The sequence below is a fragment of the Oscillospiraceae bacterium genome, from assembly GCA_009780275.1.
Taxonomy (GTDB): domain Bacteria; phylum Bacillota; class Clostridia; order Oscillospirales; family UBA929; genus WRAI01.
This window is the reverse complement of sequence record WRAI01000003.1, coordinates 1-109,617: the sequence shown is the minus strand read 5'-3', so window position 1 is coordinate 109,617 and position 109,617 is coordinate 1. Positions and strand designations below refer to the sequence as shown.

The following is a 109,617-nucleotide window of genomic DNA, read 5'->3' as shown; positions in this document are numbered from 1 at the left end:
TACAAAAAAATGCTGGAAGAGCAAGAACTCGACTATGTTGACATCGTGACGCCGACGTATGAGCATGCTGAAATGACAGTCTATGCGCTCAATAAGGGTTTCAACGTGTTGTGTGAAAAGCCGATGGCACTTAACCCGGAGCAATGCGACAAAATGCTCGAAGCCGCTAAGCGCAACAACAAACTGCTGATGATTGGGCAATGTCTACGCTTTTGGCCGGAGTATTGTGTGCTGAAAGAGTATGTGCAAAACGGCAAACTCGGTAAGCCTGTGATGGGTATGTTTTATCGCGGCGGCTCAACTCCGCGCTGGTCGTATCAAAACTGGCTATTGCACGAGGGTAAGTCGGGGGGCGCGCTGCTTGACCAACATGTTCACGACGTTGATATGGTTCATTGGGCGTTTGGTCGTCCGACCGAAGTATCGGTCATTGCCGCCAACGTCAACCCGCACAGCGGCACAGATGCTGTTGCTGCGCACTACCGCTTTACCGATGGCGATCTCAAAGCTTCGGCGCAAGACAACTGGGCATTGGACGGCAGTGGCTTCGGTATGTTGTATCGCGTGAATTTTGAAAAAGGTTGCATTGTCTTCGACCGTGGCGTATTGAACGTCTATGATGCCGACGGAAAAGATATTCCCCAAGACTTGCCGCAAGGCGACGGCTATTACCGCGAGCTCAAACATTTCGTCAACGTGGTGGCAGGCAAAGAAGTTATCACCGAAAACAAGCCGGAGTCAAGCCGCGATACCATCGCCATTGCTATGGCGGAGATGGAATCGGTCAAAAAAGATGGTGATTGGGTGAAAGTGAAATATTAAACCGTAGGGGGGCGGCATTTTGCCGCCCCTAATTTTATAAACTTGACAGATAGAAGTGTGGTTCGTGCTGTGATAACGCTATAGCGTAAGGGTATTTTTGATTATTATAAGTGGATAGGAAGGCTTATATTTTCTACACAGCCATGAGAAATCATGGCTGGATTTTTTATCAGTAAACAAGGACATACTTTGCATAAGAATACACCAAATGAAATGTAAAGCTACCACTCCTTTGCTATACTTTCATTGAAGTTCACGCTTCAAATTTATTATCTAAAGGAGAAAGGTCATGGAATACAGGATTGAAAAGAAAGGGGCGTTTCAAGTTATCGGCAAGACAAAACGCTTCACAATGGCAAGCGGCGTTTTCAACGGTGGAATCGGCGCATTTTGGGGATTTTGGGATGCTCTCGGGTTGTGCGAAAAAATCAAGAAAAATTATTCATCGGATAAGGACTGCAATATTTTCGATATTTCAATAGCTGCTGCCGGCACACCCACGGTCAATCCCGAAGATGAATTCGATTATACCATCGGCTTTCCATACAACGGTGCAGCGTTTGATGAAGAACTTGACATCTTAACTGTCCCCGACGGCTCATACGCTATATTTAATATACCTGATGGCGAGGACATCGGCAGTTTTATGGGACGTTGCATTGATTATTTACCAACTGCGGGTTATGAACTCGCCGGAGTTGAGATAGAATACTTTTGGGAAAATAAGCCGAACGAAGCATGGTTTCTTCTAAAATAAAACATTCCAAATAACTCGCCGTTATCCCAAGTGGCGGGGAGTTTTGATTATCGTAAGAGGTAAGAATATGGATTGGCAAAAGTGCATGAATCAAGCGATTGATTACATCGAAAATAATCTGTCGGACGAAATTGATTATTCGGTAGCGGCACAGTACATGAATTGTTCTGTGTGGGAGTTTCAACGTATCTTTTCGTTTGTGGCGCAAGTGCCGTTGTCTGAATACATACGCTGTCGGCGTTTAACTATTGCGGCGCGTGATATTAAAATAGGAAATGATAAAATCACCGATGTCGCGACACGTTATGGCTACGATTCCCCCGCATCGTTTTCAAGAGCGTTTAGTCAATTTCACGGCACTACGCCGACAGCCGCACGAGATGACGGCACGACATTAAAGCTATTTCCACGCCTTGTCTTTGAAATTACAATCAAAGGAGCAGTTGAAAAAGTAATGAGCACACGAAAAAAACGCAAAAGCTACACACGCAATGAGCATAAAGTTGACTTAAAGTCGCTTATACCGAGCGTAAACCATTCATGCGGTGATGATTACTTTTGGGGATTGGGTACACAAAAGTATTGGATGGATAAAGGCAATTTGGTCGTGACAATGGACGACAACAGCGAGTGCTTACAAACAACCGACAGCTATTCATTGCCGTTACGCATTGACGCAACGGTTATGACTGATGGCAACGAGGTTATTTTGTACTACCTCATGGGGCGGGTTATGTTTAATCATATCCACGAACATGAGGGCAAAAAGCCATTCCACGACCACGATATTCTAACGGGTTTTTGGACTCCGTTCCATGACAAACCGACACTTCCGTCCGACACATTCGTTGATATTTCATGGGTTATCCAAGGCGACTACATGGAAGTCTATGTTGACGGTGAACTGTATCATCGGCGCGACGATATGCCTTATATGGATATTCTCAAACAATCGCCGGAAGTTAGTAAAATGCTTGCACCCGTGAGAATTTCGGCGGCGAATAGCAGTAGAATCACAATTAAGTCGCTGACCGTTACCGAATTCCCTCGTTGTGACAAAAGTGCGCAGAAAGCTCTTGCTAAACAAGAGAAAGCCGCACCGCGCAATGTCTATGATATTGATTTGACCACAATGACCAAGCGCAATCGCACCAATGTCGCTTATGACAATAGTTGTATGAGCATTACCGCAGCTGTAGGCGATGGCGGAATAAACACTACCGGCATGAGTACAGAGCAATGGTTCAACGGTACAATCAAAGTCGAACTTCGTGCCAAAACTAATGGGAGCTTGTGCGTTCTCTATCATTGTGGTGCGTTGTTATTGAACCGTAAACAGAACGCTGACGGGTTGATTATTTTCGATATTCCCAACAGCAAGCAGCACGGCTACGAGCGCGGTGGTTGGTTGCCTGATAATGAGTTTGTTGACATTGAATGGATTATCGGCAAGGAGGTCATGTCGGTCAAAGTCAACGGCGAATTGCGGCACGTTGGCGACCATTACGACTACATCAGCTTGCTTGCGCGAATGCCGGATTACGAGATATGTTCGCCTGTGAGAGTCAACGCAGCATACGGCTCAACCGTAACGATGGAGAGCTTGCGGGTGACGGAATTGTAATGTTTATATTTTCGGAAGAAACAGGAGGATTATTATATGTCAATAAAAAAGCGCCAAGCAAACTATCCCCACATCTTAAATTGCCTTGTGTCGTGACAGCCAATATTTTGCGTTCAAAAAAAATTTCCAGTATCAAAATCTTATCATGCGTCATACTAAATGCGATTCAAAGTCAAAGCCCATAATTTCATTTGGAGGACGAACCTATGAAGCGTTTCATTACCATAGCATTGGCTGCCTTGGCATTGATGGTGACAATGACAGCGTGTGCGCATAGAGGAAATGTTAACGACCCAAACCGCGACAACAGAGGTCATGATGGCCATCGTGTTGATAGACATCGCCGTGATGGCGTGTTGCCGCGCGACGGCGTCATACGCGATGATGCAAATCGTGGTGGCATGCGCCGTGATGGTGTGGCCCGTGATCGAAGTGTTGACGGCAACACTCGCGGCGGTGACGCAGGGCAAAATCCGCGCGTTACGACGCCGAACAACCCGTCGGTTGGCGCTGCGCCTATGGCGACTGTGCCGACACCGAAAACGACAGTTGCTCCGGCGGTGATGCCGTCGGCTTCGCCGTCACAAACACCTGCTGTGCGATAGCGTGGTGGAATAAAAATCACCCCGTACGGGGTGATTTTTGCTATTCTGTCAGTTCAATATCATCGTTTGATAGGAATCACAGCTGATAACAATAATGCTACTACTTCCGAAAAAGCCTCTATTATACCCGTATTGTCCATCCATACGGGTCGACAATACGTCCCCACTGAATGCCCGTTAGTGTATCGTATAACTTTGCCGCGATTTCACCGGTCTTTCCGGCATTAACCGCATAATCTACGCCCTGGTAGCTCAGTTGTCCTACAGGGCTAATCGCCGCTGCCGTACCCGTGCCAAAAGCTTCTTTGAGCTGCCCGTTTTGCAACGCCTCATGCAATTCGTCGATGCTGATTTTGCGCTCAATGACGGTATGCCCCCAAGCGTGCAACATATGAATGACCGAATCGCGTGTGATGCCCTCCAAAATCGTGCCATCTAAGGACGGCGTAACAATCTCGTTGCCGATTTGGAAAAACATATGCATGGTGCCGACTTCTTCGATGTACTTGCGTTCCACCGCATCAAGCCACAGTACTTGCGTGTAGCCTTTTTCTTGTGCGCGGACTTGTGCGCGGATGGTGCCGGCGTAGTTGCCGCCTATCTTAGCCGCGCCAGTACCGCCGCGCACTGCGCGGACGTCTTCGACTTCAATAATGATTTTTACAGGATTCAAGCCTTCGGGGTAGTACGCCCCCACGGGCGACAGAATTACGCTGTAAATGTACCGTTGCGAGGCGCGAACGCCCAAAAACGGGTCAGTGGCAATGATAAAAGGGCGGATATATAGGCTTGTCCCCTTGCCGCGCGGCACCCAGTCGGCATCAATACGCAACAGTTCCTTGAGTGATTCCAACGCGAAATCTTCATCAATCTTCGCCATGCACAGCCGCTCACAAGACTTATTAAATCGTTTGAAATTCTCCTGCGGACGAAAGAGCTGAATGCTGCCATCGTCTGTGGGGTAAGCCTTCAAACCTTCGAACGCCTCTTGTGCGTAGTGGAAAACCATCGCTGCCGGATCAAGGCTAAATGGTGCGTACGGCACAATGCGTGCGTCGTGCCAACCTGCACTTGTCTCGTAATCGACAACCAGCATATGGTCGGAAAAATGTCTGCCAAATCCTAGCGCGGCAATTTCCGGCTTGGTTTTAGGTGCTGTTGTTTTAGTGATTGTTAGGTTCATCCGACGTACTCGCTTTCATCAAAATCAGCTCATTAGCATAAGGCAACGATTCAATCCAATCACAAAAAACGTGCCATTCAGCTAGTTTGTGATTGCGCCGCTGGTTATGCATGCTGACTAAATTTTCGTAGTTCAGTGTTACTGTACGAAGCTGATTGTAGCTTGATGGCAGTAATTGAATCATGGTGTACCAAATTTGTTTGTCGCGTCCGTCAAGGTAGCGTAGACGCAGCGTTTCGAGATGTTCGACAATTTCTTGCATCATTGTGCTGCTTTCAGTGATGAGTTGGTCGTAGCTGAAATCGCTGATGGAGAACGGCTTGGAATGCATTTTATGCATCGTTGAGGTTGAGTTGGCGACTGTGCCGACTTTATACGTGTCAAACTCTTTCCACCAGTATAATGGCGCGAGGATATCAACGCTGACAAAAATTTGCCGCATAAATTTGCGATGGTCGCTGCCGGCGCGGCATAGGCGCGACGCTAAGTTTAGGTCATTCGGACCCAGAAAATAGCCGCCGTCTGGTGTTTCATAGCTATCCGATTTTGCCCAACTGTTCATGGGGTTGCGCGCACCGCGTATGGCATTTGGGAAGTTCATGACGTTGGATTGTGTGACCTGTAACATGGCGAGATTCCTCCACCGCAAAGTTTTTCTCATTTTATCACAAGCTTTTGGATTTTGCAAGGTTGAAATTTTGGGGGAATGAGTATATAATAAAGTAAAAACATGAAAGGCGGCGGAGCATGCGAATACTTGTTGTAGGTAGTATTAATCATGATATCGTATTCTCAGTGGCGCGGGCACCGTTAGATGGAGAGACTGTTTGGGCAGGAGATGTACGTTATTGCCCAGGCGGAAAAGGAGGCAATCAGGCCGCGGTGTGTGCGAGACTAGACGTGCATACGGGCATGGTTGGATGTGTGGGTGACGATGAGCATGGGGAGGCCATGCTGAAATCGTTGCGAAAGATGGGGGTTGACACTCAGTTTATCCAAAAAACACCTCAAAAATCGACGGGTTCGGCGTATATTACCGTCGATTTTGCAGGACAGAATCGCATTGTTGTCTATGCTGGAGCAAATGATTGTGTTACACGTGAGATGGTTGCTGAAGCGTTGCAGCAGCCGTGGGATGTTGTCATAGTGCAGTGGGAGCTGCCGCTTGACGTTGTGATGGATACGGTGACGATGGCGGCAGCGTTGGGGATTGCCGTTGTGATGGACCCTGCGCCCGCGCTGCCATTGGCGCAGGTGTGCATCCCCAAAGGTGTAACTGTTTTTACACCGAATGAACATGAGGCACAGATACTGACTGGTCACTCCATACACGAACATCCGGAGTTGGTGATGGCGGCGTTGAATGATATCGCACCGATTTTATTGATCAAGATGGGCGATAAAGGCGCCATACTGCGCCATGACGGCGTGACAACGCACCATGCTGCCGAGCTGGTAGATGTTGTTGACACAACGGGCGCGGGCGATGTGTTTACAGCTGCATTTACAGTCAAATATTGGCAGGGAAAGTGTTTGGATGAGGCGGTTAAGTTTGCCAATGCGCTGGCGGCAACACATATCAGTCAGGTGTGTGTGTGATGCAAAATGTAGAAATATTGCTTGTGAACAGCGGAATGGTATAGAAAATATTAGAACAGTTTGCTGCTGAGGGACAACATGTATACGCTATTGTACTGCGTGACAGTCATATACTTATCGGCAATATCGGTTTGCATGAAATCGAGCATATCCACATAATGTGACGATGGAAAAATCCGTTATACTTAACATAATTGATATAAAGGAAAGATTTGCACCATGAACAACAAGAAAATTTACATTCCAATAGCTGCTGCAGTATTACTTGTTATCGGTGCACTTGCTTTTTGTCTAACGCGCGGGCAACAAACACCGAATGAACAGATGCAATTTATGTTTGATGAGCCGGAAAACTTCCGCGGAAATATTAGCGGCAACGAAGATGTGCCGATATCAGAGTTAACGTGGCATTTTGGTCTTAATGACGCAAGCGTGCAGTTGCCAATACTCCGTGAGTTGGTGCTGAACAACGATGAGGCCGGATTGGAAGAATTCCTGCGCGACACACATAACGGTGAACAGACGTTAAAACATATGGAACGTTTTCTTGCGACGGTTGAGCGGACACCAATCCCTATTAATGTGGATTGGACAGGCATATCGTATGGACGTCAAGGAGACTCTGTCAGCGTGTCTTATGATACACGAGTGATGGATGATTTACAGCGGCTGAGGTACGATTTTAGTATTGAATTCGTTGGCGACAGTTTTTATGAGTCACTGGAAATCTACCGATTTATGGGTGCGGAGTTGGTTGACGTGACGGAGCGATTTGCAAATTTGGGGAGGCAGAGTGTTATTGCTTACTATATGACTTATTCCGGTGATGGCAATTTATCTGTTGACGGAAATATGTTCCAGGCATATTTTGTTTTTAAGATAGAGGATTTGCGCGTCCGAACGAGGTTATATAACTTTCCTAGTGAAGCCGACATTTTTGAACTTCTCGCCAATCTTGAGTTTGCACGAGGAACACTTGGTTAGCCGAACCCCTATAAATAGTTGTATCCTTTGGAAACTGCTGTGGGACGCGGAGGGCACGTGTTATTGACTTAGCCATTGGCCTTGCAAGACTTTTAGTTTATATTTAGCTATTATCAGAGAGAAAGGAACAAAATGCATATGGAAGCTATGCAAATACTCTATGCGTTTATAGGAAGTCTTTTTGGTGTTTTGCTTGCACTTTTGACTGATCGTTTTGTTGAGGAGCATAAAGAGAAAAAACGTAATATTGAGGTAAGGGAGACATTGAACAATGAGTTTAAAAAAATAGGACAATTATTAAGAGATAGAGGCTCAGGCGTAATAAGCAGCATTGTCACACCAGCTTGGGATTCAGTAGTCGCCACCGGCGATATGTTCTTGTTGGAGAAAACAGATAAAAAGAATAAAGATTGTAAAGATGAAGAGACAGACTATGATACTATGAAAGAAATTTATGCTATGCTCTACCAAGCGGAAAAGCTAGATTCAAAAGACGGCAAGAAAGATGCCGGCATAATTGATGCCCTTATTGACGAAATTATTGCGAAAATTGAAAAAATAGCTGATGTCGATGGAAAGGAAGATATAGAGCAAAGCAAAGATAATACGGATCCGTTATTCTCGAAAGAGTGGAGCATGGTTAAGTGTTTGGAAAAATTTGAGGGGTTCAAACCTATCAAAGTAACTAGGACGTTCATTTCGTTTACAACGAAAAATCTTGAGCGCATATTGCCGCCACCGGGCAATCAAGACGAGCCATATTTCGCACATTACTTTATTAGCAGAAGAAAAGAGCAAGGTGTTAACTTAAATCTTTGGGCTTCAATGAAAGAACTTGATGCTAAAGACGAAGATAAGCGTAAATTGCTTGAAAAATACAATAACTATCTGAAAGAGGATGATAAGCCGCTTAGAAAGGAATTTCGTAAGGATATATCAGTAGGGGTGAAGGTTTTCGGAGGCTCTTGCTCTAAAACGAGGGAGAATATAAAAGAGGAAGAGTTTGAAGAGTACATTAAAAAGGGAGTAGAACATGATAAAAAATTAGGTAATAAGGTACTGAACCGAGACGCACAAAAGTAATCAAGCAGAACCAAAGGGCTGCACTCGTTAGAACCCGTGGGGCTTTTATGGCGCGTGTTGTTGACTTTTTAGCAAGTTAATGTATAATTCTACTAAATACGAAGGAGAAAATTTATGCCAATTATTTTACCGTCTATGCTGTGCGCCGACCCGATGAATATGGCGCGGGATATTGCCGAATTGGAGGTGGCAGGCGTTGAAATGCTGCACGTTGACGTGATGGACGGGCATTTTGTACCCAATATTGCCATTGGATTTCATGTCGTTGAGGCGATGGCGAAAGCGACGGCGTTGCCGTTGGATGTGCATTTGATGCTGGATAATCCGGGCACGTATTTACCGCGGCTGAAAGGGTTAGCGGCGGCGGTTTCGTTTCACTATGAAGCTGTCAACTTCCCTATCAAACTGCTCAACGAGATTAAAGCAATGGGAGCAAAGGCAGGCATTGCTATCGGGCCGGCGACCGACGCAGCTGTATTGGAAAGCGTTTTGCCGCACGTTGATTTTGTGCTGTGCATGACGGTTGAGCCAGGGTTTGCAGGGCAGTCGTTTATTGAATCGGCGCTACGCAATTTGGATGTTTTGTGTGAGTTGCGCGCTAAGCATGGGCATGAGTTTATTTTGCAAGTTGACGGTAGTGTGGGTGCGCATAATGCGAAACTATGTGCGGAGCATGGCGCGGAATGGCTTGTTGTGGGCGCGAACTGCTTTCCCAAAGACAGATCGATAAAAGAGGCTTTGCAAACGCTGCATTCTGTGTTATAATAAAGGAAATCATCCGCCTCTACATATTGTTGACAACAAATAAGGAGCGATATATACATGAGTGAAACGCCTAAGTTTGAGCGTCCTGTTACATTTGCGCCGCCAGAGGGGAGCGCTGCCGAAACGCCCGTAGAGGCTGCGCCTTCGCCGGCTATCGAAACGGCGGCCTCGACCGGAGGCATTCCGCAATTTCAAGCACCGGTTGAGCCGCTTGCTATGGTTGCGGCGGAAGAAAAAATTGTGCCGCAGGCTGAAACTGTGCAAGCCGAATCGTTTGTAGGGGATGCGCCCCTGCATGTTCCGCAAATTGCTGAAATGCCTGCCGGGCAAATAGCAACTGCCTTTGGGTTTTCGCGGTATCAGTTGCTGGCTTTGGTGGGGTGTATTTTGCTGTTGGGCAGTTTGTTTCTGCCTGTTGTCACATATCGGATGCCGGCTCATACACATTGGAACGGCAGTGTAGCCGAGGCTTCGAGAGCGATCAATATTTCCGGTTTTGGTGCGGTGATCGGCCAAAATATTGATATAAGTTGGGGCGAGTTTAGAATTCCGCAGTCGTTGAACATGGGCGTGGCGTTGTTTGTACCGCTGGTTGCGCTGGCAGCGGCTGTTTTGTTTGCCAAACGCAGTAAGAAGTTTATTCTCGGCGTTGCTGTTATTGGTGCGTACGGCAGCTTGATTGCCTTGCTGGACGCAAGCAATTCGTTTGGCGGTTTTTTACAAAGTATTACAGGTAGTTTTGATGGGCGCGCGCCTTCGTTAGGCATCGGTGTGATTTTGCATTTGGTGCTTTGGCTGGGGATTGTTACGCTGTGCGTATTGGATATCAAGGGCGTTGCGTTCGGCAAGCGCGCGCAGCAAGAGGCGTTGGCGATTGGGATGATAGGGATAGACGCGCCGATTGACGTTGGGACGACGGCGCAGTGCCAAGCCTGTGGCGGCTGGAACCTTTCAGCGTTTACCATGTGTTCGCAATGCGGGCAACCGCTTTGACGATAAATATTACATAATTTAGGAGGAAATTCTATGTTCTGTCCGGGTTGTGGCAAACAAGCCACAGAAAACACCGCGTGCGAATGCGGTTATGTTGCGCCGAAAGCGCAAGTATCAGCCAACGATTTGGTGAATTTGGCAACAAGCAAGTTTTCGCTGAATGCGCTGATTTCGTTTGCGGCGGGGTTGTTGCTGCTGCCGGTGTACTTCTTTCCGTGGGTAACTATTCCGCCTGCACCGCGTTCCGATAGGTTTATCAGCGGTTGGCGCATGATATTCCCTGAGTCTGCTATAGAAGGACCGGGACGCTTTGGCTACTTCTGGCTAATGATACTGCCGATGTTGGCTATGGTTGTTTGCGCGTTGTTGCTCAAAGGCGACAAGCAAAAAAACTTCTGCTTGTCGGCGGCGATTGCGGGATTATTGTTCCCATTGTCATGGTTGTTTTATAGCGTTTCGTCGAGAGGTACAACAATTGTATCCGCAGGCGCGGGCGTTTATATTGCGTTCTTGCTATGGGGCGTAATGGCTGCTGCGTGGTTGCTGGAAGTGCTGAATATTGATATTTTCGGTACTAAGAAGTAAACAGAGAAATAACTTTGATTGTAGGGGCGGGCGACCTAGGTCGGTCGCCCCTACAGCACAACAGGAGATTTTTATGGCAACAGTTTTACGGGTGAAACACACGTCGGCGGCTTGTTACTTATGGCTGCACACGCCGGAGGTGCAGGAGAGCAAAGCGGGGCAGTTTGTGATGGTCAAATGCGATGGTTTTTGGCTGGAGCGGCCGCTGGGCATTGCATCGCATGAGGGTGAGGAGATGCTGCTGGTCTTTGCCGTCAAGGGCAAGGGTACGAAGTGGTTGAGTGCGCGCGGCATGGGCGATGAAATTGTTGTGCGCGGTGCGTTTGGCAATGGGTTTCCACAGGTCCACGGGCGCGCGCTTTTGGTTGGGGGCGGGTTGGGCTTGCCGCCATTGCTGTATACGGCGCAGGAGATGGATTGCGACATTGCCTGCGGGTTTCGCAACAAAGAGAGCGTGATTTTGTTGTCGGAGTTTACCGATGCTTGCCGCCATGTTGCGTTGGCGACCGATGACGGCAGCATCGGATTGCATGGCAATGCCATAAATGCGGCAGAGCAATTGATGCAGAAAAATGACTATGCAACAGTGTTTGCCTGCGGGCCGCATCCGTTGTTGCGGGCAGTGAAAGTGTGGGCGGAAGAGAAGAAGTTGCCGTGTTGGCTGTCGCTGGAAGAGCATATGGCGTGCGGCATTGGTGCGTGTTTGGTTTGCGCGTGTGCATCGAGTGGTACGTATAAACGTGTATGTAAAGATGGACCGGTATTTGCGGCGGATGAGGTGGATGTATGAATCGCTTAGCTGTTGATTTCGCGGGGGTTGAACTGCACAATCCCGTGGTGCTGAATTCGGGCTGTGTCGGGTTTGGGCGCGAATATAGCGAGTTGTTTGATCTAAATAATATTGGCGGCATTTGCGTCAAAGGAATGACATTAAAGCCGCGAGCCGGCAATCCCGCGCCGCGCTGCGCCGAGACGCCGAGTGGGATGCTGAACGCCGTGGGGTTGCAGAATCCGGGTGTTGACGCGTTTATTCAAGACGAGTTGCCATGGCTGCGGCAGTTTCGGACAAAAGTGATCGCCAATATTTCGGGCAACCATGAGGATGAATATGCTGAGTTGGCATGGAAACTGGCCAATGCGGGCGTGGATATGATTGAAGTCAATATTTCTTGTCCCAACGTCAAGGATGGCGGCATTGTTTTCGGTACGAGCCCTGATGCGGCAAAAGCTGTGGCATTGGCGGTTAAAAATCACGCGTTGGACGCACCCGTGGTGATAAAATTGTCGCCGAATGTTGCTGACATTGGGCTGATGGCTCGCGCTGTTGTTGACGGCGGAGCTGACGCCATTTCGCTGATTAACACCGTGACCGGCATGGTGATTGATACGCAGACGAAGCGACCTGTGTTGCGCAATAATGTGGGCGGACTGTCTGGCGCGGCGGTGCTGCCGGTTGCCGTGCGGTGCGTGTGGCAAGCGGCAAATGCCGTTGATAAGCCGATTTTAGGTATGGGTGGTGTGTGCGACTTGGATGGCGCGTTGCAGATGCTGCTGGCCGGGGCGGATGCTGTCGGCATCGGTACGGCGTTGTTTGCCGAGCCGTTGGCGGCGGTCAATTTGGTCAATGACTTGCAAGCGTATTGTGAGGCACACGACACAACAATTGCGGCATTGACGGGGAGCGTGCATACATGGTAAGTACGATGTATTTGATTCGCCATTGTGAGGCCGAAGGCAACATTTATCGTCGCGTGCATGGCAGTTACGATGGGCGGCCGATGCCCAATGGGTATTTGCAGTGCAAGGCTTTGGCCGAGCGATTTTCCGGCGTTGAATTGTCGGCTGTCTATGCCAGTGACTTGCAGCGGGCGCGGTTTACGGCGGAGCATTTGTCGGAGCCGCGTGAGTTGGCCGTCAATGCTGACGCGCGGTTTCGCGAGATTAATCTTGGCATATGGGAAGACCGTACATGGGGTGAAGTGGCACGGGATTATCCACGGGAGTGGGCGTTATTTACCGCCCCGAGCGTTGATTTTGCCATTACAGGCGGTGAGACATTTGTTGATGTTGGTGAACGCATGATGGCGGGCTTACGCGACATTTGCCGTAAACATACCGGTGCGATTGCCCTTGTCAGTCACGGCATTGCGATTAAGTGCGCAATCGGGTTGATTCAGGGTGCGTACGACGGGATAAGCCATTGCGACAACACGGGTGTCAGTAAAATCGACGTGTCAGCCAACGGTGATATGACGGTTGATTTTTACGGCGACAACAGTCATTTGGGAGAACTGTCGACCATTGAGAAGCAGGCGTGGTGGCGCAAGGGCATTTATGGGAAAAGTGATATGCTGCTGTGCTTCGACCCGGTGGTGCTGCCGGAGGAGAATGATATTGTCGAGATGCTTCGGCGTGAAGCGTGGATGGCAGTGTATAGTTCGACAACAGGGTATTATCCCGATCAAGCACAGGCCGAGACGGCGCGGTGTGCAATGCAGCATCCGCGAGCGGTGACGTTGGTACGCGACCAAGGCGGTGAAGTGCTCGGTCTTGTTGTGCTGGACACAGCATTTTTGGCTGATGAGGGCCGGGGACATATCGCACTTGTGGCGCTGAGTGAGGCGCATCGCGGAAAAGGCATCGGACCGCAGCTGATCGGGCACGCTATCAGTTTGTACCGCTCGCTGGGGCGCAAAGTTCTTCATTTGCGTGTTGCTGAGAACAATGTACGTGCCATTGCCATGTACAAAAAGGTCGGGTTCGTGCCGGTGGGTACGGAAGAGGCCGAACTGAAGAGATTGGTAAAGATGGAGATGGGGATTTAGGGTTTGTAGCGGTGCATCCCTGCGATATAATGGAGGAAATTATGAAAATTTTAACTTGTCCCAATTGCACAGCGCCATTTGAGGTTGACGGTGTGGAGAACAATATTTATACCTGCAAATATTGCAATACGTCGGTGAAGATTCCGGCTGTGCCGGAGGTTGAAGGCGAAGTTGGTCCTGATGACCACGATGATAATACCATTGAGATAACAATTAACGATGAGGTTGTGCTTAATGGAAAAGCCTTTGAAATGGCAGCAGACAAAAAGGCAGTTAAAAGCACAGTTGGCGGTTGCCTGGGCTGTCTCGGCTCGCTTGTTGTGCTTGCTGCGATTTTCTTTGCTCTTCTTTGGTTTGTTGTACCTGGCTGGCTTTTGCCGACTATCAACGTGACAGTTGGTGAAACGGCTGAACACCGTAACGTCGCGTTTACGCTGACGCACGTTGAGATGGGAAATGATGGGCGGATTGCTGTGCATTTCACCATTGAAAACAATCGCAGTGGCTCATTTCGCGTTTACGGGGGCGATTGGAACGCTTATATCGATGGCGTATCTGCGGGTAGGTCAAGTATTCAAAATATGATTTTGGGCGGTGCGATGCTCCATGATTCGGTTGACATTTACGTGCCTGACGGTTGGAGACAAATTCGATTGCATTATACGGCTGAGAATTTTCGCCGTTTTAGGTTTATCATTACGCCGGCCGATGTTAGTGGCGCGCCTGACGATGAATTTGGCAATATTGCGCCGCCTGAGCAGCCGGATGGTGAGTTTGCAGTAGAAACAGACGGTGGGCTGCTTGACACTTTGGTCGGTACATGGGATTGGGATTTGTTGGGAACGATAACCAGAGGGTACTGGGTTTTTAATGCTGACGGCACGGCGTCTATGGGTAGTGTTCCCGGCTTTGCGTGGTTGGTCGACAATGGTGTGTTGTCAGTCTTTCCGGAAGGTTCGCCAGCTGCTGCAACCACTTGGAACATGCTGCTTAGCGGCGATACGCTCAGGCTGGAACATACAACTATGCCCGGAGTTTGGTTTGAGTACATTCGTGCCAACTGAATTTTCTCGTCAAAGAATCAATTTTTAGGTTGACTTTTCGACAGGTTTTGTGGTATGCTTAACACTAAGTGTTTTTAGGAGGGATGCGACATGGCAAAATGTGTAGACTTGACTGCTGAAACTTTTGAGCAATTTACGGCGCAACCGTTGGTATTGGTTGATTTTTGGATGCCGGGCTGCGCGCCCTGCCGTATGGTAGAACCAATTTTGAACGAGCTGGCCGCTGAGTATGACGGCAAGATTGCCATTGGCGGGTTGGACACATCGGCGCATATGGAAGTAGCCATGAAGTATGGTGTGATGAGTGTGCCGACATTGGTGATTTTCAAAAGCGGGCAGGAAGCTGAGCGCTCGGTCGGCGCTAAATCAAAAGCGGTGCTGGCGGCTTGGATTGATAAATATCTGTAATTTGGTGTAGCGACGATGGCTCATCGTCGGTGAGTGTCTCGTCCGTCTGCGGCGTGCTACGCAAGCGGCATATCGAACCTCTCTAAGGAGGGGGAATTTAGATTGTAACAGAAAGGTGGTGTCTTTTTGTGGAGCAAAGACCGCCGGTAAAATATTTCCGTAGTGCACTCAACGGTTTCGACAAGAAAGACGTGACCGAGTACATTACTAAAATGCATACGACCAACCGCAAGGAAATTGACAAGTATAAGCAGTACGCGGCATCCTTGCAAATGACGCATAATAAGTTGAAACAGGAATGCGAGGCGTTGAAGCAGAAGTTAGCGCAACAGCAGCCCGAACAGCGGGTAGTTGAAAAAGTTGTTGAGAAAATCGTTGAAGTGCCTGTTGAGCGAGTGATTGAAAAAATTGTTCAAGTGCCGGTCGAGAAAGTTGTCAGCGCGCCGGCGCAGACGTTTGTATCCGAGCCGGACGAAGAACTGCTGGAAAAAATCGATGAACAGAAAGATGAAATTGAGCGTATGGGGCGGCAGATTGATGCGCATATCTCCATTCGTGAGCAGTTGGAGCGCGAAATGGCGGTCAATGCCGACAATTACCGCGAAGTACGACAGCGTGCCGAGCAACGTAAAGATGAGATTAAAAAACTGCGGCTGGCATTGAAAACATTAGAAAGCAAGGTTAAGACCAGCTTGGATGCCGAGTCGATGGCGTATCATCGCGCTGAAGCGATTGAGCGCGAGGCGCGGTATAACGCGGCGCAGATTCGCTTGGCCTTGGAGGAGCTGTTGCGTGAGGCACAGGAAGTCATCCGCGGCGTAAAGACGCAGACAGCGCAGGAAACCAACCAGATCACGGCACGGGCCAAGCAGTTCTTAGAATTGCTTGCCAATATGCCGGAAATGCTGGACATTGTGTCACAGCAGGTTGAGGCGGTGCGCCCTGAGGGCATTGCCACACCGATGGCATTGGATACGTTTGATTGACGTTTAATGGGCTGCTGATTCATGTTATTAGAGGTGCAATATGGATTTCAAAGACTTTGTACTTGATAAATTAAAAGGCGCAGGTAAGGTTAAAGCAAAGTCGATGGTCGGTACACATAACATTGTCTTGGACGGCGTAAATCTAGGCATTATTTGCACGCGAATGGGTGATAGCGGCAGATGGTATTTGAAAAAGACCGTAGCCGGTGACTCTTTTCTGAGTGCTAATAATATAAAACTTGAAATAGGTATAAACGAGAATAGTTATATTGTTACAGACTTTTCAGATGCGAAAGCATTATGTGCGTTAGCAAGAATTACTAGGGACGAGCTTGTAAACGCAAAAAGCGCCAAGTGAGCATTAGCCGAAATTGAGGCGAACATTATGCAATACATCGCTGTTGAAAATTTACCTTGTGCCGATTTGCGGGCGGGGGATATGATAGCCTTATCGGGCACGATTTACACCGCACGTGACGCTGCTCATGTGCGGTTGATTGCTATGTCGGCACAAAATGAAACGCTGCCCTTTGAATTGAAAGGCAGCGTAGTTTACTATGCCGGGCCAACGCCAACGCCGCCGGGTAAAATTATCGGTTCGTGCGGACCGACGACGGCCGAGCGTATGGACGCTTTTACACCGCAATTGTTGCGTGAAGGTTTGGTCGCGACAATTGGCAAAGGTTCGCGCAGCCAGGCAGTTGTGGATGCCATGAAAGAAACAGGTTCATTTTATCTCTGTGCTGTCGGTGGCGCCGGGGCGCTGATGGCGCAATGCGTGACGGCATGCGAGGTCATCGCTTTTGAAGATTTGGGATGTGAGGCAATCAGGCGGCTGACGGTGAAAGATATGCCACTGATTGTAGGCGTTGATAAATTCGGGAAGAGTGTGTTTAATGAGTAATTAGAAGCTAGCAGCGTTGGGGTGCCCTTTAGTCGTCCGTTTTTGTTCTTATTTTCCCACGCAAAAATTCCCGAACACTTCATCAACAATACTCACTTGCACCAGTTTGCCTGTCAACTGTCCCAGGGCTTCGAGGGCTGTTTCCAACTCGAAAATCACGGCATCAGGGGTTGCATTTTCTAATGCGTGGCATGCTGTATCAACGGCAGTTGCTGCACGGCGTATAGCGTCGGACTGGCGAGCGTTGGTTAAAATCGTGCCGTCGGACGGGATTGATTCGTCGTTGAATAGATCAGACATGGCATCGGCCAAACCATCAATGCCCTCACCTGTCAAAGCAGAGAGTCGCACACTTTTTTTTGCATATTCTGCATTCTGTATTTTGCATTCTGTACGATCTATTTTATTTACCACGATAATGGTGCGTTCATGCGCCAGCGCCAGCACGGTTTTATCCTCCACCGTCAGCGGCTGTGAGCCGTCGAGTACGATGAGAAGCAGGTCGGCCTCTTGTAGGGTGCGCTGCGTCCGCTCGATGCCCAGCTGTTCGACTTCGCCACAGCCGTCGCGCAGACCTGCGGTGTCAATGACGCGAAAAAGGCTGCCATTCAGTGTAATTGTTTCACTGACCGTGTCGCGTGTTGTGCCGGCGGTTGGCGAAACGATAGCACGCTCGTAGCCCAACAGAGCGTTGAGCAGCGACGATTTGCCGACGTTTGGCCGTCCGACAATGGCTGTTTTGATGCCGTCACGCATTTTCCGGCCGCGAGAATGTGTTGCCGCGAGTGCCGATAGTTTGGTATGAATGTCACGTATGGCAGATGTCAGTGTTGGTATATCGAGATCAATGACACCGTCGTCGGGATAGTCTAAACAGGCATAAAAGTGCGCGCAGACGCCGGTCAGTGCCGCCCAGAGGGCGTCGAGCTGGCGGGCAAGCAGCCCGTCAAGTTGTCCCGCAGCGTTGCGTACTGCGGCTTCGTTGGGCGCGGTAATCAAATCGTGGACGGCTTCGGCTTGTGTCAGGTCGAGGCAGTTGTTAAGGAAAGCGCGGCGCGTGAACTCGCCGGCTTCGGCAAGCCGTACGCTTTGGGCGAAGAGCAAATCCAGCACCAACTGCAAAAGAATTGGCGACCCGTGGCAGTGCAGTTCAACAACATCCTCGCCGGTATAACTTTGACCGGCAGGCATGATGACAGCTAAGGCTTGGTCAAGCAGTTTGCCGTGATTGTCATAAATATTGCCGCGGATGAGCTGCCGCGCGGGAGTATTTGCCAATGCGTCGTGCAATGGCTTAAAAATTGCTTGAGCGGCCGGAATGGCGTTTGCGCCGCTGACACGGATAACGCCGATGCCGGCGGTGCCGGGCGGTGTGGCGATAGCGGCGATGGTGTCGAGTTGTTCTATCATCAATTTGGCAGTTCATCGCCGGCCTGCACAATGTCAAAGCGGTTGAGCAAGTCATCAAGGCCGTGGCGGCCGCTGCGGGACACCGTCAGTCCGAGGTCCAACCCATTTAGCCGCGCGTTGAGGATACGTTCGGTATGGACGTAAAATGACAATTCCTCGGTGTTGCCGTCACGGAAGAACAAAGTAATGCTGCCGTAATGTTCGCCGCGCATCGCATCGTCATCTATGCGGCTGTGAATGTGCAAAAGCAATGTATTTTGGTATAACCGCCGCGCATTGTTGCTGCTGATGTCGCCACCATTGAATGTGGCATGGAAATCATCATCGGTTACGTCATATTCGACGATATATAAATCGCCGCTGAATTGCCACTCAACGCGGGCGATGTCGGTGATTTCATGCAGCCAGAACAGGCGGTTGATGAGAATGGTGTAGTTGATGTCGAGAAAGCTGTAATCGCCGGCACGATCGTGGAAAACAGTCGGAAAGCCCTCTAATTTGACATACCGTCCGCCGTGTTCATGTTCGTTTCCGACAAGCAGGGTGGCTTCCCAACCATGGATGTCGCGCACATGGACGACGTACGGGTCGTCGAGTCCGTAGATAGCTAAGTCTTCGGGGTCGTCCTCAACGACGGCGCTGAATCCAATGCCTAAGAAGGGGTCGAAAAGCAATTCGTTGAGATAATGGCTCTCGATGAACATAGTGGTGGGGGTAATGAATTGATACATAGCCATTAGCGGCGCGACTTCGGCTTCGTCGTCGGTCATGCGTCGCAGTGAAAAGGGCGTTCGGCTGCCTTGGATGTCAAAGTAATTCAGAGACAGCAGTGCATCAACGCGGGATGCATAGTCGGGCAGGAAACGCAAAAGTCGCAGTTCATGTTCAGCGCGGGCAAATAGGATGCCTGACATAAAGGGCAGCAAATACACGTTAGTGCCGTCTGCCGCGCGGACATAGACGCTGTCGCCGCCGCCGGCGTCGGCACCCATTTCAAAGCTGTATTGATCGCCATTGGCGTGGATGGTCCACTGCATCAGGGGCTCGTCAAAACCGAAATACGTGAGTTCATCGGGCGATACATTACGCCGCAACAGTGAGATATGCTCCAATGCCACGGCGGCGGTTGCCGAGCGCATGAGCAAGACTTGTTGGTAATCAAACCCGTCACGCCCGGGCGTCAGCGCAGCCGTCTCTTCGCCGTCGGCGTCACGCGTGATGGTAATGGTATATGCCATGCCCATGCGCGGCGTGAAGTCGATGGCAGTGACATCATCGAAGTTAATATCGATGGGGCGTCCGGCAGTTGTTGGACCGTTGGGCTCATCGGGTGGTATTGCGTTGTTGTCGCTGAGCATTAAAAACATGGTCGCACCGCCGAGGATTAACACGGCGATGGCGGCGATGATAATTTTTTTCATGTTGTTTCTCCCTACGCCTTGTATCTATTTATGCCGCCGTGTGATAAACACAACAAACCCTGCCACGAACAGTCCTGCGGAAATCAGCATATACAGTACCCACAGACCCGCGGCGTTGTTGACTACCATGGGTGGGTCGCTGAGCTGACGGCGTATGGCACTGACCGTGATGTCTTGCGGCACGAGGTAGTTGACGATGTGTGTTATCATGCGCTCGTTGGCCGCGCCGTGGATTCGGCCTTGCGGGTCGTTGATGACGCCGATGGCGTGCGGCAGAACAGCAAGTGTCGTCATGCTTTGCAAGTTGCCGCCCATATCGGCGGGACGGTTGAGGATATTCATCTGCTCGACAAGCGCGCCGATGGTGAACCGGCCGCTTGTCGAGAGTGCGGCGATGTTTGGCTCGGCGCGGTCGCGTGCGGTGGCATTGTCCGGCGTAAATATTAGCGGGATGGTTTGACGGTTGCCGTGTGATTGCCACAGCAATTCCATCGGGCGAACGTACTCGAGAAATACCCAGTCAGTGTTTTCATTGGTCATGCCGCCGAATATGTCGTGCGATGAGGCAATTGACGGGATAAACACTTCCGGCGCAAGCTGATTTTGCGGAGTAGTGATGAATTGGTGCTGCGTATTCATGTCGACGCCCCATTCGCGCAAGAAGGCATCTAAGCGCGGCGTTTCATTATTGTCCGACATGGTGAAAAAGATGGCACTTTGGAACTGCTCGGGCGAGTCAAAGAATGTATCAAGCTTTTCCAGTTCAGCGTATGACGGGTCGGTGCCGGGCGCGGGGAAGATGACGAGTTCGGTGCCTTGCGGGATATCTTCAATGCGCAAGTCGACTTCAATGACGGCGATGTTTTGACGGTGTAGTACCGTTAAAATATCAGCAATACGCGCGGCGGAACTTTCGGCGTCAGGGAACTGGCTGTCGTGCCCGACGATGATGGCCGCAGTGGCATTGCGCTCGTTGAGAACAAATTGGATGGCGGTGTTGAATGTCGCTTCGCTGGTAATGTCAAAATCACCCGGGATATCGGGATGAGGTTGCGAACCGCCGGCTTGCCAGCGTGCGATGGCGCTGTCGCTTACTTCAATGAGTGAGGGCCATTCGATGACGCGGAAAGCGTCTGTCGCCAGATTTCGCACGCCGATGCTGCTGCGTCCGGTGTGCGGGAAAGCTTCGCGGTAAGGAGCCACGATGGCGGGGTTGAGATCAGGGTCAATGTAGCGCACAGTGATGTTGCCGTTGCTGTTTTGCGTATAGCGGCGCAACTGCTCGTAAATTGTCAGCGAAATCAGGTCGCCTTGCATATCTTGCTCGGCTTCGAAAACAGTAATTTGAATGGGGACATCGACGTGGCGCAAGAGCGTCAGTGTTTCGTTGTGCAGGGCGTAGCGGCGGTCTGGCGTCATGTCGTACTCAAAGCCGAAGCGTGCCGATAACAATCCGGCGATGACGTTGAGCAAAATTACGGCAGCCAAGAAAAATGTCGTATAGATGAGCGTGACAGTGTTATACTTTTGTTTGTTTTTCATATTCTTTCTCCCGATTACCTGTAGCGTTTGCGCTCGATGACCCGCGCGGTCAGGAATAAGAAGAACGCGCAGACTGATAGGTAGAACACCAAGCTGGCCAGCGAGAACAGTCCGCGGGTGAACAGCTCATAGCGACGGAAGATAGAAATATGTCCGACGACGGCGGCAACGTAGCGCAAAAAACCGGACGTCCATTGGCGTGAGGCTTGGTCAAGCTGTAACAATGCCAGCAGGAAGCCGAGCGTTGTCAAGGCCGAAATGAGTTGACTTTCAGTTAATGCAGAGAAGAATAGACCGATAGCGATAAATGCCGCTGCCGCGAAAATCAAGGCGACGTAATGCCCGAACACGCCGCCGACGTTGACCGTGCCGAACTGCGCGACAGTCAGCGGGAAGATGAGGCCGAGCGTCATGACGAACAGAAAGAGCGTCAATGCGGCAAAGAACTTGCCCATGACGATGTGGATGACTTGTACCGGCGATGTAAAGAGCAATTGGTCGGTTTTGAGTTTAAATTCCTCGGAAAAAAGCCGCATGGTGAGCAGCGGCGTGGCGAAGATTAAGAACGATGCCATGTAGTCAAAGACGTGGAATAAGTCGGAACGTCCCGCTACAACGTTAGTTGTTAAAAAGCGGACGGCTGTGACCAGGAAAAATGCCGCGATATAGACATAGCCGAGCGGCGAGGTTAAATACGAGCGCAAGTCGCGCCGAAATATTGCGTTCATGCTTGGATCGCCTCCTCTTGGGGATCATCTTGTTCAACGAGCCGCAGAAACACTTCTTCCAATGACAGTGTTTCGGGTGCCAGTCGCAAGATGGGTACATTTGCCTTAGCTAGTGTGTTGAACAGTGGTTTGCGGACGTCGATGTTTGGCGCGCTGCTGACGGCGTAGTCGTACGCGCCTTTCTCCAACTGTGCGAGCTGCTCGACACCGCGCACGCCGTCGACACTTTTTAGCGCAGACATGACGGTACTCGGGTTGCCTGGCAGGCGCACGACCAACCGTGATTTTTCGGCAATGTCTTGACTGAGGGTGTTCGGGTCGCCGTCGGCGACGATTTTGCCGTTGGCGATAATCAGTACGCGTTCGCAAATGGCGCTGACTTCGGGTAGAATGTGTGTGGATAAGATAATGGTGCGCTTTTTGCCCAACGTGCTGATGGTTTTTCGAATCTCGGTAATTTGCCGCGGGTCAAGCCCGACGGTCGGTTCGTCTAAAATCAGTACATCAGGGTTGCCGATGAGCGCCTGGGCCAGTCCGACACGTTGCCGATAACCTTTGGATAGGTTTCGAATAACGCGCTTTTGCACGTCGGTGATGCTAACCAATTCGCAGGCTTCCACGATGGACGTGTCATGTTGGCTAGACGGCACACCCTTGAGCCGGCAGATAAACTTCAGGTATTCCCGCACCGTCATCTCAACATACAACGGCGGATGTTCGGGCAGATAGCCGATGCGCTTTTTGGCGGCGATAGGGTCTTTTTGCACGTCAATGCCTGCTACCGAGGCCGCGCCGCTTGTCGCTGACAGGTAGCCGGTCAAAATATTCATAGTGGTGGTCTTTCCCGCGCCGTTGGGGCCGAGGAAGCCGACAATCTCGCCCTCTTTGACGTGAAAACTCACATCATTGATACCGCGGCTGTTGCCGTACCGTTTGGTTAGGCTATTAACTTCAATCAAGGCAGTTCACCTCACAATATCCGGGAGCAGCAAGGAGCCGCTCTTACGAGTATTTCTATTGTAAATCAAGTTGTCAAAATTGTCAATTACAAAGAAGTACCGATGTCACGAACAGGGAGGCTAAGTCGTGAAAAGGCGGAAATCATGCTTTTCACGACTTAGAGGACTGAGTGTGAGCGTGTAGAGGCGTGACATTTACAAATACAAAAGTTTATGGTATATTCATGTTCAGAGGGTATAATGGGAGTGATAGGCGAATATCACGAATTTATATTTTGTACGGAGGCTAAACAAGAATATGAAAGAAAGATTGACTGATTTAATTAAAGAGATGATTTCTGTGGATTACTGTGCCGACGACCTTGTTAAGGTTGGGCAGGCTTGGCTTGATTTGAAGGATAGCGATGCGGCGAAGAAGTCGGCTACCGATGCTTTGATTGTCGAATTGGAGCAATGTATTGTCCCTATCAATGATGCCATTGCACTTGCAAGGTCGCACCCTGACAGCGAGTTCTGGAAAGGTGTTCTCGAAGCAGAACTCAAAGCCAAGCAAGATGGTATGACGATTTGTGGCTGTGTAGCTTGTGTCAATGGGCAGAAAATCCTCGATAATAAAGAATATCTTGTCAATGCTACTTAATAAGCATACTGCGTAATATAAATAACTTTGGGGGTACATATGAAAAACATCAACATTGGCATAGTTGGCTACGGCAACATTGGGCGCGGGGTGGAAAAAGCCGTCGCTCATGCGCAAGATATGACTTTATCTTGCGTAGTGACACGGCGTGACCCGCAGGCTATCAAACTCGAAACGCAAGGCGTGGCAGTCATTACACCCGAAGAGGCGATGAAGTGCAGCGATATAGATGTTATGATACTCTGTGGCGGGTCGGCCACAGATTTAATGGTACAAGGGCCGCAATTCGTCGCCAAATTTAATACTGTGGACAGCTACGATACCCACTCGCGGATTCCTGAGTATTTCGACATGATGCGAAGTGCGGCGCAGGATACGCTGGCGTTGATCAGCGCAGGCTGGGATCCGGGGTTGTTTTCGCTGATGCGCCTGCTATCAGGCGCGATTTTGCCCAAAGGGGAAACGGCGACATTTTGGGGCGACGGCGTAAGCCAAGGACACTCTGATGCCATTCGCCGCATTGAGGGCGTGCAGGACGCCACACAGTATACTGTGCCTGTGCCGCAGGCCATTGAGCAGGTGCGCGCAGGAAACGGCGCGGCATTGACGACGCGGGACAAGCATAAGCGCGTGTGTTATGTTGTGTTGAAAGACGGCGCTGACAAGCAGACGGTCACACAAGCTATTGTGTCGATGCCGGCGTACTTTGCCGACTATGATACGGCGGTGCATTTTGTTACACAAGAGGAGCTTAATGCCGAGCATAAAAAAATGCCGCACGGCGGCTTTGTAGTGCATAGCGGTACGACATCGGCACAGCGGCAAACGATGGAATTTGCGCTCAAACTGGAGAGTAACCCCGAATTTACCGGCAGCGTTTTGGTCGCCTGCGCGCGGGCGGTCAAGAGGCTGTACGATGACGGCCGGCGCGGCGCAGTGAGTATGCTTGACGTGCCACTAGGGTATTATTCGACGATGGACGCGGCGGCATTGCGGGGGGAGTTGTTGTAATGGAAAACCGCGTTGAAATATTACGCCGCCACATTGACGAAATAGTATTGGCGCAAACGAAACGGCACGGTGAACTTTGGTTTGTTGAGCATCACTTGCACTCTGTGTCTAATTTCGCCGCCATGCTGGCGATAAAACGAAAACTAAACCACGAAATTGCGATTATGATTGGGCTGTTGCACGATATACATTCGCTGCTGACCGATGACTCCAAAGATCACGCGCTGCACGGCAGTGCAAGGGCGAGAGAGATTTTGAGACCGTTGAATATCGTTACTGATGAAGAGTTAGAAATGATATGTACTGCGGTCAAACATCACAGCACAAAGAATGCTGTGCACGATGTGTACAGCGAACTTGTGAAAGATGCCGATGTGTTAAGCCATTATTTCTTTAACCCATCTTTGCCGATTATAAAGCATGAGCAGGCCCGGCTCGAAAACTTGTTGTGTGAGCTTGGTTTAGGTTTAGGATTTGCAAAATCTGTCAAAATATGATACAATAAAAATGTTATAGGGCCGTTGCGGCTTGCCAAAGCCTCCTTAAATGGAGGTGAGGTCGTTTATGGAACTGAACTAAAAATTGTCAAGAGGGAACTATGAAACCAATCAACGTCATCGGGCTGGGCTACATTGGCTTGCCCACAGCACTCATGTTAGCCGCAAACGGCGTGGAAGTCGTAGGCACAGATATTAATCAAGCACTGGTGGATAAACTCAACGCCGGGCAGTTGACCTTTGAAGAAAATGGTTTGCCGGAACTCATGGAAAAGGCCTCGTCTAAGGTGAAGTTCAGCACGGTATGTGCCGACAGCGGCTGCTATATTATTGCCGTGCCGACGCCATATTGCGCCGACACAAAGAAAATTGACGCTAAGTACATTGTAGCGGCGGTCAAGTCGGTGCTTGAAATTTGCAGCGATGGTGCGATTATTTGTGTTGAGTCGACCATTGCGCCGGGGACGATTGACGAGGCGGTACGTCCGCTGGTGGCGGCAAGTGGCAAGCAAGTCAAGCTGGCGCATGCGCCCGAGCGGGTCATTCCCGGCAATATGGTGCATGAATTAACGAATAATAGCCGTACAGTAGGGGCTGATGACGAGGAAACAGCTGAAAGGCTGGTTGCACTGTACCGTACTTTCTGTCAAAGTGAAATCGTCACGACTGACGTCAAGACGGCTGCGCTCTCAAAAGTGGTGGAGAATACGTATCGCGACATCAACATCGCATTTGCCAATGAGCTGTCGCGCTTATGCCATTTTGAAGGCGTTGATGTGCGGGAACTTGTTGCGTTGGCCAACCGCCATCCGCGTGTCAATGTACATGTTCCGGGGCCGGGCGTAGGTGGGCATTGTATTTCGGTTGACCCATGGTTTTTGGTGGGTGACCATCCCGAAGTCATGACCGTTGTCGCCGCTTCGCGCGCTGTCAATGACGGGCAGCCGCGCTATGTTTTCGAACGTCTGCAAGCCATTATGTTGACTGAAAACATCACTGACTTCGCGCGGGTCGCTTTCTACGGGTTGACATTCAAAGCTAACGTAGACGACACACGCGGAAGTCCGGGATTGCAACTGTTTGAAGAAATGCAAAAAGATGGCATATGCGGGGCAACTTGGTACGACCCGTATGTTGCCGACAAGTTGGTGGATGGGCAGGTCTTTACGCCCGATGAGTTCCTGGCCAACACTGATATTGTGGTGATTCTAATGCCGCATGATGAAATTAAAGAAAACGCCGATGCTCTAAACGGTCGCGTGGTGTTTGACACTTGCGATGCGTTGGGCGGTGACGCAGGATATGTGTTGTAAATAATGCGACAAAGCAATGACCCCCATCCGCAAAGCACGGATGAGGGTCATTGCCTTATCTATTCACTACGCAAGAGAGATAACATTACTCGTCGCCGACATCCATGAATTGCCATTCAACCTCGATGATGCCACATAATGTTGTTTCTGCATGGTCAAAGGAACATGAAATGGCTGCATTGTCATGGAAATGCCCCAACAGCGCATTGATGCCGGACGGCATGCTGTCGTCGTCGCATTGCTTGAAATATTGCAGTACTTGAGTTGAGTATACGCCTAGCATTTCATGCACGAAATTATCAGGTTATCGTAAGCTTTCAAAAAAATCCCGCAGCACCGCTAAGCATTCTTCACCTAACACTTCGGGCGTGACGGCCAATTTGTGCGGCAACGGATACTCAAACAGATGCAGAAGTCCTGAAATCGCCCCGGCCTTTGGGTCGCGGGCACCGTAGATTAAACGCGGGATTTTGGCGTTGAAAATCGCGCCGGCACACATGGGGCATGGCTCTAATGTGACATATATTGTGCAGTCGTCCAAACGCCAAGTCCCAAGCGTTTGGCAGGCCTGCATGATGGCGTTGATTTCGGCGTGGGCGATAGCGCTTTGCTTGGTTTCACGGGTGTTGTAGCCGCGCCCGATAACTGTGCCGTTGTGTACAACGACGCATCCGACAGGCACTTCGCCAAGCGCGGCGGCCTGTTTGGCTAATGTCAAGGCTTGGCGCATGAAATCTTCATGATACACTATAATACCTCCGCGTGCAGGGGCGGGGATTGCCCGCCTGTGTTTTTACTCGTGTGGCAATTTGCGAGACATTCGGGTGTGTGCCCCCCTCCTACACGCAGCTGAAAATATGCGCTAGTTGTCCAACTGCATCGCCGTGCAAAAGTTGTTTGCCATGTTCATTAAGGTAAGCGATAGAAAGTTGCTGCGGGCGGGCGAACTCATACCATTGCGGTGTCGGTTCGCCGTGCAGTACCAGAATATAATGCTCACGCAGGGCATACAAGTCGTTTGGTTGCTCAGGTTGATCGATGGCGGCGACAGCTTCAAGCAATGTTTCAAAGCAGTCGAATCGAAACAGTAACGACTGGGATGGCAATATAGCAAAGAGCAAGATGCCGCCATTATTTTGGAACGCTTCAATTGATACAGGTGTTGCGTCTGCGATGCCGGCGTTGCGCAAAGCGTCACGCACCCATTGTTGTGCAATCCTGTTGTTAAACTGTGTCCACGAAATGCTCAGTACATTGAGTTCTTGCTGCGTGATAAATATAACGATACCGTGTTTGTCGATTTTATGTATAGTCATGAGGATGCCGCTCCTTACGCATAATCGTGTTAATTATACCGTAAACTTTGTCGTTTGGCTAGTGGCATAAATTTGGCGGCAATGGGAAAAGATACCTCTTGTGAGAATATTCACAGGAGGAGCAGGCATGGAACACATTGACTTACCGCTGGGTTTGCACTTGGGGTTGATGCAGAGGCCGCAAGCACTGCAAACATTTTCGACACTGTCGGATGAACGAAAAGCAGCACTGGCACGCTATGTCGAGAACCATTGCCCCTCGCGGCAAGATGTAGACGCCGTACTGGAAAAACTCAGCAATGCTGACACGGGGTTCTTTTAATGAGCATGGCAATGATATCACTGTGGTTTGCTGTTGGCGGCACGGGGTATGTTTTGCTTGAATTGTTGTGGCGTCGACGCAGTCATGTCAGCATGTTTATCGCGGGCGGGGTTTGTTTTTTGCTTTTGATTTGGCTGAGCCAGCAGGGTTTGACGCTCTGGATGGCAGCTATCGCCGCTGGTATCGGCATCACAGCGGTAGAATTTGCCGTGGGGTGCGTAGTCAACCTTTGGCTGAAATTGAATGTATGGGATTACTCGTGCCGTAAATATAATGTATTGGGGCAGATTTGTCTACTGTATACCGTGTTGTGGTGCGGTTTGGGTGGCTTGACAATCGCGGCGGCGCAATGGATTTCATAGCGTTGTGAAACGAATGTGCAGGGGATGTTATGTGTAACGCAGAAACTTCGTTTTATGCATATAAACACGGATCATATGATTATCCGTACGATGTTGAAAAACATGACGTTTGCAACCACTAGAAAAAAATTTTCAAAAAATATTGAAAAAGTGCTTGACAAAGCGGGTAGGGTGTAGTATACTTCCCTAGTCGCTTAACTTTCAAGCTTGTGATGAAAGGGGGGCGGGAGCTGTGAACTTGGAGATTGCCGTTTGCTTTTGTCAAGCGGGCGGGTAGCTTTGAGGGAGCAAAGTCTGTACATGATTACAGGCGTAATGACTGCCGTATTTTGACCAGTGACTGGCCGGCAGAACGCTGTCGGTATTTTTTGTGCGGGTATGTGACACGCACGGGAGAGTGGGCAGTTAAAGACAAGGAGGAAATATTTATGGACGCAAATATCATTCGCATTCGGCTTAAAGCATACGACCATCAGTTGATTGATCAATCGGCAGAACGTATCGTTGAAACAGTCAAGCGTACGGGAGCAACAGTAAAAGGGCCGATTCCGTTGCCGACCAAGAAAGAGATTATTACCATTTTGCGCTCTGTACACGTCAACAAAGACAGCCGTGAGCAATTTGAGCGGCGCACACATAAGCGCATTATTGATATTCATCGCCCCACAGCAAAAACAACTGAAGCCTTGCGCTCGCTGGATTTGCCTGCAGGTATTGAAATTGAGATGAAACTGTAAAAAAGTGCCATAATATGAGATGTGGCAAGTGAACAAGTTGGACATTAGCCAACCAATGTTAGGAGGATATACCAATCATGCAAAAACCTATCGAAAAAGCTATTATCGGACGAAAAGTTGGCATGACACAGGTTTTCGATGAGCAAGGAAAAGCCATTGGCGTAACGGTGATTGAGGCCGGACCATGCAGTGTCGTGCAAGTTAAAACAGTCGAGCGTGACGGATACAGCGCAGTACAGCTTGGCTTTAAGGAAACCAAAAAGACGCTCAGTAAAGGCGAACTCGGCCATCTAAAAAAAGCCGGGGTGGCAACACTCAAACACCTACGCGAATTCAAGCTGACAAACGCCGAGAACATGAATCCGGGCGATGAAGTCAAAGTCGATGTCTTCGCCGAGGGTGACCGTATCGACGCGACTGGCATTAGTAAAGGTAAAGGCTTTGCAGGTACAATTAAACGCCACAACTTCTCGCGCGGCAGGATGTCGCATGGCGGCGGCCCGGTTCACCGTCACCAAGGATCAATGGGTGCTAATTCTGACCCGAGTCGCGTATTCCCCGGCAAGAAAATGCCCGGACACATGGGTAGCGAACAGGTGACGACACTGAACTTGGAAATCGTTAAAATTGATTCCGACTTGAATTTGATTGCCGTTCGCGGCGCGATTCCCGGCCCGCGCGGTGCATTGATTACCCTGCGCAATACTGTGATGAACAACAAGAAGTAGAGAGGAGGCTCATATCCATGCCAAAAGCAAAGATTTATGACATGAGCGGCAAAGCCGTTGGGGACGTTGAGCTCTCCGAAACCGTATTCGGCGCGACACCCAATAAAGCCGCGTTGCACACTGTTATTACGGCACATCTAAATAACAAGCGTCAAGGTACGCAGAGCAACTTGACCCGCGCAGAAGTGCGCGGCGGCGGGCGCAAGCCATGGGCGCAAAAAGGCACAGGCCGCGCTCGCCACGGATCGACCCGCAATCCGCAATGGACAGGTGGCGGCAACGCGTTTGCCCCTAAGCCTCGTTCCTATGCTACGGCAGTTAATAAAAAACTGCGCCGTGTTGCATTGCGCAGTGCGCTGTCACTCCGTGCGGCAAACGAGCAAATTATTGTCATTCGCGACCTTGATTTGGCGGAAATCAAAACGAAATCCATCGTCAATCTGTTGAGTGCGATTAATGTATCGGGCAAAGCATTGCTTGTGACGTCGGAGCCGCGTGTCAATGTCTACAAGAGCGCGCGTAACATTGAGGGTGTCAACACGACATTCAGCAATGTGTTGAACGTCTACGACGTGATGAACGGCACAACGTTGGTTCTTGATGAGCAAGCCCTGAAAAACATTGAGGAGGGTCTTGTGTAATGAAAAGCAGCTACGATATTATCATCAAGCCGATTATCACTGAAAAGTCAATGAGCGGTGCGGAAGATAAGAAATATGTTTTCCAAGTGGCACGCGATGCCAATAAAATTGAAATCAAACGCGCAGTCGAAGAGATTTTCAGCGTCAAAGTCCTAAGCGTCAATACTTTAAATATGATGGGCAAGGAAAAGCGTATGGGCGTGCATGTGGGACGTCGTTCGGCATTCAAAAAAGCCATTGTGCGCTTGACGCCCGCATCTAAAGGTATTGAGTTCTTTGAAGGGATGGTATAGTCATGCCGGTCAAATCATTTAAGCCAACAACGCCGTCACGGCGTCATATGACGGTCAATAGTTTTGAGGGGTTGGACAAAAAGCGCCCTGAGAAGAAACTGACCGAAACGCTGAAAAAAAGCGGCGGTCGCAACAGCTACGGACGCATTACCGTCCGCCATCGCGGCGGCGGTGAAAAGCGAAAATATCGTAAAATTGATTTCAAGCGCAACAAGCTTGATGTCGGTGGAACGGTCATTGCGCTGGAATACGACCCCAATCGCAGTGCAAATATTGCACTGCTTGAATATGCCGACGGCGAACGTGCCTACATCTTGGCACCTATCGGGTTGAAAAAAGATGATATTGTGTACTCGGGAACGGGTGCTGACATTAAGCCGGGCAATTGCCTGCCGTTGGCGAACATTCCATTGGGTACGTTTATTCACAATGTTGAGATGTATCCCGGAAAAGGCGGACAGATGGTTCGCAGTGCCGGAAATGCTGCGCAGTTGATGGCAAAAGAAGGCACGATGGCGCAAGTACGCTTGCCGTCCGGTGAAGTGCGTTATGTGCCGATGAACTGCAAAGCCTCTATTGGACAAGTCGGCAATATTGAGCATGAAAACATCAACATTGGTAAAGCCGGTCGCAAACGTCATATGGGCATTCGTCCGACAGTACGCGGTTCGGTCATGAACCCATGTGACCACCCGCACGGCGGTGGTGAGGGAAAGAGTCCCATCGGTCGCCCCGGCCCGGTTACACCTTGGGGTAAACCGACACTTGGGTACAAAACACGCAAGAAGAAGAACCGAACAGACAAATTCATTGTTAAGCGTCGTAACGCCAAGTAAAGGAGTGGGAAGATGAGCAGAAGTATTAAAAAGGGTCCATTTGCCGCCCCGCACCTTTTGAAGAAGGTGGATGCGCTGAATGCTGCCAACGAGAAGAAAGTCGTTAAGACTTGGGCGCGCGGCAGCACGATTTTTCCGCAGTTTGTGGGACATACCTTTGCTGTACATGACGGACGAAAGCATGTGCCGGTATATGTGACCGAGGACATGGTCGGACATAAGTTAGGCGAATTTGCGCCGACACGTACATTCCGTGGTCATGCAGGGTCAAAGACATCAGGTAGGTAGGGGATAAAGATGGAAAATAATATCCAACAAGCTAAGGCGCACGCGAAGCACATTCGCATTTCGCCGCGCAAAGTGTCCATTATCTGCGACATTATTCGCGGCAAGGATACAAAAAAAGCCGCTGCAATCTTAAAGCACACACCCAAAGCAGGCAGCGAACCGCTTTTGAAATTGCTCAACAGCGCGGTTGCAAATGCTGAGAATAACCACAACATGGATGCCGACAACCTGTATGTTTCGCAGGTTTACGCCAATCCCGGACCGATACTCAAACGTATCATGCCGCGCGCAAGGGGGCGTGCGTTCCGGATTAACAAACGCACTTGCCACATCACTGTGGCGGTCAGCGAGAAAGCGTAAGGGGGCAGACACACATGGGTCAGAAGGTTAATCCGCACGGTATGCGTGTCGGCGTCATTAAAGGTTGGGATTCGCGTTGGTACGCACCCAATAAAAATGTTGGCGCACTGTTGCTGGAAGATTACAAAATTCGTGAATATTTAAAGGATACACTCTATGCTGCGGGCATTCCGCGCATTGAAATTGAACGTGAAAGTGCCAAGGTTCGCATCTTTGTACATTGCGCACGTGTCGGTGTTGTTGTTGGTCGTGGCGGGCAGGATATTGATAAACTGCGTGCCGTGCTGGAAAAGAAAATCGGTAAGCCGGTTGATTTGAAAGTAATTGAAGTTAAGCAGCCTGATATGAATGCGCAGCTTGTTGCTGAAAGCATTGCGGCGCAGCTTGAAAAGCGCACTTCATTCCGCCGTGCAATGAAGCAAGCTATGGGCAGAACGATGAGACTCGGCGCCAAAGGCATTAAGACACAGTGCAGCGGTCGTTTGGGCGGTGCTGAAATCGCGCGTACCGAACATTACCACGAAGGTACAATTCCTCTGCAAACGCTCCGTGCCGATATTGATTACGGTTTCGCAGAAGCCAAAACGACGTATGGTCGTATTGGCGTGAAAGTTTGGATTTACAAAGGTGAAGTGCTGACAGTCGGCAATCGTATGGGCCCTCGCGTGATTGAGGCACCTAAACCTCGTGAACGCCGTGACCGTGATGACCGACGTGACAGAAGAGACGGCGGCAGGCCCCCGCGCCGCGATGGTCAAGGCTTTGGTGGACGTGACGGTGGTCGCGGCGGCTTCGGCGGTAATCGTGATGGTCGTCCAGGTGGTCAGGGTTTCGGCAATCGTCCACAAGGTCAAGGCTTTGGTAATCGCCCCGCAAGTGGCGGTCAAGGTTTTGGCAACCGTCCGCAAGGCGGCGGACGTCCGGCCGGAGACAATCGTCCTCCGCGCCCTGCGAATGCAGCCCCTCGCCCTGCAACACCTGCGCCTAATAAAGAAGGCACTCCTAAGGAAGGAGAATAGACTATGTTGATGCCCAAAAGAGTTAAATACCGTCGCCAGCAACGCGGACGCATGAAAGGCGTTGCTCAACGCGGAAATAAAGTCACTTATGGTGAATTTGGTCTGATGACCACTGAGCCGGGCTGGATTACCAGCAACCAAATTGAGGCGGCTCGTATTGCCATGACGCGTTATGTCAAACGGACAGGTAAAGTTTGGATTAAGATTTTCCCGCATAAACCGGTCACGAAAAAGCCGGCCGAGACCCGCATGGGTTCAGGTAAAGGCTCGCCAGAATACTGGGTCGCTGTCGTCAAACCCGGACGTGTTATGTTTGAGATGGCAGGTGTAACAGAGGAGATGGCGCGTGAAGCAATGCGTCTGGCGATGCACAAACTGCCGGTGAAGTGCAAATTTGTCGTCAAAGAAGAAGGCGGTGAACAGGCATGAAAACGGCACAAATTAGAGATATGTCAGCTGCAGAGCTTGATGTTGCCTTGAAAGATTTGAAGAAAGATCTGTTCAATCTTCGAATGCAGCATGCGGTAAATCAATTGGATAATCCTATCCGTATCGCTGACGTCAAGCGCGACATTGCGCGCGTCAAAACCATCATACGCGAGTTGCAGTTGCAGGAGGCGAAGTCATGAGTGAAAGAAATTATCGTAAGACCATGACTGGCCTTGTGGTCAGCAATAAGATGGACAAAACCATCGTTGTGGCTATTGAAGACCGTATGAAGCACCCGCTATACGGAAAATACATCAAGCGCACTTATAAATTGAAAGCGCATGATGAGCAAAATCAATGCGACATTGGTGATAAGGTGTTGGTCATGGAAACGCGCCCTCTATCGAGAGATAAGCGCTGGCGCTTGGTGCAAATTGTTGAAAAAGTGAAATAGGCAAAGCTTGTAGGGCAAGAGCTCTGCTCTTGCCGCAAACTAGCTAGGAGGCAACCATTATGGTTCAACAGGAATCTACTTTAAAAGTCGCCGACAATACCGGCGCGAAAGAATTGAATTGCATTCGCGTGCTGGGCGGCTCAGGTCGTCGTTATGGCAGTGTAGGTGATGTGATTGTGTGCAGTGTGCGTAAGGCCAGCCCGGGTGGCGTGGTAAAGAAAGGCGAAGTTGTCCGTGCTGTGATTGTGCGTACCGTCAAGGGTGTACATCGTGCTGACGGCAGTTATGTCCGGTTTGACGAGAACGCTGCAGTTATTATCAAAGAAGACCAAAACCCTCGCGGTACAAGGATTTTTGGCCCAGTGGCACGGGAACTGCGCGATAAGGATTACATGAAAATTTTGTCGCTCGCGCCGGAGGTTATTTAACATGAATAGTCTGAATATTCGTAAAGACGACCAAGTCGTTGTTCTGTCGGGTAAAGACAAAGGTGCTAAAGGAAAAGTGTTGTCTACGATCCCGTCCAAAGGCACTGTAATTGTGGAAAAAATCAATCTCGCCACGCGACACACAAAACCGCGCAAGCAAGGTGAAGCCGGTGGTTTGATTAAAATGGAATCACCTATTCGGGCCAATAAGGTCATGCGTATTTGCCCGAAGTGTGACGCGCCGACGCGTACGGCGTATGCATTTGATAAAGAGGGAAAGAAGACCCGTGTATGCAAAAAATGCAAAGAAAATATCTAAGGAGGGGCGAATAAAATGGCACGTTTACAAGAAAAATTTAGAGCCGAGATTGCGCCCCAGTTGGTGAAGAAATTTAGCTACAAAAGCGTGATGGAAACGCCGAAACTGGAAAAAATTGTCATCAATGTCGGTGCCGGCGAAGCGCGTGACAATGCTAAAATTCTCGACGCGATTGTCGGCGATATCGGTGTAATCACCGGGCAGAAGGCCGTGATTACGCGGGCTAAGAAATCGGTAGCGAACTTTAAGGTTCGTGCTGGTATGCCAGTTGGTGTCAAAGTCACCTTGCGTGGCAAACGCATGTGGGAGTTTATTGACCGCTTATTCAATGTGGCACTTCCTCGTGTGCGCGACTTCCGAGGCATTACGCCTAATGCTTTTGATGGACGTGGAAACTATGCATTAGGTATTAAGGAACAGCTTATTTTTCCTGAAATTGAATACGATAAAATTGATAAAATTCGCGGCATGGACATTGTAATATGCACTACCGCAAAGAACGACGAAGAAGCGCGTGAAATGCTCACATTATTGGGCGCGCCATTTAACGCTGGTTGAGAGGGAGGAAAAGAACATGGCTAAGAAATCAATGATTATCAAACAGCAACGTAAACCTAAATATTCCACCCGCGCCTATACGCGTTGCGCTATCTGTGGTCGCCCACGCGGCTATTTGCGTGACTATGGTGTTTGCCGCATTTGCTTCCGCGAACTGGCATACAAAGGTCAAATTCCCGGTGTGCGCAAGGCTTCTTGGTAAAGTGGCATATACGTTGTAGGGCGCGGCGTCCTCAATGCGCCATGTATAAAAAAATTATTTTATCCCCGCAGGAGCAAAGCAGAGAGCAAGTCTCTAACCTTTGACTTCATTTACAAGGAGGAATTCCCCATGCACGTAACAGACCCTGTCGCTGATATGCTGACGCGCATCCGAAACGCAAATGCGGCGCGGCATGATTCGGTCGATATTCCGGCCAGTAAGTTCAAGAAATCGATTGCCGAAATCTTGAAACAAGAGGGCTATATTAAATCCATCAACACTATTCAAGACAACGGGCAGGGTACACTGCGCATTGCTTTGAAATACACGCAAGACAATGAACGTGTGATTACCGGTATTAAGCGTGTGTCCAAGCCGGGTTTGCGTGTGTATGTCGGGGCGGAAGACTTGCCAAAAGTCCTGCGTGGCTTAGGCATCGCGATTGTCTCTACGTCTAAGGGCGTCATGACTGATAAGCGCGCGCGAAGCGAGAAAATCGGCGGCGAAGTGCTCGCCTTTGTTTGGTAAGGGGGAAGCACAATGTCGAGAATTGGACGTAAAGAGATTACTGTGCCAAGCGGCGTGACTGTCACCATCGGACAGAGTAACGCCATTGAGGTCAAAGGACCTAAAGGTGCATTGGCGCAAACGCTCCATGGTAACATGGAAATCAAACAGGACGGAAATGTGATTACCATCGTTCGTCCCAATGACAACAAAGAGAACCGCAGTCTGCATGGACTGACGCGTACATTACTCAACAACATGATTGTCGGTGTAACCGAGACATTTAAGAAAGAGCTTGATGTCATTGGTGTGGGCTATCGTGTGACTATGCAGGGCAAGGACTTGGTTATGAATATCGGCTTCTCTCATCAAGTGACCATGACGCCGCCCGAAGGTGTAGCGGTTGAATGTCCCACAGCCAACCGCATTGTTATCAGTGGTTGTGATAAGCAAAAAGTAGGGCAATTTGCTGCGGAAATTCGCGAAAAACGTCCGCCTGAGCCATACCTTGGCAAAGGCATTAAATATGTGGATGAGGTCATCCGCCGCAAAGAAGGCAAGGCCGGCAAGAAAGCATAAGGAGGTAGGATACCATGGTTAAACGTCGCGATAGCAATAAGCAACGCCAGCGCCGTCATCGTCGCGTGCGCGGTAAGATTTTGGGCACAGCCGAGTGTCCTCGCCTGTGCGTATTTCGTAGTGATCATCACATTTATGCGCAAATTATTGATGATGTCAATGCCGTAACGCTGGTTTCGGCATCGAGCAATAGTAAAGATTTTAAAGCAAATGGCGGTAACAAAGAGGGTGCACGTGAAGTGGGAAAAGCCATTGCCGCCGCTGCCAAGAAAAAGAAAATCAAGACGGTCGTGTTTGATCGCGGTGGTTACTTGTATCACGGACGTGTGCAAGAACTTGCCGACGGCGCGCGTGAAGCCGGGCTGGAATTTTAAGGGAGGAAGACGGATATGGCAATGCAAAGAGATAGAACTGACCCAAATTCCGACCTGAAAGAGAAGGTTGTCGAGCTCAATCGTGTCTCTAAGACGGTTAAGGGCGGTCGTGTTATGAAATTTTCGGCACTGGTTGTTGTCGGAAATGGTGACGGAAAAGTCGGATTTGGCTTAGGAAAAGCGGGCGAAGTGCCCGATGCCATTCGCAAAGGCATTGAAGATGCCAAGAAAAATATGGTGACAATCCCGCGCAAAGGCACCACCATTCAGCATGAAGTGCTAGGCACATTTGGCGCGGCGCGTGTGCTGTTAAAACCGGCGGCGCCCGGTACAGGTGTTATTGCTGGCGGACCTGTCCGTGCCGTGCTTGAAGCGGCGGGCATTTCTGATATTCGCACCAAATCATTGCGCAGCAATCGGCCGCTCAACGTGGTCAGTGCGACAATGGAGGGCTTGAAATCGCTCAAAACGCCCGAACAAATTGCACGTTTGCGCGGTCGTACCGTCGCTGAAATTTTGAAGTAGGTGACAAAAATGAAAATCAAACTGACAAAGAGTCTGATTGGGCGTAATAAGACACATATTGCCACTGCAAAGTCTTTAGGACTAAAAAAAATCGGTGATGTGGTGGAACAGCCCGACAATGTACAAACACAGGGAAAATTAAAACAGATTTCATATTTGATTACCGTCGAGAAGTAGGAGGTGTGGTCATGGAATTGCATGAACTTTCGCCGGCAGTAGGCTCAAAACGCGCACGTAATCGCGTAGGTCGCGGTCACGGCAGCGGAAATGGCAAGACCAGCGGTCGCGGTCACAAGGGACAAAAGTCGCGGAGCGGTTATAGCCGCAAACCGGGCTTTGAAGGCGGACAACTGCCGATGAAAATGCGTATTCCCAAACGTGGGTTTACCAATATATTTGCCAAGCCGCCGACAGCGGTCAATTTGGCTCTGTTGGAACGCTTTAAGGATGGCGATGTTGTTGATGCTGCCATTCTGATTGAAAACGGCTTGATTCCACACGCTAAATTCGGCGTGAAAGTGCTAGGTGAGGGCAATTTTACTAAAAAATTGACCGTGCAGGCAAAGGCATTCTCAGCGTCTGCCAAGGAGAAAATCGAGGCAGCCGGTGGAAAGGCTGAGGTGATTGCAAAGTGATTCAAACATTACGCAACGCCTGGAAAATCCCTGAACTGCGGCGAAAAATTCTTTTTACTTTAATGGTATTGTTTGCGTATCGGTTGGGCGCAGCTATTCCTGTGCCGTTCTTGAATACCGATGCACTGTATGCAGCGTTTGACCAAGCCATCGGCGGTGGTACTATATTTGATATGCTCAACATGATGAGCGGTAACGCTTTCCAAAACGGTACGGTTTTTGCGCTGTCGATTCAGCCGTATATTAACGCTTCGATTATCATGCAGTTGTTGACTGTCGGTGTTCCGGCACTCGAGCGCCTGCAAAAAGAGGGCGGAGAAGCAGGCCGAAAGAAGATTGCCGCAATTACGCGTTATGCCACAGTCGGCTTGGCGATTGTACAAGGTATCGGCTATTTCATGTTGATTGGCCGCGATCACGGCGGCGAAGTAGGCAGTCTTTTGTACGATTACAACAGAACATTGATGGCCATCGTGATTGTCGCTACGTTCACTGCCGGTAGTGCGTTGATTATGTGGTTGGGTGAGCAAATCACTGAATTTGGTGTTGGAAACGGCATTTCGATTATTCTGTTTGCTGCCATTGTCAGCCGTGGGCGGGCGCTGCCATTCCAAATCGGTGCGATGATTTCTGACGGCCAATGGTATTTGCTTCCTATCGTGGCAGCTCTTTTCCTTGGCATCATTGCTTTCATTGTATGGATGACCAATGCTGAACGCCGCATTCCCGTCCAGTACGCTAAGCGCGTTGTGGGACGTAAGATGTATGGCGGACAGAGTACGCATTTGCCCATGAAAGTCAACATGAGCGGTGTTATGCCTATCATTTTTGCGGGCGCGATTGCATCATTCCCAGCAACCATTGCCGGGCTGTTCGGCGGCGGTGGACGCTTCTCAAGTTGGGTAGAAAACAGCTTTGCCATGACATCACCGGCATATATGGTCGTCTATGCGCTGTTAATTATTGCCTTTGCATACTTTTATCAGTCGATTCAGTTCAATCCGACTGAGATTAGCAATAACCTTAAACAAAATGGTGGATTTATCCCTGGCTTTCGTCCGGGACGTCCAACGACAGACTTTATTAAGAAAGTGTTGAATAAAATCACACTTTTTGGTGCCCTTTTCTTGGGACTGATTGCTGTCTTGCCGCTTGCTATGAGCCGTATTCAGGGCTTGGCAGGACTAGCAATTGGCGGTACGTCTATCCTCATCGTGGTTGGCGTTGCGCTTGAAACTGTCAAGCAGATTGAGTCACAGATGGTCATGCGCCATTATAAAGGCTTCTTGGAGTAAGCATTGATGAAGTTGATTTTATTGGGTGCGCCTGGCTCAGGCAAAGGCACACAAGCTGAGCACTTGTCTCGGAGGCTGGATATCCCCGCTATTTCAACGGGACAGATGTTGCGTGAAGCCATCGCGGCGGGTACCGAATTGGGGAAGAAAGCAAGACTCTTTGTTGAGAGCGGCGGGCTTGTGCCAGACGACATTATGATTGGCTTAATTCAAGAGCGGGTCACGCAAAATGATTGCCAAAAAGGATTTATCCTTGATGGTTTCCCGCGCACCATTCCGCAGGCTGAGGCGTTGGACTGTGCCGTAGGCATTGATGCGGTTTTGAGTATTGAGATTGCTGATGAAGAGATTGAACGCAGAATGAGCGGTCGGCGCTCTTGCCCTAAATGCGGGGCGAGCTATCACATGGAGTACAGGCAACCACGCCAAGATGGTGTGTGCGATAATTGCGGCAGCGCGCTAGAACGTCGGGCGGACGATGAGCCGGAAACGGTGCGTGTACGTCTGGAGACCTACCACGAGAATACCGCACCTCTTAAAGGTTATTACGCCCGCATGGGTAAGTTGAAGAGTGCAGTCTCTCAGCATGCCATTGAGGACACATCGCAGCGTTGCTTGGGGGCTTTGGGATTATGATTCCTATCAAATCCCCGCGCGAAATCGCACTGATGCGAACAGCGGGAATGATTGTGGGGCAAGCCTTGCGGCTGGCGGAGCGCACGATTCAATCGGGCGTGACGACAAAGGACTTGGACGACATCATCCGCAAACACATCACAGCGCAGGGTGCAAAACCGTCATTTTTGGGTTATCGAGGATTTCCGGCAAGTGCATGCATTTCAGTCAACGAGGAGTTGATTCATGGAATTCCCGGTGGGCGCGTGTTATGCCAAGGCGATATTGTTGGCATTGATGTCGGTGTTTGTCATGAGGGATTTCATGCAGACAGCGCGGCGACGTTTTCCGTCGGTGCAGTCGCGCCGAAAGCACAGCAATTGATTGATATTACGCGGCAGAGCTTTTACCAAGGCTTGCAATTTTGCCGAAAAGGTGCGCATATTGGTGACATATCACAGGCGATTGGCGATTACGCTAATAAACATGGCTATGCTGTTGTCGAGCATTTCACAGGACATGGTGTGGGTGCGTCATTGCATGAAGAGCCAGAAATTCCTAATTTTTTCACCGGTAAGCGCGGGGCGCGGTTGGCTAGCGGCATGACATTGGCCATTGAACCGATGATTATTGCAAGCAATCGTCCCGATGTTGAAATTCTCAAAGATGGCTGGACAGTAGTCAGTGCTGATCGTGCGCTGACAGCTCATTATGAGCACACTGTACTGATTACGGATGGCGCACCTGAGTTACTCACAGCGCGTGAGGGTGATGTCTCATGAGAAAAGGTGATGTAGTGCGGTCAACGCACGGACATGACAAAGGCGGCATTTTCGTTGTATTAGACGTGGAAGACGACTATTTGCATTTGGCAGACGGACGGAAACGCCGTATCGAAAAACCAAAACGGAAAAAATGTAAGCATGTACAGAAGATTGCGGCAGAGGCAATTGCGCTGCCAATGGAACGTTTAAGCAATAAAGCCGTATGGCAAGCGTTGCGTCAATACAGAGAGGGGTAGCACTATGGCTAAAGAAGATGTCATTGAACTGGAAGGCGTCGTGACCGAGGCGTTGCCCAACGCCATCTTTACCGTTGACATTGGCAACGACCATAAGATAATGGCGCACATCTCCGGAAAATTGCGAATGAATTATATTAAAATTGTGCCTGGCGATAAAGTGACTGTACAGATGTCGCCATATGATTTAACGCGAGGTAGAATCACTTGGCGAGCAAGAAACTAAGAGTTGCCGTATACGAGGCGTGACAAACTAGGAGGCTACTAAATATGAAAGTCAGACCGTCAGTTAAACCCATGTGTGAAAAATGCAAGGTCATCAAGCGTAATGGACGCGTGATGGTTATTTGTGTTAACCCTAGACACAAACAAAGGCAGGGTTAGAACTGCCGAGTGAGCGAGCGACAAAGTCGTCGCTGCACACGAGGCGCGACATATTAGAAACTCAAAAATGGATTGCGAGGTACAATCATGGCAAGGATTGCAGGCGTAGACTTACCGCGTGAAAAGCGAGCAGAGTACGGATTGACGTACATTTTCGGCATTGGCCCTGCCACGTCGAGAAAAATTTTGGCGGGTGTCGGCATCAGTTTAGACACACGCGTCAAGGATTTGTCAGAAAGCGATGTCGACAAAATCCGTGACTTCATTGACAAGAACGACATCTTGGTTGAAGGTGATTTGCGACGTGAAACGGCAATGGATATTAAGCGTTTGGTTGAAATCGGCTGTTACCGCGGTGTGCGGCACCGTAAAGGCTTGCCGGTGCGCGGGCAGCGCACTAAGACCAACGCGCGCACGCGCAAAGGGCCGCGCCGCACGATGGCGGGCAAAAAGAAGTAAGGGAGTGAAGCAGAATGGCAGCACCTAAGAAACGCGTGGCGACACGCAAGCGTCGCGAACGTAAGAATATCGAAAAGGGAGCGGTACACATTCGTGCCTCCTTTAACAACACAATGGTTACTATCACAGACTTGCAGGGCAATGCTGTTTGTTGGTCATCGGCTGGTAAACTGGGGTTTCGCGGCTCGAAAAAGTCGACACCTTTTGCTGCGCAATCAGCCGCTGAAGTTGCTGCTAAAGCAGCGATGGAGCACGGTATGCGTACCGTGGAAGTCTACGTCAAAGGTCCCGGATCGGGTCGCGAGGCCGCCATTCGCGCCTTGCAAACTGCAGGACTTGATGTGCATCTTATCAAAGACGTGACGCCCATTCCGCACAACGGATGTCGTCCGCCGAAACGTCGTAGAGTGTAGAGGAGAAACAACTATATGGCAAGATATACAGACGCGGTTTGCCGTCAGTGCCGCCGCGAAGGTCAAAAACTCTTTCTAAAAGGCGACCGTTGCTACACGGGAAAGTGCAGTGTGGTGCGACGCGCATATGCGCCTGGACAGCATGGCCAGGGGCGCAATAGAAAGTTGTCTGAATATGGACTGCAATTGCGCGAAAAGCAAAAGGCCCGCCGCTATTATGGCGTGTTAGAAAATCAATTTCTGAAATATTATAAAGAAGCGGCGCGCCGCCCGGGGCAAACAGGCGAAAACCTGTTACGCCTGTTGGAAACGCGCTTGGACAACGTGGTCTATCGCATGGGTTTGGCAAATAGTCATCCTGAGGCGCGGCAACTTGTCAATCACGGACACTTCACTGTCAATGGCCGCAAAGTCAATATCCCGTCATACTTGGTCAAGCCGAGTGACGTGATTGCCTTGCGTGAAAAAAGCCGTAGCAGCGAAAAGTTCAAAGGTTTGACGGAAACTGCTGGACGTGGCGCACCGGAATGGCTGCCATACAATAAAGATACATTTTCGGCAAGCGTTACGCAGTTGCCGACACGTGAACAGATGGACTTGCCCATTGACGAACAGTTGATTGTTGAGTATTACTCTCGCTAACTTGTTCTTACGTATTTTCAACCATTTATAATAACTAGGAGGGTACTCAATGATAGAAATCGAAAAACCCGCCATTGTTTGCGTCAGCGAAGACGAGTCTTACGGAAAATTTGTTGTCGAGCCTTTAGAACGTGGATATGGCTCCACGCTGGGCAACTCATTGCGTCGTGTCTTGCTTTCGTCATTGCCCGGTACGGCCGTTACAACGGTAAAAATCACCGGTGTAAGCCATGAGTTTTCTACCATTCCCGGTGTCAAAGAAGACGTCACCGAAATCATCTTGAACGTAAAAAATATCAATGCCGTTTTACACAGCCCTGATATCAAGATTGTGACGGTTACGGCCGACGGCGAGGGCGTCGTCACTGCAGGCGACATCGTGGTTGATGCCGACGTAGAAATCAAGAATCCCGATTTACACATCGCGACATTGAGTCCCGACGCCAGCTTGGAAATGGAACTCACGATTTCGCACGGACGCGGGTATGCATCTGCTGATATGAATAAGCCGCGCGATACCGTTATTGGACTCATTCCAGTAGATTCCATTTATACGCCGGTGCAGAAGGTCAACTACACTGTAGAAAATACCCGTGTTGGTAATATGGTCGACTTTGATCGCTTGACCATCGAAGTGTGGACCGACGCTACTATTACCGCGCGCGAGGCGTTGAGCCTCGGCTCGGTTATGCTGACCAACCATTTGGCACTGTTCACTGAATTGTCCGACTTCATGGGGCGCGGTGCCATGACAACCGAGCGCGGCGACGCCGGCAACAGTAAAGTATTGGAAATGACTATCGAAGAGCTTGATCTCAGTGTGCGTTCATTTAATTGCTTGAAACGCGCCGGTATCAATCTGTTGAGTGATTTGCTCGGAAAGACCGAGGACGATATGATGAAAGTGCGGAACTTGGGTCGCAAATCATTGGAAGAAGTCATTGCCAAACTCGACGCCATGGGGCTTGGCTTGGCGACGGAAGAATAGGAGAGTATTGATATGCCCGGAACACGTAAATTAGGACGCGTCACATCGCACAGAATGTCTATGCTGTATGGTATGGTCACGCAATTGCTGGACGCGGGAAAACTCACCACAACAGTCACGCGTGCGCGCGAAGTCGCGCCGTTGGCTGAAAAAGTCATTACATTGGCGAAGAAAAATGACTTGGCGGCATACCGTGCGGCGTTGGCGATTGTCACGCGCGAGGATGTAGTTAAAAAGCTCTTCACCGAAGCACCGGACAAGTTTGCTGACCGAAGCGGCGGCTATACACGCATTACCCGTGTCGGCATTCGCCGCGGCGATGCGGCGGAGACGGCGCTGCTGGAAATTTTGTAAAATTTTAAACATAAGAGGGCGATTTATATCGCCCTCTTATGTTTTTATATCACGGCAAATTTTGTCTACTGTCTCATGCAAACTCATGTCTTTATGTATAATATTTTCGTTAATGTTTGAAAGGAAATCCTTCTCTCGCCACCATGTCTTCATTTCAGATTCTCCAAAGTTGAGCTGTTTCGTTTTTTGCTTTTGTTCGTGCCTTTTTAGCGTTTCTTCGAAAGGTATATCAAAGTAATATGCAAGCATTCGGTTGTTAAAGGTATCCTCTATTTGCATAAACAGTTCTTCATGGTCATCAGCGTACAATATACCCTCGATAATGGTGATAGCGCAATGATTATGACCAAACAGAATAAGATGCTTTAATAGTTCGATGCTTTTGCTATCTGCTCCGCCATGCACCCATAACATTTCTCAGCGTATATCATCTTGCGAAATTAATAGTGTTCCTCGCCCAATTTTTTCTTGCAAGGCCTTTGCCACTCCCGGAATTGCCGCGCAATATAATGATTTTCGATGTGTCCATTTTACAGTTTACTCCACTGCCAATGTTTCGGCAATAGCACATGCCAACTGGTCGGGACAAGATGTCGATTTGCGCCCACAAGTAATGCCGGACAGAATTTTCTGTGCTTGCTCTGCCGGTCGCCCCTCCACCAATTTTGCCACGGCGGCAAGGCTGCCATCGCAGCCATTGAAAAATTGGACGTGTGTGACGATACCATCGATGATTTCCACTTCGATTTGATGGGCACAGGTGCCTTTGGTATGGTATGTGTGTTTCATTAGAGTTCTCCTTTCAATGTTGTCCAACCCTCGCGTTGTAAACGTTGTGTAATCTGCAGCCCTAAGGACTCTTCTACACGCTTGGCGTGTTTGTCAATAATTCCCGACGCAATCAACTTTCCGCCCGGCGCAAGTAGCCGTTTGATATATGGTGCAAGATCTACCAGTAAGTCGGCGACCAAGTTGGCACAAATAATATCGGGCTTGAAGTTGAACATAGCTTGCATTATTTCTGGATTTGCGGTAAAATCGCCTTGTTGGATTTTGTAATTTGTGGCTTTGTTGGCAACGGCATTTTCTTCGGCAATTTGGCATGCCATGGGGTCAATGTCGATGGCGAATGCTTCGCCTGCGCCTAGCAGCAGCGCCGAAATAAATAAAATTCCGCTGCCGCAACCGATATCAAGCACACGCTCGCTGCCCTGGATATTGCTTTCGAGCATTTCGAGACAAAGCAATGTGCTAGCGTGCGTGCCGGTGCCAAAACTCATGCCGGGATTGTTGTAAAAGATGCGCCGGTTGCCAATGTCTTGACAATCCAGCCATGCCGGTTGGATGCGCAGCCGTTCCCCGATATCAATCGGCCGATAATACTGCTGCCAAGCATCTGCCCAATCCTGCTCGTCAACTTTTGTGATGGTCAAATGACAGTCGAGCAGGGGACAGACACATTCACGCAATCGTTGCGTTTGTGTGTCGTCCTGCGTATAGACCGTCACGGCATTTTGCGTTAGACTGTCTGCAAAATCATCGTCAATCAGTTCCCAATTGTGGCGGTTTTCGAGCTGGTATTGAAATTCAGCGGTACTTTCAACTTCAATTTGATCAAAGCCCGCCGCCGATAGTGCGGCAATTACGTCGTCGAGCGATTGTACTGTGGTATTGATACGGCATCGTTGGTAAATCATAAATCATTATCTCCACGTAAAAGATTAAAGGTGAGAACCATGCAAGCACTGCGAAAAATATTACAAACCATTGTCGCGCTCGTGCAGCGCATCCACCGCCAAGACATGTGGGGGCTGGCGGCGCAGACGACGTTTTTCCTCATGCTGTCAGTTTATCCGCTATTGTTGTTTTTCGTGTCGCTGATGTACCAAACAGGCAATGAATTGACAAATGATACGCTGCACATCGTACTGCCCGGCGACGTAGCAAGCGACATTGTGGAAGAAATCACACAAGCCAGTCGATTGGGCGGTCAGTGGTCACTCCTTGCCGTCATTGTCTCAACATGGGCTGCTTCGACGGGCGTGTGGGCATTGATGCGCGGCATCCACCGCGCTTATCACGAAAAACGCATGGCTAGCCCTGTGCGCTATCGCATTCTGGCGCTGATTTTTACCTTTGCTTTTGGTATAGTAATGGTCATTTCCATGTTTGTCCTCATTTTCGGACGGCAAGCGGCACAGTTTATCAGCAATCAGCTTGGCACGGAAAATTTCGCCATGACCCCTGGCGTGCGCATACTTGTCATGCTGGGTGTGTTGAGCGGCTTTTTAACTTTACTCTATCGTTTCACACCCGGCGTCGGCGGAAAACTGCGCACACACGTCCTGGGCGCGTTTATTGCCGCTATGGCTTGGATTGCTTCGGCATTTGTCTACGAGGCTTACATGAACAACTTTGACCCGTATTCGAGCATTTACGGTGGCATAGGTGCTTTCTTGGGGCTGATGGTCTGGGTTTTTATCCTTTGCTTGATTGTGCTGGCCGGCGCCGAAATCAACGCCTATCGCCGCGAACTGACGGCCAAGCAACGTAAGAATGGGGTGTCTCTTTGACAGGTCTGTACGTACATTTGCCGTTTTGCGCGCGAAAATGCAAGTATTGTGATTTTTATTCACTGCCCATGGACACGCAACACGCCGATGACTACTTATGGGCGCTGACAAAACAAATCGTGCAAACAACGCCGGTAGCAATCGACACCGTCTACTTTGGCGGCGGAACGCCGTCGCTTTTTGGTACGTCACGAATTGCGGTCTTGCTCGATGTCATCGCCAATCATTTCATTCTTGCACCAAACGCCGAAATCACACTCGAAGCTAATCCAGAATCCATCACGCCATCAACCTTGATTGCATGGAAGCATTCCGGTATAAACCGCCTGTCCGTCGGTGTGCAGTCACTTGATGAGGCTGCGCTGCAATGGTTAGGGCGTATGCACACGGCAAAGCAAGCCTATCAAGCCGTGCAGCAAGCGAGCCAAGCCGGCTTTGACAACATTAACATCGACCTGCTTTACGGTTTGCCGTTGCAGTCAATTAAACATTGGCAGCAAACACTCGAAAGTGTTACAACATGGCCCATTCAACACATTTCAAGCTACGGGCTGAAGCTCGAACTTAACACGCCTCTGCACAAAACAGGACAAACAGCGACCGACGACGAATTTGCCGAACAATATTGCCTGATGACGGAATTGCTGCCTGTGCATGGCTTTGGGCAGTATGAAATATCCAACTTTGCGCGCAACGGTTATGAGGCGCGGCACAATATGAAATATTGGCAATTACAGCCCTATATCGGTGTCGGCGCGTCAGCACACGGCGATTTCGACGGCCTGCGCACTGCCGTTGTGTGTGATATACGAGCATACATCCACGCGATGCAAACAGGCGGAAATATCTACACCCAGCAACAGACTGTCACACAACGAGAACGCGCCGAAGAATACCTCATGCTCGGTCTCCGCACCACCCACGGCGTTTGTCGCGAGGAATATGAGAAGTATTTGCCGCGTGATGCGGGGGCGGCAATCGGCTGTCCGCAGGGGTCGCCTTTCCAAAAACTAGCATCATACCAAGCTCATGGGTTAACTGATTATGTAAACCTAAAGGGTAGTGGCTGCAAACGTTGGCGGTTGACACCGCAAGGGATGTTAATCAGCAACACACTGATTGGCGAACTACTGACATAGAGCGCAATACACCTCACATCGGCTGAACCTCGTATAGCGCGACTGCGGTTTTGGTCAAATTTCCTATTTAGTACGTTTTGCAGCAGGCAACGGCTGACCCGAAGGTGTCACCCGCCCCGCGTTATTCAGCACCGACAGCAACGACGTGTTAAAGTGCGGAAACTCCTCGGCAAGCGTTTCAAAGCTGACGTTAAGCGGTTCGCTGAGTTCCGACAATCGCACTGCAAGTTCGGCCTCCGCCGTCTTTAGCTGCGAGTCGGCGACTTGTTGATAAATTAAACTGTCAACAGCAAACGCGTTGTCTGGCAAGGCTTTGTTGGACGCGTACATCAGTCGGAACAGCTTGTAATACGTCAAGCTGATATACTGCGCCGCCGCCTTGACAAGCTCGTTTTTGCGTGGACGCCCGAGAATATCGAAGAGAATGCCTGTAGCATTGATAATCATCTTTTTCTGCATCATAGCCGATGCCAGACCGCGCAACACATTATCGCCAGCTGCCGACGGCACATCTTCGGCCAAAATGACGGCACCATCGCGCGAGAAACTGCGCCCGAGCAGATAATCGGATGTCACACCATAGTAATCACAGACATCACAGATAAACTGCAAGCTCGGCTTGCGTGCGCCGTTTTCATAATGTGACAACAAGGCCTGACTAATGCCTAAGTCCCGCGCAGCCTGTCGCTGGCTAATTTTTTTCTCTTGCCGTAGTAACGTCAGTCGCCGATTAATCGCCATTTTCATAGAAATCCCCCCTGTGTTCTAAGATAACTCAGCGTATTATAACATGTTCGGCGCTGCCGCGTCAAATTTGGTGTAAAGCACACAAAACACGCCGCTTGTTAGAAAGAAACAGGGAAATGCGGCGTGAATATGGTCATGTCGGGTATACTTTATCTTAGCAAAAACGCATACTGACATGTTAGTTGCTGCAAATATAAATCGGCTTGACAGCTCTGACCGCCACACCTCTTTTCCGTAGCAATAGCACCGTCAGTGCCACCGCGCCCGATGCCCCCGCCGCAATTGCGCCACAAGCAATGACTTGTTTGCGTTTGCGCTGACGCTTCTTCCACGGCAACACTTTCACCGTTTCGGCTTCCTCGATAAACGTATCGGCGACCTGACCGATGCTTGCCCACAATGTCTCAGCTTTTTGCTTTGTCATACAATCACCTCTTCTTTCTCTAATTGTGCCTTCAATTTCTTGCGCGCTCGAAATAAGATGGACTTTACATTGTTTTCGTTCATTTGAAATCGTCTGCTGATATCACCCAAACTCTCGCCGTGGAAATATCGCAGCACAAAAATTACCCGTGCAGTTTGCTCCAATGACTGCAAATATTCGTTGATGATTTCTGTAACGGCTGCGGCGTTTAACATATCTTCCACGCCGCCCGCCGCGGGGATGCAGTCTTGCAACTCACTCAGCAGCAAATCAACTTCATCGCCGCCGCGCTTATCGGCGCGCTTGGCTTTCCAGCGATTGATAGCTAAGTTACGTGTAATTTTCACCAAAAAAGCGCCTAATAATTCCGGGCGGCTTGGCGGGATCGCTTGCCAGGCCTTAAAGAGTGCATCATTGACGCACTCTTTAGAATCTTCGTCATCACGCAAAATATTTTGTGCTGTACCATAGAGCCGTCGCCCATATTTTTCCTGAGTTTTTGAGAGAGCCGTTTCCTGCCGTTGCCAGTATAAAGCAACAATTGCGCTATCCTCCAAGCAAAATACCTCCTTACTAAACAAATAGACAATAAACTGACGCATTGGTTGCAAGCAAAAAGTAAGATTGGTAATAAACAAAACACCGAACAAGAAAATAAATGTACGCTGTTAATTGTTCTGATAGACAAAAAATGCCTTATGCCTTATAAGGCCAAAAATCGTGTTCCCACATTTTTTCCATCAATAATATCATACAGCACGTCCGGTTCGCCGCCGTGCGCAATCACCATCTCAATGCCGTGTGTCAAACATATCTCTGCCGCTTGCAGCTTGGTCATCATGCCACCTGTGCCGCGCGCGCTGCCGGGTCCTTGTGCGCAAGCTCGTAACACGTCATCGACGGCGTGAATTTTTGCTAATGGCTTGGCGTTTGCATTCTCACGGGGATCGCCGTCGTATACGGCATCAATGTCAGACAGCAACACAAGCAAATCAGCATTCAGCAATGCTGCCACCTCGGCGGATAACCTGTCGTTGTCGCCAAAAATCATGCCGCAATCTTCGATTTCTTCGGCACTTACGCTGTCATTTTCATTGACAATTACTACGGATTGCAAGGCAAACAGCGTGTTGAAAGTGTTGAGCAAGTTCTGCCGTGACGGCTCATGCTCTAAGTCGCGCCGGGACAGCAAAATCTGCGCCACCGTGCGCCCATAATCGCTGAAAACGCTGTCATAGGTGTGCATCAAGGCGCATTGCCCGACAGCAGCAGCAGCTTGTTTGCCCGGCAAATCGGCGGGGCGTTCGGACAGGTTCATCTTGGCAATACCAACAGCAATTGCGCCACTTGTGACCAGCACGATATAGTGTCCTCGTGCAGCAAGGTCGCTCAGTACTCGCGCCAGCTTGACAAGTAAGCGCATATTCGGGTCGCCAGACGCGTGCGTGACGGTTGAAGTGCCAACTTTTACCACGGTAATCATAAAATTCTCCCAACGGTACGCAAAACATCTTCACTCTTTACTTCAATCGGCAGATACTTTGCGTTCAATGATTCAAGATACACTTTTTGTGCCGAATAGTCAATACTCAATCGCTTGCAAAAGCTTTCATTATTCAACACAAACAGCCCAATGTCTCCGTTTTGTAGGCTAGGCGTGGCTTTGACAAAGGCAATGTCGCCATCGTGTAAACGCGGTTCCATGCTGTCGCCTTGGATACGTATACCGAAATCGGTTTCACGCGGCACGTTGCGCAGTGTTAATCGCCGCGCCCCGTCGCCGTCCAAATAATGCCCAACTCCCGCGCTTGCCGGTGTGTCATACACGAGCAATTCACGTTCTGTCAATGCAGCTTCACAGCGTCGTTGCTCAGCGTGCGCGACTTGTTCAACAGTCGTACGCCCCAAATCATCCAACATCAAAAACACACGCATCAAGGCATTGGCGCGTTTTGCCGCCGCTGCATTTGGTGTTTCGGCAGGCTTTATTTCTTGTGATGGAAATGCAATTATACTATTTGTCGTTTGCTTGGCATTGTGAATCACAACAGGTTGTTCCGGTGGCTTTTCTGCATTTTTATCATAAAACTCATCCAGCGATGTCACTCCATACAGCCGAATCAAAGTAAACAATGTCTCAGCACCGGGTTGTGACACTCCGCCCTCCCAATGCGCGATATTTTGTTGGCTGCGTCCGATTAAATCGGCGGCTTCTTTCTGGGTCATATCGCAATCGCGTCGTAGGCGTTTGAGCCGCTGCCCAATGTCTTTTTTCGTCATGAAACCACCTCCATATGACATCATTATACACCAAATGTTCGAATTTGACAAGTATTTTTTGTGTTTTGCAGACAAAATCTTTGATTAGCTGTTTTAAAGACTGTCGTAAGGTGCATTGCGGTCTTGCTCTCTGAGTAATTTTGTGGCATAATAAAATCAAAAAGGAGCGTCTCTATGCTCAATACGCCCAACGCTACGCGCCTACACATTGCCATCGTGGGCGACTGCAATGTCGGAAAATCAACGCTTTTCAACACCCTGTTGGCGCAAAACGCCGCGCTTGTTTCAGCTATTCCCGGTACGACGACAGATGTGGTGGCCAAAGCGGTGGAGTTCTTGTCGCTTGGACCGGTTGTGCTGATGGATACGGCAGGGCACGACGATCAAAGCGACCTTGGCAAGGCGCGTATTGAAAAAACGCTGCAAGCTCTTGAAAAGGCTGACATCGTGCTAATTGTCATACGCGGCGACGTGTCGCCGCAGACAGATGCTTTGCGAACCAGACTGGCACAGCACGGTACGCCTTTTCTTTTGGTGAAGAATGTGGAGGATCGCCCCGATGCGTTGTGCCATTCCTCTATGGAAGAGGAATCTATCCCGGCTATCACCGTCAATGCCTTTACAGGCGAAGGCATTGGGTCATTGTGTGAAGCCATTGCCTCACTTGTGCCGCAAATACTAGAACCGCCGTTAACAGCGCACTTGGTACAATCGGGCGATATCGTGCTGCTTGTGATGCCGCAGGATAAACAAGCGCCCAAAGGACGGCTGATTCTGCCGCAACAGCAAGTCATTCGCGACCTGCTTGATAATGGCTGTACTGCCATATCAACTACGCCTGCACAACTATCAAACGCTTTGCGTCATTTAACTTCGCTGCCCAAGCTTGTCATAACCGATTCGCAAGTTTTCCGCCAAGTACGGGAAGATTTGCCGCAGGGTATGCCATTGACATCATTCTCCATGCTTTTCGCTCGAGCCAAGGGCGATATCGAGCTGTTTATTGATGGTGCAAACGCTATCGATAGCTTGCGACCGGGAGATCGTGTGCTGATTGCCGAATCTTGTACTCACGTTGTACAAGATGGCGATATTGGGCGGGAGAAAATTCCCAAGCTGCTCAACAAGCATGCTGGTGGCGAACTGCAATTCGACTTTGCCGTAGGCAACGATTTCCCGGGCAATTTGCGCGACTACAAGTTGGTCGTGCAGTGCGGTGGTTGTATGTTCAATAGGAAAAGCATGCTGTCAAGGCTGGAAAAAATAAAGAACGCCGCCGTACCCGTTACCAACTATGGCGTTGTTATTGCCAAGTTGCAAGGCGTTTTGGAGGATACAGTAATATGATAAACGATTACACGCACAGGCCCGCCACGCCCGATGATCTTGAACAGATATGGGCGAAAAATATCGCCGACAACCCCGGCGACGAGCGTTGGATTGCGTGGCGTGACAATTTTATTCAAAGTAACCTTGACGGCAAAAGTAAAACCTTTGTCACGCTCTATCGCGGTACGCCCATTGGCGAGGGGACACTGCTGCTTTTGTCCGAGTGTATTCAAGGACGGACGGACCTCGCCGATGGCAGTATAGTGGTCAATCTCAACGCCTTGCGCATGGATAAGCGCCACGAGGGCAAAGGCCATATGTCAAGGCTCGTCAAGTTGATAGAACAGCATGCGGCGGACTTGGGGTATAAGAAAATCACAATCGGCGTTGCGCCGAGGGATACACGCCCCCTCGCCATTTATTTGTACTGGGGCTATGATACGCTTGTGAGGACGGACTACGAAGAAGATGGCGAACTTGTGCTGTATTACGCCAAAAACTTATAGAGGTGTGCTATGCATCATACCATCACGACCCAACGCCTGACGCTTATTGCGGCGACGGCAGAGGAGCTCCGCGCCGCCGCCCGCAAGCCGAAAAAACTGCCGCAAATTATGGGGAAATGTACGCCGCTCAACGACGATTTGCGCTACTATCGTAATAAAGGCGGTATTTACGACGCTAAAGCCGATTTGCTGGATATTTATCCCGAAGAATGGTTGTTGTGCACGGCTTGGCAGCTCTGCCTCGATGGTATGCTGATTGGTGAGTGCGGTTTCAAAGGCCTGCCGATTGAGGGGATGGCAGAGATTGGTTACGCCTTGCGCGTGACGTACCAAGGTCACGGTTACATGAGCGAAGCCGTTAAGGCGTTGTGCCGCTATGCCTTTGTCAATGACCCTCGCATCGACGTTATTATGGCGCAAACGAAACGGCGCAATATCAACAGCCAGAATGTATTGCAAGGATGCGGCTTTGTACGTGAGGATAGGCGCGATTGGTATACGCATTGGCGATTGAAGCGTACATAAGGGCGGTCAATTTTGCCGCCCCTTGTAGTTTATAGAATATAGTCTGTAATACAGTCATACCAATGCACATATATTTCGCCATTGACAGTCAGCTGCTCGTTATCAGGCAATTTCTTGCTCCATAACTGCCCATAGTATTCAAGCTTCCAGTCGTTACGGTTAAATCGCCGCCATAAGACTGTGCGACCGTTTGCGTCAATAAAATATTCCGCTAAGCCACCCATGACATAAGTATTCACATCCAAAACGCAAATACAATCATATGTTTTGCCGCCAATTGTAACGGTATATCTACCTGCAACATCCAGCAAGTCGCCTTGTTTTTCCGTTGTGATTTGATTGCCGTTGCGTCTGATGGTACCCTTGGCTTTTAGGTTGATTTCATTGCCGCAATTGTCTTCACCAAAGCCCCAATTGCCTAGAAACGCGTCGCCGTCTAAGAACGTGAAGTATTGTTTGACTTCGCCGTCGAGATGCCGTGCCGCCAAAATACGGCAATGTGTATCGGTCAGCTGCGTTACAAATGTTCTGATAATATCTCGGCTCTCACCATGCCCTTCATGTTCGCCGCCACGTTGTTCATGGACAACAATTTCTACACCGTCAACGCCATGCACCCTTGCGCGGCCGGTGACTTCTAGTGTATATGTTTCGGTGCGCTCACGCTCCGGCCAATCATACATGGCCCACGAGAGTTTTTCGCCCAGGCGTGGTATGAGGAACCAGCCCATCATTTCCTCCCATTTGCATTCAAACGGTGGTTTGGCGGTTGGCGTAATTGTGTATTCGGGCAACATTTTGGGTAGTTTTCTCATTGTTTTTTCTCCTTTTAATACAGGCGGGTAAGGATAAGAGGACTTGAATCGTTGTTTCGCCGCATACAAACGGCTTTTGACCGTGCCGAGTGGTATACCGAGCTTGTGTGCGATATCGATTTGTGGCAGACCATGTAAATAAAACAATGTCAACATTTGTTTGTCAGTATTGACGAGGCCGTCGAGTGTTTCGTGTACTAACTCTCTAACGGTCATGCCAAAACTGCGAGCTGCTCAATGACAGCTCCGTCACTTCGTCCCACGGAAAATCAAGTTGCTTGGCATGTTTACGGTAGAAATCGCGGATTTTATTTGTTGCGATTTTTAGCACCCATGGCTTGAATGCTTCTTGACTCCATACCGCTTCGCGGTGCGACCATGCTGCCAGCGCGACATTTTGTAACACATCGTCGCCGTCAGCTTTGCTCGGCAGCTTAAAATAGCAAAATCGTTGCAAAGCACTGAAACACTCGGCATACAATCGCTCAAATGTTGCGGCATCCATATCCTTACCTCCTGCTTGATTGATTATTATGAAAACGTTTTCATAAGTATAAACGAATTGCACGGGCAAAAGGTTCATCTTATGCAATGATAGTTATATTATAGAAGTGAGAGTTTAGTCAATCCGCCTCGTTTGACAAAATGAGGCTAAATGTAGTAGACTTAAGATATAAAATTTCGGGGGGTTGTCCATGAAAACCTACTATATCACTACGCCTGCCTACTACACATCCGGTGAATTTCACATCGGCAACGCCTATCCTTCACTCATTTGTGATGCCATGGCGCGTTATAAACGTATGCAGGGCTTTGATGTCATGTTTTTAACAGGTACGGATGAGCATGGCCAAAAAGTCCAAATTGCGGCGCAAGAGGCCGGACTTTCGCCCAAGCAGTTTGTTGACGGTCTTGTTGATAATGCTAAGGACTTATGGACGCTGCTCGGCATTTCTTATGACAAATTCGTGCGCACCACCGACGACTATCATGAGAAGACCGTGCAGGCGATTTTTCAGATACTATATGACCAGGGCGACATCTATAAAGGCGTTTACGAAGGCTGGTACTGCACGCCCTGCGAATCATTTTGGTCTGATTCACAGTTAGACAACAGCACTTGCCCCGATTGCAAGCGCAGTGTTGCCCGCTCGACCGAAGAAAATTATTTCTTCCGCATGAGCAAATATACACAACGGCTCATCGATCATATCGAGGCAAATCCTGACTTCATTCAACCTGCAAGTCGCCGCAATGAAATGCTCAACAACTTCCTCAAACCGGGGTTGGAAGACCTCTGCGTATCGCGCACGGCTTTCGATTGGGGCGTCAAAGTGCCGTTTGATCCCGCGCACGTCATTTACGTTTGGATTGACGCACTGCCCAATTATATCTCGGGGCTGGGTTTTTTTAACGAGCAAGAGGATAACACACGTTATTGGCCGGCCGATGTGCATCTTGTTGGCAAGGAAATTGTGCGTTTTCATACGCTGATTTGGCCGGCAACATTGATGGCGTTGGGCCTGCCATTGCCAAAGCAGGTTTACGGTCACGGCTGGTGGACGGCCGAGGGGCAAAAAATGAGTAAATCATTCGGCAATGTTGTTTACCCGCGTATGTATACCGAAAAATATGGCGTTGATGCCTTGCGCTATTTTCTGTTGCGTGAAATTCCCGCCGGGCAGGACGGTGACTTTTCGCACAGACGGTTTGTCGAGCGGTACAACGGTGATTTGGCAAACGATTTGGGCAATTTGCTGTCACGCACGGTGGCGATGACGGTAAAGTATTTGGGGGGCAAAGTAGCTGGGCAAGTTGATCCGGAAATTGCAGAATTTATCAAAGAAATCAACATTGCATATTGTTCGCAAATGGATGCCTTCAACATTCCCGCTGCTATGGTGGAAGTGTGGAGATTGATCGGACGCATGAACAAGTACATTGACGAAACGCAACCTTGGATTTTGGGCAAAGATGAGAGTAAAAAAGACGAGTTGGCAGTTGTATTGGCATCGTTGTGTGAGGCTTTATGTGTTGTTGGTTCTCGAATTGAGCCTTTTATGCCTAAAACATCAAAAAAAATATTTGAACAAATTGAGTTGGTTGCCTTTGGTAACACAAGCCCAATAAAGTTCATCGTCCGGCCCGGCGAGGCGTTATTCCCACGCATTGATGTGGCAACCGATATGTCGCCGTTGGGGGTTATTGCATCCGTAGGGGACATCGTCCCCGATGTTCCGCGGGCGACCGAGGATTCGCCGGAAATCACCATCGACGATTTTGCTAAAATCGACCTACGCGTTGCCGAGGTGTTGGTATGCGAACCCGTCAAAAAATCAGACCGACTGTTGCGCTTGGAACTGGATATGGGCAATGGCGAGCGGCGGCAAGTTGTGTCGGGCATTGCGGCGTATTATCAACCCGACGAAGTTGTCGGCAAGCGCGTGATAGTTGTTAAAAACCTCAAAGCTGTCAAACTGCGCGGGGTAGAGTCGCAAGGTATGATTCTCTGTGCCGAGGAGGGCGATAAGGTGAAACTCGTTGAAGCGCCCGCAAGTATTCCGCCGGGCGGAGAAGTTCGTTAATGCTTGATCTACCTATCTTTCATTCGAGGGACGCCGGATATCGGCGTCCCTTTGGTGCATTGCCGCGTGGCACGGCGATGGATATTACTTTTATGCCGCCGCGAATTTGGGGGGCGTTGCGCGTTATGCTTGTTGCTGAAATTGAAGAAAGTGGCGAAGTTTTCGAAATTCAGCTCGAATGGCAGGAACATAAACGAGACCGCGATGTATATGTCGGCAGTCTGTCTACAAATGGCATTTTGGGGCTGGTGTGGTATCATTTTCGCATTGAGCGTGGGATAAACCCTCCTCTTTTCTATGGGCAACAAGCGCATTGCAAGGGCGGCGAGGGCTGTTTGTCAGATTTGCCGGTTGGCTATCAGCTCACGGTTTACGATGGCAAAGCATATATGCCGGATTGGTATGGCAAGGGCTTAACATATCATATTTTCGCAGATAGGTTTGCGCAAGGAAACGTCGCACCGGCGGGTGATTTTCCCCGCACCCTCCATACAAACTGGAACGCCACCCCAACATTCGCCCCTACCGAAGAGGGCATTGTGCTAAACAATGATTTCTTTGGCGGCAATCTTGCCGGCATTTTGGAAAAACTGGACTATATCGAATCGCTGGGTGTGAAGACTATTTTTCTCAGTCCAATTTTTGAGGCGGCATCCAATCATCGCTACGACACGGGCGATTATCTTAAAATAGACCCTCTGTTGGGTGATGAGGACGACTTTCAAGAACTCTGTAAGGTCTGCGAAACAAGGGGTATACGCGTCATGCTCGACGGCGTATTCAATCACGCTGGCTATGACAGCCGCTACTTCAACGGCTATAGCAATTACGACGAAGTCGGCGCATATCAGTCGAAAGACTCGCGTTATTTTGATTGGTTTCACTTTGACAACTGGCCGGACGAATATGCCAGCTGGTGGGGCATTTTGATTTTACCCAAACTCAATGTCAACAACCCTGATCTACGAAAATTTCTACTTGATGGCAAAGATTCCGTTGTGCGAAAATGGTTGAATTTAGGCGCATCAGGCTGGCGGTTAGATGTTGTTGACGAAGTGCCGGACGACTTTGTTGCACAGTTGCGCCGCTCAGCGCAGACGGAGAAAAAAGATGCTGTCGTCATCGGCGAAGTTTGGGAAGATGCAAGCAATAAAATCGCATACAGTGTGCGTCGCCGCTACTTTTGGGGCGATGAACTTGACGGTGTGATGAACTACCCCTTGCGCAACGCCTTGCTTGCCTATGTGCTGGGCGGCTCTGCGCATGACTTTGTTGCCGATATGGAATGTTTGCGCGAAAATTACCCGCGCTTTGCTTACTATAACCTCATGAACGCACTCGGTACACATGATACACCACGCATTCTGACTGTGCTGGGCAGTGACCCGACAGCATATCACGCAACCAAAGCTGAACGCGCTGATGTGAAATTATCGCCGCAGCAACGCGAATTGGCAATCAAACGGTTGAAAATTGCGACATTAATCTTGTATTGTTTCCCGGGCTCGCCGTGCTTGTATTACGGCGACGAAGCCGGCAGTGAGGGCTATGAAGATCCGCTCAATCGCCGTACATATCCGTGGGGTCGCGAGGATAACGAGCTGATTGCATGGCACCGCGAATTGGGCGAATTGCGCAACAAAAATGCCGCACTGCAAGAGGGCGGCATTGAGTATCATGACTGCACCGACAATGTGCTTTGTTTTACGCGGATGTTGGGAAGCAAGCACGTGACGGTGCGGGTGGATAATCGGACATATGAGTATTCTTATGAACATACAAGATTATAAGAAAATTGCCATTGTTGGCAGTCCCGGTAGTGGCAAGAGTTGGCTTTCTAAGAAAATTGCCGCATTGACGGGCTATCCGTTGCACCATTTGGACGTCGAGTTTTGGAAGCCCGGATGGGAGGGAGAAAACGCCCGGAGCAGAATGGATTGTGCATCAACGAGAGCTTATCAGCGGCGAACGGTGGATTATTGATGGCAATTATGGCAGCACAATAGAATTGCGGTTTGCGGCGGCAGAGGTGGTCATATTTTTAGATATAAACCGCTTTGTGTGTATGCTGTCGGTGGCGAAGAGAGTTGGCAAAAAGCGTTCCGACTTGCCGGAGTACCTCAAAGAGCGGGGCGTGTTTAGCAAAGAGTTTTTGACATTCTGCAAATGGATATGGGAATACCCAAAAACAAAGAAAAAAACAGTGATGGCTTTGCATAAGAAATACTCAGACAAACCGTTCTTGCGCGTTAAAACGAGGCGCGAGGTGCGGAGCCTGCTGGCGCAGTGGGGCGCATTTTGACAAATGTCAACATCAAAGATACAGTAGCTGTGTCTTAAATGAAAGGAGGAAAAATGCAATGACAAGAACTAAGTTGTGGAGGGCTTTCCATCGCTAAGTGGTATATGAAAATGATTTGCCACCCAGTAACCTCATAAAGCTATACCCGGTTGGTGCAGTTACAACCTCCAAACCACAGGGCCGACCCCACGAATCGCCAACGCTTTGCAACTACCCGCGCCCAGCAGTGCGTCCATGCCTGTGATATAACTATCCACCAAATCATTGGGCACAAATGCTTGAATGGTGCCTGCGAAGCCACCGCCGTGTACACGGCTTGCGCCGCGGCCTTGCAGCAAACTCTCGCTCAACGCCAATGCTAGCGCGACTTCCTGGTCGGCACTATCAGCATAGGTTGATACATTTTGTAAGTACATATAGGATGAATAACCCGACTCGTTAATCAACGCCAAAAACTTGTCGAAATTGCCGCTTTTCAGGGCATCGACCTGCCCATCAACTCGTTCGTTATCGGCGAAGAAGTGTATAGCACGCAGAACGGCGCGGTCGCCGCATTGCTTGCGGACGGCAGCGATATTAGCGTAAAAATCACACGGTGAAACTTCGCGCAAGACAGATTTCCCCAATGCTGCGGCAACAGATTTCATTTCGGTTGGAATAGCAGTATAATGCCCCGTCAGTTCAGCATGTGAGCCGCCTGCCATGGTGATGCACATGGCGTAGTTTGCTGCTGCAAGGTCAAAGTTGATTTGTTCAACAATGGGAGATTGTGTGTCTTTGAAATCAATGGCAACAATGCCGCCGCAAACGCTGCCCATCTGATCCAACAGTCCGCACGGCTTACCAAAATACTCGTTTTCAGCGTATTGCCCGGTTCTTGCCAGCGTTTTGCTGTCGATGGCATTGCCATTGTACAGTGTGTTGAAGATCGAACCAACTAAGACCTCAAATGCGGCGGAAGACGATAAGCCAGAGCCGCTTGTGACGTCACTGGTTGTGTATGCCACAAATCCGCCAATGTTGTGGCATAATGACTGCAATCGAGATGCGATGCCGCGAATAAGAGCAGTAGAGTGGCCGTATTCGTTCTGCTGTATCGATAAATCGCCTAAGTCAACGCGATTTTCGGCATGGCCTTTTGATTGAATGCGAATCAGCGGCTGTTCATGCGCCGAAACGATAGCAAGCACATCAAGATTGACTGCACCTGTCAGCACTTTGCCGTGATTGTGGTCGGTGTGATTCCCCCCGATTTCGGTGCGCCCTGGTGCCGTGACAATGATGATGTTATCACGGTCGCCGTAGAACGCTTTGAATTGGTCGAGCGCGTCAATGTAACGCTCGCGCTGTCCATCGGATAAGTTGCCGTACAGTGCCTGGATTTTTTTGTCAAACTGCCCGTTTTCGAAGGCTTTTTTCCATTCCCGTAAAGTTGCCATACTATGCTATTTCCCCACAAAGCAGGCTTTGCGGGGCCCCCTTTTTGATTTTATCGGCGGACGGGGAGGCAAAGCCAACCCTGCCGCAATTGACGCCGGACTTCCGGCGACGATATAATGAAATTAGTATAGCACAGCACAGGGACGGGGTCAACCCGCCCGTTCAAACAAGAAGCCGCTCTACTCGACCACAAACTCAATCATCACATATTCCGTAGTGGGATACCTGGAATGCATGAATATCCACATTTCGCGCCCGTCCTCATAACGTGCCACATCAAAAAAGGTGCCATATCCAAAATCAATCTCGGAGCGGTTTTCCAACGTGAAAGACATGCCGGTTCGGCTCTCCTCGGGCTGACCGTAAAGCACAACATTTTGGCTGGCATAACCATGAGCAATTTGTCAAGGGCATTTTTACAATTTCCCCGATATTCGTATTATAGGCATGGCAAAAGCCCCATAGGGTAGGGCTTGTAGTTGAAAATATGCCTACTCACGGCTTGATTTGGTTGTTAGTTTGTCGCGCAGTTTCTGCTTATTTTGAATATCAATTTGTGGTTTTATGAATCGTTATAGTTCGCAAAGTAAATGGATTGTGATTTACTTTCCTTTCGGGCGTTCTTCTCTAAGTCTAATAACCTCTTTATATGAACAACATCTTCTTCACAGGGATTGTATATGCCCACCGGCGCTCGTCCATTGCATATATTATTGAATTGTTTTCCAAGTATCGTTATGGTTCTACCCGGTTCGCAATCGGGATATTTCTTCATGCAGTAATTGCAATCCTCACAACGGAAAAGATTATTCTGAAGCACGCTACCCAATTCTTCTTTTTCAGCTGTTTCTCTATATGTGTTCAAATGATTCAAGTGGGGAATTATAAGTAATTTTCCTTTATCAAAATTCACATAACAAATAACTTTGCCTTTACAACTGGATTTCCATGAAGTTATTGAAATAACTGTTGGTGACATTTTATTCGTCCGTAAATAATCGACAAAATCCAGTGCTATTTCTTTCATTTCGCCGCCAAAACACTCGGAAATTACATCCTCGATTTTAGGCTTGCTTTTCATTTCTTTTAAGTCCTTATTAGATATGGACATAATCTTTTTTTCAGACATTTATGTTTCTCCTTTTTTCGGTTTCCTCATATTCAAAATATAAACTTGGCACATTCGTTAGTGTAGCCGTTCATGGTATAGCTAATGTCGCTATCCACGCCATGAGTATACCACGCAATCGCCCAAAAATCAAGATTTCTCATGCGTTTCGCTCTCGAATATTGCGCTCGATTGCAGCATTTTGCAAAACGTCTCCGACACCATGCCCTCCGTATCCGGCGCATTCTTCATAATAAGTGAAACACACGCGATAGACGGTCTGTACATGACGACGATAGATTGCCTCTTTGTCTGTACACAACAAATTGCAGCCGTTGAGGCGGAGACCACGCTCTTCGCCGTTGACGGTCATGGTAAACAACAAAGAATCACCTCCCTTGCTTATAATACAATTGAATGGGGCGGAATGTTGAATGATAAAAGCAAAATTTCACAAACGAAAACAAGAGTATATAAGAGATTTAACGAGCATAAACGACTTTGCAAAAGATATATCAAAAACACTTGACAAGCATAGGGCATTTGTGATATGCTACGCAAGCATAAAAAAATAACAAACAAATTGAGGAGGCTCTCGCAATGAGCACGACCATGGCAAGAAAAGAGAACGTCACGCGTGAATGGCTGATTCTTGATGCGGCCGGCGTTTCGCTGGGGCACACCGCGGCCAAAGCGGCAACACTGCTGCGCGGCAAACATAAGCCGGAATACACCCCGCACGTAGACGTTGGCGATTTTGTAATCATCATCAACGCATCGCAAGCCGTTTTGACCGGCAAAAAGCCCGAGCAAAAAATCTACTACCGTCACAGCGGTTACGTTGGCGGTCTGAAAGCAACGAAATATCGTCTGCTGATGGAAAAAAATTCACCGCTGGCAATGCGTTTGGCCGTCAAAGGCATGATGCCGCGCAATGCGTTGTCGCATAAGGCGTTAACGCGCTTGCGTATCTTCGCGGATGCAACGCATACCCACGAAGCACAACAACCCGTACTCTACGCAGGAGGTGCTAAATAATGTATCAAAGCAAGAAACCGTATTTCTACGGCACGGGACGACGCAAGTCGTCGGTCGCACGTGTTCATTTATTCCCGAACGGCACGGGCGAAATTACCATTAACGGTCGTGATATCGACGATTATTTTGGTTTAGAAACCTTGAAAATGATTGTGCGCCAACCGTTGTTGGCTACCAGCACAGTCGGTCGCGTTGACTTGCGTATTACCGTCGTTGGCGGCGGTGTAACGGGTCAAGCAGGTGCCATCCGCCACGGTGTCAGCCGTGCGCTGTTGCTGGTGAATGATGAGTATCGTGCCATTCTCAAACAAGCCGGTTTCCTCACCCGCGACCCGCGTATGAAAGAGCGCAAGAAGTACGGTCTTAAAGCCGCACGCCGCGCACCGCAGTTCAGCAAACGTTAATTTTATCGCTATTGGGCGGCAAATCTGCCGCCCTTTTTTTGTTCAAAGGAGCGCATTATGGATACTATCACCGCCGAACAGCTTAACGCATTGCCGCGTGACGGTTATATTATGGTTGACGTCAAAGAGATTCATGATGATTTGCCGCCGAAACGGGACGTTGGCGACAACATCCCTTACATTTTATATTGTCGGCGTGGTGAAATTAGCGCAAAAATTGCCGAGGAGTGGCGCGAAAAGGGTTACAACGCCGTGCATTTAGAGGGCGGCTATGCGCAATGGGTGTTATCGCGTGTACAGGTGGATAATCGTGTCAAGATCGAGGAAAGTATCCGCAAAAAATTTCATAAGCAGATTTTCAGTAAGTTCACCAAGGCAATCAAGGCATATCAGCTTGTGCAAGAGGGCGACCACATTGCCGTCTGCATTTCGGGAGGCAAAGATTCCATGCTGATGGCGAAATTGCTGCAAGAGCTGCAACGCCATCGCCAAGTGTCGTTTTCGCTGACGTTTTTAGTCATGGATCCCGGTTATGCGCCTGAAAACCGCGCCTTGATTGAACGCAATGCCGCCAATTTAGGCGTGCCGATAGAAGTGTTTGAAACCGATATTTTCGATAGTGTAGCAAATGTTGAAAAATCGCCGTGCTATTTGTGTGCGCGGATGCGGCGCGGGCATTTGTACGCCGAGGCGCAAAATCGCGGTTGCAACAAAATCGCGCTGGGACATCATTATGACGATGTGATTGAAACCATCTTAATGGGTATGCTCTACGGCTCACAGGTGCAGACTATGATGCCCAAGCTGAAAAGCAAAAATTTTGAGGACATGGAGCTGATTCGCCCGATGTATTTGGTGCGCGAGCGCGATATCAAGCACTTTCAGCGCTATCACGATTTGCATTTTTTGCAGTGCGCTTGCCGATTGACCGACTCGTGCAGTCTTGACGGCGCAATGTTTTCCAAGCGCACAGAAATTAAGCAGTTGATTCAAGAATTAAAGAAAACCAACCCCGATGTGGAGTGTAATATTTTTAACAGTGTGGAAAATGTGCATTTGGGGTCGATTATTTCGTATAAAAGGAAAGATGGCGAAGTTGTGCATTTTTTAGATGATTATTGAGTATATGTTTTGTTTTTTGCCGAACCGATCTATTTCATCTTCAACAACATACCCTAGCGATTCAAGCAACCGTCGTGAGCGCATATTTTCCGTTTGTGTTTCCGAAACAACGCGATTTAGCCTCAATTCCTGCCCACAAAATGCAAGCAATGACTTTACTGTTTCCTTTGCGTAACCGTGTCCCCAGTACGCTGGCATAAACAGGAATGAGACTTCCATGTCTGCTGGATTATGGTGTGGGGCAATCATCACAAGTCCAATGGCAGTATTCGATTCTCGCAATCGTACAGTAAACGGATATTCGTTTGCCTCCTGTATTGACTTTCGCCACCCGTTTAGGGCTGTTTCCAAGGGACGAACGCCGCCTAGATATTGCCGCGCGTCTTGGCTTATTGCCAAGGGCGTTAGTTCTTCAAAATCAACTTCACTCAATGGAATCAACGCACATCGTTCGGTCAATATTGTTTTCATTGGCCCAGACCTTGATAGATGATACGCCCGTCAGCTGCTTTCAGCAACCGATTCATAACCGCTTCACCTAGATCGTCTTGTGAAAAACTTTGGCAATAAATCGCGTCTAATTCCTGCTCATCAAATGCACGCAAAATTGCGTATAAATTCTGCGCCAGTTCGGTGATAACATAGTCGTTGGCTTGTAATAAACCGACACGTTTGCCGTCGCACCTTGCGTTGGCAACCATGCGTTCAAAAAACGCCACATCACCTTGCACGATGGTCATTGGTGCTTGTGGTGCATAGTGTTTATACTTCATGCCGGGCGACTTTGGTACATTTGCTGTGTCGCCGGAAACTTCCACGCGCCCAATTACCGCCTCAATCGCCGCCCGTGTTACGCCGCCGGGGCGCAGAATCGTGGGAACGCTTGCGGTGCAGTCGATGACAGTAGATTCTAACCCGACTTGACAACTGCCGCCGTCAACAATGCCTGCAATGGTATCACCAAAATCATCAGCAACGTGTTGTGCCGTTGTAGGGCTGGGTTTGCCCGATATATTAGCACTCGGCGCGGCAAGCGGCAACCCCGTTTCGCGCAGCAATTCAAGCGCGATAGGGTGTGATGGAATGCGCACGCCAACCGTTTGTAAACCTGCTGTTACAAGCGAAGACAAGCTATCGTGCTTGGGCAAAATAATCGTCAACGCGCCCGGCCAAAATGCCGCCATCAATTGCCGCGCAACGTCGGGAATGGCCACGGCAACTGTCGGCAGCTGCGATTCGTCGGCGATATGCACAATCAGCGGATTGTCGCCGGGTCTGCCCTTGGCGGCGAAAATTTTGCCGACAGCAATGTCGGAAGTTGCATCAGCACCTAAGCCGTAGACGGTTTCGGTCGGAAATGCGACAACTTGTTGCGCGCGCAGGAGTTGTGTTGCTTGCGGGATTGTGATATTTAAAGTATTCTGTTTCATGTTAATCTTCGGGATTCCAAAACTCAACAAGTACAATGGCACCGTCGTAACCGCTCAAAGATACAGTAAAATATCGAGCAATGCCGCTCTCGTCAACAAAGGAAATTCCTCTTTGAGGGATTGTGCTCCACGGAATGCCATGGACGACAAAGGGTGTTTCGGGCGTGAGGTAATCGAGTGTATATAATGTACCGGCATCATAGAGTCGAACGTAATCGTCATGGGTAAATAAAATTTCAATATACCTAAACATACTGACGGTTGAACTTGTTGCGATGACAGTCGGATTTATATCTGGTTGTGCACTATCTGCACGGGGGTCGGCAAATTCGACAAATGAATCATAAGACAGCAAAAGTGACTCTGTTCCTTCACTTGAAGTAATCGGATGCGGTGTTTGTGGGGGCAGCTCAGGTGTTTGCTCAGGTTCGATTGATGGCGAGGGCGTGGGTAACAGTATTTCGTTTGATGTTTCTTGCGGTGTTTCCGTGGGTATCGGCAGATTTGCATCATCGCCCGCGTTCGACGAACACCCAACGACCAAACAAAATAATAGCAGCACACCCAAAAATAAAGCCATTTTTTTCATACCAGCACCTCTTTTATAACCATTGTACAAGAGATAGAAATGTATGTCAAGACAAGGCTTGTCTTTTGCTGTGAGATTTGGTATACTGGCACTATAATAGGGAGGTGTGTGCCATGAAATTCAAGTTATGGAATATCGGCTACGCCCTTTCGATTTGGGCGGTTCAACTTGTTTTGGGGATTGCATTTTATTTTGCGGCAGGGATGCTTACTCTTGCGTTGGGTTTTGGTTTTGGCTTGGAGTGGTACGGCGCGACTATAATATTTATTCTTTTAATGCTTGCATTTCACGTTCTCACTGCAATGTTCTATGGCAGGAAGTTCACCCGCCCCGAGTCCGCATTTTGGCGGCAGTTCCCCTTTGCTGTGCCTGTGATAATTTTTTTCCTTATCGAACTTAATCGCGGGATTGCTGTTGCTGATGTAGATTTTATGTAGATTTTTGCGCGGGGTGGGGTTTTTAAGCTTATACTCATGGCTTTGCCGCTTGTTAGCGGACTGATTGTAGCGTACGTCGGGCGCAATAAATACCCTCAAGCACCATTCGGCAAAACTTTGCCCATTATTACCGCCGCCGTTGTCGTTGCAACGCTTGCGGTTCACTTTACAAGGAGTTATCTATGAGCAAACAAACTTATGACAATCAAGCCATATCGGCACTCAAAGGTGCCGAGCGTGTTCGCAAACGTCCCGGCGTTATTTTCGGCTCAGATGGGCTGGAAGGTTGTCAGCACGCCGTTTTTGAGATTTTATCGAACTCCATTGACGAGGCACGCGAGGGTCGCGGCAAAGTCATTGCTGTTACACGCTTTGAAGACCACTCCATTGAGGTTGAAGATGCCGGTAGTGGTTGCCCTGTCGACTACAATGAAAAAGAGGGGCGTTATAACTGGGAACTTGTCTTTTGTGAACTCTACGCCGGGGGAAAGTATCACAATGCCGAGGGCGGCAGCTATGAATATTCGCTGGGACTCAACGGTTTAGGCTCTTGTGCTACACAGTATGCGTCGGAATATATGGATGTTACCGTTTGGCGCGATATGCAGGAGTACACGTTGCGTTTTGAACGCGGCGAAAATGTTGGCGGGTTGCAAAGCAAGCCGCTGGAACGCAAGAAAACCGGCACACGAATCCGCTGGAAACCCGATCTCGACGTCTTTACCGACATCGCCGTCTCTGCTGAGTATTTTGCTGATATGCTCAAACGCCAAGCTGTTGTCAACAGCGGCGTGACATTTCGCTTTCGCAACCAAGTAGGCGGCAAATTTGAAACGACCGATTTCATTTACACCAACGGCATTGCTGACTATATTGCTGAACTGGTGGGACAAACGGATGAAGAACCGGGCGAAAAACTCAATCCCATCTCGTTCTGGCAAACTGAACGCAAAGGCCGTGACCGTGCCGACAAGCCGGAATACAAGGTCAAACTCTCCTGTGCATTCTGCTTTTCGCAAACCATTAGCCATATCGAACATTACCACAATTCTTCATGGCTGGCGCATGGCGGTTCGCCCGACAAGGCATTGCGTTCGGCGTTCGTGTCGGCGTTAGACGGATTTTGCAAGCAAGAGGGAAAATACACTAAAAATGAGTCAAAAATCACTTTCCAAGATGTTGCCGACTGCCTTGTTTTCGTCAGTAACAATTTTTCAACGGCAACTTCTTACGAAAACCAAACCAAAAAGGCCATCAACAATAAGTTCATCCAAGAGGCGATGACTGATTTCCTCAAACAAAATTGGGAGATTTACTGCCTGGAAAACAAGCAGGACGCATTACGTATCGCTGACCAAGTGCTGATTAACAAACGCAGTCGTGAGCGTGCCGAAGAAACACGGCTGGGCATCAAAAAGAAACTGTCGGGCGGGCTGGATATTCAAAACCGTGTGCAAAAATTTGTCGATTGTCGTAGCCGGGATGTGTCGCAGCGTGAGCTGTACATTGTCGAGGGTGACAGTGCATTGGGCGCTTGTAAAATGGCGCGTGATGCTGACTTTCAAGCAATTATGCCCATTCGCGGTAAGATTTTGAACTGTCTGAAAGAAGACTATGCTAAAATTTTTAAGAGTGAGATTATTACCGATCTGCTCAAAGTATTGGGCTGCGGTGTCGAAATCAAAAGCAAGCAAAAAGACCTGCCCACCTTTGATTTGGGTGCGTTGCGGTGGGGCAAAGTGATTATCTGCACCGATGCCGATGTTGATGGATTCCACATTCGTACGATGGTGCTTGCCATGCTGTACCGCCTTGTGCCGACGCTGATTAACGAGGGGTTGGTTTATATTGCACTGAGTCCGCTGTTTGAAATTAACACCAAGGACAAGACGCTGTTTGCATACAGTGATGAGGACTTGACCGAAATATTAAAAGATATCGGCAACCAGAAGTATACGATTCAGCGCTCCAAAGGTTTGGGCGAAAATGAGCCGGACATGATGAATTTAACGACAATGAATCCTGCTACACGGCGATTGATTCGCGTCATGCCGGAAGAGGCAGAGGCAATGGCGAATGTGTTTGACTTATTATTGGGCAAGAATTTGGCGGGACGGAAAGAGCATATCGCTCAATATGGGGGGCAGTATTTGGCGGAGATTGAAGTGTCGTAAATCGAGGTAGAGAATTTATATTTTGAACATAGAGGAGAAATGAAATGTCAGAACATAATACTCAATTCATAGATTACATCAATGAAAATTTCACTGGCGATACACAGAAAAACGCACTCATCTTTGTGCAGTATTTGGCTTCAATCGGTATGACTATCGAAGGAAGTATAAACGATTGTAAGGCTACATATAAAGGCGTGACAGTATGCTATTTCTACTTCGGCAGCAGTAGTCATCCTGCCGGATACCCTGAACCGTGGACAGTTTGGATGCCGGATGAGTTCGCTAAGGAAATTGATGGTTTTCCGATTGACGAACAAATGAAAAAAATTGCTTGGGCGAACGCTCATAATTGCGATGAATGTTGCCCCAGACACAATACAGATGCTGGATGTTCTCGTCAAAGAATAATATTCAACCGTGAGTACGATGATCTTTGTCAAACTCCAATAGGTTTCACCGGACCAAACGCCGAGGCGGTGGAATGCGCGAAAAAGTTGATGGAAATGAGAAAACACGCCATCGACAGCGGTGAATAGTGTTTGCAGGAGGAAATTCGAATGTCTGAAATCACGACTTTGGCATATCAAAAGGAACACAAACCGAAAATCGAGGATGTAATTCCCGAAATGTTGAAATGCAATTCTGAAATGATTGAGTTAGAGAAGAAAGCACGAATAGAGAGTAGTCGAAAATAGGCAAGCCGACGTGCTAACTGCTCGGCAAGCAATATCAAACAAATTTTATATTTTGAATGTTTATATCAGGAGCTATTATGTTTGAAATTATTGAAACAGTAAAAACCATCAATACGAAAAGAGGTAAAAAGCTATGGAAAACATCTTGCAACAACTCGCCGACTGCGTTATCAGCGGCAAACGCAATGACATCACACCGTTGGTTGAAACAGCTCTGGCGGAGGGTATTGCGGCATCAGACATCTTGCAGAACGGATTGCTCAAAGGCATGGATGTGGTTGCCGGTGCATTCGCGCGCAATGAGATGTATATTCCGGAAGTCATGCTTGCAGCGCGGGTGATGAATACAGCGACGGCAATGCTCAAACCCTATCTCAACGATGAGGCAAACGCGCTGGGCGTTGCCGTTATCGGTACGGTACGCGGTGACAGGCACGACATTGGTAAAAATATCTTAAAAATTATGCTGGAAGGCAAGGGGTTTGAAGTCGTTGATCTCGGTGTGGATGTTGAGGCGCAGGCGTTTTGTGATGCCGTGCGTGAGCGTAAACCCAATTTGTTGTGTATGTCGGCACTGTTGACCACGACTATGCCTGCTATGACTGAGGCGATGGAACTATTGCGCAACAGCGGCCTGCGTAATAATGTTAAAGTCATGGTAGGTGGTGCGCCGGTCAATGAAGCATTTTGTAAAGAAATCGGCGCAGATGGTTACGCCGACGACGCGGCAACAGCGGCAGTATGGGCGAAAGAGGCGGTTTTAGTCTAAGTTTTCAGGGGCGGCATTTTGTCGCCCGCTTTTTTATTGCATACAAATTTTTGTCGAGAATATGCGTATTAGCCCTTTACATAATATGTTAATTGGTGTAGAATGGTCGGTAGGGGACGGTGGCGGGCAAGATCATTCGCCTCTACAAGAGCGAGTCCAATGCTGCATTGTATGCATTGTCGACCGTGCGGCATTCAGGATGTGCATCATAATACGCCAGTTCGCGGCGTATCCCTTCAGCAAATGGTATAACTGCATCTGCTGACGCATTAAGAGCCAACCGCTTACTGTTGTCGAAGAGTGCGCTGAACGCTTTGTCGCAGGTCAATGTGTATTGGTATTGCGGCAATTGTTGTTCAATTTCAACGCTGCACATCGGCACAGTGATTGCCTCGACACCCAATGCTTTGGCCGTAATGTCGAGAATTTGCCGCCATGTTAACCATTCGGATGACGTGAGATGATAGTCTTGCCAAAGTGCTTGTTTGTTGCCGAGCAATGGCAACAAGCCGCGCGCGAAATCGGTGCTGTGCGTTAATGTCCATACTGATGTGCCGTCGCCCGGCACGATGAAAGGCTTTCGGCGTAACAATCGGTCAGCAATGCTCCAATATTGTTTGGTTTGTGCCATAGGTGCAGGGAGTTTGCCGCGTCCATAGGTATGTGATGGGCGTACGATGGTGTACGGCAGCAAGCATTGTTCTTGCAACATGCGCTCACAAGCGGATTTTTGCATAGCATATGGCCAGCCTCTTGTCACATGCGGTGCATCTTCACGTACGAGCAACGGCTGTGTCGGACGGTCATACACGACCGTTGAACTGATAAAGATATATTGCGCCACGCGGCCTGTGAACTGCGCAAGGTCACGCGTCATGTCTTCTGGCGTATAGCAAATCCAATTGATAGCGACGTCAAATGTTTCATTGCCGAGATGTTCGGACAATTGCTCGACGGGGCATAGAATGTTTCGCACATTTGGCACACGGCCATTGCGATGGACAAGCGTGACATCATATCCTTGTGTCACAAGCAATTCAGTGACAGCAGTGCTGATGATGCCCGTGCCGCCGATCATTAAAATTTTCATGATAATTCCCCCTTTGATAGGGTAAGTATACAGCAAAATGGGAGTGTGTTCAAGCATGGTTTATGATTTAGCAATCGTAGGCGGCGGCGCGGCCGGCTGTAAAGCGGCGGAAGCGGCCGCGTCGGCGGGCATGTCTACCATTTTGTTGGAGAAGGCGCAGTTAGGCGGCAATACTTTCAGGGCTGGTTCTGTGCCGATGGGTGCGTTGCTGCGCGATTTAACATTGTTTCAAGCGCGTACGCTCGACCGTGCGCAGCAGTATGATTTGGCGGGTGCGATGAACCGCGTACGGCAGAACATTGACCTTATGCGCGATCAACAGCAGAAAACACTTGAACGTTTAGGTGTTGAACTTCGAGGCATGTCAGCGGGATTTGACACGCCCACGCAAGAGAGTTTTGTTTTACGCGGCGAGGGTGATGTTGTGCGTGCCAAACGTATTTTGCTTTCGACAGGCTCATTGCCTGCCATTGCGCATTTGCCGTCAGCAATGAATGCCATCGAATACGGCACGCTGCTGACCAGCGGTCAGCCGTTGTTACAGGGCGCGCTGCCGTCCTCAATTTTGATTGTCGGCACCAATATTCCGTCGTTGCAATGGGCGGCATTGCTCAGCGCGGGTGGTTGTAAAGTCACCATGCTCGACAGTCGCATCACGTGTGCTGATGTATTGGACCAAACAACGACCGAGAACTTAATGCGGCATTTACAAGCTATGGGCGTCACTATTATCACACAAGCAAAGCTGACCGATGTCGGTTTCGGCTTTGCGCTTTTTGACACGCCTGACGGTGCTGTGCGTTATGAGTGTGAGCGCGTGCTGTTTTGTCGGTATAGATTGCCCGTTACGCGCGGTATCGGACTATCCAGCATTGGATTGCACCGAAGTGAGGGTGCGATTGTGACCGATGCGCGCGCGCGCACCAGTGTGCCTGCTGTTTATGCCGCAGGCGATTGCAACGGCAAGACCTATACTGCACAAACGGCGTATCGCGAAGCAGAAGTTGCCGTTGCCAATATGTGTGGTACGCCGGCACAGGTGCGTTATCACGCTATTCCAACGTTTATGGAGGCGCTGGGGGAGATGGCGAGTGTCGGCTATACCATGGAGACGGCTGTAAAAAAAGACATTGAGCCGCGATTGGCAACATTGCCGTTGTCGTATGCCGACTCGCAACGCTTTGCCGGTAACGGGCATGTCACCATCATAAAGGATAGCAACACCAACCGGCTCATCGGTGCGCATTTAATGGGCGACGGCGCATGTCATGCGGTGCGGTTGCTCACTACGGCAGTTGAGGCGGGGATGGACGCGCAAACAGCCAGGCGCTATATCACGCCCGACAATTTGGCAACAGAAACGGTGCGGAGCGTGTTGTTGCAGTTGTCTTGATAGGCAGGGCGCGGTGTTTCATCGCGCGGAAAGTTTACAGTTAGTGCTGAACACGGTGTGATGAGGGTATCACGCTTACGATACATAGAGGTAATTTATATGCTGACAATCGAAAATCGCGGAAATATCTTGCGTATCCTACACAACGACAGGGTAGTGATTGACCATGCGCCCGATAATCCGTTTATCACAGCGGCAGCCGGCGCGCAGAAAATTAAGGGGTACAGCGATGGCTGGCAACTTAAAAATAAGGTTAAAGGCAAAACAGGCTTGCCGTATGCACAGCACGATGCAGCACGAAAGACCATTCGGTTTGCCGACAACGAGTTTTCTATCACGTTTAGCGTTGAAGAGGTGGATGATAGCGTTGTTTTGCGTCCGCATCGCGCCGGCAATCGGTATAATCAATTTTGGTTTCGTTTCCCGTGCCGCCCTGGTATTGCTGTTTATGGCGGTGGCGCACAATACAAGCATGGAGATTTGCGTAACAAGGCTATTTCATTGTGGCTGCGTGAGGAGCGCTTGCCGCATGGACAACTACCGGAAGTCAGCGTGCCGGGCGATCGTGGTACAGGCAGTTACCCGCAAAGCACTTTTGTCACTGAAGATTCAGTATTTGTGCATATTGACACCAAAGGTTATGCGGCGTTTGATTTTACCGGTGCGCGACATTTGACCGTGGAAACATGGGGTACGCCTGCGGCAATTGTCACCGGCGCGGCCGAGTCGCCGCAACACGCGCTTAAAGCGTTGACACGCACCACGGGGCGGCAGCCGCTGTTGCCGCAGTGGTGTTATACCGGCGCATGGATGGATATCGGTGGCGGACTGCAAAGCATGTTGTCACAAATCGAAAAGGCAGTTAACGCCAATGCCGTTATTGGTACACTTTGCATCCGTGATTGGACGGGGCTGCGGCAGGATACCGACACGCAGCAACCTTTTTATGACTGGGTATGGAATCAAGAAATGTACCCGTTGTTGCCCGAACTCATCAAGCAATTCACTTCGCAAGGCATCAAGACAATGGCATATATTAACCCGCATTTTAGTATTGAAGGACGGTTGTTTTCCGAGGCGTCTATGAAAGGCTATCTCATGCGCAAGCCTGAAGGCGGTGTCGCCATCCACGATATGGGCGGCTTTATGGCAGGACATTTGGATTTGACCAATCCCGAGGCCGTCGAGTGGTTTAAACATATCATTAAGAATAATGTCCTCGCGCTCGGGTTTGACGGCTATTTTGCCGATTTAGGCGGCTTTTTCCCGCCTGATGTAGTATTGCATTCACGCCAAAGTCCCATTGCTGTGCACAACCAATGGCCGCTGCTATGGGCGAAACTCAACCAAGAAGTGGTGCGAGAGTACAGCCGTGAGGCAGAAGCCGTTTTCTATGTCCATGCCGGCGGCGCGGGTGTAGGTGGTTGTGCGCCTATGGTGGAAACGGGAGAACATTCGACGGGTTGGGGTCGTGTTGACGGGTTGCCGTCGGCGTTGACGGCGGCATTGTCGTTGGGGTGGTCGGGCATGGGCGTGGCGCATGCGCCAATTGGTGGCACACGCTCGACGATGGCGAAGCGTTCCAAAGAGTTGATGATTCGTTGGGGCGAATTTGCCTGCTTTACGCCGGTTATGCGGTTCTGCCATATTGAAGGGGAGCACTGGGAGTTTGGTACCGATGCTGAAACCGGCGAAATTATGGCGCGTTTGACACGTGTACATGCTGCAATGGCGCCGTACCTACGCAACTGCATTCGCGAAAATACGGCAAACGGTTTGCCGATTATGCGCTCACTTGCCTTGGCATATCCTGATAATAAAGCGCTGATGAAAAATAAAGATGCTTACATGTTGGGGAGTGAGTTGTTTGTTGCGCCTGTCATGGAGCCAAAAGTCATTAAGCGCCGGCTGATTTTGCCCGAGGGAAACTGGGTTTACATTTGGACAGGGCAAGAGTTCAACGGCGGTGAAATTGAAGTGCGCGCACCGCTGGGACAGCCGCCGGTGTTTTATAATGCGCGCGGCTCACATGTGCGCTTATTTCAAGAGATAGCGGGGATGTAGAGGACTTATAATATCATGGGCACAGGAGATAAAGGTCAAATGAATGATAATATTAAGTTTGAAAACGAATTTGTTTGTGCCGTTCCTTCAACTGACGATAACGGCAATGTGTATGACAAGGTATTAGTAGGTTCTTATGTTATTATACCAAAATCCCACATAGAAACACCTTTTGATTTATCTGAGCAGGAATGGCTTGCTACCAAAAAGATGATAGATACGGTCAAACACTATCTTGATAAAAAATATAAACCTGACGGATATAATTTAGGTTGGAATGTTGGACCAATTGCTGGTCAGACAGTTTCATATGCTCATTTACATATTATACCGAGATTTAAGGACGAACCTTACGCAAATAGAGGTATACGTTTTTGGCTAAAACAACAGGAAAATACAAGACCGTGCAATCGCGCAAAATAAGCATTCCAGAAACAGGAGCTTAAACTATGCAACTAGGTTTTTCCGGCGATGAATTATCAATGAAAATACTCATCCTCTACGCACTGGACAAACTCAACAACGCGAGTCTTGATGATCTGCAACAACTTGTATTCATTCAAGAAGACACTGATTATTTCCTCTTCGCCGCAGCAACAGGGCAGCTTGTTGATGCGGGACAGCTGGAAGAAATTGAAGGCGGATTTGCTATTACACAACATGGCCGTGAGGCCGTCGGTGCTATGCTGAAAACGCTGCCTGCCGCTATGCGTGACGAATGTGACAGAGTAGCATTGCAATTGCTTGAACGGCGGACATTGCAAGCGGCATTGGATGTTAAAATTATCGAACATGGCGGAAAATATTCGGTGGCCTTGCGGCTGAATGACAACGACATACCGATGTTTGATTTGACGATGGCTGTTGGCGACTTAAAGCAAGCAAAACGCGTTGTTAAGAAATTTCAAGGCAACGCCAGTTGGGTATATCAGCGGGTGCTGGAGTTATTGGATAGCCTCTAAGTTATCCCGTATCGCTTTTGCACTGGCGTGTAACGCCTGTGTTTCTTCATCATTTAGCGGCGGCGTCAGTACACGTTCTACACCTTTTGCGCCGACTACACACGGTAAGCTCAAACAGATATCATGCAAATTGTACTGTCCGTTAAGGTGCGTACTCACCGTCAAAATGGCCTTTTGATCGTTCAAAATTGCCTCGACGATGCGGTTGACAGTCAGCGCGACGGCGTAGAAGGTCGCGCCTTTTTTGTTAATAATTTCATAGGCTGCGTTGCGTACGTGATTTTCCAGTCCGATGGTTAAGTTGACGTTGCAGGCTTGGCATTGGCTGCAATATTCCTGCAAACTCAACCCTGCGATATGAGTGGAGCTAAATGCCGCAACAGATGTATCGCCATGTTCGCCGATGACGAAAGTGTGAACATCTCGCGCGTCAACGCCGGTGTGCTGTGCAGTTTCATATTTAAGTCGCGCGGTATCAAGCACCGTGCCGGAGCCAAGAACACGGTTGGCAGGCAAGCCGGTGTATTGGCGTGTGAAGTGTGTCAACACATCAACGGGGTTGGTGACGACTAAAATGACGGTGTTGTCGCCGAGATTGGGCATCACTTGGTCGAGAATGGAGCGAAAAATTTTAATGTTGGCGGCAAGCAGGTCATTGCGCGTTTGCCCCTGTTGTTGCGCCGCACCGGCGGTGATGACAATGATGTCAGTATCGCGGCAGTCGGCGTAATCGCTCACTGTCAGCGTTGTCGGACGCAGAAAGCTGATGCCGTCGTTCATATCCATGACATCGCCCTCTGCCTTTTCTCGGTTGTAGTCAATAACGGCAATGTGGTTGCATACGCCGCTCGACATCATGGAAAAGATTGATGTAGCGCCGACATAGCCGCAGCCGACCATAACAATTTTACGCTTTTTCATAACAAAATCTCCAATCTGATGCTTTTTGCTATTTTGTGATAGTATAACACAAATTTACCATCATCACAACCGTAAGCTCAACTTTGCCTTGATTTTTTTGTGCGTGAGAGGTATAATGGAAAAAATGGAGGATTTACCATGTCAGATTCACGTAACAATCCTGAGAGCCGTCGAGAAGAAAACGGTATTGCCTATTACGAGCGGTGTGACGTTGTACATGACGGTGTGACGTATCAACGTCTTGCTGTACAGACGCATTTTGTCGAGCGCGGTGAGTCATATATCGAGTTGGTCGAGCACTACATCGCACCCCTTTTACAGGATGGTGATATGCTGTCTATTTCAGAGAAGATTATCTCCATGTGCCAGAACAATGTTGTTGAGCGCAAAGACATCAAAATCGGTTTTTGGGCGAAGCTGTTGGCACGCTTTGCATCAAGCAACAAACACGGCCCCGGCGTGAGTGAACCGCCCAAGATGCAGCTCGCCATTGATTTGGCGGGATTGCCGCGCATTTTGTGGGCGACTATTTGTTCAGCTGCTGGAAAATTGTTTGGAAAGCGCGGATTGTTTTACAAAATTGCCGGTCATGGCATTGACGGTATTGATGGCCTATATCCACAGTCGGATTTTGCTGCTTATCGTGAAATGGCGTTGCTGAACCCGCGCGAGCCCGATAAAGTTTGTGCCGAGGTCGAGGCAATATTGGGCGTACCTGTGATGCTGGTCGACGCCAATGATTTGACGGTGACCATTTTTGGTAAGTCGCCGTCTATGGCGTTGTCTGACGCTGACTTATGTGCCATTATTAAGGATAATCCCGCCGGGCAAAATGATGAACTAACGCCGTTGATTCTCATCCGGTGCGGTGAAGCAGCATGATGTTTCGGCGGGTTAGTGCCGGCATGCTTGTTGTTGCCGCCTTTCGGCTGTACAGGCATCATTTTTGGCGGCTACTCATATTTCCGCTGATTTTCAGTACGTTTGCCACGTTAGGGCAAATGCTGTTGTTTCAGCCCATGCGCGCGCCATTGGCGGCGTTTTGGCAGAACGTCAACGGTGAAAATTCGGTCCAAGCTATTAGCGCTATGCGTGTGCTTATGCAAGATGTCATGCCCTCGTTGCTGCTGTGGTTGGTGTATTTGGCAACAGTTGGATTATTGCTGAACGCCTTTGTCGTCGGCGGTATAACGCGCATAGCCATGACTATCATGCATAAAAAAGATTTGCAAGAGCCGACGCAAGCCATTTACAGTGAAATCAAGTACACGCCGAAATGGTACGTTACGGCGTTATTGCAAAATGTGGTATTACTGGTGTTGGTTTTTGTGCCGTCGCTAGCGGTGGGTATATTGGCCTTGTTTTTGCCGGCGTTTGCGAGTTTGGGTGTCTTTGCCGTCGCGTTTATCGCCATTGTGGGCTATGCGGCAATCGCGATGTTTTTCCCCATTGTACTATGCGAGGAAAAAGGCTGGCGTCGCGCCATTCCGCGGACGTGGCAATTATTTAGGCGTAGGCCGGGCTTGGTGATTACAATGGGCTTATGGCTCATCATGTTGCAAGCTGCGGCAACCAGCTTCGGTGCGCTCTTTGCCGGCGGATTGCCACTGCAAATGGCAGTTACAGCACTGCTTGCGCCGGTTTCGACGGTGGCCGTGTGCATGATGTATGAAGAGTTGTGCCAAGGTGTAAAGGGCGACAGCGCGGAGGATTTGAAAGATGTATAAGGCATGGCGGATTTGTTTAAATTTTCAAGAGATTTAAAGATGAAGCCCTATTGATTTTCTAAAAATGCCTACAAATGCAGTTATAAAGGGAAGAAAGTAACTGCTTACAGTATTATTTGAAGTGATAGGAAAGAAATATGGTGCTTGCTCGTGGCATATTTACATATCTCAAAATCCAACAGCGGCGCAATTTAAAATGATAGAAAAATTTATAGAGATACGAAGAGACAATATTAGGAATCTGACAAGGTAAGTGCTATCCAAGGGTTTAGAGCAGCTCAACATATGGTTATAATACAGGCACCTTAACATGATTGGAGACACCGTTATGCGTTACGCCAAACGACTTGCCGTTATTTTTGCTGCTTTGCTATCTTTTGCCGCCTGTGCGCCAAGCTATGGGGCGGGAGAGAATGCCGCACCTGCCATGAGCAGGAACGCTGAGCGGCTTGCTGTCATTGCCGGAAATTTTGTGGCATATGACTTTGCGCGGCAAGTCGCGGGCGATTTAGCCGATGTGCAGCTCCTTTTGCCGGCTGGTACAAAATGTCACGGCTTTGACCCATCGCCGCGTGATATTTTGGCGGTTCAGAACGCCGATTTGTTCGTCTATACCAGTCATTTTGGCGAACCGTGGGTGCAGTCCATGTTGACATCGATGCGTGGTGATGTTCAAGCTGTTGCGCTTGCCGAGCACATTTCGCTGGTCGCGCACGCGCCTGATGGTGACGTAATCGACCCGCACATTTGGCTCAACCTGCCCTATGCCGTTGCTATGGTGGAAGTGATGATTGAGGCAATGAGCGTCGCCGACCCATCCAATCAAGCGATGTATTTTGAAAATGGCCGTGCCTACACGCATGTATTGCTCGAACTGGACGCGCAATTTCAGTGTGTTATGCAACGGCGTGCGCGCGATACACTTGTATTTGGCAATCGTTACGCTGCAGCGCATTTTAGCGCACGGTATGATTTGCATGCCGTTACGGTACTCGATAGCTGTCACGACCACGCTGACCCAAGTGTACAGACGGTATTTGCCGCCATGACTGCTATCCGCGATGGTGGACACACTGTTGTATTTGGTATAGAAAACGATGCCAACCACGTTGCCAACACGTTGGCGGACGAAACGAATACGCAGATGCTTGTCTTTCACGCGGCACATAATGTGAGTGCTGACGAGCGTGGCATGTCGTTTGCCGATATTATGCGGCAGAACTTGCAGCATGTGTCACAGGCTCTAACCGACAATGAGTAACGTGCTATGCAGTTTGCGTGACGTATCTGTTGCATACCAAGGCAAAGATGTGTTGCGCGGTATATCTTTTGACGTAAATTGCGGCAACATGATTGCTTTTATCGGCGCCAACGGCGCGGGCAAAAGCACATTACTCAAAGCCATGGTAGGCTTGTTGTTGTACCGCGGCAGCATACAACTACAATGCCAACAGACTGAAATTTCCTATTTATCGCAACTCAACACCGCCGCGCGCGATTTCCCCGCAACCGTTTACGAAGTGGTGCATAGCGGGCGGCAGCGCAAGGGGCGGTTATTTTGTCGCCGCGAAGATCATGAGGTTGTCGAGCAATCGCTTGAAATGCTGGGTATTGCGCAGCTCCGCCACCGTGCCATAAGCCGTTTGTCGGGGGGGCAAATGCAGCGTGTACGGCTGGCGCGGGCGTTGTGTGCGCAGCCAAAGTTGCTTGTATTAGACGAGCCGACCGATGGGCTAGATGCTGACACATCAGCGCAATTGTATGCCCTGTTGCGGCAGTGGAACCAAGAAATGAACGTAAGTATTTGCATGGCGACGCACGATCATAGTGGCATGGCACGCGTAGCAAAGCGCGTGATAAAGATAGAGGACGGGATGCTGCATGAACATACTGTTTGATTTACTGCGTGAGCCGTTCGCACAGCGAGCTTTGATTGCCGGTGCATTGGTGTCTGTTGTTGCGGCAATGATAGGCGTCATCTTAGTCTTACGGCGGCTGTCGATGCTGGGACATGCCTTGGGTGATATAGGTTTTTTTGGCGCAGCATTGACGCTGGCGCTGGGATGGAGCCAACATCCGCTTCTCGGCACAGTCGTGCCGATTTTTGTTGTCATCGTCGGTGCATTTGGTATCATGTGGATGAGTCAACGAAACGGCAGCGGCGATATTGTCATCGGCATGACGGCAACCGGTGCGTTGGCGTTGGGCATTATGCTGACAGCATTATGGCAAGGGGGAAGCGGGCAAATTTTCAGCTTGTTGTTTGGCTCACTGTTTGCCATAAATGACGGCTTATTTTTTGAACTGACAATCAGCGTATCGCTTTTTGTGTTGGCAGCATTTTTGCTGTGCTATCAGCGATTTTTCGCCATTGCTTATGACACTGACTTCGCCCGTACACGCGGGCTGGCTATTAGCTGGTACAACGGCATATTTTCAATATTAGCCGCTTTGATTGTTGCTATTGGTATGCGCATGATGGGCGCGTTGCTGATATCGTGTTTGATTATCTTCCCCGCCATCACTGCGCGACTGTGGGTCAGTCGTTTCTCGCGTCTGATATGGCTCGCCGCGGGCGTGTCGTTGTTGTGCTTTGTAATTGGCTTTGCTGTCACGGCGGTCACGCGCATTCCGGCAGGCAGTGCGATTGTGTTGGCAAATATTGCGCTGTGGGCGGGCAGTGCCGTGTGCAGGAAGCTTCTAAAAAATTATTGACAGCCAAATATTTCCATGATATAGTGGATACAACCGGTAAACTTACTGAGAAAGGAGCGGAGTGATAGGGAACGAAAAAAGCCAAAACTAGACCCGTTTTTGTTAAAAGATGGGTGGCGAATGCTCTCATGCTGTGTATGGTGTTGGCATCGGGCATTATTGTTGCGCCCAACGTAGGGGTGGCCTATTCGAGAACGCCACATGTTGGCCGTGGAGCGCCATCACCGAGGCGGTGACTTCTATATAGCAGAGAGCTTGGGCAGGCAAACCATCTATGCCCTTGATAATCCATTTGAGGAGAAAATCAACGGCATATCTGCCATCCTCAATCACTTCGGGACGGGGGCTTGGGTGTTGCATTGGAATAGCTGGCAAGCCGAACATGCTGATAGGGAACAACGGTTAGAGGCAGGCAATCAGATGGAGGCAGCGTGGTAGTGAGGTGAAGCAAAACCCGGCGCGGAAATTCTCCGCGCCGGGTTTGCATTTTAGACTAGCATTTTTCTGAAACATGTGCTATACTGTGGAAGAATAACACATAATGAGGAGTGATTTTGCTTTGATAGCCGGTAGTATAGCCATTCTTTTTGCGTTGATTGTCATCAGCGGCATTGTGTCGGCGATGGAAATCGCGTTGAGTGCTGCCAACCGCAATAAGGTTAAGCTACTTGTCGACGCAGGCAACAAAAAGGCGGAGCGGCTGCTCCATGCCATTGATGAGCCGAGCCTGTATTTTGCGACGGTGCAGCTGTATGTGACGTTCATCGCCTTTTTCTCTGGCGCGTATGCGGCGAGTGCGTTTACTTACTCGTTGGTGAATTTATGGAGTGGATTGCCGCTGTCAGAGCGGGTTATTGAAACAATCGTATTCGCTGTTATTACAGTTTTGCTGACATTTTTTGCGCTCGTATTCGGTGAACTCGTACCAAAGCGCATTGCTATACAAAACCCCATTCCATTTGCCTTGCGCATTCTGCCGTTGTTGCGTGTACTGTCGGTCATTGCTTTGCCGTTTGTCAAATTTCTATCGTTCTCGGCAAAGATGGTGCTGAGGCTGTTGCGTATCAAAGAAATCGACCGCAAGGAAGACGGCACCGAGGAAGAAATTCGCCTAATGGTGGAAACGGGCAGTGAGCAGGGACATATTCAAGAAGATGAGCAGGAGATGATAGAAAACGTCTTTGAGTTTGACAAACTGACCGCCGGCGAGGTTTGTACGCACCGCATGGACGTGGTGGCATTGCCGCTTGACGCCGACTTGCCCGCTGTGTTGGACGTGTTGACCAAGGAAAACTATTCGCGCATTCCGGTATATGAAGAGAGCCTGGATAATGTGTTGGGCATTCTGCACTCTAAGGATGTTATGCACTACATGGCCAAGCAGAGCAGCAAGGTTTTTAATTTGAAGAAACTGATACGTGAACCGCATTTTGTACCTGACTCTAAGAAAACAGACGAACTGTTCCAAGAAATGCGTAAAAAACGGCACTATATAGCCATTGTCATTGATGAGTACGGCGGAACATTGGGTATTATCACAATGGAAGACTTGGTCGAGGAAATCGTGGGAAACATTCAAGATGAATACGACACCGACGAACGCCCCGATATCGAAGAAGTGGATAAAAACACGTTTCGCATAGAAGGGACAGCAGACCTGGAAGATGTGCAAGAACATTTGGGTGTGCAATTGCCCGTCGAGGAATACGAAACATTGAGCGGGTTTTTGATTGGTGAATTGGGCAACATTCCCGCCGAGGGCGAGCAGCCGGAAGTGATGTTTGAGCAGTTGACGTTTAAAGTCGAAAATGTGCAGGAAAAGCGCATATCATCGGTGACGGTGGTAAAGGAAACAGAAGTATTAGCCGAGAACTCAAACGAAACAAATGAAAAGAGCGCGGAATAGTCCGCGCTCTTTTGACGTCCCTTTCGCGCATATAACCGGTTGGCCGCATGTCGGTGTGGTATGCCGGACGAATTGCAGTCAAAGACATATTCGGCACAATTTTCAATGTGCCAATCATGAAAACAAGTAAATAGCTCACCCGATTTCCATAGATGATGATAGGCATCATCCGGCGCGGACGGAATAAATGGCTTATCGACAAATGCATGAAAAGCAACAATACCATCTTTATTAGTATGGGATTTATAATTGGTCATGATTTCATCGCGCAGCTCTTTTTTTATGTAATGCAACACACCGCTGGAATGCAGAACGTCATATTGTTCATCCAATCGATAATCCCATATATCGGCACGAAAAGTTTTGATATCAACCCGTGCCTTTTCGGCAAGCCGCTTAGTTTTTTCTAAGCCTGCCTTTGAAACATCAAAAGCACTTACATCATAGCCGCAACGGGCAAAAAACACAGCATCTTTGCCTTCGCCGCAACCAATATCAAGGAGTTTCAACGGCCTGGTTGGCGGCATGAGCTCAATGACTTTCAGACATGCCGTGTTGGGCTCTATGCCCCAAAAATATTCGGCTTTACGATAATCGTCTTCATAAAAGGGGGGGCGAGAATGACACGCAGGATAGCCCAATAGTTTGTCTAAACTGACATTCAGCGCTTGTGCCAATAAAGGCAACAGCATCGTATCGGGCACCGTTTGCGCCGTTTCCCATTTGCTTACGGCTTGAAATGTAACGCCGATTTTATCGGCAAGCGATTCTTGCGCCAAGCCCAATTCTTTTCGATAACGGGATATATTTCCGGCTAAAATTTTGCGCATAACAATCACCTCAACGCCATTATGCGCTAAACGCAAAATAAAAGCAATAGCCGTGTATTTGAAGTTTCGCAGAATTCAACTGGCATTTGAGATGGTATTCACCCCATGCTCGTCCGTCCGTGCAACGCTCGTGACAGCGTGATTTCATCGGTGAATTCCAAGTGGCTGCCCATCGGAATGCCATATGCTAACCGTGTCAACTTTACGCCGAACGGCAGCAATAGCTTGGCTAAATATAATGCCGTTGCCTCGCCCTCAGTGTCGGGGTTGGTTGCCATGATGATTTCTTTCACATCGTGTTGGTTGACGCGTTGCAATAACGCCTTGACAGTTAGGTCTTCGGGGCCGACATGGTTGAGCGGCGAAATAACACCGTGTAAGACGTGGTATAGCCCTTGGTATTCGCGCGTGCGTTCGATTGCCACAACGTCCCGTGCCTCGGCGACAACACAGATAGTCGAAGTATCACGCCGCGTGTCGCGGCAGAGAGGGCAGAGCTCTTCGTCAGTCATATTTTGACATAAGACACAGCATTTGACAGTTGTGCGTGCGTCTAAAATGGCTTGTGCAAACGCCTCGGCATCGCCGTTCGGGCTGTTGAGCAAGGCAAATGCCATGCGCTGCGCTGATTTGCGTCCCACGCCGGGCAGTTTGGCAAATTGTTCGCAAAGTTGCTGTACTGCGGCGGGGAAAATTGGTGTGTGCATAGTTTAGAACAACCCCGGCATACCGCCGGTGAATTTCTGCATAGCCTGTGCCATTTCGGCTTCGGCGTTGTCTAATGCGCTGTTAACAGCAGCGACAATCAAATCTTGCAGCATATCGACATCATCGGGATCAACCACATCAGTCGTCAACGCAACGCTGAGCAGCTTACGCGCACCTGTTACAGTTGCAGTAACAACGCCGCCGCCTGCCGTTGCGGTGAATTCCTTTGACTCCATTTCCTGTTGCGTGCGGAGCATATCCTCCTGCATTTTTTGGATCTGCTTCATCATGTTGCCGCCACCGGGCATGCCTCCAAATTTCTTTGCCATGTTATGTGTTCTCCTTTTTGTTTTAATGGGGGGGTAGAAATGCTTATTTTCTATGTATCTCGTATACTTGATCGCCGCACCCGCAGAGATAAATAACATCATTCGTAACCTCTTTGACTGACCAGTACCAACCGCCATCAGGCGGAAACGCACACCCATCGATTGCAAAGCAATCCTCAATCGGCCTATATTCATTGATTGACTGCAAATTGTTCTCAATCATGCGAACTTCGTTTTGCCGTATACAAATTGTCGATAACATTGCCCGACCTTTTTCGCAATAACCATTTTGCCCAACTCGACAATATACCCAACTTTCGTCGGGCAACGAAAAACTAAATAATATCGAATACTTTTCCGTATCTATTCCAACATTATAATACCCGTCGGCAAATTCAAAGTATTTATTTACATTCCACAACGCCATTTTCTTTGCGATTGATAGTGAATTGTCAACTTCATTGATTTTTTCAAAGTCCGCCATGTTAATTTTTTCAGCCAATACAAGCTCAAACTCTTTACCGTCAAATGTAGTGTAAGTTAACTTCCCACCTACGCCCTCAACTCTATCGTTTGAATGATTTGGTATATAGTCTTTCGCATTGGCAGAACTAGCAAACAGTTCCTTTGAATCAGGATTTATTGCGGCAACAACAGAGTGTGCGTCAAAGTTTTTGCCAAGTCCATATACTACACCGACAGTTCCATGAACATTGTTATGCAATATGCTTGCTATCAAATTTTCTTCAATCCGCAAAAAAGCTATGCGAAATTCATCTACAATGACAACCGTCGCATTTTCACCTATCCATATTCCATTATTGCTCATAGAGTTAACCTCCGCACAAAATACAAATTCCTAGACTCAGCCGCTATACAATCGTCACATTTTCCAATCCCGCCAGCGCATCCAACGGGTCATTGCTCATCACAGGTGTAGGCTTGGGTTTGTCACCAATCCGCACCGTTATGGCGCGACCCTCAACAGAGTTTGCGGCGTTTCTGATTTTATCCAGTACAATGGAATTATTCAGCAACGCTTTTGCCAACGGGCTGTCGGGCATGATGGTAAGGCTATCGTCGCTGATGGCCGCCTTGCATAGCCGCAAGTGTGCCAGCTCTGATGGTTTCATGACACCTTGCAATGCCGCGATGAGGGCCTGGAAATTATTGTATTGTTGCAGGGGTGTACTTGGTGTGTCCGTGGACGACTGTGGCGGTGTAGGGGATTGAGTGTCCCGTTGCGTAAACTCTTGTGATGTGGGCGTTTTGGGTGTTGGTACGGATTGCACTGTGGGTAGTACGCCCGGACGTGCGTCCCCTGCGGCGGGTGTTGCAGCTAAGCTCTCGTCCGTCAGTTTCAGCAAACACAATTCCGCGTCCAGCCGCACATTCACGCTGCGTGGCAATGCCGCCAATGTTTTTTGCAATAACGTCAATGCCTGTGTTAGGCGGGGTGGTGAGAATTGTGGAATCAATGCTTGCTGCTCAGTTGATAAGGCTTTGCTCTCATCGCGCAAGACTTGCACCATTAAGAGATTGTGCAACAATCCGCGTAGTTCATCGAGCAATGTAGCCGCCTCTTTGCCGTCTTGATATAGTTGGCCGAACAACGTCAATGCGTCTGCCGCATCGCCTTGGGCGATGTATGTTGCTAACTGTGTACAGTCGTGCTGACCCGCCAATCCCAACGCCTGTTCAATGGTCTCGGGCGTGCATTCGGGCAGGCTGACACAGCGTTCGAGCAGCGAAAGCCCGTCACGCATTGAGCCGTCCGCCCATTGAGCAAGTAAGTTTGCGCTGTCATCAGGCAATGTCAAGCCATCGGCTTGCGCTACATATTGCAAGCGCGCGGCGATAACGTTGTTTGCCAAGCGTTTGAAGTGGAATTTTTGGCAACGCGATAAGATGGTTGCCGGCACTTTATGTGTTTCCGTTGTTGCCAGGATAAAAAGTACGTGCGACGGCGGCTCTTCTAAAATCGTCAACAGCGCATTGAACGCGCCAATGCTGAGCATGTGCACCTCGTCAATGATATACACGCGCTTTTTCATGGCCGCAGGACTGTACACCGTTTCGTCACGCAAGGCACGGATGTTGTCAACACCCGAATGGCTGGCGGCATCGAATTCATGCACATCGGTGGCTTGGCCGCTCAATATGGCCTGGCAAGAGGTGCAAACATTGCAGGGCTCGCCGTCTTGCTGATTTTCGCAATTGACTGCTCGCGCCAAAATTTTGGCGCAACTGGTTTTGCCCGTGCCTCGTGTTCCCGTGAACAGGTAGGCATGGGTGGTATTGCCCGCCGCAACTTGTTTACGCAATGTCTTGGTAATGGCATCCTGCCCCACGACATCGCCGAAAGTTTGCGAGCGATATTTACGATATAAGGCTTGGTAGGGCATAGGGTGGACTCCTTAGAGAGTGGTCGTAGTCGCTAATGCTTATTAGGTGCTATATTCATTTCTTAAGGGTGTGCCTGTTACAAAGTATATGCTTATCTACAGCTCAAAGTTTATAGCAAAAATGCCAAGATTAACCGAAAAGCTTAATCCTCTTATTACATCGTTTTTCTTTTTCAGCTTATCTATAAAATTGCTATTATTTTTCTTTGCAAAATCAATTAAATCTATTAGCACATCGTTTGAGCTTGAATATACATTCTCTATTGCTTGAAATGGAATATGAATAATAGCATCTTCTTTTGTCAATTCTGTCGGGTGTTTCCAAAATATCATAAGACCTGGAATCCTTGATTCAAACTGTGAAAGATAGTTAGCTAATTCAGTTTCTTCCTCCATTTTTTGGTGGAGAGCTTTTATTATTTCCCATTCTATATGGCTTTTTTCCGCTTGTTGAATAATAGCATTATCTGCTCCAATTCGATCAGCAATTATGTTAAAGCCATCTCGAAACAGATCATTAATCGTACCATTAATCCTATAATCGCCAACTAAAAACATATAACAATTCAAGTCCCGTGGCAAGTTTTTTAACGTCGTAATTCTATACCCCATCTTAGCCTCTCCATATTCTCGGTTATCCTCAACGAGTTTCGTTGTGACGCAGCTAATCTAAATGCGTAAAATATAAATTTCCATCACTCCATCCACACGCGCAGCCCTCTTCGAAGACGCGGATATGCCCGTTACCGAATCGCCGGCTCAGAGACGGCACCCTTGCGGCACACGCTGTACACCGCTTAATGCTGCTCGGTTCCCCGCCTGACATGGTTCACGGGACACCGTTGCGCAAGACCGACTCATCAACACCACGTGTTCGGCACGACAACACATCAACGCTCCTAGGACGGCATTCGCCCCTGCTAAGGCGGGTTGCAGGTACAGGGCACCGCCAGCTCCCCGGTTAGCGCGTGTGGATGCAATGATGAAAATATTTTTCGTAGGGGGCGATGGTAATCGTCCCGCTTACATAGTATACACCTTTGTCTATTTTTAGTCAAGCCGTCATATCATGGTCAAGGTGATGTTTATGACACAAATTGTTCAGCCCGATATGCTATTGCGGGTAAGGCGGGTAATTGTTTTTGTTTTGATTTACACGGCGGCGTTTGCGGCGTTTTTTTTGCTGAAAGGCTATGTTTTGCCGCTGGTTGTGGCGTGGCTGCTTGCCGGGCTAACGCGTCCAATGTCAAATTGGTTGCATAGAATTGGCTTATCCGAACGCTTAGCGGCGGCGATTGCGACGGTGTTATTCTTTGTGCTAATTGTCGTGCTGGCATGGCTTATCATGGCGCATTTTGTCCAAGAGGGCAAGCGATTACTTTATGAACTTGATGCTGTGCGGCAAACCAACCGCTTACATGAGCTATGGACGCAGTGGCAAGCACAGCTGCCCGATTGGTTGCCCATCAATCTAAATGCTGATGCGTTGTGGAAAGCGGTTTCGCGAGCTTTAAACGGTGTGATTCAGCTTGTGTTGACCGTGGTGACGGCGTTGCCGCACTGGTTATCGCTATTTATTTTAATCATGACAGGGACGTATTATTTTAGTAAGTCCGGCAATAAATCAGCCAAGGGATTTCCGGCCAAGTGGTTGTCGCCACAAGGATTACAGCATTACGACAGTGGCATGCGCGCGGCAAAAGCAATGCTGGCACGCACGGTGCGCATTTATGTTGCGTTGATGTGCATCACATTTGTGTTGACGTTATTTTTGCTGATGGCACTTGGAGTTCCGTATGCCGTGTTGTTGAGTGGTTTAGCGGCATTTGCCGATATCATTCCCGTTATCGGGCCGGGAATGGTGCTGATGCCGATGGCAGTCAGCACCATTGCTGGGGGCAACATCGCGCAAGGTGCGTTATTGCTGCTCGGCTGGGTTTGTATTAGTGCGATACGGCACGTGTTGGAGCATAAATGGATGGCGCACAGCCTGTCACTGCACCCGCTATGGTTTATTTTGGCGATGTATGCGGGCATTCGGGTAGGGACACTATGGCTGGCGGTGTATTTGCTTGGGTTGGCGTGGGTGGTAAAACGTGTAAGATGCGATGTTTTGGGCGAGCCGTGATAGAGTGTGTAAGGGGAAGAGAGGATATTCTACTGTACCTTAGAATATCCTCTCTTCCTAAATAATATCTCTACTTCAAACAAATCTCCCGAAGTGCGGATTGCAAGCGTCCCGTTCATCAACTCAACAAGGCTTTTAGCAATATAAAGACCCAAGCCGCTTCCCTCGCTCTCACGCGCCATATCGCCACGAATAAATTGCTCCGTCAATTCATTACCCGATATGTCGATTGGTGTTTGGGAAATATTTTTTAATGTGAATATTACATCATCTTCGCGCTGCGCCAATTCAGCAAACACGCGAGTTTCGGCAAGCGCGTACTTACTCACGTTGACAAATAGATTTTCCAACACACGCCACAGATGGCGGCTGTCGGTATGAACAAAAATCGGCGCATCGGGTTGACGCAGCACCAATGTCAAGTCGCGTTGAGTGAATTGTTCTTCCACTTCTCCGGAAACTTGCCCGACTAACTCAGATAAGTTTACAGTATCTAAGTTTACGCTAACATTGCCCGTGCTTGCCTTAGATGCGCTCATTAAGTCGTCAATCAATACTTTTAGTCGTGCCGATTTTCTATCAAGTATACTTATATACTCTTTCGGCTTCCCTGCTAACGGTTCGGATTTTAATAAATCAACATAGTTGATAATAGAGGTAAGCGGTGTGCGTATATCGTGCGACACATTTGTGATAAGCTCGCTCTTGAATCGTTCCGATTTAATCTTTTCCTCGTTTGCTTTGTCATATTGGGTGGCAATATTTATTAAGTAAGTTATAAAATATGTCAATCCGGCAATGGTGAGTGCCGCAACTATTCGCAGAAAGCTATCAAAGTTGACAAACGACCACGGCGGCGTAAAATGAAAGCCTATTATAAACGATAAGCGATAGTTAAACAAAAACGCTGTCGCGGGTGACAGAAAGATTAAAAATAACAGATTTGTCGTCAACAGCAGTGCCGTTGTAAAGCCTAAAGGTGTCCAAATCCGATGCTTTTGAAAGAATGTTATCCAATATAAATGTCGGCGAAAACTCTTATCACGCAACCTTGCTGTGAGTTCTGCAATTGCTGCAATGCCAATCAAATAGGCGGCGGTAAATGGAAGTGTCGCGCCGGAGCCGCCCCGTGCGGCAGCGGTATATGCTTGCATAATCAAGGAAGATGCTATCCAGCCAGCAAAAACAATCAGCAGAAAGCTGTCAGTGTTGCGCCATAGGACAAATAATTTAGTTTGCGTTAATCTGTCGTTTTTAGTCATTGTCACCGATAGCACTAAAAAACATATACACAACGACAGCAATAACCCGGGCGGAATAAACCAAACGTGAATCCAATTGCCGAATACATTCCGAAACAACACACGAAAAGAAAAGCTCTCATTCCACAAGTAAGACACCAGTGAAACATAGCCTACCAATATGAGCAGGATTTTTGTAATGGGTGAAGGCAATATTTTAATCATGTCGCACCACTTTGTATCCTAAACCGTAAATCACTTTGAGATATTGCGGATCTTTGGGGTTAATCTCTATCTTCTCGCGGATGTGTCGAATATGCACTGACACAGTCTTCGACACATAGAAAGCCGGTTCGTCCCATACCGCCTCATATATCTGATTTGAGGAAAACACCTGGTCTTGGTTAGAGATGAGCAACGCTAAAAGTCTATATTCCAAGGCTGTAAGCGTTACGTTATTGTCGTCAACGGTAACTTGTTTTTTGTTGTCGTCTACAACCAGTCCGCCGGTTTGGTAAATACCCTGCTGTGAGGCAAGCTCAACTTTATTTAATCCGCCTAGCCGTGCATAGCGGCGCAGTGCCGCCTTTACTCGTGCCATAAGTTCTATGGGGTTAAACGGCTTTGTTATGTAGTCATCACCGCCCATATTGAGCCCCAAAATGCGGTCAGTCTCTTCGCTTTTAGCCGACAGAAACAAAATTGGCACATTATTGGTTTCTCTAATTTTGACCGCCGCCGCAATGCCGTCCAATTTCGGCATCATAACGTCGAGTAAAATTAAGTGAATTTGCTCCTTTGCGATAATTTCAACGGCTTGCAATCCATTTTCGGCGTGCAAAATACAATAGCCTTCTTGACGTAAATAAATATCTAAGGCGTTGCGAATATCAGCGTCGTCCTCGCAGACGAGTATAGTGTATTCCAAAGTCTACCTCCATGCCGTAACAATATAGCCCCCGGTGTTTGTACTTGATACGTTGAACTCCATGCCGTTTGGCACAAGTATCATACCATTTTTCGGGTGTTGATGCAAGATGTAGTAATATTTACCGTCGAGTGTGGTCTGATAGCCCATGTTTTGACGAAGAAACTCTATGTACTCTTCCAACACAAAGTTGTATTGATCCATAAGCCGTGCATGTACTCGCCCGACATACCGAAAATGCCACGGCTCGTAGGCGACCTCGGTGATGTCTTGCTTGTCATACGGATAGCGCAACACCAAGCCGAACTGTGGTGCGTTTTGTGCCAGCCATGCCGACTCGGGCGTGCCTAATATGCCGCCGGCAGCATAACTGCCGGAGAATAAAATGTCAACGCCCAACCCCAGATGATGTTCGCTATGTCCGGGTGGCATAACATAGCGTTTGTCGGCGGCGCTTTGGTAGAGTGTTTGTTGCTCTTCATCTGTACGAAAACCGCTGGCGATAAATAAACTCCTAAGGTTTTCATCACGTGCCGCGGCGAACAGTTCTTGCAGGGAGTATAAAGCTGTTCTGTGGACTGTTACAGCTGTTGTACTCACGGCTATATTAGGCCATGCCGATACCAACAGCGCGGGATGGACAGGTGTTGAAATGCCGTGCTGGCGATTGACCAATTTGAGATACTGCGTGTCTGTTATATCGGCGATAGACATTTGGTTTGTAAATTCAGGGGGGGGATGTGATGCAATTCTCGTGAAGTTCGGCGGCAATGTAACAACTGCTGCGCTGTCGGATTGACCCGCACGGTTGCTGAGCCATATTGTAATTCCCACGATTAGCAAGACTGCCAACATTAATCCTATGAATCTTCTTTTCCTTGACCTCTTTGCTCTGTGTGTCATTTTGTATTCTCCCATCTTTTGTGATGGTTAACAGTATAGCGCAAGAAATCAAAATTGACGGTTGCGAAAAATTAAGAAATTTCAAAGAATTGCGCAGAAAGTATAATCCGCCTTTCGATAGTCATGCCGAAAGGCGGAACAAGCTCGTGTAATATAAAGTTTCTTTAAGGGAGCAAAATGCTTCGATGCGCTCCTTACGAACCACCCATCGCTTTCAACTTTTCCAACACATCGCCCTTTTTAATTTCCGCCGATGTGAATCCAACAGTATTCTGTACGTTCAGGCCAAAGGTGGCTTGCAACTCCTCGCTGACTTGGTTGACTTTGTCACATTGCTTGCTGATGGTGAAGAGCTGTAATTTACGGCACATATCACCATATTGGTCGACATAACTCCGAATGGCGGGAGCGGCATGGTTAACCCAAACCGGCGTAACCATGACGATTTGGTCATATTCGCGAGGTTGGTACTGTGGCGGGCAGATGTGGATGAGTTTTTTACGTATGCCCACAACGATGCCGCGTATGAACCCGAATGGACCGCGGAAAGGATGCACGTCCAGCAAACGCTCACAATCAGCGTTCATAGCGTCTGCAAGCGTTGTAGCAAGGGCCTTGCAGTGCCCGGTGCGAGAGTAATATACAACAAGTGTTTTCATAAGGCCGGCTCCTTTGATTGTTTGGATTTACCGTAAACAGCCATGATTGGTTCGTCGTGACAAAAACGAGTTATACAAGTTATCCACAGCGTTATCCACAATTTGTACAGCTTGCCGTCTGGGCATTTGCGAAGATTGTGGCCGAAATGGGTGATTTTTCAGTAACCTTTTGGCAAACATGTGGTTTACATAATGTTTTTAGTTGCAAGGGCGGTAGAATACCACCTCTACATATCAATTTCCCATGTTGCACACGCATTCAAATCCCAGCCGATGCGCGAAGTTTTTTCGTAGTATGCTGCCGCAGCAATCATGGCGGCATTGTCACCGCAGAGTGACATAGGCGGCACGGTCAGGGTGCATTCGCGTTCGTTTGCGGCTGTTTGCAGTGATTGGCGTAAGGCGGTGTTTGCGGCAACGCCGCCGCACAGCAACCATTTATTATACCCTGTACGCTCGAATGCGTCAACCATGCGCGATGTTAAAACTTTGACGATATGAGTTTGAAAATCGCGCGAAAGCGCCGCTGCATTAGGCGCTTTCCCCTGTTGTACGAGGTTGTGGACATGATTGATAAACGCTGTCTTGATGCCACTGAATGACATATCGAGTCCTTCAAGCTTGGGCGTAGGGAGGAGTAGGGGAGGCGTATCCGGATTTGTCAGCTTTGCGGCCTTTTCAATGGCAGGGCCGCCGGGAAAGCCAAGCCCTAAAATGCGGGCGACTTTGTCGAAGACCTCGCCTACGGCATCATCGCGAGTCGCACCCAATATTTGATACTCCGTGTCGCCCTTGCATGAGACAAGTAGTGTGTTGCCGCCGCTGACCAGCAGTGTTAAGAATGGTGGTTGCAACGCGGGGTTGCACATACGTCCGGCAACGATATGTCCGCGCAAGTGGTGGACGGCAATCAGCCGCTTATCGTGTTTGTATGCTAATGTCTTGGCAAAGTTTACGCCGACAAGCAGCGCACCAATCAACCCCGGTGCGTTGGTGACGGCAATGGCGTCAATATCTGCCATTGTACAATCGGCTTGATGCAATGCCTCGCTTGTTAAATTGGCGATGACTGCCATATGGTTTCGCGAGGCGATTTCCGGTACAACACCGCCGTACTGCGCATGCAGGTCAATTTGTGTGGCAACGATATTTGAGAGAATTTCAAATCCGGAGGCAAGTGTTGTATCGGCTCGCACAACGGCGACGCTTGTTTCGTCGCAAGAACTCTCAAAGCCCAGTATTATCATCATGTAACTCCAAAGTCATCAAAACGGCATCCTCTTTTGGCTCAGTGTAGTATCCCGCGCGCCGTCCAACTTCGGCGAAGTCATGGCGCAGATAGAGCTTGCGGGCGGCGATGTTGCTATCGCGTACTTCGAGATGTAATTGCTGCAATCCCAGTGTTTTGGCGAGTATTATCTGCCGTTTGAGTAACCGAGAGGCAATCCCTTGGCGGCGAAACAGCGGCGCGGTTGTCAGCGTGGTGATGTGTCCTTCATCCAGCACGAAGTTCAGTCCTACGTAGCCGCGAATGATATCATCTAAACAATCGACTAAATAGAGCGCGTTAGGGTTCTCCAGTTCTTGCAGCAGCAAGGGTTTTGAAAACGGCAATGCAAAGCACTCGACCTCCAATACGGCGATACGGTCGATGTGACACAGCTCCATAGGTATAATCATGGCTTAAACTCTTCGGCATCGGCAATCGCCCGTTGCAAGGTGGAAAATGTGTGCATATACACCTCATCGCTCTGCATAAACGGGTCGCCAATATCTTGCGTTGCAATTGTTTGCGTCTTGCCCTCGGCATGGGGAAAACATGCGGTCAAAGCATCACGTTGTTGCGCCGTCATGGTGTAAAGCATGTCGGCACGCTCGATGTCGGCATCGGTGAGTTGCGCCGCAATGTGGGCGGATAAATCGAGGGCGTGTTTTTCTGCTGCTGCAATGGCGCTAAACGCTGCCGCCGCGCCTTTATCGGCCGCAATGCCACGTGAAAATATTTTATGGCCGAGTTCATACTCATGATTAAGGTGTTCGGCAATGGCCTGTGCCATAGGGCTTCGGCACGTGTTGCCGGTGCAGATGAAATAGATTGTCATGTTAGCCTCCTGTTGCGCCTCGTGTACGGCGGCTCTTATGTTTAATGCGCCTCCTGCCAAGTCTTGCCTACCGCTATGTCTGCCACCAGTGGCACCGTCAGCGCGTACACGTTCTCCATACATCGTCTGACTAGTACGCAAACGTCATTGGCTTCGTCCTTGGGGCATTCCAGCAATAGTTCGTCATGCACTTGTAGCAGTAATTTTGCCTGCAAGCCCGATTGTGATAAGGCTTGATGCACTGTCAACATGGCGAGTTTGATGATGTCGGCGGAGCTGCCTTGAATGGGCGCGTTGAGCGCGGCACGTTCGCCGAACGCGCGGATATTGTGGTTGGATGATTGCAGCTCGGGCAAGGGTCGCCGCCGCCCTAGAATGGTGCTGACGTAACCTTGTTGTTTCGCCGTTTCAACAATATTTTTTTGATATTCGTGCACGCCGGAAAAGCGAGCGAAGTAGCTGTTGCGGTAAGCCTTTGCCTCGGCGTGCGTGATGCCCAAATCAACGGCAAGGCTGTGTTCGCCCATACCGTAGACAATGCCGAAATTGATGGCCTTGGCTTGTCGTCGCATGAGTGGCGTAACGGCGCTCGGTTCGCAGCCGAAAATTTCACAAGCTGTGATGGTGTGAATGTCTAAGCCTTTGCTAAACGCCTCTTTCATCACGGCATCATTAGCGATATGCGCCAGCACACGCAATTCGATTTGCGAATAATCGGCATCGACAAGTAAATAATCTTCGCGACTTGCTACAAACATACGGCGCAGTTCGCCGCCAAGCTCAGTGCGGATAGGGATATTTTGCAAATTCGGTTCGGTGGATGACAGTCGCCCGGTGACGGTTGCCGTCATTTGAAATGTGGTGTGAATGCGTCCATCGTCGCCAATGGCGCGTTGTAAGCCTTCGGCGTAAGTGCTGGACAGTTTACTTAACGTGCGCAGCTCGATCATATGTTCAACGATGGGATGTTTGCCGCGCAGCGATTCCAACACGTCAATATCGGTCGAGTAGCCGGTCTTGGTTTTGCGCTTAGTGGGGAGTTGCAGCGTTTCAAAGAGCAACACGCTCAACTGCTTGGGAGAATGCCAGTTGATAGGTTCAATCGGCGCAATCGACTCTGCAGCCAACCTTTCCTGCTCAGTAACTTTCTCGCGCAACAATGAACCGAATGTCTGCAACGCCTCGCGGTCAATGGCAATGCCGATGTCTTCCATCTCAGCAAGTACGCGAGATAGCGGCAATTCTATATCGTTGTACAATGCCGTCAAGCCCTGTTGTTCAAGGGCTTCGGCGTAGTGTTTGTTCAAGGAAAAGAGCGCGTCGACCCATTGAGAAATTGCCGTTTCAGCCGCGCCGTCTGACAGTACGCCGCAACCCTCAGCTTCTTCAAACAGTGGTGCAGGCAATTCAACGCCCAGCACATCGGCGGCGAGTGACGGTAAGTCCAATTTAGTGCGGTCAGGCGCACATAGATGGGCGGCAAGCAGCACGTCAAACTGTACGGTAGCGATATCGTGCCGCCGATACAGCGATTTGGCGTTGTAGACGATTTTGGGGAAGTCCAATGCCAACAAATCTGGAACATCAGCTTTGATAACGTAAGTCTTTCCACCCTCACACAAGGCGTTGAGCAAGCCGTGCGGGGTCAGCCAGAGTGCGGCGGGTGTGTGGTGCGTTGTCAGTTGTGCCGTGAGGGCGCTGAGCGCCTCCGGTGTGTCGATGACTGTAACAGGGCAGGGAGTGTATTTTGACTCAATCGCCTCATCACTTTCCGGTGGACTTAACTGCCATTTCTTAATAAAACTGCCGAACTCAAGTTTCTTAAACAGCTTGTATAGCGCGTCAGCATTGGGCGGCTTGATTGTCGTGTCTTTCAAATCAAACTCCAACGGCACATCGATGTCGATAGTCACTAAATCACGGCTCAAAAAGGCTAAATCACGGTGAGCGGAGAGCTTGTCCCGTACAGATTGGCGCGGCACGTGTGTATCGAGGTCGGCATATAACGCGTCCAGCGTTTGCGCTGATTGGATGAGTGGCAATGCCGTTTTTTCGCCAAGTCCCGGCACGCCCGGGATGTTGTCGCTGTTGTCGCCCATTAGGGCCTTGAGGTCGATGAGTGCTTGCGGCGAAAGGCCGTATTTATTCTGAATGTACGCAGTATTGACGTAATCGGTTCCCGACTGTTGCAGCCTGCTGTGAATGTGCAGTACCGTCACGCCGTCGCCAACCAATTGCCAAGCATCGCGGTCGCCCGTGGCAATCAAGCAATCGTTGCCACTTTCGATGCACTTCTTGGCAATGGTACCCAATAAATCATCGGCCTCGTAGCCGACAAGTTCGTAATAGGGAATGTTCATAGCAGCTAAAATGTCTTTGACGAGCGGGAATTGTACCGTTAAATTCTCGTCCGCCGGCTTGCGTGTCGCCTTGTATTGGTCGTAGCGTTTATGCCGAAATGTTGGCTGTTTGACATCGAAGCAAACGCAGATAGCATCGGGACTGTACTCGTTTTGCAGGCGTTGGAGCATAGTTATAAAGCCATAAACGGCGTTGGTTGGCACACCCTCACGTGTCGAGAGCGGGCGGATGCCGTAATAGGCACGGTTGAGCAAGCTATTCCCGTCGATGGCGAGCAATTTCACGATTTTGCACACTCCTGTCCGTTGGCGGTGTCCTTAACGGTGTATCCGGCGGCAGCGATGGTGTCACGCAAGCTGTCGCTCTGAGCCCAATCCTTTGCTGAGCGAGCATTAGCGCGTTGTTCCAACAGTGTCGTAATTTCGGCGGGGAGGTCCTTAATTTCATCATTTGGGGCGTCATGTAACAGTTGCAACACTTCGTCAAACGACAACAATGCTTGATACACACGATCGTCAAAGGGTAATTTTGCTGTTGTATGCGCGATACCTAAGGCTTTGGGCAGATTCAAATCATCATTGAGCGCCTCGTCAAAGGCCGTGCGATGAGCTTCAAGCTGTGCAATATCTAAATCAGGCGACGTTTTGCCTTGATGTGCCTTAATGGTGGCCGCGTAACGTTGCTGTGCCGTCTTGGCGGCCGCGATGCCGTCCCAAGTGAAATTGCATTTGCTGCGATAGTGTGCGTTAGTGCAGAGGTAGCGGTAATGTACAGGCGCGTAGCCCTTGTCACGCAAATCATCCAGCGTGTAAGCGTTACCCAAACTTTTGCCCATTTTGCCGCCATCGACTTGTAAAAAGGCGTTGTGCATCCATAATTTCGCGCCCGCATGACCCAGCAGGGCGCAGGATTGCGCGATTTCATTTTCGTGATGGACAGGGATATGATCCTCGCCACCGGTGTGAATGTCGAACATATCGCCCAAATGGTGGCGGGAAATGGCTGAACACTCGATATGCCAGCCGGGATAGCCCTGTCCCCACGGCGACGGCCACTGCATAATGTGCGACGGTTCGGCCTTTTTCCACAACGCGAAGTCAAAGGGGTTGCGCTTTTGGTTGTTGACTTCAACGCGCGCGCCTGCCTTTTGTTCGTCAAGATTCAAGCGGGCAAGCTGGCCGTATTCAGGGAATTTAGATATATCAAAATAAACGCCATCGTCAATTTCATAGGCGTAACCTTTATCTTGTAAGGCTTGTACGAAATCAATCATATCGTCAATATAACCCGTTGCGGGTGTGATGATTTCGGGCAAGTCGATGTGCAATGCCTCCATATCGCGCATAAAAAGTTCGGTATAATGCTTAGCGATGTCCCATGGTGACAGCCTTTGTTTTTTTGCGGCAGCGCTCATTTTATCTTCGCCGTCATCGCCGTCATCAGTTAAGTGACCTACGTCGGTGATATTCATGCAGTGTCGAAGCGTGTAGCCATTGCGACGCAAGATGCGACGCAAACTGTCCATGAACAGATAAGCGCGCAAGTTACCGATATGCGCCTGTGCATAAACCGTCGGGCCACAGGTATAAATGGAAACGGTATCGGTGGCCAGTGGCATGAAATCCTCTTTTTGGCGGGAGCGTGTATTGTAAAATTTGAGCATAGTTCCTCCTGTTGTAGGGCATGACATCTTACCTTGGTAAGATTATCAACTTGTGAGCAAACAGTATTTGTCCGCACAATTCGCTACAGTGCGCCGTTAGTGTCGCGCTGTATGCCGAGCTTAGCCTTTAATTCGTCAACATCTTTCTGCAACTGTGAAATGCATTGGTTGACCGGGTCGGGCGTATTCACGTGGTCAAGGGGCGATATTTTTTGGTCGCCAATGCGGACAATTCGCGCCGGAACGCCCACTGCCGTAGCGTTTTCAGGCACTTCTTTCAGCACTACCGCGCCGCTGGCAATCCGCGCATTGTCATGCACGGTAAACGGCCCCAATATTGCGGCACCTGCGCCAATCAACACATTGTTGCCAATGCTAGGGTGGCGTTTGCCTTTATCCTTGCCCGTGCCGCCCAGCGTCACACCTTGGTAGATGGTCACATTGTCGCCAATTTCGACCGTTTCGCCAATGACAACGCCGGAACCGTGGTCGATAAAAAGCCCTTTTCCGATTTTGGCGGCAGGGTGAATTTCAATGCCCGTTTTGCGCCGCGTGCGCTCGGAAATCCAGCGGGCGATGAAATAATGTTTTCGATTGTACCACCAATGGGCACGGCGATGCCGCCGCAGTGCCTTGAATCCGGCGTACAGGAAAAATACTTCAAAATTATTTCGCGCTGCCGGGTCACGTGTCCGAATGGCGGCGATGTCTTCTTTCCATTGCTTGAACATATAGGAGGCACCTCCTGCTGTGCGTTGCGGGTGTGCAAAGCACAGCCCTACGTTCAGTATATGTATTATACCGTGGCGTGGCAAGAATGTCAAACAAAAAAACAGGCGGCACAAATCGTGCCGCCTGCTTAGAGAAAGTAAGGTGGTTATTTGACAATGCTTACAGTAAAGCCGTCATACCCTTTTACACCGACAGTTTGTAGCGCGGTTGACTCGAGAGCTTTCATATGTCCCAACATCTCTACAAATCGTCGGACACCTTGTACTTTGGGGTCGAAATTGTCGGTATTAACCAGTTCACCATTACGGATGACATTGTCGCCACAGATAATCGTGCCATTTTTTGCAAGTTGCAAAGATAACTCCAAATATTGGGGATAGTTGGGTTTATCGGCATCGATAAAAATCATATCGAAATACTCTTCTTTGGCGGCAATCATTTGGTTCAATAAATTAATCGCATCGCCTGTCAAGACAGTCGCTTGATTTGAAAGGCCGGCACTGTCTATATTTTTTTTCGCTATGTTGGCGTAGCTTTCATCGCATTCGAGGCTGATCACAATGCCGCCATCGGCAACGGCTTTCGCCAACCAAATTGTGCTGTAACCGCAAAATGTGCCGATTTCGAGGATGCGTTTGGCGTTTTTAATGCGTGCCAACAAGTACAAAAATTTTCCTTGTGCAGGAGATATTTCCATATCAGGCAAATTGAGTTCTCGGCTGCGCTCAAAGGCCTGTTTTAGCGCGACATCTTCTTCAACAAGAAATTCGCTTATGAAAGAATCATTGCTGACCCAAACGTCCATGTACTCTTAAATCAGTCCTGTGCCAAGCACTCTTCCAGTGACAGCTGAATGCCCAATAGGCCTAACAACCGAAATTGTACCATGTTATATGTATAATTGCCGCAAGCAATCATCAGTAAACCTTCGTAGTAAAGTGTGTTTTCAATGAATGTACGGTCACGTGACGCGCCCGATAACAATGTCGGCAACACCCAATACATGGCACGGGCGAATGGTGTATGTTCGGCGTTTTCAGGCCATGAATCACCCATCAGTGTGAGCAAATTTTTCATAAATTGGCTGTTTGTCATGCTTTTAGCGGTTGGAAGTCCGGCAAAACCGCTTTCGGAAAACAGTTGTGCCACCGATTGCAATGTATCAAACACCGCGGTGTAGTGGTCAGCGACAATCATCATATTTGCCATTTCAAAGCGCAGTTTTTGTGTGAATGCGTTGTGATAAAACAGCGAAAAATTGGTGTTGGCGTTGATGCTGCCGCTGTCGTAATAAACTAAACTCGACAGTTGTGCCAGTTGGTCTTGTAAAGCGTCGCTGGCAACATGAGTGCTATCTGCGGGCGGCGCGGTGTAGTAGGCCTGTTGCTCAGTTGGATACGTGTTTGCGTCGTACGGCACATAGCCCGTCGGCACGGCGGGCGTCGCTTGCGGCGGATATGCCGTACCAATAGATTGAGATTGTCCATGATCGAGCGGTGCAGCGGGGTGGGGCTCATAGTAATTCGGTGCGTGTTGATAAGGCACGGCATTGGGCGCGGGAATGCCGCTGATGCCGTCCATATTGCCATGACCATAGGCGTTTGGATCGGGATGACCGCCGCCCACGGGCATATTGTGTCCGGCACAGTCGCCGAAACCGCTACTATTGTCGTTGTGAACGTTCATATTACATTGACTCCCCTTTGATATAGATTGCCATACTTGACCTAATTCTAACATGTTAGAAAGGTTATGTCAACACATTTTTAGGTGAGAATTAAAATTTTTGTTCGACAATGCTTGTCGGGCTATTGACAAGTCGTAAATTTTGTGTATAATGAATTAACGTTGCCTGGTGCTTGGACGATTAGCTCAGTTGGTAGAGCATTCGCTTGACGTGCGAAGGGTCAGCAGTTCGAATCTGTTATCGTCCACCAAAAAAACGCCCTCACAGTGAGGGCGTTTTTTAGTTTTGAGTATATGTTAGCGGTATGTGATTAGCCGTGGTTGCCTGCTGCTGTGCCGTTGGCAATTGCGCTGAACAGCCACATCGGGTAATTTGAACGTGAACCGGCTGAGTCAATCATATAGCGAGAGATGGTCCAGCGATTATCCGTGCGCCGTGCCGGCTGAGGAGTTACATCAAACGCGTGTGTCACGCCCTCTGCCTCTAATGCCTCATGGTATGCGGCGTTGTTAACGCCATAAGTATAAGCAAAAACATGGCGCAGGGTCATGGGCGCAGCATTAATGCTTGTGCGGAAGTCGTTGCGAAGGTGAGAGACCAGTCCGGCATGTCCAAGTTGATTGTACAAATTGCTGAGATGCCAGCCGCCTTGGTGCATATCATGCGAATGCGAGGCGTGTTCAAAGACATCTTTGGTACGAATCATGTGACGTCTCGCCATATGGTTTGTGCCTTGGCCAACGAGATCATAGCGCCCTGTGTTCCACTGGTATTGCGGATAGATTGTTACCGTATGTCGGAAATTTGTTGCCACGAAACCGAACTGACGCAGGACAGGGGCGGCAAACATATAGTCGCTCATATAGCCGTCGTCAAAGTGCAACAGTACAGGATTTTTGGGTAACAACACGGAGTTGTCAAAAAACCATTCCTCAAATTGCAATGCCGTGATAGGCGTAAAGCCCTCTTCGTACAGGTAGCGCATTTGCTCATAAAAATGCCGCAAACGTAAAACAACGCTGTTATTTTGCCAACCGTTTTCCTCATAAATGGCACATGGCAGTACCATGTGATAAAGAATGACCGGCACTTGATCAGCGGGGAACAACTCAACGTCTTCTTCTTCAATCGGAACAACATGCGCCGCATCAACGCGAACCACCGTACCATCGCCGATGGCAAAAACGTACAAGCCGTACATATAGAACACATCAGCGTCAAATTGCATGCTGGTCAGCAGGGTGCGCAAGTTGACCGTGCCGGAATACCGGCTGCCGACAATATCGTTGTCATCGCCGCCGCGTTGCGCGCCCATAATGCGTAAGTAGTTGGTCAAGGAGGCGTAGTGTCGAGGCGCATTTGCTTCAACTTCGCTAACCAACGCGATGGAAACCTCGCCGCTGCTGGATGCCGTGAAGTCATAGACAAATTCATAGTTGTGCCATTCGTCGCGCGGAATGCCGACCGGGTTGGCAACGGTCAAAGTGGCGCGTGGCCAGCCGCCGCCGCTGTTGGTAATCGTGACGCGCCCACCGTTGCCGTCGCCTCTGACAGTTGCCGTGCCGGAGCCGCCCGCAACGATAGTGGCCGTGTCGAAAACAAGGAAATTTGCCTCATCTTCAGGATCAGGTTGTGGTTCGGGCGCAATGAACTCGTACCCATCACGGCTATCGTGCAACATCAATTGATTTACTGTGACAACCGTACCGGCTTGCACCACTTGAATCAGCATGCCCTCAATGTCAATGCTGCCGCTTGTTCCATTCGGCAAAATGCTCCGCAAAGGCAATGTTAAACGATGATTGCCTGCCCTTAGCTGCGGTGCGGAGATAGGTGCTATGGTTACTTCACCGACTATCTCTCGGTCGCCTGCATCGGTCGAAAGGATGATGTTGGCGTAGCCGTTAAAGTTTGCGACAGTTACATCTACGTCAATGATAAGCGAAATGTAATCCCAATCGCTTTCGGGAATGCTGATGTTTTCATCGCGCAGGTCAAGCACACGGCTTGGCCAACCGCCGACAAGGTTGCGCACAGCGAGGTTGCCGTTGACAATATCGATTTGTGCAGCTTCGCCGGCCACACGCAGGGCGCGCCACGCGCTTGGCGGAACATCAAGGAAGTCAAGCATAGAAACAAGCGTGGGGCTTGGCCATTCAACCTCTAACAACATACGCACCATAGCAGTGATCAGCTGTTGGGTATCAAATGCCATGTTGGGGCTGAATACGTAGTTTGAGCCGTCAGGAAGTAGATTGATTTCACTTGTCGTGTTGCCCATCACGTCGTAATGATACAAGAAAGAAACCGGCATATGCGCCCAAGACTGAATGCCGCCGTTTGCCACGGGAATGCCCCAATCGGCAAAGACAGAAGCATCATCGTAATTTGTAATGTCGTAGCCCAAAGCCCTCATCATATTTGCCAAACCAACAGCGGCTTGCGCGCGCGTCAGCGTGTGATTGGGGCCAAAGCCAAACACGCCGTCAAATGTGCCGCCCGTAATAACGCCCATGGTTGCCAACGCCGTAATTTGCGCATATTGAGGATGAGTCGCAGGCACATCCGGAAAGTTAATGTTTCCGGGCACATTGCCATCAACGGCAAGCCAGTTGGCAACGACGGCATCAAGGTTTGCCGCGTTGCTGTACACAACCATAAAGTTAGCCAAAAGCTCAGCGATGTACCAGCGTGGCGCGCCTTGGCGGAAAGCAACACCCGAAGGCAATTGTGCACCGACGATGCCATGCTGCAACGCGTCGCGCATGTATGTATGTGCCCAACTGTTAGGCGTGTCTATCTCCGAGGTTGGGAGCGGGCGCATATCGACAATGCGCGTGTCAATTAAACGGAATTCGCGGACAGTGACGTCGCCACCGACCGCCCAAATGGTCAGACCCGAAAAGAGAAGGTCATCAAACGGAAATGTACCGAATACAAAGTCAAAGCCGTCGCTGGAGTTTGGCTCAAGCTCAAAATGATAGTCAATGACGTTGGCTAAGCTGGCACTGCCGATATAACGACCGGGCAAGAGGTCGCCAACGTCGGTGAGTCCGTTGCCAAAAGCTTGAATCGTCCAGTTTGCTCTGGCGCCTTGGGGGAAGTCAATGTCGATAAAGTGAACGCTGGCGTTGTATGCAACCTCAATATCAAAATGAAAATGAATGTAGTGCAAATCTTCCGGTGAGAAAGGGATTTCCTCGCCAAAAGTAACGGTGGCATTTGGCCAGCCGCCGCCGACGTTGTGGAACGTGTAGGCACCATTTTGGTTGGTGATATTGCCGATTGTACCATCGCCGCCCGGAGCTCTGCCCCAGGCGATAGTGGGTATGTCGAAGATATCAAACACGACACCATTATTCGCGTTGGTCGGCGCAATAGGCGTAGCAGCAGCGATGCCGAACATGCTCATAAACAGGGACAGGCAGACTAAAAGTGCCAAGATACGTTTTGTTCTCATCATTTGTTCTCCTTAAAAGTTGGTGCGCGCACATATAATTGACCTATTATATCACACAACGTGGCAATCTGGCAAGTGGTTTTTTACCGCTAAGTTTGCTGTATGTTGTGTGTTGGCTGCGATAAGCGTTGTAAAATGTGTCACATTTATGTTATACTGTCGGTAATTGTAAAGCATTTTGGTCAACGTATATGTTATATGGCAAGAGGCGTAGAAGTTGCCTTGCACTAACAACACACATCAACAGGCAAAAATATCGGATAAAATAAAAAAAATTCGGCGGTGCTGCATGAATCGGAAACAAATTTTGGCAATGGTTGCTGCTTTAGTTATGCTGGTGAGTCTTTGGGGTTGCGCGGGAGATGGCAATGTGGCGATACTGCCGTCGATTGAAGATGATACAGAGCCTCGAGTCATCTTTGACATCTTTGATTTGCCGACGGATGGCTGGACAGATGGCAGTGAGACAGAATGGCCATTTTATATCCCTAGCCATACGATTGGTGTTGAGTTTGATGAAATATATACCGTGAATGAAGACGATATAGACCGGATATGGGAAGAAGATATTATTGAGATAACAGAAGAAAACAGCGTTTATATTTTTAATAGGGCTCAAGGCACGGCTGGCTGGGCAGCTATCGATTATGTGTTGAATGAGCCATTGGCTATTTTGCAGAATTCTTGGGCGAATACGTATCTTTATTTTGACGTTGAAGTGGCTGATGAAGCACATATTCATTTTCTAGATGTATTCGGCAGTGTCATTTGGGTAGATGCGGCGATTAGAGGTGATTCTGAGTATGGTTTGTATACAGGGCACTATAGGGGGCGTGCATCGCTCGCGGAAATCATAAGGGGCGTTTTAGGAAATGAATATTACGAAAACTTTTCTTTTGTCCTTGTGGGCTTGAGCATGTGGGTCGGCCAGGGTACCCTTGCTGTCCGCGAGTTCCGTCTGGTCGAGTACACGAATTTCGCATAGTTGACAGCAGAGTGTAATGCATGATAAAATACCGTCGAAACAAGAGAGGGGACAGGGCATGAATTTACAAGCACGGAATCTCATCAATACCTTGGACTTGTCGCTTGACGAACAAGCCCAATTGTTGACAATGGCGGCGGACATGATGTGTGATTCGTCGCGGTATACCCATTGCTTAGACGCCACGGTGATGGCGTCTTTGTTTTTTGAGCCGAGTACGCGTACGCGGCTAAGTTTCGAGGCTGCTATGCAACGGCTGGGCGGGTCTGTGATTGGGTTTTCTGAGGCGGCAAGCTCCAGCGTCTCTAAGGGCGAGAGCCTGTCGGATACCATCATTATGGCCGGCCAGTATGCTGACGTGATTGTCATGCGAAGCCCCAAAGAAGGCGCACCGTTGGTGGCGGCGGGCGTAAGTGATGTGCCGGTTATCAATGCCGGTGACGGCGGACGTGAGCACCCGACGCAGACTTTGACCGACTTGATGACGATACAGCAGCGTTTGGGGCGACTGGATAATTTAACGATCGGCTGTTGCGGCGATTTGAAATTTGGGCGCACAGTGCATTCACTGGTCAAAAATTTGGGGCGGTATCCCAACGTGAAATTTGTCTTCGTTTCACCCGATGAGTTGACTGTGCCGCAGTACCTTCGCGACTACTTGCAAGAAAACGGCATACCATTCGTTGAAACAGCAGACTTAGTGCAGTCCATGCCGGAATTGGACATTTTATACATGACGCGGGTGCAGCGTGAACGGTTCTTCAACGAAGAGGAGTATATCCGGCTTAAAGACCGCTATATTTTGGATATTGCCAAATTGAAAACGGCGCGCGAAAACATGGCAATCTTGCATCCTTTGCCGCGTGTCAATGAAATTGCCGTCGTCATCGACAGCGACCCGCGTGCAGCGTATTTTGAGCAAGTCAAGAACGGGATGTATGTCAGAATGGCACTGTTGGCGAGCATACTGGGGAGGCAATTTTAATGGATAAGCAGTTTGTAAATCCCATTGACAAAGGCATTGTCATTGACCACATCAGGCAAGGCTTGGGCATTAAACTATACCATCACTTGGGGCTAAATAATGTCGATTTCACGGTTGCTATCGTCACCAACGCCGCCAGCAATCGCTGCGGACGCAAAGACATCATAAAAATCCAGAATAATATCGCGCTTGATTATGCCGTCATTGGATTGATTGACGCCAACGCCACGGTCAATATCATCGAGGGCGGCCGCGTTGTCAACAAAGAGCGCATGAGTTTACCACAGAAAGTAGAAAATGCCATCAAATGCAAAAATCCCCGTTGCGTGACTGCTGCGGAGCGAGGCGTTGTGCATACGTTTACATTGTGTGACGAGCAGGCGGGGTTGTATCGGTGCGTGTATTGTGAGGAACGGGCGAGCGGGATGTAGGAGGCATGCGTAAATCAAGCCACGCACCAAATGAGCATTGGCTTACAGCAACGGCAACATCACCACAATCTCAGTTCCCGCGTTGTTACAACTCTGCAACGAAATATTGCCGTTGTAACTCCCGACAATGTGCTTGACAATCGACAATCCCAACCCCGTGCCGGCAATTTGACGCATTTCGTCGACGCGGAAGAAACGCTCGAAGATACGGGTTTGATACTCTGCCGGAATGCCGATGCCGGTGTCTTTGACAGTAAAGACAAGGTTGCCGCCTTTTTTTGCAGCAGAAACAAAAACGTCTCCGTTCGGCTTGTTGTATTTTACGGCGTTTTCAATGAGATTGACGCATAAATCATACAGCTGTCGCTTATCAGCACGGCAGATAAGCGGTGTTAAATCGGCATTGATTTCAATGCCGACGGCTTGTGGTGCAAGAGCGTCGATGGCCTCGCGCGCAACATCACTGAAATCAAACTGCGCAAGGTTGCGTTTGCCGTCTGACTCCAGCCGCGAGATGGTTAAAATATCATTAATCAGCCCCGACATGCGCTTGGCTTCGGCTTCTATGCGCTGCATGGCGGCTTTTTTTTCATCTTCGCCCTTGATGAGATTCTGATTGAGCATTTCGGAGAAACCGATAATCGAGGTGATCGGGGTCTTCAACTCATGTGAGGCGTTGGTAAAGAAATCCCGCTTCTTTGTCTCTAACTCTTTTTCTGCGGTCATATCGACCAGCAGCATCGTCACGCCCGATGTGTTGCCGGCGGCACGTGACGGCCGCACATAAACTTTAGCGTGGCGGGTGAGTTTGACATCAAGTATACTTGATTGTCCGCCACTGCCGGCATTGTCGATGGCAGTGAGCAGCTTTTTATGCCGTGTGAGGTTATAAATGGTTTCGGGTTGATTGGGACAAGCAAAAAATTCCTGCGCGCTGTTGTTGCAGAGTAGGATGTTTTTTTGCTTGTCGAGCAGTACGAAGCCTTCAGACATGCTGGATAAGATGTAGTTAGCTTTTGCCTGTTCTTTTTGTAATGATTTTTGTGTTGCAGATAACGCGCGATGCAACATTTGGAT

General features: G+C 49.2%; 136 protein-coding genes, 1 tRNA gene, 1 other RNA gene and 1 pseudogene (1 of these 139 only partly in view). 89 read left to right on the top strand and 50 right to left on the bottom strand.

Translation table 11 applies throughout. The features are described 5' to 3' along the window. The 4 genes from FWE06_02035 to FWE06_02020 form a co-directional block, all read left to right on the top strand. Positions 1-822: the 3' portion of a Gfo/Idh/MocA family oxidoreductase gene (locus FWE06_02035; GenBank protein ID MCL2545961.1), read on the top strand. Its footprint begins 204 nt before the window's first position; only the last 822 of its 1,026 coding nucleotides appear in the window; its start codon lies off the left edge, out of view; its stop codon occupies positions 820-822. Between the two features lie 289 nt (positions 823-1,111). After that, the gene (locus tag FWE06_02030) at positions 1,112-1,579 is read left to right on the top strand and encodes a GyrI-like domain-containing protein (protein MCL2545960.1); all 468 of its coding nucleotides are present in this window, start codon (positions 1,112-1,114) and stop codon (positions 1,577-1,579) included. 67 nt (positions 1,580-1,646) lie between these two features. Continuing rightward, positions 1,647-3,203 (top strand): AraC family transcriptional regulator, encoded by a 1,557-nt coding sequence (locus FWE06_02025; GenBank protein MCL2545959.1) that lies wholly within the window; start codon positions 1,647-1,649, stop codon positions 3,201-3,203. A gap of 206 nt (positions 3,204-3,409) precedes the next feature. After that, positions 3,410-3,808 carry a hypothetical protein gene (locus FWE06_02020; GenBank protein ID MCL2545958.1) on the top strand — a complete coding sequence of 133 codons (399 nt, stop codon included), beginning with the start codon at positions 3,410-3,412 and terminating at the stop codon, positions 3,806-3,808. Positions 3,809-3,929: 121 nt separating this feature from the next. On the opposite strand, the gene FWE06_02015 is transcribed toward FWE06_02020, so the two are convergent. Further along, positions 3,930-4,991, bottom strand: a complete 1,062-nt coding sequence (locus FWE06_02015) for a branched-chain amino acid aminotransferase (protein MCL2545957.1) — start codon at positions 4,989-4,991, stop codon at positions 3,930-3,932. Further along, complete coding sequence (locus tag FWE06_02010; GenBank protein ID MCL2545956.1) at positions 4,972-5,619, bottom strand: hypothetical protein; 648 nt, start codon at positions 5,617-5,619, stop codon at positions 4,972-4,974. Before FWE06_02010 ends, FWE06_02015 begins: the two co-directional genes overlap by 20 nt. Positions 5,620-5,738: 119 nt before the next feature. Here FWE06_02010 and FWE06_02005 point away from each other — a divergent pair, with 119 nt between their 5' ends. From FWE06_02005 to FWE06_01940, 14 genes are all read left to right on the top strand, one after another. After that, positions 5,739-6,590 (top strand): ribokinase, encoded by an 852-nt coding sequence (locus tag FWE06_02005; GenBank protein ID MCL2545955.1) that lies wholly within the window; start codon positions 5,739-5,741, stop codon positions 6,588-6,590. Positions 6,591-6,809: 219 nt separating this feature from the next. Beyond that, positions 6,810-7,574: a hypothetical protein gene (locus tag FWE06_02000; protein MCL2545954.1), complete on the top strand. Its 765-nt coding sequence runs from the start codon at positions 6,810-6,812 to the stop codon at positions 7,572-7,574. Positions 7,575-7,712: 138 nt separating this feature from the next. After that, positions 7,713-8,657 (top strand): hypothetical protein, encoded by a 945-nt coding sequence (locus FWE06_01995; GenBank protein ID MCL2545953.1) that lies wholly within the window; start codon positions 7,713-7,715, stop codon positions 8,655-8,657. Between the two features lie 114 nt (positions 8,658-8,771). Then, positions 8,772-9,422: a ribulose-phosphate 3-epimerase gene (locus tag FWE06_01990; protein ID MCL2545952.1), complete on the top strand. Its 651-nt coding sequence runs from the start codon at positions 8,772-8,774 to the stop codon at positions 9,420-9,422. 57 nt (positions 9,423-9,479) lie between these two features. Continuing rightward, entirely contained in the window at positions 9,480-10,415 is a 936-nt protein-coding gene (locus FWE06_01985) for a hypothetical protein (GenBank protein MCL2545951.1), read from the top strand. A gap of 33 nt (positions 10,416-10,448) precedes the next feature. Further along, complete coding sequence (locus FWE06_01980; GenBank protein ID MCL2545950.1) at positions 10,449-11,000, top strand: hypothetical protein; 552 nt, start codon at positions 10,449-10,451, stop codon at positions 10,998-11,000. 73 nt (positions 11,001-11,073) lie between these two features. Beyond that, complete coding sequence (locus FWE06_01975) at positions 11,074-11,790, top strand: dihydroorotate dehydrogenase electron transfer subunit (GenBank protein ID MCL2545949.1); 717 nt, start codon at positions 11,074-11,076, stop codon at positions 11,788-11,790. Next, on the top strand, positions 11,787-12,698 hold the full coding sequence (locus tag FWE06_01970) for a dihydroorotate dehydrogenase (GenBank protein ID MCL2545948.1): 912 nt from the start codon (positions 11,787-11,789) through the stop codon (positions 12,696-12,698). The genes FWE06_01975 and FWE06_01970 overlap by 4 nt, the downstream gene beginning before the upstream one ends. Next, entirely contained in the window at positions 12,692-13,825 is a 1,134-nt protein-coding gene (locus tag FWE06_01965; protein MCL2545947.1) for a bifunctional histidine phosphatase family protein/GNAT family N-acetyltransferase, read from the top strand. The genes FWE06_01970 and FWE06_01965 overlap by 7 nt, the downstream gene beginning before the upstream one ends. Before the next feature lie 41 nt (positions 13,826-13,866). Beyond that, entirely contained in the window at positions 13,867-14,889 is a 1,023-nt protein-coding gene (locus FWE06_01960; protein MCL2545946.1) for a Sec62 family protein translocation protein, read from the top strand. Between the two features lie 90 nt (positions 14,890-14,979). Beyond that, positions 14,980-15,297, top strand: a complete 318-nt coding sequence (trxA, locus tag FWE06_01955; protein ID MCL2545945.1) for a thioredoxin — start codon at positions 14,980-14,982, stop codon at positions 15,295-15,297. Between the two features lie 128 nt (positions 15,298-15,425). Beyond that, the gene (locus tag FWE06_01950) at positions 15,426-16,283 is read left to right on the top strand and encodes a hypothetical protein (GenBank protein MCL2545944.1); all 858 of its coding nucleotides are present in this window, start codon (positions 15,426-15,428) and stop codon (positions 16,281-16,283) included. Positions 16,284-16,323: 40 nt separating this feature from the next. Continuing rightward, positions 16,324-16,641, top strand: a complete 318-nt coding sequence (locus FWE06_01945; GenBank protein ID MCL2545943.1) for a hypothetical protein — start codon at positions 16,324-16,326, stop codon at positions 16,639-16,641. Positions 16,642-16,668: 27 nt separating this feature from the next. Continuing rightward, on the top strand, positions 16,669-17,187 hold the full coding sequence (locus FWE06_01940; protein MCL2545942.1) for a FumA C-terminus/TtdB family hydratase beta subunit: 519 nt from the start codon (positions 16,669-16,671) through the stop codon (positions 17,185-17,187). Between the two features lie 48 nt (positions 17,188-17,235). Here the strand turns inward: FWE06_01940 and mnmE are convergent, their stop codons facing one another. Genes mnmE through FWE06_01915 form a run of 5 tightly spaced genes read right to left on the bottom strand, consistent with a single transcriptional unit; the run spans position 17,236 to position 23,247 of the window. After that, positions 17,236-18,597 (bottom strand): tRNA uridine-5-carboxymethylaminomethyl(34) synthesis GTPase MnmE, encoded by a 1,362-nt coding sequence (gene mnmE / locus FWE06_01935; GenBank protein ID MCL2545941.1) that lies wholly within the window; start codon positions 18,595-18,597, stop codon positions 17,236-17,238. Continuing rightward, positions 18,597-20,018, bottom strand: coding sequence for a DUF4340 domain-containing protein (locus FWE06_01930; GenBank protein ID MCL2545940.1), 1,422 nt, complete (start codon positions 20,016-20,018; stop codon positions 18,597-18,599). The genes mnmE and FWE06_01930 overlap by 1 nt, the downstream gene beginning before the upstream one ends. Before the next feature lie 24 nt (positions 20,019-20,042). Continuing rightward, positions 20,043-21,560: a GldG family protein gene (locus FWE06_01925; protein MCL2545939.1), complete on the bottom strand. Its 1,518-nt coding sequence runs from the start codon at positions 21,558-21,560 to the stop codon at positions 20,043-20,045. Between the two features lie 14 nt (positions 21,561-21,574). Continuing rightward, positions 21,575-22,288 (bottom strand): ABC transporter, encoded by a 714-nt coding sequence (locus FWE06_01920; GenBank protein MCL2545938.1) that lies wholly within the window; start codon positions 22,286-22,288, stop codon positions 21,575-21,577. Then, positions 22,285-23,247: an ABC transporter ATP-binding protein gene (locus FWE06_01915; protein ID MCL2545937.1), complete on the bottom strand. Its 963-nt coding sequence runs from the start codon at positions 23,245-23,247 to the stop codon at positions 22,285-22,287. The genes FWE06_01920 and FWE06_01915 overlap by 4 nt, the downstream gene beginning before the upstream one ends. A gap of 298 nt (positions 23,248-23,545) precedes the next feature. Here FWE06_01915 and FWE06_01910 point away from each other — a divergent pair, with 298 nt between their 5' ends. The 4 genes from FWE06_01910 (at position 23,546) to FWE06_01895 (ending at position 26,708) form a co-directional block, all read left to right on the top strand. After that, positions 23,546-23,887 (top strand): hypothetical protein, encoded by a 342-nt coding sequence (locus FWE06_01910; GenBank protein ID MCL2545936.1) that lies wholly within the window; start codon positions 23,546-23,548, stop codon positions 23,885-23,887. Positions 23,888-23,926: 39 nt separating this feature from the next. Beyond that, positions 23,927-24,898: a diaminopimelate dehydrogenase gene (locus FWE06_01905; GenBank protein MCL2545935.1), complete on the top strand. Its 972-nt coding sequence runs from the start codon at positions 23,927-23,929 to the stop codon at positions 24,896-24,898. After that, positions 24,898-25,395, top strand: a complete 498-nt coding sequence (locus FWE06_01900; GenBank protein ID MCL2545934.1) for an HD domain-containing protein — start codon at positions 24,898-24,900, stop codon at positions 25,393-25,395. The genes FWE06_01905 and FWE06_01900 overlap by 1 nt, the downstream gene beginning before the upstream one ends. A gap of 101 nt (positions 25,396-25,496) precedes the next feature. After that, positions 25,497-26,708, top strand: a complete 1,212-nt coding sequence (locus FWE06_01895) for a nucleotide sugar dehydrogenase (protein ID MCL2545933.1) — start codon at positions 25,497-25,499, stop codon at positions 26,706-26,708. 85 nt (positions 26,709-26,793) lie between these two features. On the opposite strand, the gene FWE06_01890 is transcribed toward FWE06_01895, so the two are convergent. From FWE06_01890 to FWE06_01880, 3 genes are all read right to left on the bottom strand, one after another. Next, positions 26,794-27,000 carry a hypothetical protein gene (locus FWE06_01890; GenBank protein MCL2545932.1) on the bottom strand — a complete coding sequence of 69 codons (207 nt, stop codon included), beginning with the start codon at positions 26,998-27,000 and terminating at the stop codon, positions 26,794-26,796. 12 nt (positions 27,001-27,012) lie between these two features. Beyond that, positions 27,013-27,456, bottom strand: coding sequence for a tRNA adenosine(34) deaminase TadA (gene tadA, locus FWE06_01885; protein MCL2545931.1), 444 nt, complete (start codon positions 27,454-27,456; stop codon positions 27,013-27,015). Positions 27,457-27,547: 91 nt separating this feature from the next. Then, positions 27,548-28,024 carry an adaptor protein MecA gene (locus FWE06_01880; GenBank protein MCL2545930.1) on the bottom strand — a complete coding sequence of 159 codons (477 nt, stop codon included), beginning with the start codon at positions 28,022-28,024 and terminating at the stop codon, positions 27,548-27,550. 127 nt (positions 28,025-28,151) lie between these two features. On the opposite strand from FWE06_01880, the gene FWE06_01875 reads away from it, so the two are divergent. The 34 genes from FWE06_01875 to rplQ all read left to right on the top strand — a co-directional run bounded on the left by FWE06_01875 (position 28,152) and on the right by rplQ (position 44,791). Beyond that, positions 28,152-28,346 (top strand): hypothetical protein, encoded by a 195-nt coding sequence (locus FWE06_01875; protein ID MCL2545929.1) that lies wholly within the window; start codon positions 28,152-28,154, stop codon positions 28,344-28,346. Then, positions 28,346-28,708 carry a putative ABC transporter permease gene (locus FWE06_01870; protein ID MCL2545928.1) on the top strand — a complete coding sequence of 121 codons (363 nt, stop codon included), beginning with the start codon at positions 28,346-28,348 and terminating at the stop codon, positions 28,706-28,708. The genes FWE06_01875 and FWE06_01870 overlap by 1 nt, the downstream gene beginning before the upstream one ends. Positions 28,709-29,136: 428 nt before the next feature. Next, a complete protein-coding gene (gene rpsJ / locus FWE06_01865) occupies positions 29,137-29,445 on the top strand; it encodes a 30S ribosomal protein S10 (GenBank protein MCL2545927.1) in 309 nt (102 codons plus the stop codon). Positions 29,446-29,534: 89 nt separating this feature from the next. Next, positions 29,535-30,173, top strand: a complete 639-nt coding sequence (gene rplC, locus FWE06_01860; protein ID MCL2545926.1) for a 50S ribosomal protein L3 — start codon at positions 29,535-29,537, stop codon at positions 30,171-30,173. 17 nt (positions 30,174-30,190) lie between these two features. After that, positions 30,191-30,814, top strand: coding sequence for a 50S ribosomal protein L4 (rplD, locus tag FWE06_01855; GenBank protein MCL2545925.1), 624 nt, complete (start codon positions 30,191-30,193; stop codon positions 30,812-30,814). Further along, entirely contained in the window at positions 30,814-31,107 is a 294-nt protein-coding gene (rplW, locus tag FWE06_01850; protein MCL2545924.1) for a 50S ribosomal protein L23, read from the top strand. Before rplD ends, rplW begins: the two co-directional genes overlap by 1 nt. Before the next feature lie 2 nt (positions 31,108-31,109). After that, on the top strand, positions 31,110-31,943 hold the full coding sequence (gene rplB, locus FWE06_01845; GenBank protein MCL2545923.1) for a 50S ribosomal protein L2: 834 nt from the start codon (positions 31,110-31,112) through the stop codon (positions 31,941-31,943). Positions 31,944-31,955: 12 nt separating this feature from the next. Next, the gene (gene rpsS / locus FWE06_01840) at positions 31,956-32,231 is read left to right on the top strand and encodes a 30S ribosomal protein S19 (GenBank protein MCL2545922.1); all 276 of its coding nucleotides are present in this window, start codon (positions 31,956-31,958) and stop codon (positions 32,229-32,231) included. A gap of 9 nt (positions 32,232-32,240) precedes the next feature. Beyond that, positions 32,241-32,591, top strand: coding sequence for a 50S ribosomal protein L22 (gene rplV, locus FWE06_01835; protein MCL2545921.1), 351 nt, complete (start codon positions 32,241-32,243; stop codon positions 32,589-32,591). A 14-nt stretch (positions 32,592-32,605) separates the two neighbouring features. Then, positions 32,606-33,610, top strand: coding sequence for a 30S ribosomal protein S3 (gene rpsC, locus FWE06_01830; GenBank protein ID MCL2545920.1), 1,005 nt, complete (start codon positions 32,606-32,608; stop codon positions 33,608-33,610). Positions 33,611-33,613: 3 nt separating this feature from the next. Beyond that, positions 33,614-34,039, top strand: a complete 426-nt coding sequence (rplP, locus tag FWE06_01825) for a 50S ribosomal protein L16 (protein ID MCL2545919.1) — start codon at positions 33,614-33,616, stop codon at positions 34,037-34,039. Beyond that, entirely contained in the window at positions 34,036-34,239 is a 204-nt protein-coding gene (gene rpmC, locus FWE06_01820; protein ID MCL2545918.1) for a 50S ribosomal protein L29, read from the top strand. Before rplP ends, rpmC begins: the two co-directional genes overlap by 4 nt. Then, positions 34,236-34,493, top strand: a complete 258-nt coding sequence (gene rpsQ, locus FWE06_01815) for a 30S ribosomal protein S17 (GenBank protein ID MCL2545917.1) — start codon at positions 34,236-34,238, stop codon at positions 34,491-34,493. The genes rpmC and rpsQ overlap by 4 nt, the downstream gene beginning before the upstream one ends. A gap of 59 nt (positions 34,494-34,552) precedes the next feature. Further along, entirely contained in the window at positions 34,553-34,921 is a 369-nt protein-coding gene (gene rplN / locus FWE06_01810; protein ID MCL2545916.1) for a 50S ribosomal protein L14, read from the top strand. 1 nt (position 34,922) lies between these two features. Next, the gene (gene rplX / locus FWE06_01805; protein MCL2545915.1) at positions 34,923-35,240 is read left to right on the top strand and encodes a 50S ribosomal protein L24; all 318 of its coding nucleotides are present in this window, start codon (positions 34,923-34,925) and stop codon (positions 35,238-35,240) included. A gap of 15 nt (positions 35,241-35,255) precedes the next feature. Further along, complete coding sequence (gene rplE / locus FWE06_01800; protein ID MCL2545914.1) at positions 35,256-35,798, top strand: 50S ribosomal protein L5; 543 nt, start codon at positions 35,256-35,258, stop codon at positions 35,796-35,798. Positions 35,799-35,814: 16 nt separating this feature from the next. Then, positions 35,815-36,000, top strand: coding sequence for a type Z 30S ribosomal protein S14 (locus tag FWE06_01795; GenBank protein ID MCL2545913.1), 186 nt, complete (start codon positions 35,815-35,817; stop codon positions 35,998-36,000). Between the two features lie 129 nt (positions 36,001-36,129). Then, complete coding sequence (gene rpsH / locus FWE06_01790; GenBank protein MCL2545912.1) at positions 36,130-36,528, top strand: 30S ribosomal protein S8; 399 nt, start codon at positions 36,130-36,132, stop codon at positions 36,526-36,528. A gap of 12 nt (positions 36,529-36,540) precedes the next feature. Continuing rightward, positions 36,541-37,086: a 50S ribosomal protein L6 gene (gene rplF, locus FWE06_01785; GenBank protein MCL2545911.1), complete on the top strand. Its 546-nt coding sequence runs from the start codon at positions 36,541-36,543 to the stop codon at positions 37,084-37,086. A gap of 14 nt (positions 37,087-37,100) precedes the next feature. Then, positions 37,101-37,460, top strand: a complete 360-nt coding sequence (rplR, locus tag FWE06_01780) for a 50S ribosomal protein L18 (protein ID MCL2545910.1) — start codon at positions 37,101-37,103, stop codon at positions 37,458-37,460. Between the two features lie 21 nt (positions 37,461-37,481). Beyond that, a complete protein-coding gene (gene rpsE / locus FWE06_01775; protein ID MCL2545909.1) occupies positions 37,482-37,985 on the top strand; it encodes a 30S ribosomal protein S5 in 504 nt (167 codons plus the stop codon). Further along, on the top strand, positions 37,986-38,162 hold the full coding sequence (gene rpmD / locus FWE06_01770; GenBank protein MCL2545908.1) for a 50S ribosomal protein L30: 177 nt from the start codon (positions 37,986-37,988) through the stop codon (positions 38,160-38,162). It begins immediately after the preceding gene. An 11-nt stretch (positions 38,163-38,173) separates the two neighbouring features. Continuing rightward, positions 38,174-38,620, top strand: coding sequence for a 50S ribosomal protein L15 (rplO, locus tag FWE06_01765; GenBank protein ID MCL2545907.1), 447 nt, complete (start codon positions 38,174-38,176; stop codon positions 38,618-38,620). Next, positions 38,617-39,915: a preprotein translocase subunit SecY gene (gene secY, locus FWE06_01760; protein MCL2545906.1), complete on the top strand. Its 1,299-nt coding sequence runs from the start codon at positions 38,617-38,619 to the stop codon at positions 39,913-39,915. The genes rplO and secY overlap by 4 nt, the downstream gene beginning before the upstream one ends. A gap of 6 nt (positions 39,916-39,921) precedes the next feature. Next, positions 39,922-40,551: an adenylate kinase gene (locus tag FWE06_01755; GenBank protein MCL2545905.1), complete on the top strand. Its 630-nt coding sequence runs from the start codon at positions 39,922-39,924 to the stop codon at positions 40,549-40,551. Continuing rightward, positions 40,548-41,312: a type I methionyl aminopeptidase gene (gene map / locus FWE06_01750; protein MCL2545904.1), complete on the top strand. Its 765-nt coding sequence runs from the start codon at positions 40,548-40,550 to the stop codon at positions 41,310-41,312. Before FWE06_01755 ends, map begins: the two co-directional genes overlap by 4 nt. Continuing rightward, complete coding sequence (locus FWE06_01745; protein MCL2545903.1) at positions 41,309-41,551, top strand: KOW domain-containing RNA-binding protein; 243 nt, start codon at positions 41,309-41,311, stop codon at positions 41,549-41,551. The genes map and FWE06_01745 overlap by 4 nt, the downstream gene beginning before the upstream one ends. Positions 41,552-41,555: 4 nt before the next feature. Continuing rightward, on the top strand, positions 41,556-41,777 hold the full coding sequence (gene infA, locus FWE06_01740; protein ID MCL2545902.1) for a translation initiation factor IF-1: 222 nt from the start codon (positions 41,556-41,558) through the stop codon (positions 41,775-41,777). A gap of 44 nt (positions 41,778-41,821) precedes the next feature. Further along, positions 41,822-41,935 (top strand): 50S ribosomal protein L36, encoded by a 114-nt coding sequence (gene rpmJ, locus FWE06_01735; protein ID MCL2545901.1) that lies wholly within the window; start codon positions 41,822-41,824, stop codon positions 41,933-41,935. Between the two features lie 87 nt (positions 41,936-42,022). After that, positions 42,023-42,394 (top strand): 30S ribosomal protein S13, encoded by a 372-nt coding sequence (gene rpsM / locus FWE06_01730; GenBank protein MCL2545900.1) that lies wholly within the window; start codon positions 42,023-42,025, stop codon positions 42,392-42,394. Between the two features lie 14 nt (positions 42,395-42,408). Then, complete coding sequence (rpsK, locus tag FWE06_01725; GenBank protein ID MCL2545899.1) at positions 42,409-42,807, top strand: 30S ribosomal protein S11; 399 nt, start codon at positions 42,409-42,411, stop codon at positions 42,805-42,807. A gap of 15 nt (positions 42,808-42,822) precedes the next feature. Continuing rightward, a complete protein-coding gene (gene rpsD / locus FWE06_01720; protein MCL2545898.1) occupies positions 42,823-43,449 on the top strand; it encodes a 30S ribosomal protein S4 in 627 nt (208 codons plus the stop codon). A 49-nt stretch (positions 43,450-43,498) separates the two neighbouring features. Next, positions 43,499-44,437, top strand: coding sequence for a DNA-directed RNA polymerase subunit alpha (locus FWE06_01715; protein MCL2545897.1), 939 nt, complete (start codon positions 43,499-43,501; stop codon positions 44,435-44,437). Between the two features lie 12 nt (positions 44,438-44,449). Next, positions 44,450-44,791: a 50S ribosomal protein L17 gene (gene rplQ / locus FWE06_01710; GenBank protein ID MCL2545896.1), complete on the top strand. Its 342-nt coding sequence runs from the start codon at positions 44,450-44,452 to the stop codon at positions 44,789-44,791. Positions 44,792-44,827: 36 nt separating this feature from the next. Here rplQ and FWE06_01705 read toward each other — a convergent pair whose 3' ends face one another. From FWE06_01705 to prmA, 3 genes are all read right to left on the bottom strand, one after another. Next, positions 44,828-45,205 carry a uridine kinase gene (locus tag FWE06_01705; protein MCL2545895.1) on the bottom strand — a complete coding sequence of 126 codons (378 nt, stop codon included), beginning with the start codon at positions 45,203-45,205 and terminating at the stop codon, positions 44,828-44,830. Between the two features lie 123 nt (positions 45,206-45,328). After that, positions 45,329-45,580, bottom strand: coding sequence for a TIGR03905 family TSCPD domain-containing protein (locus FWE06_01700; GenBank protein ID MCL2545894.1), 252 nt, complete (start codon positions 45,578-45,580; stop codon positions 45,329-45,331). Further along, positions 45,580-46,488: a 50S ribosomal protein L11 methyltransferase gene (gene prmA, locus FWE06_01695; protein ID MCL2545893.1), complete on the bottom strand. Its 909-nt coding sequence runs from the start codon at positions 46,486-46,488 to the stop codon at positions 45,580-45,582. Before prmA ends, FWE06_01700 begins: the two co-directional genes overlap by 1 nt. Positions 46,489-46,527: 39 nt before the next feature. On the opposite strand from prmA, the gene FWE06_01690 reads away from it, so the two are divergent. After that, the gene (locus tag FWE06_01690) at positions 46,528-47,364 is read left to right on the top strand and encodes a YihY/virulence factor BrkB family protein (GenBank protein MCL2545892.1); all 837 of its coding nucleotides are present in this window, start codon (positions 46,528-46,530) and stop codon (positions 47,362-47,364) included. After that, entirely contained in the window at positions 47,361-48,503 is a 1,143-nt protein-coding gene (gene hemW, locus FWE06_01685; GenBank protein ID MCL2545891.1) for a radical SAM family heme chaperone HemW, read from the top strand. Before FWE06_01690 ends, hemW begins: the two co-directional genes overlap by 4 nt. Before the next feature lie 63 nt (positions 48,504-48,566). On the opposite strand, the gene FWE06_01680 is transcribed toward hemW, so the two are convergent. The 5 genes from FWE06_01680 to FWE06_01660 all read right to left on the bottom strand — a co-directional run bounded on the left by FWE06_01680 (position 48,567) and on the right by FWE06_01660 (position 51,954). Further along, positions 48,567-49,250 (bottom strand): helix-turn-helix transcriptional regulator, encoded by a 684-nt coding sequence (locus FWE06_01680; protein ID MCL2545890.1) that lies wholly within the window; start codon positions 49,248-49,250, stop codon positions 48,567-48,569. 178 nt (positions 49,251-49,428) lie between these two features. Continuing rightward, positions 49,429-49,674 (bottom strand): hypothetical protein, encoded by a 246-nt coding sequence (locus tag FWE06_01675; GenBank protein ID MCL2545889.1) that lies wholly within the window; start codon positions 49,672-49,674, stop codon positions 49,429-49,431. Beyond that, positions 49,671-50,231, bottom strand: a complete 561-nt coding sequence (locus tag FWE06_01670; protein ID MCL2545888.1) for an RNA polymerase sigma factor — start codon at positions 50,229-50,231, stop codon at positions 49,671-49,673. Before FWE06_01670 ends, FWE06_01675 begins: the two co-directional genes overlap by 4 nt. Positions 50,232-50,377: 146 nt before the next feature. Further along, positions 50,378-51,157 (bottom strand): glutamate 5-kinase, encoded by a 780-nt coding sequence (gene proB, locus FWE06_01665; protein ID MCL2545887.1) that lies wholly within the window; start codon positions 51,155-51,157, stop codon positions 50,378-50,380. Then, complete coding sequence (locus tag FWE06_01660) at positions 51,154-51,954, bottom strand: XRE family transcriptional regulator (protein MCL2545886.1); 801 nt, start codon at positions 51,952-51,954, stop codon at positions 51,154-51,156. Before FWE06_01660 ends, proB begins: the two co-directional genes overlap by 4 nt. Positions 51,955-52,128: 174 nt before the next feature. Between FWE06_01660 and hydF the strand changes: the two genes are divergently transcribed. The 3 genes from hydF to FWE06_01645 are packed head-to-tail and all read left to right on the top strand — an operon-like array spanning position 52,129 to position 54,314. Next, the gene (hydF, locus tag FWE06_01655; GenBank protein MCL2545885.1) at positions 52,129-53,301 is read left to right on the top strand and encodes a [FeFe] hydrogenase H-cluster maturation GTPase HydF; all 1,173 of its coding nucleotides are present in this window, start codon (positions 52,129-52,131) and stop codon (positions 53,299-53,301) included. Beyond that, positions 53,298-53,789, top strand: a complete 492-nt coding sequence (locus FWE06_01650) for a GNAT family N-acetyltransferase (protein MCL2545884.1) — start codon at positions 53,298-53,300, stop codon at positions 53,787-53,789. The genes hydF and FWE06_01650 overlap by 4 nt, the downstream gene beginning before the upstream one ends. 9 nt (positions 53,790-53,798) lie before the next feature. Continuing rightward, positions 53,799-54,314: a GNAT family N-acetyltransferase gene (locus FWE06_01645; protein ID MCL2545883.1), complete on the top strand. Its 516-nt coding sequence runs from the start codon at positions 53,799-53,801 to the stop codon at positions 54,312-54,314. Positions 54,315-54,343: 29 nt separating this feature from the next. Here the strand turns inward: FWE06_01645 and FWE06_01640 are convergent, their stop codons facing one another. Both FWE06_01640 and FWE06_01635 read right to left on the bottom strand, forming a co-directional pair. Then, positions 54,344-55,129 (bottom strand): hypothetical protein, encoded by a 786-nt coding sequence (locus FWE06_01640; GenBank protein ID MCL2545882.1) that lies wholly within the window; start codon positions 55,127-55,129, stop codon positions 54,344-54,346. 205 nt (positions 55,130-55,334) lie between these two features. Further along, positions 55,335-55,634: an RNA polymerase sigma factor gene (locus FWE06_01635; protein MCL2545881.1), complete on the bottom strand. Its 300-nt coding sequence runs from the start codon at positions 55,632-55,634 to the stop codon at positions 55,335-55,337. Positions 55,635-55,824: 190 nt separating this feature from the next. Between FWE06_01635 and metG the strand changes: the two genes are divergently transcribed. From metG to FWE06_01615, 4 genes are read left to right on the top strand one after another with little or no spacing between them, the layout of a single operon-like run. Continuing rightward, positions 55,825-57,714 carry a methionine--tRNA ligase gene (gene metG, locus FWE06_01630; GenBank protein ID MCL2545880.1) on the top strand — a complete coding sequence of 630 codons (1,890 nt, stop codon included), beginning with the start codon at positions 55,825-55,827 and terminating at the stop codon, positions 57,712-57,714. Continuing rightward, positions 57,714-59,504: a glycoside hydrolase family 13 protein gene (locus FWE06_01625; protein MCL2545879.1), complete on the top strand. Its 1,791-nt coding sequence runs from the start codon at positions 57,714-57,716 to the stop codon at positions 59,502-59,504. The genes metG and FWE06_01625 overlap by 1 nt, the downstream gene beginning before the upstream one ends. Further along, positions 59,485-59,697 carry a hypothetical protein gene (locus FWE06_01620; protein MCL2545878.1) on the top strand — a complete coding sequence of 71 codons (213 nt, stop codon included), beginning with the start codon at positions 59,485-59,487 and terminating at the stop codon, positions 59,695-59,697. The genes FWE06_01625 and FWE06_01620 overlap by 20 nt, the downstream gene beginning before the upstream one ends. Continuing rightward, positions 59,654-60,016 carry a hypothetical protein gene (locus FWE06_01615; protein MCL2545877.1) on the top strand — a complete coding sequence of 121 codons (363 nt, stop codon included), beginning with the start codon at positions 59,654-59,656 and terminating at the stop codon, positions 60,014-60,016. The genes FWE06_01620 and FWE06_01615 overlap by 44 nt, the downstream gene beginning before the upstream one ends. A 158-nt stretch (positions 60,017-60,174) precedes the next feature. Here the strand turns inward: FWE06_01615 and FWE06_01610 are convergent, their stop codons facing one another. From FWE06_01610 to FWE06_01595, 4 genes are all read right to left on the bottom strand, one after another. Continuing rightward, on the bottom strand, positions 60,175-61,455 hold the full coding sequence (locus FWE06_01610) for a galactokinase (GenBank protein ID MCL2545876.1): 1,281 nt from the start codon (positions 61,453-61,455) through the stop codon (positions 60,175-60,177). A 180-nt stretch (positions 61,456-61,635) separates the two neighbouring features. Further along, positions 61,636-61,791 carry a hypothetical protein gene (locus tag FWE06_01605; GenBank protein ID MCL2545875.1) on the bottom strand — a complete coding sequence of 52 codons (156 nt, stop codon included), beginning with the start codon at positions 61,789-61,791 and terminating at the stop codon, positions 61,636-61,638. A gap of 227 nt (positions 61,792-62,018) precedes the next feature. After that, positions 62,019-62,585 (bottom strand): hypothetical protein, encoded by a 567-nt coding sequence (locus FWE06_01600; protein ID MCL2545874.1) that lies wholly within the window; start codon positions 62,583-62,585, stop codon positions 62,019-62,021. Positions 62,586-62,724: 139 nt separating this feature from the next. Further along, the gene (locus FWE06_01595; GenBank protein MCL2545873.1) at positions 62,725-62,949 is read right to left on the bottom strand and encodes a hypothetical protein; all 225 of its coding nucleotides are present in this window, start codon (positions 62,947-62,949) and stop codon (positions 62,725-62,727) included. A gap of 215 nt (positions 62,950-63,164) precedes the next feature. On the opposite strand from FWE06_01595, the gene rplM reads away from it, so the two are divergent. From rplM to FWE06_01580, 3 genes are read left to right on the top strand one after another with little or no spacing between them, the layout of a single operon-like run. Beyond that, complete coding sequence (gene rplM, locus FWE06_01590) at positions 63,165-63,602, top strand: 50S ribosomal protein L13 (GenBank protein MCL2545872.1); 438 nt, start codon at positions 63,165-63,167, stop codon at positions 63,600-63,602. Beyond that, positions 63,602-64,006, top strand: a complete 405-nt coding sequence (rpsI, locus tag FWE06_01585; protein ID MCL2545871.1) for a 30S ribosomal protein S9 — start codon at positions 63,602-63,604, stop codon at positions 64,004-64,006. Before rplM ends, rpsI begins: the two co-directional genes overlap by 1 nt. Positions 64,007-64,063: 57 nt before the next feature. Beyond that, a complete protein-coding gene (locus FWE06_01580; GenBank protein MCL2545870.1) occupies positions 64,064-65,128 on the top strand; it encodes an ATPase in 1,065 nt (354 codons plus the stop codon). Here the strand turns inward: FWE06_01580 and FWE06_01575 are convergent. From FWE06_01575 to FWE06_01565, 3 genes are read right to left on the bottom strand one after another with little or no spacing between them, the layout of a single operon-like run. Then, positions 65,114-65,599, bottom strand: coding sequence for a GNAT family N-acetyltransferase (locus tag FWE06_01575; protein MCL2545869.1), 486 nt, complete (start codon positions 65,597-65,599; stop codon positions 65,114-65,116). The two genes, FWE06_01580 and FWE06_01575, sit on opposite strands and share 15 nt — an antisense overlap. Continuing rightward, positions 65,596-66,558, bottom strand: coding sequence for an L-threonylcarbamoyladenylate synthase (locus tag FWE06_01570; GenBank protein ID MCL2545868.1), 963 nt, complete (start codon positions 66,556-66,558; stop codon positions 65,596-65,598). The genes FWE06_01575 and FWE06_01570 overlap by 4 nt, the downstream gene beginning before the upstream one ends. Position 66,559: 1 nt before the next feature. Further along, positions 66,560-67,147: a hypothetical protein gene (locus tag FWE06_01565; GenBank protein ID MCL2545867.1), complete on the bottom strand. Its 588-nt coding sequence runs from the start codon at positions 67,145-67,147 to the stop codon at positions 66,560-66,562. A gap of 113 nt (positions 67,148-67,260) precedes the next feature. Between FWE06_01565 and FWE06_01560 the strand changes: the two genes are divergently transcribed. The 5 genes from FWE06_01560 (at position 67,261) to FWE06_01540 (ending at position 71,225) form a co-directional block, all read left to right on the top strand. Continuing rightward, entirely contained in the window at positions 67,261-67,584 is a 324-nt protein-coding gene (locus FWE06_01560; GenBank protein MCL2545866.1) for a hypothetical protein, read from the top strand. A 182-nt stretch (positions 67,585-67,766) separates the two neighbouring features. Beyond that, positions 67,767-69,758, top strand: coding sequence for a toprim domain-containing protein (locus FWE06_01555; GenBank protein MCL2545865.1), 1,992 nt, complete (start codon positions 67,767-67,769; stop codon positions 69,756-69,758). Between the two features lie 44 nt (positions 69,759-69,802). Next, a complete protein-coding gene (locus tag FWE06_01550; protein ID MCL2545864.1) occupies positions 69,803-70,297 on the top strand; it encodes a hypothetical protein in 495 nt (164 codons plus the stop codon). A gap of 21 nt (positions 70,298-70,318) precedes the next feature. Next, positions 70,319-70,456 (top strand): hypothetical protein, encoded by a 138-nt coding sequence (locus FWE06_01545; GenBank protein MCL2545863.1) that lies wholly within the window; start codon positions 70,319-70,321, stop codon positions 70,454-70,456. A gap of 133 nt (positions 70,457-70,589) precedes the next feature. Continuing rightward, the gene (locus tag FWE06_01540) at positions 70,590-71,225 is read left to right on the top strand and encodes a corrinoid protein (protein MCL2545862.1); all 636 of its coding nucleotides are present in this window, start codon (positions 70,590-70,592) and stop codon (positions 71,223-71,225) included. A gap of 142 nt (positions 71,226-71,367) precedes the next feature. On the opposite strand, the gene FWE06_01535 is transcribed toward FWE06_01540, so the two are convergent. After that, entirely contained in the window at positions 71,368-72,315 is a 948-nt protein-coding gene (locus tag FWE06_01535; protein ID MCL2545861.1) for an NAD-dependent epimerase/dehydratase family protein, read from the bottom strand. Between the two features lie 55 nt (positions 72,316-72,370). Here FWE06_01535 and FWE06_01530 point away from each other — a divergent pair, with 55 nt between their 5' ends. The 4 genes from FWE06_01530 (at position 72,371) to FWE06_01515 (ending at position 76,734) form a co-directional block, all read left to right on the top strand. Beyond that, positions 72,371-73,708: an FAD-dependent oxidoreductase gene (locus FWE06_01530; protein ID MCL2545860.1), complete on the top strand. Its 1,338-nt coding sequence runs from the start codon at positions 72,371-72,373 to the stop codon at positions 73,706-73,708. A 99-nt stretch (positions 73,709-73,807) separates the two neighbouring features. Then, positions 73,808-75,772 carry an alpha-glucosidase gene (locus FWE06_01525; GenBank protein MCL2545859.1) on the top strand — a complete coding sequence of 655 codons (1,965 nt, stop codon included), beginning with the start codon at positions 73,808-73,810 and terminating at the stop codon, positions 75,770-75,772. A 39-nt stretch (positions 75,773-75,811) separates the two neighbouring features. Further along, complete coding sequence (locus FWE06_01520) at positions 75,812-76,195, top strand: HIT family protein (GenBank protein MCL2545858.1); 384 nt, start codon at positions 75,812-75,814, stop codon at positions 76,193-76,195. Positions 76,196-76,221: 26 nt separating this feature from the next. Next, the gene (locus FWE06_01515; protein MCL2545857.1) at positions 76,222-76,734 is read left to right on the top strand and encodes a DUF4364 family protein; all 513 of its coding nucleotides are present in this window, start codon (positions 76,222-76,224) and stop codon (positions 76,732-76,734) included. Here the strand turns inward: FWE06_01515 and FWE06_01510 are convergent. After that, complete coding sequence (locus FWE06_01510) at positions 76,717-77,655, bottom strand: L-lactate dehydrogenase (GenBank protein MCL2545856.1); 939 nt, start codon at positions 77,653-77,655, stop codon at positions 76,717-76,719. The genes FWE06_01515 and FWE06_01510 overlap by 18 nt on opposite strands. A gap of 138 nt (positions 77,656-77,793) precedes the next feature. On the opposite strand from FWE06_01510, the gene FWE06_01505 reads away from it, so the two are divergent. The 7 genes from FWE06_01505 (at position 77,794) to FWE06_01475 (ending at position 84,003) form a co-directional block, all read left to right on the top strand. Then, a complete protein-coding gene (locus FWE06_01505; protein ID MCL2545855.1) occupies positions 77,794-78,537 on the top strand; it encodes a F420-0--gamma-glutamyl ligase in 744 nt (247 codons plus the stop codon). After that, complete coding sequence (locus FWE06_01500; protein MCL2545854.1) at positions 78,534-79,382, top strand: hypothetical protein; 849 nt, start codon at positions 78,534-78,536, stop codon at positions 79,380-79,382. Before FWE06_01505 ends, FWE06_01500 begins: the two co-directional genes overlap by 4 nt. A gap of 328 nt (positions 79,383-79,710) precedes the next feature. Beyond that, entirely contained in the window at positions 79,711-80,643 is a 933-nt protein-coding gene (locus FWE06_01495; GenBank protein MCL2545853.1) for a zinc ABC transporter substrate-binding protein, read from the top strand. Continuing rightward, positions 80,636-81,280 carry a metal ABC transporter ATP-binding protein gene (locus FWE06_01490; protein ID MCL2545852.1) on the top strand — a complete coding sequence of 215 codons (645 nt, stop codon included), beginning with the start codon at positions 80,636-80,638 and terminating at the stop codon, positions 81,278-81,280. The genes FWE06_01495 and FWE06_01490 overlap by 8 nt, the downstream gene beginning before the upstream one ends. After that, a complete protein-coding gene (locus tag FWE06_01485) occupies positions 81,264-82,097 on the top strand; it encodes a metal ABC transporter permease (protein ID MCL2545851.1) in 834 nt (277 codons plus the stop codon). The genes FWE06_01490 and FWE06_01485 overlap by 17 nt, the downstream gene beginning before the upstream one ends. 201 nt (positions 82,098-82,298) lie before the next feature. Then, the gene (locus tag FWE06_01480; GenBank protein ID MCL2545850.1) at positions 82,299-82,535 is read left to right on the top strand and encodes a hypothetical protein; all 237 of its coding nucleotides are present in this window, start codon (positions 82,299-82,301) and stop codon (positions 82,533-82,535) included. 103 nt (positions 82,536-82,638) lie between these two features. Next, positions 82,639-84,003, top strand: a complete 1,365-nt coding sequence (locus FWE06_01475) for a hemolysin family protein (GenBank protein ID MCL2545849.1) — start codon at positions 82,639-82,641, stop codon at positions 84,001-84,003. Between the two features lie 8 nt (positions 84,004-84,011). Here FWE06_01475 and FWE06_01470 read toward each other — a convergent pair. From FWE06_01470 to ffs, 7 genes and pseudogenes are all read right to left on the bottom strand, one after another. Continuing rightward, a pseudogene (locus FWE06_01470) lies at positions 84,012-84,833 on the bottom strand (helix-turn-helix domain-containing protein). A gap of 98 nt (positions 84,834-84,931) precedes the next feature. Then, positions 84,932-85,540, bottom strand: a complete 609-nt coding sequence (recR, locus tag FWE06_01465) for a recombination mediator RecR (GenBank protein ID MCL2545848.1) — start codon at positions 85,538-85,540, stop codon at positions 84,932-84,934. Between the two features lie 3 nt (positions 85,541-85,543). After that, entirely contained in the window at positions 85,544-85,870 is a 327-nt protein-coding gene (locus FWE06_01460; protein ID MCL2545847.1) for a YbaB/EbfC family nucleoid-associated protein, read from the bottom strand. A 43-nt stretch (positions 85,871-85,913) separates the two neighbouring features. Continuing rightward, a complete protein-coding gene (locus FWE06_01455) occupies positions 85,914-86,699 on the bottom strand; it encodes a hypothetical protein (protein MCL2545846.1) in 786 nt (261 codons plus the stop codon). A gap of 43 nt (positions 86,700-86,742) precedes the next feature. Further along, positions 86,743-88,275 carry a DNA polymerase III subunit gamma/tau gene (gene dnaX / locus FWE06_01450; GenBank protein MCL2545845.1) on the bottom strand — a complete coding sequence of 511 codons (1,533 nt, stop codon included), beginning with the start codon at positions 88,273-88,275 and terminating at the stop codon, positions 86,743-86,745. Between the two features lie 96 nt (positions 88,276-88,371). Further along, a complete protein-coding gene (locus tag FWE06_01445; GenBank protein ID MCL2545844.1) occupies positions 88,372-88,887 on the bottom strand; it encodes a hypothetical protein in 516 nt (171 codons plus the stop codon). Positions 88,888-88,983: 96 nt separating this feature from the next. Next, an RNA gene (ffs, locus tag FWE06_01440) (signal recognition particle sRNA large type) lies at positions 88,984-89,245 on the bottom strand. A gap of 117 nt (positions 89,246-89,362) precedes the next feature. Between ffs and FWE06_01435 the strand changes: the two genes are divergently transcribed. Further along, on the top strand, positions 89,363-90,403 hold the full coding sequence (locus FWE06_01435) for an AI-2E family transporter (GenBank protein ID MCL2545843.1): 1,041 nt from the start codon (positions 89,363-89,365) through the stop codon (positions 90,401-90,403). 29 nt (positions 90,404-90,432) lie between these two features. Here the strand turns inward: FWE06_01435 and FWE06_01430 are convergent, their stop codons facing one another. The 12 genes from FWE06_01430 to FWE06_01375 all read right to left on the bottom strand — a co-directional run bounded on the left by FWE06_01430 (position 90,433) and on the right by FWE06_01375 (position 102,678). Next, positions 90,433-91,869 carry a HAMP domain-containing histidine kinase gene (locus FWE06_01430; protein ID MCL2545842.1) on the bottom strand — a complete coding sequence of 479 codons (1,437 nt, stop codon included), beginning with the start codon at positions 91,867-91,869 and terminating at the stop codon, positions 90,433-90,435. Next, positions 91,862-92,572: a response regulator transcription factor gene (locus tag FWE06_01425; protein ID MCL2545841.1), complete on the bottom strand. Its 711-nt coding sequence runs from the start codon at positions 92,570-92,572 to the stop codon at positions 91,862-91,864. Before FWE06_01425 ends, FWE06_01430 begins: the two co-directional genes overlap by 8 nt. Positions 92,573-92,575: 3 nt before the next feature. Beyond that, positions 92,576-93,475, bottom strand: coding sequence for a M15 family metallopeptidase (locus FWE06_01420; protein MCL2545840.1), 900 nt, complete (start codon positions 93,473-93,475; stop codon positions 92,576-92,578). Between the two features lie 194 nt (positions 93,476-93,669). Then, positions 93,670-94,134 carry a hypothetical protein gene (locus FWE06_01415; GenBank protein ID MCL2545839.1) on the bottom strand — a complete coding sequence of 155 codons (465 nt, stop codon included), beginning with the start codon at positions 94,132-94,134 and terminating at the stop codon, positions 93,670-93,672. A 227-nt stretch (positions 94,135-94,361) separates the two neighbouring features. Further along, positions 94,362-95,381, bottom strand: coding sequence for a tRNA (adenosine(37)-N6)-threonylcarbamoyltransferase complex transferase subunit TsaD (gene tsaD / locus FWE06_01410; protein MCL2545838.1), 1,020 nt, complete (start codon positions 95,379-95,381; stop codon positions 94,362-94,364). Beyond that, on the bottom strand, positions 95,362-95,814 hold the full coding sequence (gene rimI / locus FWE06_01405) for a ribosomal protein S18-alanine N-acetyltransferase (GenBank protein ID MCL2545837.1): 453 nt from the start codon (positions 95,812-95,814) through the stop codon (positions 95,362-95,364). Before rimI ends, tsaD begins: the two co-directional genes overlap by 20 nt. Beyond that, on the bottom strand, positions 95,811-96,236 hold the full coding sequence (locus tag FWE06_01400; GenBank protein ID MCL2545836.1) for a low molecular weight protein arginine phosphatase: 426 nt from the start codon (positions 96,234-96,236) through the stop codon (positions 95,811-95,813). The genes rimI and FWE06_01400 overlap by 4 nt, the downstream gene beginning before the upstream one ends. Before the next feature lie 41 nt (positions 96,237-96,277). Continuing rightward, positions 96,278-98,881 carry a DNA polymerase I gene (gene polA, locus FWE06_01395; GenBank protein ID MCL2545835.1) on the bottom strand — a complete coding sequence of 868 codons (2,604 nt, stop codon included), beginning with the start codon at positions 98,879-98,881 and terminating at the stop codon, positions 96,278-96,280. After that, positions 98,878-100,260 (bottom strand): cysteine--tRNA ligase, encoded by a 1,383-nt coding sequence (gene cysS / locus FWE06_01390; GenBank protein ID MCL2545834.1) that lies wholly within the window; start codon positions 100,258-100,260, stop codon positions 98,878-98,880. The genes polA and cysS overlap by 4 nt, the downstream gene beginning before the upstream one ends. An 83-nt stretch (positions 100,261-100,343) precedes the next feature. Continuing rightward, positions 100,344-100,991, bottom strand: a complete 648-nt coding sequence (gene cysE / locus FWE06_01385) for a serine O-acetyltransferase (protein MCL2545833.1) — start codon at positions 100,989-100,991, stop codon at positions 100,344-100,346. Positions 100,992-101,137: 146 nt separating this feature from the next. After that, entirely contained in the window at positions 101,138-101,797 is a 660-nt protein-coding gene (locus FWE06_01380; protein MCL2545832.1) for an O-methyltransferase, read from the bottom strand. Positions 101,798-101,808: 11 nt separating this feature from the next. Then, a complete protein-coding gene (locus FWE06_01375) occupies positions 101,809-102,678 on the bottom strand; it encodes a hypothetical protein (protein MCL2545831.1) in 870 nt (289 codons plus the stop codon). Positions 102,679-102,853: 175 nt separating this feature from the next. Here FWE06_01375 and FWE06_01370 point away from each other — a divergent pair. Continuing rightward, positions 102,854-102,929: transfer RNA gene (locus FWE06_01370), tRNA-Val, on the top strand. Positions 102,930-102,989: 60 nt separating this feature from the next. Here FWE06_01370 and FWE06_01365 read toward each other — a convergent pair. Then, the gene (locus tag FWE06_01365; protein ID MCL2545830.1) at positions 102,990-106,142 is read right to left on the bottom strand and encodes an S-layer homology domain-containing protein; all 3,153 of its coding nucleotides are present in this window, start codon (positions 106,140-106,142) and stop codon (positions 102,990-102,992) included. A gap of 286 nt (positions 106,143-106,428) precedes the next feature. Here FWE06_01365 and FWE06_01360 point away from each other — a divergent pair, with 286 nt between their 5' ends. Genes FWE06_01360 through FWE06_01350 form a run of 3 tightly spaced genes read left to right on the top strand, consistent with a single transcriptional unit; the run spans position 106,429 to position 108,540 of the window. Then, positions 106,429-107,124, top strand: coding sequence for a hypothetical protein (locus FWE06_01360; protein MCL2545829.1), 696 nt, complete (start codon positions 106,429-106,431; stop codon positions 107,122-107,124). Between the two features lie 58 nt (positions 107,125-107,182). Further along, positions 107,183-108,109 carry an aspartate carbamoyltransferase gene (gene pyrB / locus FWE06_01355; GenBank protein MCL2545828.1) on the top strand — a complete coding sequence of 309 codons (927 nt, stop codon included), beginning with the start codon at positions 107,183-107,185 and terminating at the stop codon, positions 108,107-108,109. Beyond that, positions 108,109-108,540: an aspartate carbamoyltransferase regulatory subunit gene (locus FWE06_01350; protein MCL2545827.1), complete on the top strand. Its 432-nt coding sequence runs from the start codon at positions 108,109-108,111 to the stop codon at positions 108,538-108,540. Before pyrB ends, FWE06_01350 begins: the two co-directional genes overlap by 1 nt. Positions 108,541-108,582: 42 nt before the next feature. Here the strand turns inward: FWE06_01350 and FWE06_01345 are convergent. Beyond that, a partial coding sequence (locus tag FWE06_01345; GenBank protein MCL2545826.1) for a PAS domain-containing sensor histidine kinase occupies positions 108,583-109,617 on the bottom strand: 1,035 nt, incomplete at its 5' end.

Bases quoted from the DNA above. Each gene is read 5' to 3' on its own strand.
- FWE06_02030 (MCL2545960.1), top strand. From the start codon at position 1,112: ATGGAATACAGGATTGAAAAGAAAGGGGCGTTTCAAGTTATCGGCAAG.
- FWE06_02025 (MCL2545959.1), top strand. From the start codon at position 1,647: ATGGATTGGCAAAAGTGCATGAATCAAGCGATTGATTACATCGAAAAT.
- FWE06_02020 (MCL2545958.1), top strand. From the start codon at position 3,410: ATGAAGCGTTTCATTACCATAGCATTGGCTGCCTTGGCATTGATGGTG.
- FWE06_02015 (MCL2545957.1), bottom strand. From the start codon at position 4,991: ATGAACCTAACAATCACTAAAACAACAGCACCTAAAACCAAGCCGGAA.
- FWE06_02010 (MCL2545956.1), bottom strand. From the start codon at position 5,619: ATGTTACAGGTCACACAATCCAACGTCATGAACTTCCCAAATGCCATA.
- FWE06_02005 (MCL2545955.1), top strand. From the start codon at position 5,739: ATGCGAATACTTGTTGTAGGTAGTATTAATCATGATATCGTATTCTCA.
- FWE06_02000 (MCL2545954.1), top strand. From the start codon at position 6,810: ATGAACAACAAGAAAATTTACATTCCAATAGCTGCTGCAGTATTACTT.
- FWE06_01995 (MCL2545953.1), top strand. From the start codon at position 7,713: ATGGAAGCTATGCAAATACTCTATGCGTTTATAGGAAGTCTTTTTGGT.
- FWE06_01990 (MCL2545952.1), top strand. From the start codon at position 8,772: ATGCCAATTATTTTACCGTCTATGCTGTGCGCCGACCCGATGAATATG.
- FWE06_01985 (MCL2545951.1), top strand. From the start codon at position 9,480: ATGAGTGAAACGCCTAAGTTTGAGCGTCCTGTTACATTTGCGCCGCCA.
- FWE06_01980 (MCL2545950.1), top strand. From the start codon at position 10,449: ATGTTCTGTCCGGGTTGTGGCAAACAAGCCACAGAAAACACCGCGTGC.
- FWE06_01975 (MCL2545949.1), top strand. From the start codon at position 11,074: ATGGCAACAGTTTTACGGGTGAAACACACGTCGGCGGCTTGTTACTTA.
- FWE06_01970 (MCL2545948.1), top strand. From the start codon at position 11,787: ATGAATCGCTTAGCTGTTGATTTCGCGGGGGTTGAACTGCACAATCCC.
- FWE06_01965 (MCL2545947.1), top strand. From the start codon at position 12,692: ATGGTAAGTACGATGTATTTGATTCGCCATTGTGAGGCCGAAGGCAAC.
- FWE06_01960 (MCL2545946.1), top strand. From the start codon at position 13,867: ATGAAAATTTTAACTTGTCCCAATTGCACAGCGCCATTTGAGGTTGAC.
- trxA (MCL2545945.1), top strand. From the start codon at position 14,980: ATGGCAAAATGTGTAGACTTGACTGCTGAAACTTTTGAGCAATTTACG.
- FWE06_01945 (MCL2545943.1), top strand. From the start codon at position 16,324: ATGGATTTCAAAGACTTTGTACTTGATAAATTAAAAGGCGCAGGTAAG.
- FWE06_01940 (MCL2545942.1), top strand. From the start codon at position 16,669: ATGCAATACATCGCTGTTGAAAATTTACCTTGTGCCGATTTGCGGGCG.
- mnmE (MCL2545941.1), bottom strand. From the start codon at position 18,597: ATGATAGAACAACTCGACACCATCGCCGCTATCGCCACACCGCCCGGC.
- FWE06_01930 (MCL2545940.1), bottom strand. From the start codon at position 20,018: ATGAAAAAAATTATCATCGCCGCCATCGCCGTGTTAATCCTCGGCGGT.
- FWE06_01925 (MCL2545939.1), bottom strand. From the start codon at position 21,560: ATGAAAAACAAACAAAAGTATAACACTGTCACGCTCATCTATACGACA.
- FWE06_01920 (MCL2545938.1), bottom strand. From the start codon at position 22,288: ATGAACGCAATATTTCGGCGCGACTTGCGCTCGTATTTAACCTCGCCG.
- FWE06_01910 (MCL2545936.1), top strand. From the start codon at position 23,546: ATGAAAGAAAGATTGACTGATTTAATTAAAGAGATGATTTCTGTGGAT.
- FWE06_01905 (MCL2545935.1), top strand. From the start codon at position 23,927: ATGAAAAACATCAACATTGGCATAGTTGGCTACGGCAACATTGGGCGC.
- FWE06_01900 (MCL2545934.1), top strand. From the start codon at position 24,898: ATGGAAAACCGCGTTGAAATATTACGCCGCCACATTGACGAAATAGTA.
- FWE06_01895 (MCL2545933.1), top strand. From the start codon at position 25,497: ATGAAACCAATCAACGTCATCGGGCTGGGCTACATTGGCTTGCCCACA.
- FWE06_01880 (MCL2545930.1), bottom strand. From the start codon at position 28,024: ATGACTATACATAAAATCGACAAACACGGTATCGTTATATTTATCACG.
- FWE06_01875 (MCL2545929.1), top strand. From the start codon at position 28,152: ATGGAACACATTGACTTACCGCTGGGTTTGCACTTGGGGTTGATGCAG.
- FWE06_01870 (MCL2545928.1), top strand. From the start codon at position 28,346: ATGAGCATGGCAATGATATCACTGTGGTTTGCTGTTGGCGGCACGGGG.
- rpsJ (MCL2545927.1), top strand. From the start codon at position 29,137: ATGGACGCAAATATCATTCGCATTCGGCTTAAAGCATACGACCATCAG.
- rplD (MCL2545925.1), top strand. From the start codon at position 30,191: ATGCCAAAAGCAAAGATTTATGACATGAGCGGCAAAGCCGTTGGGGAC.
- rplW (MCL2545924.1), top strand. From the start codon at position 30,814: ATGAAAAGCAGCTACGATATTATCATCAAGCCGATTATCACTGAAAAG.
- rplB (MCL2545923.1), top strand. From the start codon at position 31,110: ATGCCGGTCAAATCATTTAAGCCAACAACGCCGTCACGGCGTCATATG.
- rpsS (MCL2545922.1), top strand. From the start codon at position 31,956: ATGAGCAGAAGTATTAAAAAGGGTCCATTTGCCGCCCCGCACCTTTTG.
- rplV (MCL2545921.1), top strand. From the start codon at position 32,241: ATGGAAAATAATATCCAACAAGCTAAGGCGCACGCGAAGCACATTCGC.
- rpsC (MCL2545920.1), top strand. From the start codon at position 32,606: ATGGGTCAGAAGGTTAATCCGCACGGTATGCGTGTCGGCGTCATTAAA.
- rplP (MCL2545919.1), top strand. From the start codon at position 33,614: ATGTTGATGCCCAAAAGAGTTAAATACCGTCGCCAGCAACGCGGACGC.
- rpmC (MCL2545918.1), top strand. From the start codon at position 34,036: ATGAAAACGGCACAAATTAGAGATATGTCAGCTGCAGAGCTTGATGTT.
- rpsQ (MCL2545917.1), top strand. From the start codon at position 34,236: ATGAGTGAAAGAAATTATCGTAAGACCATGACTGGCCTTGTGGTCAGC.
- rplN (MCL2545916.1), top strand. From the start codon at position 34,553: ATGGTTCAACAGGAATCTACTTTAAAAGTCGCCGACAATACCGGCGCG.
- rplX (MCL2545915.1), top strand. From the start codon at position 34,923: ATGAATAGTCTGAATATTCGTAAAGACGACCAAGTCGTTGTTCTGTCG.
- rplE (MCL2545914.1), top strand. From the start codon at position 35,256: ATGGCACGTTTACAAGAAAAATTTAGAGCCGAGATTGCGCCCCAGTTG.
- FWE06_01795 (MCL2545913.1), top strand. From the start codon at position 35,815: ATGGCTAAGAAATCAATGATTATCAAACAGCAACGTAAACCTAAATAT.
- rpsH (MCL2545912.1), top strand. From the start codon at position 36,130: ATGCACGTAACAGACCCTGTCGCTGATATGCTGACGCGCATCCGAAAC.
- rplF (MCL2545911.1), top strand. From the start codon at position 36,541: ATGTCGAGAATTGGACGTAAAGAGATTACTGTGCCAAGCGGCGTGACT.
- rplR (MCL2545910.1), top strand. From the start codon at position 37,101: ATGGTTAAACGTCGCGATAGCAATAAGCAACGCCAGCGCCGTCATCGT.
- rpsE (MCL2545909.1), top strand. From the start codon at position 37,482: ATGCAAAGAGATAGAACTGACCCAAATTCCGACCTGAAAGAGAAGGTT.
- rplO (MCL2545907.1), top strand. From the start codon at position 38,174: ATGGAATTGCATGAACTTTCGCCGGCAGTAGGCTCAAAACGCGCACGT.
- FWE06_01755 (MCL2545905.1), top strand. From the start codon at position 39,922: ATGAAGTTGATTTTATTGGGTGCGCCTGGCTCAGGCAAAGGCACACAA.
- map (MCL2545904.1), top strand. From the start codon at position 40,548: ATGATTCCTATCAAATCCCCGCGCGAAATCGCACTGATGCGAACAGCG.
- FWE06_01745 (MCL2545903.1), top strand. From the start codon at position 41,309: ATGAGAAAAGGTGATGTAGTGCGGTCAACGCACGGACATGACAAAGGC.
- infA (MCL2545902.1), top strand. From the start codon at position 41,556: ATGGCTAAAGAAGATGTCATTGAACTGGAAGGCGTCGTGACCGAGGCG.
- rpmJ (MCL2545901.1), top strand. From the start codon at position 41,822: ATGAAAGTCAGACCGTCAGTTAAACCCATGTGTGAAAAATGCAAGGTC.
- rpsM (MCL2545900.1), top strand. From the start codon at position 42,023: ATGGCAAGGATTGCAGGCGTAGACTTACCGCGTGAAAAGCGAGCAGAG.
- rpsK (MCL2545899.1), top strand. From the start codon at position 42,409: ATGGCAGCACCTAAGAAACGCGTGGCGACACGCAAGCGTCGCGAACGT.
- rpsD (MCL2545898.1), top strand. From the start codon at position 42,823: ATGGCAAGATATACAGACGCGGTTTGCCGTCAGTGCCGCCGCGAAGGT.
- FWE06_01715 (MCL2545897.1), top strand. From the start codon at position 43,499: ATGATAGAAATCGAAAAACCCGCCATTGTTTGCGTCAGCGAAGACGAG.
- rplQ (MCL2545896.1), top strand. From the start codon at position 44,450: ATGCCCGGAACACGTAAATTAGGACGCGTCACATCGCACAGAATGTCT.
- FWE06_01705 (MCL2545895.1), bottom strand. From the start codon at position 45,205: ATGTTATGGGTGCATGGCGGAGCAGATAGCAAAAGCATCGAACTATTA.
- FWE06_01700 (MCL2545894.1), bottom strand. From the start codon at position 45,580: ATGAAACACACATACCATACCAAAGGCACCTGTGCCCATCAAATCGAA.
- prmA (MCL2545893.1), bottom strand. From the start codon at position 46,488: ATGATTTACCAACGATGCCGTATCAATACCACAGTACAATCGCTCGAC.
- FWE06_01690 (MCL2545892.1), top strand. From the start codon at position 46,528: ATGCAAGCACTGCGAAAAATATTACAAACCATTGTCGCGCTCGTGCAG.
- FWE06_01680 (MCL2545890.1), bottom strand. From the start codon at position 49,250: ATGAAAATGGCGATTAATCGGCGACTGACGTTACTACGGCAAGAGAAA.
- FWE06_01675 (MCL2545889.1), bottom strand. From the start codon at position 49,674: ATGACAAAGCAAAAAGCTGAGACATTGTGGGCAAGCATCGGTCAGGTC.
- proB (MCL2545887.1), bottom strand. From the start codon at position 51,157: ATGATTACCGTGGTAAAAGTTGGCACTTCAACCGTCACGCACGCGTCT.
- FWE06_01660 (MCL2545886.1), bottom strand. From the start codon at position 51,954: ATGACGAAAAAAGACATTGGGCAGCGGCTCAAACGCCTACGACGCGAT.
- hydF (MCL2545885.1), top strand. From the start codon at position 52,129: ATGCTCAATACGCCCAACGCTACGCGCCTACACATTGCCATCGTGGGC.
- FWE06_01650 (MCL2545884.1), top strand. From the start codon at position 53,298: ATGATAAACGATTACACGCACAGGCCCGCCACGCCCGATGATCTTGAA.
- FWE06_01645 (MCL2545883.1), top strand. From the start codon at position 53,799: ATGCATCATACCATCACGACCCAACGCCTGACGCTTATTGCGGCGACG.
- FWE06_01640 (MCL2545882.1), bottom strand. From the start codon at position 55,129: ATGAGAAAACTACCCAAAATGTTGCCCGAATACACAATTACGCCAACC.
- FWE06_01635 (MCL2545881.1), bottom strand. From the start codon at position 55,634: ATGGATGCCGCAACATTTGAGCGATTGTATGCCGAGTGTTTCAGTGCT.
- metG (MCL2545880.1), top strand. From the start codon at position 55,825: ATGAAAACCTACTATATCACTACGCCTGCCTACTACACATCCGGTGAA.
- FWE06_01625 (MCL2545879.1), top strand. From the start codon at position 57,714: ATGCTTGATCTACCTATCTTTCATTCGAGGGACGCCGGATATCGGCGT.
- FWE06_01620 (MCL2545878.1), top strand. From the start codon at position 59,485: ATGAACATACAAGATTATAAGAAAATTGCCATTGTTGGCAGTCCCGGT.
- FWE06_01610 (MCL2545876.1), bottom strand. From the start codon at position 61,455: ATGGCAACTTTACGGGAATGGAAAAAAGCCTTCGAAAACGGGCAGTTT.
- FWE06_01605 (MCL2545875.1), bottom strand. From the start codon at position 61,791: ATGTCTTTCACGTTGGAAAACCGCTCCGAGATTGATTTTGGATATGGC.
- FWE06_01600 (MCL2545874.1), bottom strand. From the start codon at position 62,585: ATGTCTGAAAAAAAGATTATGTCCATATCTAATAAGGACTTAAAAGAA.
- rplM (MCL2545872.1), top strand. From the start codon at position 63,165: ATGAGCACGACCATGGCAAGAAAAGAGAACGTCACGCGTGAATGGCTG.
- rpsI (MCL2545871.1), top strand. From the start codon at position 63,602: ATGTATCAAAGCAAGAAACCGTATTTCTACGGCACGGGACGACGCAAG.
- FWE06_01580 (MCL2545870.1), top strand. From the start codon at position 64,064: ATGGATACTATCACCGCCGAACAGCTTAACGCATTGCCGCGTGACGGT.
- FWE06_01575 (MCL2545869.1), bottom strand. From the start codon at position 65,599: ATGAAAACAATATTGACCGAACGATGTGCGTTGATTCCATTGAGTGAA.
- FWE06_01570 (MCL2545868.1), bottom strand. From the start codon at position 66,558: ATGAAACAGAATACTTTAAATATCACAATCCCGCAAGCAACACAACTC.
- FWE06_01565 (MCL2545867.1), bottom strand. From the start codon at position 67,147: ATGAAAAAAATGGCTTTATTTTTGGGTGTGCTGCTATTATTTTGTTTG.
- FWE06_01560 (MCL2545866.1), top strand. From the start codon at position 67,261: ATGAAATTCAAGTTATGGAATATCGGCTACGCCCTTTCGATTTGGGCG.
- FWE06_01555 (MCL2545865.1), top strand. From the start codon at position 67,767: ATGAGCAAACAAACTTATGACAATCAAGCCATATCGGCACTCAAAGGT.
- FWE06_01550 (MCL2545864.1), top strand. From the start codon at position 69,803: ATGTCAGAACATAATACTCAATTCATAGATTACATCAATGAAAATTTC.
- FWE06_01545 (MCL2545863.1), top strand. From the start codon at position 70,319: ATGTCTGAAATCACGACTTTGGCATATCAAAAGGAACACAAACCGAAA.
- FWE06_01540 (MCL2545862.1), top strand. From the start codon at position 70,590: ATGGAAAACATCTTGCAACAACTCGCCGACTGCGTTATCAGCGGCAAA.
- FWE06_01535 (MCL2545861.1), bottom strand. From the start codon at position 72,315: ATGAAAATTTTAATGATCGGCGGCACGGGCATCATCAGCACTGCTGTC.
- FWE06_01530 (MCL2545860.1), top strand. From the start codon at position 72,371: ATGGTTTATGATTTAGCAATCGTAGGCGGCGGCGCGGCCGGCTGTAAA.
- FWE06_01525 (MCL2545859.1), top strand. From the start codon at position 73,808: ATGCTGACAATCGAAAATCGCGGAAATATCTTGCGTATCCTACACAAC.
- FWE06_01520 (MCL2545858.1), top strand. From the start codon at position 75,812: ATGAATGATAATATTAAGTTTGAAAACGAATTTGTTTGTGCCGTTCCT.
- FWE06_01515 (MCL2545857.1), top strand. From the start codon at position 76,222: ATGCAACTAGGTTTTTCCGGCGATGAATTATCAATGAAAATACTCATC.
- FWE06_01510 (MCL2545856.1), bottom strand. From the start codon at position 77,655: ATGAAAAAGCGTAAAATTGTTATGGTCGGCTGCGGCTATGTCGGCGCT.
- FWE06_01505 (MCL2545855.1), top strand. From the start codon at position 77,794: ATGTCAGATTCACGTAACAATCCTGAGAGCCGTCGAGAAGAAAACGGT.
- FWE06_01500 (MCL2545854.1), top strand. From the start codon at position 78,534: ATGATGTTTCGGCGGGTTAGTGCCGGCATGCTTGTTGTTGCCGCCTTT.
- FWE06_01495 (MCL2545853.1), top strand. From the start codon at position 79,711: ATGCGTTACGCCAAACGACTTGCCGTTATTTTTGCTGCTTTGCTATCT.
- FWE06_01490 (MCL2545852.1), top strand. From the start codon at position 80,636: ATGAGTAACGTGCTATGCAGTTTGCGTGACGTATCTGTTGCATACCAA.
- FWE06_01485 (MCL2545851.1), top strand. From the start codon at position 81,264: ATGAACATACTGTTTGATTTACTGCGTGAGCCGTTCGCACAGCGAGCT.
- FWE06_01480 (MCL2545850.1), top strand. From the start codon at position 82,299: ATGTTGGCCGTGGAGCGCCATCACCGAGGCGGTGACTTCTATATAGCA.
- FWE06_01475 (MCL2545849.1), top strand. From the start codon at position 82,639: ATGAGGAGTGATTTTGCTTTGATAGCCGGTAGTATAGCCATTCTTTTT.
- recR (MCL2545848.1), bottom strand. From the start codon at position 85,540: ATGCACACACCAATTTTCCCCGCCGCAGTACAGCAACTTTGCGAACAA.
- FWE06_01460 (MCL2545847.1), bottom strand. From the start codon at position 85,870: ATGGCAAAGAAATTTGGAGGCATGCCCGGTGGCGGCAACATGATGAAG.
- FWE06_01455 (MCL2545846.1), bottom strand. From the start codon at position 86,699: ATGAGCAATAATGGAATATGGATAGGTGAAAATGCGACGGTTGTCATT.
- dnaX (MCL2545845.1), bottom strand. From the start codon at position 88,275: ATGCCCTACCAAGCCTTATATCGTAAATATCGCTCGCAAACTTTCGGC.
- FWE06_01445 (MCL2545844.1), bottom strand. From the start codon at position 88,887: ATGGGGTATAGAATTACGACGTTAAAAAACTTGCCACGGGACTTGAAT.
- FWE06_01435 (MCL2545843.1), top strand. From the start codon at position 89,363: ATGACACAAATTGTTCAGCCCGATATGCTATTGCGGGTAAGGCGGGTA.
- FWE06_01430 (MCL2545842.1), bottom strand. From the start codon at position 91,869: ATGATTAAAATATTGCCTTCACCCATTACAAAAATCCTGCTCATATTG.
- FWE06_01420 (MCL2545840.1), bottom strand. From the start codon at position 93,475: ATGACACACAGAGCAAAGAGGTCAAGGAAAAGAAGATTCATAGGATTA.
- FWE06_01415 (MCL2545839.1), bottom strand. From the start codon at position 94,134: ATGAAAACACTTGTTGTATATTACTCTCGCACCGGGCACTGCAAGGCC.
- tsaD (MCL2545838.1), bottom strand. From the start codon at position 95,381: ATGATAATACTGGGCTTTGAGAGTTCTTGCGACGAAACAAGCGTCGCC.
- rimI (MCL2545837.1), bottom strand. From the start codon at position 95,814: ATGATTATACCTATGGAGCTGTGTCACATCGACCGTATCGCCGTATTG.
- FWE06_01400 (MCL2545836.1), bottom strand. From the start codon at position 96,236: ATGACAATCTATTTCATCTGCACCGGCAACACGTGCCGAAGCCCTATG.
- cysS (MCL2545834.1), bottom strand. From the start codon at position 100,260: ATGCTCAAATTTTACAATACACGCTCCCGCCAAAAAGAGGATTTCATG.
- cysE (MCL2545833.1), bottom strand. From the start codon at position 100,991: ATGTTCAAGCAATGGAAAGAAGACATCGCCGCCATTCGGACACGTGAC.
- FWE06_01380 (MCL2545832.1), bottom strand. From the start codon at position 101,797: ATGGACGTTTGGGTCAGCAATGATTCTTTCATAAGCGAATTTCTTGTT.
- FWE06_01375 (MCL2545831.1), bottom strand. From the start codon at position 102,678: ATGAACGTTCACAACGACAATAGTAGCGGTTTCGGCGACTGTGCCGGA.
- FWE06_01365 (MCL2545830.1), bottom strand. From the start codon at position 106,142: ATGATGAGAACAAAACGTATCTTGGCACTTTTAGTCTGCCTGTCCCTG.
- FWE06_01360 (MCL2545829.1), top strand. From the start codon at position 106,429: ATGAATCGGAAACAAATTTTGGCAATGGTTGCTGCTTTAGTTATGCTG.
- pyrB (MCL2545828.1), top strand. From the start codon at position 107,183: ATGAATTTACAAGCACGGAATCTCATCAATACCTTGGACTTGTCGCTT.
- FWE06_01350 (MCL2545827.1), top strand. From the start codon at position 108,109: ATGGATAAGCAGTTTGTAAATCCCATTGACAAAGGCATTGTCATTGAC.